105 protein-coding genes and 1 pseudogene (2 of these 106 running past the window's edge) are annotated in these 114758 nt (G+C 70.6%); 57 read left to right on the top strand and 49 right to left on the bottom strand.

What is annotated here, in order from left to right; translation table 11 throughout:
• The 10 genes from VTA80_RS15005 to VTA80_RS14960 form a co-directional block, all read left to right on the top strand.
• Positions 1–401 carry the 3' portion of an ATP-binding cassette domain-containing protein gene (locus VTA80_RS15005; RefSeq protein WP_407341892.1) on the top strand. 529 nt of this gene lie to the left of the window's left edge, so only the last 401 of its 930 coding nucleotides appear in the window; the start codon falls outside the window, past its left edge; its stop codon occupies positions 399–401.
• On the top strand, positions 398–1159 hold the full coding sequence (locus tag VTA80_RS15000; protein ID WP_407341891.1) for an ABC transporter permease: 762 nt from the start codon (positions 398–400) through the stop codon (positions 1157–1159). Before VTA80_RS15005 ends, VTA80_RS15000 begins: the two co-directional genes overlap by 4 nt.
• An 81-nt stretch (positions 1160–1240) precedes the next feature.
• On the top strand, positions 1241–1483 hold the full coding sequence (locus tag VTA80_RS14995; protein WP_407341890.1) for a hypothetical protein: 243 nt from the start codon (positions 1241–1243) through the stop codon (positions 1481–1483).
• Between the two features lie 258 nt (positions 1484–1741).
• Positions 1742–2290, top strand: coding sequence for a TetR/AcrR family transcriptional regulator (locus VTA80_RS14990; RefSeq protein WP_407341889.1), 549 nt, complete (start codon positions 1742–1744; stop codon positions 2288–2290).
• A gap of 111 nt (positions 2291–2401) precedes the next feature.
• Entirely contained in the window at positions 2402–3229 is an 828-nt protein-coding gene (locus VTA80_RS14985; protein ID WP_407341888.1) for an ABC transporter ATP-binding protein, read from the top strand.
• The gene (locus VTA80_RS14980; protein ID WP_407341887.1) at positions 3229–5790 is read left to right on the top strand and encodes an ABC transporter permease; all 2562 of its coding nucleotides are present in this window, start codon (positions 3229–3231) and stop codon (positions 5788–5790) included. The genes VTA80_RS14985 and VTA80_RS14980 overlap by 1 nt, the downstream gene beginning before the upstream one ends.
• A 60-nt stretch (positions 5791–5850) precedes the next feature.
• Complete coding sequence (locus VTA80_RS14975) at positions 5851–6258, top strand: hypothetical protein (protein WP_407341886.1); 408 nt, start codon at positions 5851–5853, stop codon at positions 6256–6258.
• Positions 6255–7463 (top strand): DUF6544 family protein, encoded by a 1209-nt coding sequence (locus VTA80_RS14970; protein ID WP_407341885.1) that lies wholly within the window; start codon positions 6255–6257, stop codon positions 7461–7463. Before VTA80_RS14975 ends, VTA80_RS14970 begins: the two co-directional genes overlap by 4 nt.
• On the top strand, positions 7460–7876 hold the full coding sequence (locus VTA80_RS14965; protein ID WP_407341884.1) for a hypothetical protein: 417 nt from the start codon (positions 7460–7462) through the stop codon (positions 7874–7876). Before VTA80_RS14970 ends, VTA80_RS14965 begins: the two co-directional genes overlap by 4 nt.
• On the top strand, positions 7876–9375 hold the full coding sequence (locus VTA80_RS14960) for a GNAT family N-acetyltransferase (RefSeq protein WP_407341883.1): 1500 nt from the start codon (positions 7876–7878) through the stop codon (positions 9373–9375). Before VTA80_RS14965 ends, VTA80_RS14960 begins: the two co-directional genes overlap by 1 nt.
• Positions 9376–9568: 193 nt before the next feature.
• On the opposite strand, the gene VTA80_RS14955 is transcribed toward VTA80_RS14960, so the two are convergent.
• The 6 genes and pseudogenes from VTA80_RS14955 to VTA80_RS14930 all read right to left on the bottom strand — a co-directional run bounded on the left by VTA80_RS14955 (position 9569) and on the right by VTA80_RS14930 (position 15479).
• Complete coding sequence (locus tag VTA80_RS14955) at positions 9569–10288, bottom strand: class I SAM-dependent methyltransferase (protein ID WP_407341882.1); 720 nt, start codon at positions 10286–10288, stop codon at positions 9569–9571.
• Positions 10289–10604: 316 nt separating this feature from the next.
• Positions 10605–11135: pseudogene (locus VTA80_RS14950) on the bottom strand (integrase core domain-containing protein); the annotation flags it as partial.
• A gap of 71 nt (positions 11136–11206) precedes the next feature.
• Positions 11207–11722, bottom strand: a complete 516-nt coding sequence (locus VTA80_RS14945) for a class F sortase (RefSeq protein WP_407341881.1) — start codon at positions 11720–11722, stop codon at positions 11207–11209.
• Positions 11723–11831: 109 nt separating this feature from the next.
• On the bottom strand, positions 11832–13199 hold the full coding sequence (locus tag VTA80_RS14940) for an ISL3 family transposase (RefSeq protein ID WP_407341623.1): 1368 nt from the start codon (positions 13197–13199) through the stop codon (positions 11832–11834).
• A gap of 199 nt (positions 13200–13398) precedes the next feature.
• Positions 13399–14166: a hypothetical protein gene (locus tag VTA80_RS14935; protein WP_407341880.1), complete on the bottom strand. Its 768-nt coding sequence runs from the start codon at positions 14164–14166 to the stop codon at positions 13399–13401.
• Positions 14167–14528: 362 nt separating this feature from the next.
• A complete protein-coding gene (locus VTA80_RS14930) occupies positions 14529–15479 on the bottom strand; it encodes a ferritin-like domain-containing protein (RefSeq protein ID WP_407341879.1) in 951 nt (316 codons plus the stop codon).
• A 729-nt stretch (positions 15480–16208) separates the two neighbouring features.
• On the opposite strand from VTA80_RS14930, the gene VTA80_RS14925 reads away from it, so the two are divergent.
• The 4 genes from VTA80_RS14925 to VTA80_RS14910 all read left to right on the top strand — a co-directional run bounded on the left by VTA80_RS14925 (position 16209) and on the right by VTA80_RS14910 (position 18766).
• Positions 16209–18035: a putative bifunctional diguanylate cyclase/phosphodiesterase gene (locus VTA80_RS14925; protein WP_407345787.1), complete on the top strand. Its 1827-nt coding sequence runs from the start codon at positions 16209–16211 to the stop codon at positions 18033–18035.
• A 96-nt stretch (positions 18036–18131) separates the two neighbouring features.
• Positions 18132–18299, top strand: a complete 168-nt coding sequence (locus VTA80_RS14920; protein ID WP_407341878.1) for a histidine kinase — start codon at positions 18132–18134, stop codon at positions 18297–18299.
• On the top strand, positions 18266–18502 hold the full coding sequence (locus tag VTA80_RS14915; RefSeq protein WP_407341877.1) for a hypothetical protein: 237 nt from the start codon (positions 18266–18268) through the stop codon (positions 18500–18502). The genes VTA80_RS14920 and VTA80_RS14915 overlap by 34 nt, the downstream gene beginning before the upstream one ends.
• A 120-nt stretch (positions 18503–18622) precedes the next feature.
• On the top strand, positions 18623–18766 hold the full coding sequence (locus VTA80_RS14910) for a GPGG-motif small membrane protein (protein ID WP_407341876.1): 144 nt from the start codon (positions 18623–18625) through the stop codon (positions 18764–18766).
• A gap of 66 nt (positions 18767–18832) precedes the next feature.
• On the opposite strand, the gene VTA80_RS14905 is transcribed toward VTA80_RS14910, so the two are convergent.
• Complete coding sequence (locus VTA80_RS14905) at positions 18833–20125, bottom strand: low temperature requirement protein A (protein ID WP_407341875.1); 1293 nt, start codon at positions 20123–20125, stop codon at positions 18833–18835.
• Positions 20126–20681: 556 nt separating this feature from the next.
• Here VTA80_RS14905 and VTA80_RS14900 point away from each other — a divergent pair.
• Positions 20682–20948, top strand: coding sequence for a DUF6225 family protein (locus VTA80_RS14900; protein ID WP_407341874.1), 267 nt, complete (start codon positions 20682–20684; stop codon positions 20946–20948).
• A 204-nt stretch (positions 20949–21152) separates the two neighbouring features.
• On the opposite strand, the gene VTA80_RS14895 is transcribed toward VTA80_RS14900, so the two are convergent.
• Complete coding sequence (locus tag VTA80_RS14895) at positions 21153–22004, bottom strand: alpha/beta fold hydrolase (RefSeq protein WP_407341873.1); 852 nt, start codon at positions 22002–22004, stop codon at positions 21153–21155.
• Positions 22005–22253: 249 nt separating this feature from the next.
• Between VTA80_RS14895 and VTA80_RS14890 the strand changes: the two genes are divergently transcribed.
• A complete protein-coding gene (locus tag VTA80_RS14890) occupies positions 22254–23501 on the top strand; it encodes an IS256 family transposase (protein WP_407341857.1) in 1248 nt (415 codons plus the stop codon).
• 349 nt (positions 23502–23850) lie between these two features.
• Here the strand turns inward: VTA80_RS14890 and VTA80_RS14885 are convergent, their stop codons facing one another.
• The 8 genes from VTA80_RS14885 to VTA80_RS14850 form a co-directional block, all read right to left on the bottom strand.
• Positions 23851–24963 (bottom strand): radical SAM protein, encoded by a 1113-nt coding sequence (locus tag VTA80_RS14885; RefSeq protein ID WP_407341872.1) that lies wholly within the window; start codon positions 24961–24963, stop codon positions 23851–23853.
• Between the two features lie 4 nt (positions 24964–24967).
• On the bottom strand, positions 24968–25327 hold the full coding sequence (locus tag VTA80_RS14880; RefSeq protein ID WP_407341871.1) for a DsrE family protein: 360 nt from the start codon (positions 25325–25327) through the stop codon (positions 24968–24970).
• On the bottom strand, positions 25324–25701 hold the full coding sequence (locus VTA80_RS14875) for a sulfurtransferase TusA family protein (protein WP_407341870.1): 378 nt from the start codon (positions 25699–25701) through the stop codon (positions 25324–25326). Before VTA80_RS14875 ends, VTA80_RS14880 begins: the two co-directional genes overlap by 4 nt.
• The gene (locus VTA80_RS14870; RefSeq protein WP_407341869.1) at positions 25694–26623 is read right to left on the bottom strand and encodes a hypothetical protein; all 930 of its coding nucleotides are present in this window, start codon (positions 26621–26623) and stop codon (positions 25694–25696) included. Before VTA80_RS14870 ends, VTA80_RS14875 begins: the two co-directional genes overlap by 8 nt.
• Before the next feature lie 460 nt (positions 26624–27083).
• Positions 27084–28313, bottom strand: coding sequence for an S-methyl-5-thioribose kinase (mtnK, locus tag VTA80_RS14865; RefSeq protein ID WP_407341868.1), 1230 nt, complete (start codon positions 28311–28313; stop codon positions 27084–27086).
• Positions 28314–28547: 234 nt separating this feature from the next.
• Positions 28548–28715, bottom strand: coding sequence for a hypothetical protein (locus VTA80_RS14860; protein WP_407341867.1), 168 nt, complete (start codon positions 28713–28715; stop codon positions 28548–28550).
• Positions 28716–28756: 41 nt separating this feature from the next.
• Positions 28757–29419 (bottom strand): DUF2064 domain-containing protein, encoded by a 663-nt coding sequence (locus VTA80_RS14855; RefSeq protein ID WP_407345785.1) that lies wholly within the window; start codon positions 29417–29419, stop codon positions 28757–28759.
• Positions 29420–29421: 2 nt separating this feature from the next.
• Positions 29422–30081 carry a glycosyltransferase family 2 protein gene (locus VTA80_RS14850; RefSeq protein WP_407341866.1) on the bottom strand — a complete coding sequence of 220 codons (660 nt, stop codon included), beginning with the start codon at positions 30079–30081 and terminating at the stop codon, positions 29422–29424.
• Positions 30082–30138: 57 nt separating this feature from the next.
• Between VTA80_RS14850 and VTA80_RS14845 the strand changes: the two genes are divergently transcribed.
• The gene (locus tag VTA80_RS14845; RefSeq protein WP_407341865.1) at positions 30139–31455 is read left to right on the top strand and encodes a hypothetical protein; all 1317 of its coding nucleotides are present in this window, start codon (positions 30139–30141) and stop codon (positions 31453–31455) included.
• A 3-nt stretch (positions 31456–31458) separates the two neighbouring features.
• On the opposite strand, the gene VTA80_RS14840 is transcribed toward VTA80_RS14845, so the two are convergent.
• From VTA80_RS14840 to VTA80_RS14830, 3 genes are all read right to left on the bottom strand, one after another.
• On the bottom strand, positions 31459–32505 hold the full coding sequence (locus tag VTA80_RS14840; protein ID WP_407341864.1) for an NAD-dependent epimerase/dehydratase family protein: 1047 nt from the start codon (positions 32503–32505) through the stop codon (positions 31459–31461).
• Positions 32502–32984 carry a hypothetical protein gene (locus tag VTA80_RS14835; RefSeq protein ID WP_407341863.1) on the bottom strand — a complete coding sequence of 161 codons (483 nt, stop codon included), beginning with the start codon at positions 32982–32984 and terminating at the stop codon, positions 32502–32504. Before VTA80_RS14835 ends, VTA80_RS14840 begins: the two co-directional genes overlap by 4 nt.
• Before the next feature lie 571 nt (positions 32985–33555).
• Positions 33556–34020 (bottom strand): MarR family winged helix-turn-helix transcriptional regulator, encoded by a 465-nt coding sequence (locus VTA80_RS14830; protein WP_407341862.1) that lies wholly within the window; start codon positions 34018–34020, stop codon positions 33556–33558.
• Positions 34021–34107: 87 nt separating this feature from the next.
• On the opposite strand from VTA80_RS14830, the gene VTA80_RS14825 reads away from it, so the two are divergent.
• Positions 34108–34401 carry a hypothetical protein gene (locus VTA80_RS14825; protein ID WP_407341861.1) on the top strand — a complete coding sequence of 98 codons (294 nt, stop codon included), beginning with the start codon at positions 34108–34110 and terminating at the stop codon, positions 34399–34401.
• A gap of 536 nt (positions 34402–34937) precedes the next feature.
• Positions 34938–36554, top strand: a complete 1617-nt coding sequence (locus tag VTA80_RS14820; RefSeq protein ID WP_407341860.1) for a methyl-accepting chemotaxis protein — start codon at positions 34938–34940, stop codon at positions 36552–36554.
• 13 nt (positions 36555–36567) lie between these two features.
• On the opposite strand, the gene VTA80_RS14815 is transcribed toward VTA80_RS14820, so the two are convergent.
• Positions 36568–37536, bottom strand: a complete 969-nt coding sequence (locus VTA80_RS14815; protein ID WP_407341859.1) for an IS481 family transposase — start codon at positions 37534–37536, stop codon at positions 36568–36570.
• Positions 37537–39229: 1693 nt separating this feature from the next.
• Here VTA80_RS14815 and VTA80_RS14810 point away from each other — a divergent pair.
• From VTA80_RS14810 to VTA80_RS14800, 3 genes are all read left to right on the top strand, one after another.
• Complete coding sequence (locus tag VTA80_RS14810) at positions 39230–39478, top strand: WhiB family transcriptional regulator (protein WP_407341858.1); 249 nt, start codon at positions 39230–39232, stop codon at positions 39476–39478.
• 694 nt (positions 39479–40172) lie between these two features.
• The gene (locus tag VTA80_RS14805; protein WP_407341857.1) at positions 40173–41420 is read left to right on the top strand and encodes an IS256 family transposase; all 1248 of its coding nucleotides are present in this window, start codon (positions 40173–40175) and stop codon (positions 41418–41420) included.
• Between the two features lie 625 nt (positions 41421–42045).
• A complete protein-coding gene (locus tag VTA80_RS14800) occupies positions 42046–43155 on the top strand; it encodes a hypothetical protein (RefSeq protein WP_407341856.1) in 1110 nt (369 codons plus the stop codon).
• Between the two features lie 299 nt (positions 43156–43454).
• Here VTA80_RS14800 and VTA80_RS14795 read toward each other — a convergent pair whose 3' ends face one another.
• Complete coding sequence (locus VTA80_RS14795; RefSeq protein WP_407341855.1) at positions 43455–43688, bottom strand: lipopolysaccharide assembly protein LapA domain-containing protein; 234 nt, start codon at positions 43686–43688, stop codon at positions 43455–43457.
• A 391-nt stretch (positions 43689–44079) separates the two neighbouring features.
• Here VTA80_RS14795 and VTA80_RS14790 point away from each other — a divergent pair, with 391 nt between their 5' ends.
• The 3 genes from VTA80_RS14790 (at position 44080) to VTA80_RS14780 (ending at position 46601) form a co-directional block, all read left to right on the top strand.
• On the top strand, positions 44080–44391 hold the full coding sequence (locus VTA80_RS14790; RefSeq protein WP_407341854.1) for an HAAS signaling domain-containing protein: 312 nt from the start codon (positions 44080–44082) through the stop codon (positions 44389–44391).
• A gap of 415 nt (positions 44392–44806) precedes the next feature.
• On the top strand, positions 44807–45478 hold the full coding sequence (locus VTA80_RS14785) for a response regulator transcription factor (RefSeq protein ID WP_407341853.1): 672 nt from the start codon (positions 44807–44809) through the stop codon (positions 45476–45478).
• Positions 45471–46601, top strand: coding sequence for a sensor histidine kinase (locus VTA80_RS14780; protein ID WP_407341852.1), 1131 nt, complete (start codon positions 45471–45473; stop codon positions 46599–46601). Before VTA80_RS14785 ends, VTA80_RS14780 begins: the two co-directional genes overlap by 8 nt.
• A 220-nt stretch (positions 46602–46821) precedes the next feature.
• Here VTA80_RS14780 and VTA80_RS14775 read toward each other — a convergent pair whose 3' ends face one another.
• On the bottom strand, positions 46822–47544 hold the full coding sequence (locus VTA80_RS14775; protein WP_407341851.1) for an alpha/beta fold hydrolase: 723 nt from the start codon (positions 47542–47544) through the stop codon (positions 46822–46824).
• On the opposite strand from VTA80_RS14775, the gene VTA80_RS14770 reads away from it, so the two are divergent.
• Positions 47503–48189, top strand: coding sequence for a GGDEF domain-containing protein (locus tag VTA80_RS14770; protein WP_407341850.1), 687 nt, complete (start codon positions 47503–47505; stop codon positions 48187–48189). The genes VTA80_RS14775 and VTA80_RS14770 overlap by 42 nt on opposite strands.
• Positions 48190–48457: 268 nt before the next feature.
• On the opposite strand, the gene VTA80_RS14765 is transcribed toward VTA80_RS14770, so the two are convergent.
• Positions 48458–48820: a hypothetical protein gene (locus tag VTA80_RS14765; RefSeq protein WP_407341849.1), complete on the bottom strand. Its 363-nt coding sequence runs from the start codon at positions 48818–48820 to the stop codon at positions 48458–48460.
• 242 nt (positions 48821–49062) lie between these two features.
• Here VTA80_RS14765 and mobF point away from each other — a divergent pair, with 242 nt between their 5' ends.
• Positions 49063–54618, top strand: a complete 5556-nt coding sequence (mobF, locus tag VTA80_RS14760) for a MobF family relaxase (protein WP_407341848.1) — start codon at positions 49063–49065, stop codon at positions 54616–54618.
• A gap of 830 nt (positions 54619–55448) precedes the next feature.
• On the opposite strand, the gene VTA80_RS14755 is transcribed toward mobF, so the two are convergent.
• Positions 55449–56969 carry a recombinase family protein gene (locus VTA80_RS14755; protein ID WP_407345784.1) on the bottom strand — a complete coding sequence of 507 codons (1521 nt, stop codon included), beginning with the start codon at positions 56967–56969 and terminating at the stop codon, positions 55449–55451.
• A complete protein-coding gene (locus VTA80_RS14750; RefSeq protein ID WP_407341847.1) occupies positions 56857–57987 on the bottom strand; it encodes a CpaF family protein in 1131 nt (376 codons plus the stop codon). The genes VTA80_RS14755 and VTA80_RS14750 overlap by 113 nt, the downstream gene beginning before the upstream one ends.
• A 161-nt stretch (positions 57988–58148) precedes the next feature.
• On the opposite strand from VTA80_RS14750, the gene VTA80_RS14745 reads away from it, so the two are divergent.
• The 3 genes from VTA80_RS14745 (at position 58149) to VTA80_RS14735 (ending at position 59933) form a co-directional block, all read left to right on the top strand.
• A complete protein-coding gene (locus VTA80_RS14745) occupies positions 58149–58877 on the top strand; it encodes a DUF6318 family protein (RefSeq protein WP_407341846.1) in 729 nt (242 codons plus the stop codon).
• A gap of 176 nt (positions 58878–59053) precedes the next feature.
• Positions 59054–59725: a PKD domain-containing protein gene (locus VTA80_RS14740; protein ID WP_407341845.1), complete on the top strand. Its 672-nt coding sequence runs from the start codon at positions 59054–59056 to the stop codon at positions 59723–59725.
• Between the two features lie 46 nt (positions 59726–59771).
• On the top strand, positions 59772–59933 hold the full coding sequence (locus tag VTA80_RS14735) for a hypothetical protein (RefSeq protein ID WP_407341844.1): 162 nt from the start codon (positions 59772–59774) through the stop codon (positions 59931–59933).
• A gap of 120 nt (positions 59934–60053) precedes the next feature.
• On the opposite strand, the gene VTA80_RS14730 is transcribed toward VTA80_RS14735, so the two are convergent.
• Positions 60054–61748: a DUF222 domain-containing protein gene (locus tag VTA80_RS14730; RefSeq protein WP_407341843.1), complete on the bottom strand. Its 1695-nt coding sequence runs from the start codon at positions 61746–61748 to the stop codon at positions 60054–60056.
• 133 nt (positions 61749–61881) lie between these two features.
• Here VTA80_RS14730 and VTA80_RS14725 point away from each other — a divergent pair, with 133 nt between their 5' ends.
• Positions 61882–62796, top strand: coding sequence for an aldose 1-epimerase family protein (locus VTA80_RS14725; RefSeq protein WP_407341842.1), 915 nt, complete (start codon positions 61882–61884; stop codon positions 62794–62796).
• A 94-nt stretch (positions 62797–62890) separates the two neighbouring features.
• Here the strand turns inward: VTA80_RS14725 and VTA80_RS14720 are convergent, their stop codons facing one another.
• From VTA80_RS14720 to VTA80_RS14710, 3 genes are all read right to left on the bottom strand, one after another.
• Positions 62891–63745, bottom strand: a complete 855-nt coding sequence (locus tag VTA80_RS14720; protein WP_407341841.1) for a M15 family metallopeptidase — start codon at positions 63743–63745, stop codon at positions 62891–62893.
• Positions 63746–64006: 261 nt separating this feature from the next.
• Positions 64007–65056 carry a hemolysin family protein gene (locus VTA80_RS14715; RefSeq protein ID WP_407341840.1) on the bottom strand — a complete coding sequence of 350 codons (1050 nt, stop codon included), beginning with the start codon at positions 65054–65056 and terminating at the stop codon, positions 64007–64009.
• A complete protein-coding gene (locus VTA80_RS14710; RefSeq protein ID WP_407341839.1) occupies positions 65053–66384 on the bottom strand; it encodes a hemolysin family protein in 1332 nt (443 codons plus the stop codon). The genes VTA80_RS14715 and VTA80_RS14710 overlap by 4 nt, the downstream gene beginning before the upstream one ends.
• A 199-nt stretch (positions 66385–66583) precedes the next feature.
• On the opposite strand from VTA80_RS14710, the gene VTA80_RS14705 reads away from it, so the two are divergent.
• The 7 genes from VTA80_RS14705 (at position 66584) to VTA80_RS14675 (ending at position 77208) form a co-directional block, all read left to right on the top strand.
• Positions 66584–67321 carry a response regulator gene (locus tag VTA80_RS14705; protein WP_407341838.1) on the top strand — a complete coding sequence of 246 codons (738 nt, stop codon included), beginning with the start codon at positions 66584–66586 and terminating at the stop codon, positions 67319–67321.
• Position 67322: 1 nt separating this feature from the next.
• The gene (locus tag VTA80_RS14700; protein WP_407341837.1) at positions 67323–68438 is read left to right on the top strand and encodes an ATP-binding protein; all 1116 of its coding nucleotides are present in this window, start codon (positions 67323–67325) and stop codon (positions 68436–68438) included.
• Positions 68435–69400: an ATP-binding cassette domain-containing protein gene (locus VTA80_RS14695; protein WP_407341836.1), complete on the top strand. Its 966-nt coding sequence runs from the start codon at positions 68435–68437 to the stop codon at positions 69398–69400. Before VTA80_RS14700 ends, VTA80_RS14695 begins: the two co-directional genes overlap by 4 nt.
• Positions 69397–70215 carry an ABC transporter permease gene (locus tag VTA80_RS14690; RefSeq protein WP_407341835.1) on the top strand — a complete coding sequence of 273 codons (819 nt, stop codon included), beginning with the start codon at positions 69397–69399 and terminating at the stop codon, positions 70213–70215. Before VTA80_RS14695 ends, VTA80_RS14690 begins: the two co-directional genes overlap by 4 nt.
• Positions 70216–70431: 216 nt before the next feature.
• The gene (locus VTA80_RS14685) at positions 70432–74199 is read left to right on the top strand and encodes a multifunctional oxoglutarate decarboxylase/oxoglutarate dehydrogenase thiamine pyrophosphate-binding subunit/dihydrolipoyllysine-residue succinyltransferase subunit (protein ID WP_407341834.1); all 3768 of its coding nucleotides are present in this window, start codon (positions 70432–70434) and stop codon (positions 74197–74199) included.
• Positions 74200–74355: 156 nt separating this feature from the next.
• On the top strand, positions 74356–74949 hold the full coding sequence (locus VTA80_RS14680; RefSeq protein ID WP_407341833.1) for a GDSL-type esterase/lipase family protein: 594 nt from the start codon (positions 74356–74358) through the stop codon (positions 74947–74949).
• Between the two features lie 126 nt (positions 74950–75075).
• Complete coding sequence (locus VTA80_RS14675) at positions 75076–77208, top strand: acyltransferase family protein (protein WP_407341832.1); 2133 nt, start codon at positions 75076–75078, stop codon at positions 77206–77208.
• Here the strand turns inward: VTA80_RS14675 and VTA80_RS14670 are convergent.
• The 3 genes from VTA80_RS14670 to VTA80_RS14660 form a co-directional block, all read right to left on the bottom strand.
• Positions 77205–77810, bottom strand: coding sequence for a PadR family transcriptional regulator (locus VTA80_RS14670; protein ID WP_407341831.1), 606 nt, complete (start codon positions 77808–77810; stop codon positions 77205–77207). The two genes, VTA80_RS14675 and VTA80_RS14670, sit on opposite strands and share 4 nt — an antisense overlap.
• Complete coding sequence (locus VTA80_RS14665) at positions 77810–78616, bottom strand: DUF4097 family beta strand repeat-containing protein (protein ID WP_407341830.1); 807 nt, start codon at positions 78614–78616, stop codon at positions 77810–77812. Before VTA80_RS14665 ends, VTA80_RS14670 begins: the two co-directional genes overlap by 1 nt.
• A 109-nt stretch (positions 78617–78725) precedes the next feature.
• On the bottom strand, positions 78726–79814 hold the full coding sequence (locus VTA80_RS14660; protein WP_407341829.1) for a type IV pilus twitching motility protein PilT: 1089 nt from the start codon (positions 79812–79814) through the stop codon (positions 78726–78728).
• A gap of 166 nt (positions 79815–79980) precedes the next feature.
• Here VTA80_RS14660 and VTA80_RS14655 point away from each other — a divergent pair, with 166 nt between their 5' ends.
• Positions 79981–80055 carry a 50S ribosomal protein bL37 gene (locus VTA80_RS14655; protein ID WP_407345783.1) on the top strand — a complete coding sequence of 25 codons (75 nt, stop codon included), beginning with the start codon at positions 79981–79983 and terminating at the stop codon, positions 80053–80055.
• Positions 80056–80150: 95 nt separating this feature from the next.
• On the opposite strand, the gene rsrA is transcribed toward VTA80_RS14655, so the two are convergent.
• Positions 80151–80444 (bottom strand): mycothiol system anti-sigma-R factor, encoded by a 294-nt coding sequence (gene rsrA, locus VTA80_RS14650; protein WP_407341828.1) that lies wholly within the window; start codon positions 80442–80444, stop codon positions 80151–80153.
• Positions 80441–81223, bottom strand: coding sequence for a sigma-70 family RNA polymerase sigma factor (locus VTA80_RS14645; RefSeq protein ID WP_407341827.1), 783 nt, complete (start codon positions 81221–81223; stop codon positions 80441–80443). Before VTA80_RS14645 ends, rsrA begins: the two co-directional genes overlap by 4 nt.
• Positions 81224–81319: 96 nt before the next feature.
• On the opposite strand from VTA80_RS14645, the gene VTA80_RS14640 reads away from it, so the two are divergent.
• From VTA80_RS14640 to hisN, 5 genes are read left to right on the top strand one after another with little or no spacing between them, the layout of a single operon-like run.
• Entirely contained in the window at positions 81320–81853 is a 534-nt protein-coding gene (locus tag VTA80_RS14640; protein ID WP_407341826.1) for a ferritin, read from the top strand.
• A gap of 51 nt (positions 81854–81904) precedes the next feature.
• A complete protein-coding gene (locus tag VTA80_RS14635; RefSeq protein ID WP_407345782.1) occupies positions 81905–82429 on the top strand; it encodes a DoxX family protein in 525 nt (174 codons plus the stop codon).
• 10 nt (positions 82430–82439) lie between these two features.
• A complete protein-coding gene (gene aroA / locus VTA80_RS14630) occupies positions 82440–83744 on the top strand; it encodes a 3-phosphoshikimate 1-carboxyvinyltransferase (protein ID WP_407341825.1) in 1305 nt (434 codons plus the stop codon).
• Complete coding sequence (gene rsgA / locus VTA80_RS14625; RefSeq protein ID WP_407341824.1) at positions 83741–84862, top strand: ribosome small subunit-dependent GTPase A; 1122 nt, start codon at positions 83741–83743, stop codon at positions 84860–84862. The genes aroA and rsgA overlap by 4 nt, the downstream gene beginning before the upstream one ends.
• A 55-nt stretch (positions 84863–84917) precedes the next feature.
• Complete coding sequence (gene hisN, locus VTA80_RS14620; RefSeq protein WP_407341823.1) at positions 84918–85721, top strand: histidinol-phosphatase; 804 nt, start codon at positions 84918–84920, stop codon at positions 85719–85721.
• A gap of 51 nt (positions 85722–85772) precedes the next feature.
• Here the strand turns inward: hisN and VTA80_RS14615 are convergent, their stop codons facing one another.
• Genes VTA80_RS14615 through VTA80_RS14605 form a run of 3 tightly spaced genes read right to left on the bottom strand, consistent with a single transcriptional unit; the run spans position 85773 to position 88209 of the window.
• Entirely contained in the window at positions 85773–86240 is a 468-nt protein-coding gene (locus VTA80_RS14615; RefSeq protein ID WP_407341822.1) for a DUF6912 family protein, read from the bottom strand.
• A 17-nt stretch (positions 86241–86257) separates the two neighbouring features.
• Positions 86258–87565: a CpaE family protein gene (locus VTA80_RS14610; RefSeq protein WP_407341821.1), complete on the bottom strand. Its 1308-nt coding sequence runs from the start codon at positions 87563–87565 to the stop codon at positions 86258–86260.
• A 2-nt stretch (positions 87566–87567) separates the two neighbouring features.
• Positions 87568–88209, bottom strand: coding sequence for a hypothetical protein (locus VTA80_RS14605; protein WP_407341820.1), 642 nt, complete (start codon positions 88207–88209; stop codon positions 87568–87570).
• 135 nt (positions 88210–88344) lie between these two features.
• Here VTA80_RS14605 and VTA80_RS14600 point away from each other — a divergent pair, with 135 nt between their 5' ends.
• Complete coding sequence (locus VTA80_RS14600) at positions 88345–88560, top strand: helix-turn-helix domain-containing protein (protein ID WP_407341819.1); 216 nt, start codon at positions 88345–88347, stop codon at positions 88558–88560.
• Here the strand turns inward: VTA80_RS14600 and VTA80_RS14595 are convergent.
• Positions 88557–89096, bottom strand: coding sequence for a hypothetical protein (locus VTA80_RS14595; protein WP_407341818.1), 540 nt, complete (start codon positions 89094–89096; stop codon positions 88557–88559). The genes VTA80_RS14600 and VTA80_RS14595 overlap by 4 nt on opposite strands.
• A gap of 147 nt (positions 89097–89243) precedes the next feature.
• On the opposite strand from VTA80_RS14595, the gene VTA80_RS14590 reads away from it, so the two are divergent.
• Both VTA80_RS14590 and VTA80_RS14585 read left to right on the top strand, forming a co-directional pair.
• The gene (locus VTA80_RS14590) at positions 89244–90026 is read left to right on the top strand and encodes a hypothetical protein (RefSeq protein WP_407341817.1); all 783 of its coding nucleotides are present in this window, start codon (positions 89244–89246) and stop codon (positions 90024–90026) included.
• Positions 90027–90260: 234 nt separating this feature from the next.
• A complete protein-coding gene (locus VTA80_RS14585; protein WP_407341816.1) occupies positions 90261–90668 on the top strand; it encodes an Rv3235 family protein in 408 nt (135 codons plus the stop codon).
• Between the two features lie 86 nt (positions 90669–90754).
• On the opposite strand, the gene secA is transcribed toward VTA80_RS14585, so the two are convergent.
• From secA to mtrA, 10 genes are all read right to left on the bottom strand, one after another.
• On the bottom strand, positions 90755–93673 hold the full coding sequence (gene secA, locus VTA80_RS14580) for a preprotein translocase subunit SecA (protein WP_407341815.1): 2919 nt from the start codon (positions 93671–93673) through the stop codon (positions 90755–90757).
• 154 nt (positions 93674–93827) lie between these two features.
• Complete coding sequence (locus tag VTA80_RS14575) at positions 93828–94760, bottom strand: EamA family transporter (protein ID WP_407341814.1); 933 nt, start codon at positions 94758–94760, stop codon at positions 93828–93830.
• Positions 94753–96006, bottom strand: a complete 1254-nt coding sequence (locus VTA80_RS14570; RefSeq protein ID WP_407341813.1) for a winged helix-turn-helix domain-containing protein — start codon at positions 96004–96006, stop codon at positions 94753–94755. Before VTA80_RS14570 ends, VTA80_RS14575 begins: the two co-directional genes overlap by 8 nt.
• A gap of 59 nt (positions 96007–96065) precedes the next feature.
• The gene (hpf, locus tag VTA80_RS14565; protein ID WP_407341812.1) at positions 96066–96707 is read right to left on the bottom strand and encodes a ribosome hibernation-promoting factor, HPF/YfiA family; all 642 of its coding nucleotides are present in this window, start codon (positions 96705–96707) and stop codon (positions 96066–96068) included.
• A 233-nt stretch (positions 96708–96940) separates the two neighbouring features.
• Complete coding sequence (locus VTA80_RS14560) at positions 96941–97750, bottom strand: ComF family protein (RefSeq protein WP_407341811.1); 810 nt, start codon at positions 97748–97750, stop codon at positions 96941–96943.
• A 119-nt stretch (positions 97751–97869) separates the two neighbouring features.
• Positions 97870–98049, bottom strand: a complete 180-nt coding sequence (locus VTA80_RS14555) for an antitoxin (protein ID WP_407341810.1) — start codon at positions 98047–98049, stop codon at positions 97870–97872.
• A 133-nt stretch (positions 98050–98182) separates the two neighbouring features.
• Positions 98183–99898: an LpqB family beta-propeller domain-containing protein gene (locus VTA80_RS14550; protein WP_407341809.1), complete on the bottom strand. Its 1716-nt coding sequence runs from the start codon at positions 99896–99898 to the stop codon at positions 98183–98185.
• On the bottom strand, positions 99895–100941 hold the full coding sequence (mtrB, locus tag VTA80_RS14545; RefSeq protein WP_407345781.1) for an MtrAB system histidine kinase MtrB: 1047 nt from the start codon (positions 100939–100941) through the stop codon (positions 99895–99897). The genes VTA80_RS14550 and mtrB overlap by 4 nt, the downstream gene beginning before the upstream one ends.
• Positions 100902–101573 (bottom strand): hypothetical protein, encoded by a 672-nt coding sequence (locus VTA80_RS14540; protein WP_407341808.1) that lies wholly within the window; start codon positions 101571–101573, stop codon positions 100902–100904. The genes mtrB and VTA80_RS14540 overlap by 40 nt, the downstream gene beginning before the upstream one ends.
• Positions 101573–102256 (bottom strand): MtrAB system response regulator MtrA, encoded by a 684-nt coding sequence (gene mtrA, locus VTA80_RS14535; protein ID WP_407341807.1) that lies wholly within the window; start codon positions 102254–102256, stop codon positions 101573–101575. Before mtrA ends, VTA80_RS14540 begins: the two co-directional genes overlap by 1 nt.
• 196 nt (positions 102257–102452) lie before the next feature.
• On the opposite strand from mtrA, the gene VTA80_RS14530 reads away from it, so the two are divergent.
• The 5 genes from VTA80_RS14530 to VTA80_RS14510 all read left to right on the top strand — a co-directional run bounded on the left by VTA80_RS14530 (position 102453) and on the right by VTA80_RS14510 (position 107997).
• Positions 102453–103604 carry a glycerophosphoryl diester phosphodiesterase membrane domain-containing protein gene (locus tag VTA80_RS14530; protein ID WP_407341806.1) on the top strand — a complete coding sequence of 384 codons (1152 nt, stop codon included), beginning with the start codon at positions 102453–102455 and terminating at the stop codon, positions 103602–103604.
• On the top strand, positions 103601–104263 hold the full coding sequence (locus tag VTA80_RS14525) for a DUF4129 domain-containing protein (protein WP_407341805.1): 663 nt from the start codon (positions 103601–103603) through the stop codon (positions 104261–104263). The genes VTA80_RS14530 and VTA80_RS14525 overlap by 4 nt, the downstream gene beginning before the upstream one ends.
• Positions 104260–105474, top strand: a complete 1215-nt coding sequence (locus VTA80_RS14520) for a DUF4350 domain-containing protein (protein WP_407341804.1) — start codon at positions 104260–104262, stop codon at positions 105472–105474. Before VTA80_RS14525 ends, VTA80_RS14520 begins: the two co-directional genes overlap by 4 nt.
• Before the next feature lie 107 nt (positions 105475–105581).
• Positions 105582–106577, top strand: coding sequence for an AAA family ATPase (locus VTA80_RS14515; RefSeq protein WP_407345780.1), 996 nt, complete (start codon positions 105582–105584; stop codon positions 106575–106577).
• 127 nt (positions 106578–106704) lie between these two features.
• Entirely contained in the window at positions 106705–107997 is a 1293-nt protein-coding gene (locus tag VTA80_RS14510; RefSeq protein WP_407341803.1) for a DUF58 domain-containing protein, read from the top strand.
• A gap of 109 nt (positions 107998–108106) precedes the next feature.
• On the opposite strand, the gene VTA80_RS14505 is transcribed toward VTA80_RS14510, so the two are convergent.
• A complete protein-coding gene (locus tag VTA80_RS14505) occupies positions 108107–109096 on the bottom strand; it encodes a stage II sporulation protein M (RefSeq protein ID WP_407341802.1) in 990 nt (329 codons plus the stop codon).
• Between the two features lie 81 nt (positions 109097–109177).
• On the opposite strand from VTA80_RS14505, the gene VTA80_RS14500 reads away from it, so the two are divergent.
• The 5 genes from VTA80_RS14500 to VTA80_RS14480 all read left to right on the top strand — a co-directional run.
• The gene (locus VTA80_RS14500; protein ID WP_407341801.1) at positions 109178–109993 is read left to right on the top strand and encodes an RDD family protein; all 816 of its coding nucleotides are present in this window, start codon (positions 109178–109180) and stop codon (positions 109991–109993) included.
• A 168-nt stretch (positions 109994–110161) separates the two neighbouring features.
• Complete coding sequence (locus VTA80_RS14495; RefSeq protein WP_407341800.1) at positions 110162–111799, top strand: ABC-F family ATP-binding cassette domain-containing protein; 1638 nt, start codon at positions 110162–110164, stop codon at positions 111797–111799.
• A gap of 435 nt (positions 111800–112234) precedes the next feature.
• Positions 112235–113503 carry a glycine betaine/L-proline ABC transporter ATP-binding protein gene (locus VTA80_RS14490; RefSeq protein ID WP_407341799.1) on the top strand — a complete coding sequence of 423 codons (1269 nt, stop codon included), beginning with the start codon at positions 112235–112237 and terminating at the stop codon, positions 113501–113503.
• Complete coding sequence (locus VTA80_RS14485; RefSeq protein ID WP_407341798.1) at positions 113500–114381, top strand: ABC transporter permease; 882 nt, start codon at positions 113500–113502, stop codon at positions 114379–114381. Before VTA80_RS14490 ends, VTA80_RS14485 begins: the two co-directional genes overlap by 4 nt.
• Before the next feature lie 68 nt (positions 114382–114449).
• On the top strand, positions 114450–114758 hold the 5' end (the start) of the coding sequence (locus VTA80_RS14480; protein ID WP_407341797.1) for a glycine betaine ABC transporter substrate-binding protein. Its footprint extends 609 nt past the window's final position; the window shows 309 of its 918 coding nt (coding positions 1–309); it begins with the start codon at positions 114450–114452; its stop codon lies beyond the right edge, outside the window.

Here is a 114758-nt window from a genome sequence, read left to right as displayed (position 1 = left end):
TGGCGTCGCTTCGGGGGCGCACCACGGTGTTCTTCTCCACGCACATCCTGGCCGACGTCGAGCGCGTGTGTGACACCGTCGCGATTCTCGACCGCGGTCAGGTGGTCGCCCATGGACACATCGACGAGCTCAAGGCGCGCTACGGGGTCCAGAAGGTGGTGGTCGAGGTGACCGACAGCGCCGACGAGCTCGCCCAGGAGATCGAGCTCGAACCCTGGGCGACCACCGTCACGCGCAGGCCGAACGGTGCGATCGAGATCACGGTGACAGACATGGACAAGGCACAACGGCAGATCCCGGCGATCGTCGCGGCCCGCCAATCGGGGTTGTCCCGCCTGGAGGCAGGCGAGCTCGGCCTCGAAGAGGTCTTCGTCGACCTCGTCGGCGGTGACCGGCGATGAGCGGGTTCGTGGTGTTCGCCCGCAAGGAAGCCTTCGAGATCCTGCGCACGTGGCGCATCTGGGTGCTTCCCGGGATCCTGCTGTTCTTCGCGCTGACCGGACCGGTCATGGCCAGGTTCACTCCCGAGATCGTGGCCGCGTTGGCCGCCGACCAGCTCGGTGGGCTGCAGCTGCCGGATCCGACCTATCTCGACGCGTATGCGCAGTGGATCAAGAACTTGTCCGGCACGGCCCTGTTCGCACTGATCATCGTCTATGGGAGCATCGTCTCGGCAGAGAGCAGGAGCGGGACCGCGGTACTGGTGCTCACCAAGCCGGTCTCGCGCACCGCCTTCGTCGTCGCCAAGGTGGCCGTGCACTCGGCATTCCTCGCGATCCTCGTGGTCGCCGGGACGCTGGTGACCTGGGGGCTGACGGCGGCCGCCTTCGGGAACGCGCCCGGTTCGGCGCTGTGGTCCTCGGCACTGACGTGCCTCGCGCTCGGGATCCTCTTCATCGCCCTGATGACGTTCTTCTCCGTGGTCATCCGGGCCGCGGCCGGCGCCGCCGGAGCAGGGCTCGGGGCGTATGCGCTGCTCTCGATCGCCGGGGTATGGGAGCCGCTGGGTCGGTACACGCCGGCGGGTCTTGGCGCGGCGGCTACCTCAATCGCGGCGGGGCGCGACAGCGCGGTGCTCTGGCCGGTGCTCACCTCCCTGCTGCTCGCGGTCGGCCTCGTCGCGCTCGCGGCAGGGGTGTTTCGGCGCAACGAGCTGTAGCCGCGAGCAAATCGCCAGGATCGGAAAATGTCCCTGTGGACTCCGACAGACAATCGAACGTCTCCATGACAGAACGTCTCCATGACCCTGGCCCTTTACGAGCAGGGAGTCGAGGCTTACCTGGGCGCCTCGAACCCGACGCCCCACCCGACATACGAGGAACTCTTGCACCGCGTCGTGTCGCTGCTTCCAGCAGGCTCACGCATGCTCGAAATCGGAACCGGCCCCGGACACGACGCGCTCTTCTTCGAACAACACGGTCTTCTTGTCCAACGGTCCGACGGCACCCGGGCCGACCTTTGGCTGGACCGCGGTCAGCCTTGAGCATGTCCAAGGACGACCCGCGCCGTGGCTCTACCTGATCTGCACACAGCCGCCGCAGCAGCAGATACCCGACCCGGTCCTGCTGGACGAGAAGCAATCTTGATAGTTCCGTAACTTTTGGTTGCGGAACTAGCTCGGCTCTGTTACGTTACTACCAGAGCCGCAAATAGAGAGTTGGTCCTCATGTCCGAGTCAATGCTGGCACCGCGCCGCCCAGGTGGTCGCGGGAGTGACCGTGGTCGTCCCCGCGACCCGGACATGGACCAGACGATCCTGCGAGCCACGGTCGAGCTGCTCTCCGAAGTCGGCTACGTCCAGGTGACCGTGGCGGAGGTCGCCCGTCGGGCGGGGGTGAGCAAGCCCGCCATCTACCGGCGGTGGTCGCAGAAGTCCCAGCTCGTCGTGGAGGCGATGGTCACCCAGATGCGCCCCGGCAAGGACAACGACTCGGGCAGCGCCTCCGAGGACCTGCTCGCCCTGACCGAACAGCTCATCGCCGCCTTGACCCACACACCGCTCGGGCGCGTGCTGCCCGGCCTGGTGGCCGAGCTGGCCGCCGACCCGGTGCTCGCGGCCAACTACCGCGACCTGGTCATCAAGCCCAACCAGGCCCACTGGCGCGCCGCCATCGAGCGCGGCATCGCCCGCGGCCAGCTCTCCGGGCAGACCGACGTCGACTTCGTGCTCAACACGCTCGTCGGCCCTCTGTACTTCAGCCTGCTCATCACGGGCGAGCCCATCGAGGCCGGTTACGCCCGCACGGCCGTCGACCTCGTCTTTGCCCGCTACGGCGCCGCCACCGACTGACCCCCGACCCTCCGCCCCACCACACCGCAGCACCCGCGTGGATCGCGCACGCCCACTTTCGCCCCGCACCACCCCCATGCACCGCCCATTACCCCCTCAGACAGGACCAGCATGACCAGCAACGTGACCATCACACCTCGCGAGATCCCCTCCCAGACAGCTACCTCGACGTCGGTGATCGCCTCGGCGCGGGGGCTGGTCAAGACCTATGGCACCGGGGACACCGCGGTGCAGGCCCTGGCGGGGATCGATGTGGACTTCGCCCGCGGGGAGCTGACCGCGGTCATGGGCCCGTCCGGGTCGGGCAAGTCGACCCTGATGCACTGCATGGCCGGGTTGGACACGGTCACCGCCGGCACGGTGGTGATCGACGGTGAGGACGTCGGGTCGATGAACCAGCGCCAGCTGACCAAGCTGCGCCGGACCCGGTTGGGGTTCATCTTCCAGGCGTTCAACCTGGTCCCGACCCTGACTGCGGCCGAGAACATCACGCTGCCGCTGGACATCGCCCGCCGCCCGGTCGACCGCACCCACTTCGACGCGATCGTGGCCGCCGTCGGCCTCAAGACCCGCCTGCACCACCGCCCGTCCGAGCTCTCCGGCGGCCAGCAGCAGCGCGTCGCATGCGCCCGCGCCCTGGTCGCCAAGCCAGCGGTGATCTTCGCCGACGAGCCCACCGGGAACCTCGACTCCAAATCCGCCACCGAGCTGCTGGGCTTCCTGCGCCGGTCGGTGGACGACCTGGGCCAGTCCGTGGTCATGGTCACCCACGACCCCCGCGCCGCGGCCTACGCCCACCGGGTGCTTTTCCTCGCCGACGGCCGTCTGGTCGCCGAGCTGACCAACCCGACCCAGGCCTCGGTGCTGGAGATCCTCGGGTCCCTGAGCTCGGTCGACGACGCCGCCAACGCCCGTGAGCTCGTTGCGGTGGGTGCCTGATGGGCCGCGTCGCGCTGCGCGGGATCCGCGCCCACCTGGTCCGGTTCGCCCTGTCCGTCCTGGCCGTGACCCTCGGGGTCGCTTTCGTGGCCGGCACGTTCTCGCTGCGCACCATGATGAGCTCGACCTTCACCGGGATCGTCGACTCCTCCATGCCCGCCGACGCGTACGTGCGCGGCGCCAAACCCGCCGTCGGGATGAGCACGACCGGCACCACGGGCGAAACCCGCAACACCATCCCGGCCGCCCTCGCGACCTCGATTGCGGGAGTCGATGGTGTGGACAAGGCGTTCGCGGACATCTCCGGCCCTGTAGTGCTGGTCGGCGCGGACGGCACCGCGGTCCTGTCCACCCAGTCACCGAGCTTCGCCATGGCCCTGTACCCCCAGGACACCACCCTGAAGGTCGTGCACGGCCGCGCACCGGCCGGGCCGGGCGAGATCGCCCTGGAATCCGCGACCCTGGCCTCCTCCGGGCTAGCCGTGGGCGAGCAGACCAAGACCGTGGTGGCCGGGCAGATCCACGACGTGCAGGTCGTCGGCGAGGTCTCGTTCGGAGCCCCGGCAGCCGGAGCCACCATCGTCTACGTCGATGTGGCGACCGCGACCGCGGCCTACTCCCCGGACGGCAGGGTCTCCACCATCTCCGTGTACGCCAACCCCGACGTGTCCGAGGCGGACCTGGTCGCGAATCTGACCCCCGTGCTCGTCGGCCAGAAGGCCGCCGCGGCCGAGGTGTCGACCGGGGAGGCGATGCGCGCCGAGGCGCGCACCGACATCGAGGGCCAGCTCGGGTTCGTGGCGACGTTCATGCTGATCTTCGCCGGGATCTCCCTGTTCGTGGGGGCGTTCATCATCTCCAACACGTTCTCGATGTCGGTGCGCGAGCGGATGCGTGAGTTCGCCCTGCTGCGCGCCCTCGGCGCGTCCCCCAGCCAGGTGTTCGCCTCCATCCTGACCCAGGCCGCCGTCGTGGGCCTGGTCGGCTCCGCCCTCGGGATCGCCGCCGGGCTGGGCCTGGTCTCCCTGCTGCGCATCGGCTTCGAGATGGTCGGCATGGACCTGTCCGGGTCCATCCCTCTCGACACCTCCACCGTCGTCATCTCGCTGGTCATCGGCACCGTCGTCAGCGTCGCCGCCGCGGCCCTGCCCGCCCGCCGCGCCGCACTGACCGCTCCGGTCGAGGCCATGCGGGAGGCCACCGCGACCGAGAAGTCCCTGCGGACCCGCACGATCGCGGGCCTACTCGTCGTCGTGCCGGGTGTGGCCGGTCTGATCTCGGCCCTGGTCGCACCAGAGTCCAACGGCGCGACGCTGCTCGGCCTGGGTGCGCTCTGTCTGGTGGTCGGGGTGCTGCTCCTGGCGCCCGTGATCGCCCGGCACACCCTGGGTGTCCTGGCCGCGGTGTTCGTCGCCGCCGTCAGGCCGCTGGGTCGCCTGGCCCGCGGCAACGTGATCCGCCACCCGCGGCGCACCGCGAACACCGCCGGCGCGCTGATGATCGGCATGGCACTGGTCGGGGCCGTCTCGGTCCTGGCCGCATCCGCCACCGCCTCCACGAAGTCCATCGTCGACGCCGGGTGGACCTCGGACTTCTCCATCCAGTCCGCCACCGGCAGCGTGCCGCTCGGCGCCGTCGCGGACGTCCGCAGCCTCGACTCGGTCGCCGCGCTCGACGTGCTCAGCTACGGACCGGCCATCGCCGCCGGACCGGGCGAGACCGCCTCGCCCGACAGCCCGACCATGGTCGTCGGTATCGCTCCGGCCGCGTTCGGTCGCAGCGTCGCCATCGACACCGTCGCCGGCTCGCTCGACACCCTCGCCGACGGCCAGATCGCCGTCAAGAACGACACCGCCACCGAGCGCGGCTGGTCGCTCGGCGACCAGGTGTCGTTCACCACCGCCACAGCCACCACCACCGCCCGGATCGGCGCGATCGTCGACACCCAACTGATCGGCTCCCCGATCATCGCGTCCGACGACCTGCTCGCGCAGGTCGTCGAACCCGCCCAGACCACCATCGAGGACCTCTTGGTCACCGCGGCCCCCGGAACGACCCCGGCCGCGCTGCGCGCCGACCTCGTCGGCGTCGCTGCGCCCTATGTCGTGCTCTCGGTGCTCGACGCCGAGGACTTCGCCGCCGAGCTGGCCGACCAGGTCAACCAGATCCTGGTGATCCTGTACGCGCTGCTCGGGCTGTCGATCGTGATCGCGATCCTCGGCATCGTCAACACCCTGGCGCTGAGCGTCATCGAGCGGACCCGCGAGATCGGCCTCATGCGCGCCGTCGGCCTGGGCCGGCTTCAGCTCGCCGGGATCATCACCATCGAGTCCATCCTGACCGCTGTGTTCGGCACCGTCGTCGGCGTCGCCCTCGGGGTGGCCGTAGCGGCGGCGCTGCCTGGAGTGTTCACTGGAGTCGGCCTGACCACGCTCGCGATCCCGTGGGCGCAGCTCGCCGGGATGGTGGCCCTGGCCGCCGTCGTCGGGGTCCTTGCGGCGCTGTGGCCCGCGTCCCGCGCCGCCCGCCTGCCCGTGCTCGACGCCGTCTCCTCCGACTGAGGCATCAACGTGACCACCACCCGACCGCGCACCAGCCACCAGAGACCCGAGGCGCACTCCATGCCAGCCACGCGACGAACCGTCGTCGGACTCCACCTGTTCAACGCCGTCTCGGCGGTGGGCGGTGGGATCGCGTTGATCGTCGGGGGCCTCGGCGTCCCCATCGACCTGCTCCGTCACACCCCGTTCGAATCGTTCGTCATTCCCGGCATCTTCCTGGCCGTGGTGATCGGCGGGACCGCGTCGCTCGGGGCGACCGCTCTGCTGGCCCACTGGCGGCGGGCGCTGGTCATCAGCTCCGCGGCGGGTGCCGTCATGGTCGGCTGGATTCTCGGCGAGACTTTCCTCGTCGAGGGCTTCAGCTGGCTGCAGGGCCTGTACCTGCTCACCGGAGCGATCGCCCTGGTCGCCTCGATCCGCCTCTCCCAGGCGGACCGGTCCCGCGACGACCAGGCGGTGCTCCGATGAGGAGCGCGGTGCGGTGGTTCGTCGTCGCGGTGGTGGTCGGGCATGGCCTGATCCACCTGCTCGGCGCGGCCAAGGGACTGGGCTGGGCCGAGGTGGCTGCCCTGCCCGAGCCGATCAGCCCGGCGATGGGTGTCGCCTGGCTGGCTGCCGCGGCGGTCGTCGTGGCCGCCGGGGTGCTGCTCGCCGCGCGCAATCGACGGTGGTGGGTGGTCGGCACCGTCGCTGTCGTGCTCTCCCAGGCCGTGATCGTCACGTCGTGGGACGACGCCCGGACCGGCACGGTGGCGAACCTCCTGCTCCTGGTCGCCCTGGGATACGCCCTCGCCTCCCGCGGCCCGGCGAGCTACCGCGCCGAGTACCAGCGCCGGGCCGCGGTCGCGCTCGGCGCGCCCCGCCCCGCAACGGGCGCCGGCGCCGTGGTGACCGAGGCCGACCTGGCCCACCTGCCGTACCTCGTCGCCGAGCATGTCCGCCGGTCCGGGGCCGTGGGCCAGCCCCGCGTCGTGTCCGTCCACGCCCGCATCCACGGCCGGATCCGCTCGAGTGCCACCGCGCGCTGGATGACGTACACCGGCGAGCAGATCAACACCTTCGGTAGCGCGCCGAGTCGCTTGTTCTGGATGGACGCCACGATGCTCGGCCTGCCGGTCGACGTCCTGCACGTCCTGGTCGGCTCGACCGCCACCATGCGCGTCAAGGTGTGCTCGGTGGTGCCGATGGTCGACGCCGCCGGTCCCGACATGGACCGGGCCGAGACGGTGACGCTGTTCAACGACCTGTGCATCCTGGCCCCCGCGGCGCTGATCGACGCACCGATCACCTGGCAACCCCTCGACGACCACCACGTCCGCGGCGTCTTCACCAACGGCGCGCAGACCGTCACCGCCGACCTCACCTTCGACGACGGCGACCTCGCCGACTTCGTCTCCGACGACCGCATGAGCACCACCCTCGACGGCGCCACCACCCCGCAACGCTGGTCCACGCCCGTGCGCGACTACGCCCGCCTCGGCACCCGGCGCCTGGCCACGTACGGGGAGGGCCACTGGCACACCACCAGCCCCTGCGGCGAGTTCGCCTACCTCGAGTACAACCTCGACGCCATCACCTACAACCCGACGACCACACAGGAGGACCCGACTGACCCAGGCCGTCGCACCCGGCCCCAGATCATCGGCGCGTCAAAGCCAGGTCGGCGGCAATGAGTCTCGAGTGGGAACACGTCATCGTCCACAGCCCTCACCCCATCGCGCTGCACCAGGTGTGGGACGACATCGTCGAGAGCGCTCACCTCGAGGTGGTGCCGGTCCCGCCCCTCGCCCCGAACCTGGACTTCGAGCGCAGCCCGGATGGGCTCGCGGATCTGTTGACGAGGGCGAGCCTGGTGAGCGTCGAGGCCCTGACCGTGCGGTATGTGCATCGCGTGGATGCGAAGGTGTGGTGGAGCGGCCCCGCGCGCGGTATCGCGTCGATCGGGGCGATAGTTGAGTCCCGGACGCCGATCGTGGTCGCGCGCCTCAAGGCGCAGTACGACCGGCTCAGCCGTCGGTACCTCGCCCGTGACGGACTGCTTCATCTGCCGACTGCAGCGGTTCTCGCGTACACCCAGGTGCCCTGATGATGGACCACTCGCGTGAATCGGCGCGGATCGAGATTGTGGCGCCGGATGCCCGCGGCGCCGTAGATATCTTGCGGTCGTACATCGAGGACGTCGCCAGCTCCTACTACGGCCGGGCCGCGACCGACGAAGAGATCGACGCTGCACTTCTCGACGACCCGAGCGATGACCTGGTGCGACCGCGTGGCATCTTCATGGTCGCCCGGCAGGGCGAGGTCGCCCTGGGGTGCGCCGGCCTGCGCCTGTTGCCCGATGGGGTCGGCGAGGTCTGCCGCGTCTTCGTCGCGCCGCACGCCCGCCGCCGTGGACTCGGCGCCCTACTCATGGGCGAGGTCGAGGAGGTCGCGCGCGCTCACGCACGCTCCGTGCTGCGGCTAGACACCCGCCACGATCTGGTCGAGGCCCGTCGGCTGTACTGCGCCCTTGGGTACGACGAAGTTCCCGCGTTCAACGAGGACCGCTACGCCGAACACTGGTTCATGAAGTCACTTGCGCCGGCACGAACTCAATACAGGCCACAAAGGCCCTCCAAGACCTCTGCTCGCAACGCACCGCGCCCGCCGCCAATCGATGCTCACTCGGGCAAAACCGAAGACATAGGGCAGGTCAGCGCGAGACACACACAGAGTTTGGCCGAGGGCCCTAGTGCTCGAATCGGCCTCGAGCGCATCTCCTCCCTTGGATTCAGGACTGACTTGATGCTCCTGTCCCTTCAGGGGAGTTCAGTCGAGGATCACGACGACTACGTGGTGATTCGTAGCCCGCATAACTCCGATTTCTGGTGGGGGAATTTCCTGCTATTTCGTCACCCGCCTACCGTTGGGGGCGTTCGGGATTGGGAGCGGGCTTTTGCCCGTGAACTTCCCGAGGCGTCCCACCGCACCTTCGGCGTGGACGGCACCTGCGGTGACATGGCCGACTACGACGTGTTCTCGGCAGCCGGATATGACGTGTCGGCCAGCGCCGTGATGACCGCCACCGCGGTCCACGCGCCGCCTCGCCCGAACTGTGACGCGATGTACCGCAAGCTCGACTTGGACGACGATCACGACCGCGAGTCCGCGATCGGGCTGCGGATGGCGAACGGACCGGCCGGGGACCCCCAGAGCTACCGCCGGTTCCTTGACCACGCGATGGAGTCGATGGCCGCCCTCCAGCGAGCAGGCGCCGGGTCGTGGTTCGGCGCGTTCATGGACGGACAGATGGTTTCGGGCATGGGTTTGTTCTCCGACGGCTCGGGTGTCGCTCGGTTCCAGAGCGTCGACACCCATCGCGAGGCTCGCGGACGTGGTTTGGCGGGCACTCTCGTGCACCACGTGAGCACCTACGGGTTGACGACTCTCGGCGCGACGACGCTCGTCATGGTCGCCGACCCCGACTACCCCGCTATCCGGATCTACCGATCCGTCGGATTCGAGCGCACTGAGACCCAGATCGAAATCGAACGTGCACCCGGAGGAACCTCGCCCGCTCCCGAAATGCCCGACTCGGCGACGTAGGCAAAGCAAACGTACGGAAGTGACAACGCTGAACCCGTTGATTCCCACGATCTTCCTGACGAAGGACTATCTCGACTCCCGCGCGGGTGTCTCGGGGGAATGACGATCCTTCGTGCTCCGAAAGCTCGGTCGTCGTCACACCTAGCCGTCGCGGCGTTGGCAAGCAGTGCGGCCCTCACTGCTTGCCTGAATCTCAAGCTGGGCGGCGACCGCCGTAGATCACATCTTCCAGACGCTTCCAGTACACGTCTATCCCGCCAAACCCCGCCGATTGAAGGTAGTCCAGCTGTTGTGCGAGAGGAATCACGTACCGAAGGTGATTCTCGCGGCGGACCCGCTCCTGCTCCGTGCCGTGAAGGCGCACACGTTTCGTCTCGGGGTCGAGATCGCCCACTCGCTGCCACGCGTCTGCCACGACCTGATCCTCGGAACTCACCGAGTCGTAGTTGAGGTACCAACCACCGGGTACGAGGTGATCGAGGATTTCGGCGAATAGGCCCTGCTTTCGGCGATCGGGCATGTGGTGGATGCACATCGAAGTGACGACCGCGTCAACCATCCTCGGAATCGCGTCGGGCCAGTTGTTCGTAGACATGTCGAACTCGACGTACTCGAAGCGCCCAGCGAATGGCATCATCTCAACCGCGCCGGTGGCCATCATCGGCAATGAGAAGTCGGTCAGAATCGCGGAACTGCAGGGATACTGGCCCAGGATCGTCCGAGCAGCTGGACCAGTCCCGGCTCCCAAATCCAAAAAAGTAAACGGGTCCTGCTCACCGAAGGGAAGGAGTTCACCCATAAGCCGCCACTGCGCCGCGTTTCTTTGCTCGCGCCCGCCGGCCGTCGCCTCTCTGCTCTCGACAATCGCCTTGGATTTCCAGATACCGGCGTTCGTATCGACCCCATCTACCATGTGCAAAGACTAGCCTCGCCATGACGCCCCGCCCGACCATCGGGAGCCATCACCCTCAGGCCCGGTGCCACGTATTCACCCGGGTATTCACCCGGGGCGCAACCGTTTGACGCTTGCCCAAACATCCAAACATCAAGGTAGCCGCCAACCGCAGTTTGGCATCGAGCCGGTCAAAGCGACTCGCCTACTCGGCGAGACACCTGATAGTTGGCGCTAAGTGGTGTCGCGGCGACCTGGCCCGGCAGGCACGACGTCGTGATCCTCTGAATGTGGGTCTGTCTGTTGCCGCGCTGTCGCTTGCCTTAGCGCGGCGGCGTCATTCTCCCAGAGAGCGAACTCGGGTCACCGGGCGCGGGTGCCCGTAGGTGTTCTGGCTCATGACGTTGGTGACGCCTGCGTGGAGGCGTGAGGCCGGGGGCTGGTTCCAGATGGCAGTGTGGGCTCGATGGTAGTTGTAGTGGATGTTCCAGACCGTGATCGCGGCGGCGCGGTCGGCCTCGCAGGTCCAGACCCGGGCGTAGAGGAGCTCTTCGGCCAGGGTCCGGTTGTAGCGCTCGACCTTGCCGTTGTGCCGCGGGGTGAAGGCCCGGATGCGCTGGTGGCGGGCCACGGCTGAGACGGTGCGGTGGAACGCGCGGGCGGTGTAGTTGGACCCGTTGTCGGTGATCACCCGGGTCATGCGGATGATGCCGTGGGCGGCGAAGAACGCCCGGGCCCGGTGGAAGAACCCGATGGTCGTGGACGCCTGCTCGTTAGGCAGGTGCTCGGTGTAGGCCAGGCGGGAGTACCCGTCGATGGCGGAGTGCAGGTAGACGTACCCGGCCTTGGCGCCCTTGGCCTTGGCCCGTTCTGGCAGGTCGGGAATGCCTTGGTGGGCCATGCACTCCGGTCACCGCGGGGTCGGAACAGGTGCCCGAGTCAGGCAATGAGGTGCCCGAACGCGATGACGTTGTCGACGTAGTGTCCGGTGGCCCGGTTGAACGCGCCGCCGCAGGTGATCAGGCGCAGCTCGGCGCGGTTGGTCGTGTTGCCGTAGACCAGCGAGGTGGGGAAGTCGGCCTTCGCGTACCTGGCGACGGAATCGATCGTGAATCTCGCCGCCGTGCCGTCTTCGCGCGTGATCGTGACCTCGGACCCTGCGGTGAGCTCGCCGAGGCGGTAGAAGATCGCCGGGCCGGCGGGTCCATCCACGTGACCGGCGATGACGGCCGGTCCGAGCTGGCCGGGGGTCGGCCCGCCGGTGTACCACCCCGGGGCCCCGAAGTCGGTGGGTGCGGGCAGGACGCCGTCGGACCCGACAGACAGGGGGACGAGGTCGGTGCTGTGCACGTCGATGCTCGGGATGTCGAGCGCGACCGGAGCGGACGCCGCCAGCAGTGGGCCGAGATCGGCCGCCGCATCGGCGGGGGCAACCGGGGCCGCCGGTGCGGCCACACGGTCTGGATCGGGGCCGGTGTCGGTCACTGCGATCGGGTCCCGGCTGGGTTGCGGCGGCCCGTCGGGCCCGGCGAGCCCGGCCGCGACGGTTAGAGGCTCTTCGAAGTTAGCCGGGCAGCGGGGTTTTCACGGCTGCCGCCCGTCGGTGCTGACGGGTGCATGCCCAGCGTATGCGGCGGCGTTGGTTGACCGGGTTTCTGAACCCGAAAGCGTCTCTTCCCACGTGTTTGGCCAGGCGGTTGTAGCCCTCCGACCGTGAATTCGAGTACCCCGTCTCGAGGCCCGCCAGCACGGCCGGCCACCACCGGTCGACGGTCGCGGCGAGTCGGTGGACCTCGGGTGCGCTCGACGCGGCGGCGTGCTCGTAGAACGTGGTCAGCCGCCGACAGATCACGGCCCGCTCGGGATGGGTCCCGGCCAGAGCGAGCAACGCACGAAGGTCCTCCTTGACGATGTAGGCGCCCAGGATCTCCACGCCCGCCTCGCCGGTGTCGAGCAGCGCGTTCCACATCGTGGCGAACTTCGCCGGACGCAGCCGCTCGTGTGCGGTGAGCAGCTGGCGCCGGACCTGCCAGGCCGGGTCGATCTTGCGGCCCCGACGCCCGGTGGCCTCCCGCACGGTGCGTTGACGGACCGCGGTCGTGGTGTCGTTGGCGAGCTGGACCAGGTGATACCTGTCGGCGACCTGGATGGCGCCCGGCAGGCCGTCGCGGGCACCCTTGGCGAACGACGCGGACAAGTCGATGGTCACGTGCGTGATCGCGGCCCGCCACGACGCCGGCTGAGCGAGCAACCACCCCGACACGCAGGCTGCTGAGCGGCCCTCGACCTGCGCGAGGAGCCCGCCGGTGCCGTCCGCGTCCACGAACCCGGTATGCCACCGGTCGCAGGCCAGCACCCACCGGCCGGTGTCGGGGTCGTGGGCCCAGACCGGTCTGCCACGTCGGGTCTCGTCGATGCCCAGTACCCGCACGAGGGGCAGGGGCTTCGCCAGGACCGGGTCGACGCGGGCGACGAACGCGTCGTGGACCGTGGACCACCCCACCTTGTAGAACTCCGCGGCCTCGGCCACGCACCGGTGCTGGACTGCGACCGCGTCGGCGAGCTCGGCCCGCAACCGCCGCGTCAGGCGCGCCCCGGGCCGCGCGGCGGGGACCTGTTCGGTGAACGAGCCCCGCGCGCACCGCTGGTCCACGCACCGCCACCGCTGCTTGTGCCACACCAGGCGCAGCGGCCTGGTCCCATACGGGATGTCCCGCGGCCTCGTGGTCACATGGCCCTTGAGTGCGGTGGAGAACTCCCCGCACGACGGGCACGCCGACGCCGCCAGGTCCGCCGTGACCACGTGCACGACCCGACCACCGCACCCGTCCGCCGTGATCTCCCGGACCGCCAACCCCTCCAGGTCCAACAACCGCGACACCCCCGAAACCACGACCGGAGGGACCCCCTGCACATGCGTACCCTGAACCAAGCCCGTGACCTCGCTCTATGACCATGTCCTGCTCGATACAGCCATGATCACCGAGGTCACGGGCCCACTACGTCCACGACCCACCCCACCGTTGCCCGGTTAACTTCGTAGAGCCCGGTTAGACCGCCACCCAGGGCGAGCACCACGGCCGCCGCGACGAGGATGCCGCGGCGGCCGGGGCGGGCCAGGGTGTTGCGCACTACGCCTTCACGCGGGTACGACGGGCGGCGAACACCCCGGTGCCCGCGGCGGCCAGCAGGAGGCCGGTCCCGGCGGCGATCAGGATCCCGGAGTCGGTGCCCGCCGGCGCGGCCCCACCCGCGCCGGTCGCCATCGAACCCGCGGGCGCGGCGGTCAGGACCCCGCACAGGGCCGGGTCGGTAGCCTCGGTCGGCAGCGCGGGGTCGAGCTCGGACTTCACGTCGCCGTCGTACTTGCCGTTGCCGTTGTGGTCCACGCCGTGGATGACGACGACGGACTTGCCGTCCGCGATCGCCTGGGCCTCCTCGGCGGACACCGTGATCGAGCCGCGCTCGTAGGACAGGTTCCCGCCCGGGGCAGTGTCGAACCGGTCCACCGCGAGACCGCTGGTGGGGCTGGTGTCACCGGTCTTGGTGAGCGAGACGATGATCGGACCGTACGCGGGTCCGCCCTCTGTGGTGTTCAGCGTGCCGTCCGCCGAGGCGTCGTCCGCGGCGACCGGGCACTCGTGACGGGCGTCGGCACCGAAGTGGATGTGCGCGGCGTGCGGAGAGTCGGCCAGCAGCCCGGTGGCGGCCATCGTGACCGTGATCGTGGTCCCCTGGACCTTGACCATGGCCGTGCCCGAACCCGTGACGCCGTTGAGCGCGACCGGGGCGAGGTTCGCGTTGACGTCGCCGTCGGCGGCGAACGCCGAGGACATACCCAACGGAAGAAGGAAGGCGGCGCCGAATGCCGCGGTGGCGAGCTTGTGACTGGTACGCATGGGAACTCCATTACCGGCGGACACTGCGTGCCGCCACGGGTCGGGATGCTGCTGACACGGATAGTTCGGAACGAGAACTCCCCCGGATGGGTCCGGATCGGTGCGAGCCTCGCGAGCGTCAACATCCGAGTCGACGCGTCGTTCTCTCCATCCCGCTACGCCCCCGATCGCTCTTGCCCCCGCGTCGGTACTCCGCATCGACGCGGGGGAAAGAGCGGCCAGTTGCGCGCTCGTGCGGCGGTTCTCTCAGCAGGGGGAACCCAGATCGTTTTCGAGCGAGCCCAGACGGGTTCTTCGAAGGCGGGGGCGACGACACTGAGTGGTGCACATCCTGCGGTCCACGTCTGGCCGCCCGTGAGGACTTACGCCAGTGCGCTGCTGGTGTTGAGTGGCCCGTTGACGCCCTGGGGGAAGAAACCACCACGGCGGGCCTTGTCCGGCGTCAGGTAGACGATGTTGAGGACATCACCGGGGCTGCGGCTGAACGCGATTCCATTGGTGTCGGTGGGCACGATGTTGATGGCGTCCGCAGTCCCGATGCCCTGGTCGTCGTCGAAACTGTTGTCGACACCGTCGCGCAGGTCGGAGATGGCCTGGACGGTCTGGAAGATCATCGCGGACGGCGTTGCGAGTCCTTGCGCGGCCAGCGAGGTGCGGATGTTCGCTGCGTGGTACGCCTCGACGGCGAGGATGCCAGCGGCGGCTTCGAGGTAGGTCTTGTTGTGGATCAACGGGGCTGCGCCCTTGTAGGCCGTGACGCCCACGTCTTCGAAGATGAACGCCGCGAGCAGGAAGTTGGTCTCGTTCGCGAACGCGTCGAAGCCCGCCGCCGCCGCCGCGGCAGCGAACGCTGCGTCGAGGCTGATGTCCGGCTCGGCGACGGCTGCCTTGCCAAGAGCAGCGCGCAAGAACGTGACATGCGCGAGCTCGTCGCCGGCGATCTCGCGCGCGTACTGGCGGATCGCGGGCGTCTGGAAGTTGACCTGACGGCCACCGGTGACCTGGCCGCGTTTGCCCTTGCCATCGAGCAGGTTGTCGGCGAGCCCTGCACCGGTGACCGCGCGCACATAGAACTCGGCCTCGAGGTACTCCAGGTTGAGAGCGAAGTTGAGGATGGCACCGTCACTGGGCCGCTTATGGGGACTGTCATGCTCATAGTCGTCGTCGCTAGCCGAAGCGGGAGAGGCGCCGACCGCAACAGCGCCCGCGCCCACGACGCCGGCCAGGCCAGCCGCGCGCAGGAACCTGCGACGGTCCAGCGCGTTCTCCGCGCTCCGGTCGATGGCGGTCCGGACAAATTTCTGATCAAACATGATGCTCCTTGGTCGGGGACGAGCGACCGACGTGCAGTAGGTCGCACAGGGCCAGAGCCCATCGACGGTCACAAACAGGACCAAAGGGGCCAAAACGACAGTCTCACATCCGGACCTGTTGCGCGAGCACCCCCTAGATCAGTCTTCGGTGGCACGCCCCGGGCGTACGGAGGACTTCGGTCTGCCGCAAGGTGGGCAGGCAGCTCAAGCCAGCCCTTTGTCGAGATCGAGCGCGAGTACTCGCCCTGGTCGAGGGGCTGGGCGTGGATCTGGATCGGAGGCAGGTCCACGAACGGGCTCAACGTCACCACCACCAGGGTTCGGGCGCGCTCCACGCCGGTCAGCTTGTTCGCTGCGAACCTCGCCCTAGACGCGACTCGCGACCCGGCGTCGACGTGCACGCGCGAGCTGGCGTAGATGCTGCCGCAGCAGCTGCCAACCTCATCCGACGCCGGCGCACCCACCTCGTTGAGCATCCACCGCGTCAGGGACGAGGTCGACGAGTGAACGTAGCGGCGCAGCCCAGGCGCCCGATACATCGAACTGAACCCAGATCGCGTCAATGAGCTCGAACTGGTCGGGCAGCTCAGGGGTGCCCCGCCGTGCTTGGGATACCCTTGGGACGCAGTAGTACATACCGGGACATTGACGGCCCTCAGCGTCGGTGTCGCCCCATGACACGATGTCGGCGTCCAGTTCCGCCGCGGTCCGTGGGTTGACGGCTTGGAGGTGCGAGCGCCGGTGCCTAATGAAGATGATCTGTCGCTGCTGCTGACCGAGTTCGCGCACACGATGGTGACGGATTTTCCGATCCAGGCGATCCTGGACCACCTGGTCGTGCGCATCGTCGACGTCCTGCCGATCACTGCTGCGGGTGTGAGTCTGATTGAGCCGGGAGTCCCTCCACGATTCATCGCGGCGTCCAACGCGGACGCCCTGCTTTTCGAGAAGCTGCAGACGGACTTGGGGGAAGGCCCATGTCTGACCGCGTTCAGCACCGGCGAGCCGTCGTTCGTTCCTGACCTTGAGGTCCAAACCGACTATCCCGGGTTCGGTCCGGCCGCTGTCGAGGCGGGCATGGCGGCGGTTTTTGCGTTCCCGTTACGCCACGGCGAGGGCCAGTTAGGTGCTCTCGACCTGTATCGGGACACGCCCGGTCCGCTCTCGGCCCGCGGCCAGGTCGTCGCGCAGACCCTCGCGGACGTCGTAGCGGCGTACATCCTGAATGCCCGGGCACGAGATGACGTCATGCGGGCCGCGGACTGGTTTCGCGAGCGCTCCCTGCACGATGCGCTCACCGGGCTGCCGAACCGGGTGCTGCTCGAGGAGCACATCGAGCGGGCATCGGCGCGGGCGCGTCGTTCGCATACCAGCGCCGCGATCCTGTTCGTCGATCTTGACAAGTTCAAGCGGGTCAACGACACCTACGGGCATCGCGTTGGCGACGAGTTGCTCGTCGCGGTCGCCAGCCGGCTCCGGAGCGTGATCCGGCCCGGTGACACCCTTGCGCGCGTGTCCGGGGATGAGTTCGTGTACTTGTGCGAGGACCTATCGGCGCCGGCCGACGTCGACGGCCTCATCGACCGGGTGAGCGACGCGTTTCGCGTGCCGTTCGAACTGCCGACGATGAAACTCTCGGTCACTGCGAGCGTAGGCGTCGCTTACTCCGGGCGGGGAGAGGCGATCACCGACAACATCATCGTCGACGCAGACATGGCCATGTACCAGGCGAAACGAAGAGGCGGGGCGACCCATCAAGTGATCGATCTGCGGGCCGCACATGAGATGCATGAGCGAAACCACCTCGAGCTCGACCTGCGGACCGCGATCGAGGAGTCGACCCTCGACGTGGCGTACCAACCGATCGTACGGACCACCGACGGGCAGCTCGAAGGCGCCGAGGCACTGCTTCGCTGGACTCATCCCGATCGCGGACCGATCCCCGCACTCGTGGCGATCGCCGCCGCCGAGCAGAGCGGACTCATCTCCGACCTTGGCGAGTGGGTCTTCGAGCGGAGCTGCCGCGACTGGGTCACCTGGTTCCGCACGCACCCTGACCAACGCTTCGACCTCGCCGTCAACGTCTCCGCCCGCCAACTCATGGTCCCGGGTTTTTCCTCCATGGTCGAGCGCGTGCTCCTGACCACCGGCATGGACGCCACCGCGCTAGTCCTGGAGGTCACAGAGTCCGTCCTCGTGGAGGAGCACAGCGGTGCACTGCCCACGCTGCACGATCTCAAGACGTTGGGCTCGCGGCTCGCACTCGACGACTTCGGCACGGGCTACTGCTCCCTGAACTACCTCCGCCGATTCCCGATCGACATCGTCAAGATCGACCAGAGCTTCATCACCGCGATCGGGACCGACCCAGCATCGTCGATCATCATCGAATCCGTCACACGCCTCGCACACGCCCTCGAGATGTCCATCATCGCCGAGGGCGTCGAGACTCCCCGCCAGCGCGACGGACTCATCGCCATGGGATGCGACTCCGCGCAGGGAAACCTGTTTTCCCGCCCGCTCACCACCGGAGCACTCCAAGCTCAACTGACCTGAGCACCTCCCCCCGACGCTCCCAACCGGCCCACGTCGTTGCGCCGGTTCGAGCGTGACATCCATGACGGCCCCCAGCAGCGCCTGGTCAGGTTAGGAATGGATCTGTCGGTCGCCGAGCGTCGGCTGGACAACGACCCGGCGGCGGCGCGCGAGTTGCTCGGCCAGGCGCGGGTCCAGGCCGCCGAGGCCCTCGCCGAGCTCAGGGCGCTGTCCCGTGCGATCGCGAGCACGTGCGTGCGCTCGACGAGGTCTATCAGGGTGTGATCGCCTCGCACCACCAAGCGGCCGCGGACACCGAGGAGAGCGACCCGGTGACCAACGAGCTCCTGATCGGGCACCTGCACGAACTGGAGCTGTTCCAGTGGTTCGTGCGCGCGCACCTGGAGTCCTCCAGCGGTGCATTGAGCACCGATGGTACGACCACCGAAAGGGGGGCTGCACGCAAGGCCAGCACGCGAAGCCAATAAAGAGGGCGGGAGCTGGTGGCGGCGAATTCGGCCGGTGGAACGGGTGCTGCTCAGGGCGTGCGCTCGGGGCGAATCTGGGTACATTTGGGGTTCGAGTCCCCTCCACTGAAGGTGAAGCTCATGGCAACACTGTTATGGATTCTTGCCGTCATCCTGGTCATCTCCGGAATTGTTGCGATCGTGCGCAAGCAGTTCCTGTGGGGAGTTGTTCTTATCGTCGTAGGGCTCCTGGTAGGGCCGGGCGGGGTGAGCATCTTCACGTAGGGCAGTGCCGCCGGCGGGTCCACCCAAGTCGACATCAGAGGAGTCGGCTGAAACTCGTCGGCAGGGTCATTGCTGTGTGTGCGTTGGGATTTGTCCCTGGGCGACGGTCAGTTGGTGGTTGCGATAGGCGGCCGTCCCGGCGGCAGCGAGCCCCAAGGTGCACACAGCGGCGGTGAGCACCGCGACCTGCCCCGTCCCCGGTATGGCGACCACCCCTGTAGCTGCCACGACTCCGAGCATCGGCCACGGCCAGGCGCTATGCAGGGACCCTGCCGTGCTAGCTACGACGCCCACGAGGCCGACGAAGAAGAGCCCGAGACCCACGGTCAGGATCAGGGCGGCTGGTCCTGCCACCGCGGTGGGATGCAGGGCGAGATCCTCGAGCCCGACAGCTGCCAGGGCTGTGCCTAGCGTCAGCGGGAGATGACCGTAGATGTACCAGTCCCGCCTTGTGCTTACGACATCTTCCTCCGCTGCGGTAGGCGTGTCGGGCGAGTTGCCCTGCGTCTCGCCCTGGGTGCCTTCGGCGACCCGCTCGACGGTTTGGAGGTTCTCTTGGCCTGCTGAGGCGCCGGCGTCGAAGTAGTTCCACCACATCGCGGCGAAGAGCACGAAGCCGATGGCGGCCGTGCTCACCGTGGCTGGTGCCCACGTGCTGTCATGCGCGGCTGTGACGGTGGCCGCGATGCCTTCACCCAAGACCAAGATCACGAGCAGCCCGAACCGATCCGGCAGATGCCCGAGGTGCAGCGGCGCCGGATCGCCGCGCAGGGTCACCGCGATGGGGGTCAGTGCGTCGATCGCCACGGCCACGGCCCACATCGCGTACCGGGCCGGGCCGTCCAGGGCGAGCGAGGCCGCCCACAGCACGCATGTCGCCGAGATCGACAGCGCGTACACGCCAACGGTGCCGCGTGCCTCGGGCACGTTGATCCACGCGCGAATGTGCAGTATCAGCAACAGGACCTCAGCGGTGAGGTAGCTGGCGGCGAACTGCACTGAGAGCGACCCGGTCACGTCGGATGCGCTAGCCGCGCAGCCAACGATCGCGCCCATAGCAGCAAGCTTGATGACCCGGAAGATGACGTCATCGGTGTCGAAACGATTGGCGTACAGGGTGAACCCGACCCAGGAGAACCAGATCGCGGTGAAGGCGCCCGCGAACACAGCGGCACCATGCCAGGTGAGATCGTTCGAGAAAGCGGTCGCGAGCTCGGCAATTACCAGGACATATGCGAGGTCGAAGAAGAGTTCCAACCTGCTCGCGGTTCGCCCATGACCGGTGTTCAACACGGGCGGGCGGATCAGCGTTCGCATAATCGTCACCTCACATCGGCCAAGTCCGTTTTCGAGGATCATGCCTTGGATTGTGGTGCGGGGCGGGTCGGTGGCTGCCAGGTGCCTGCGCAAGACCGACCCGCACCGCACGCGGTGCAGTTCGCTCTCAGGTCAGTTGCGACGGACCCGTCTGGTTACCGCGTTCGCGATTCCCCCGGCAACCTGACTTGGGCGTTGTTGTCCGCTGCCCCGCTCCCCCAGGGTGTCGCACGCGGTGTGTCGTGGTCGACGACGCCCAGGCAGGGGGCTGCTGGGCGTCGTCTACCACTGACGATATGCGGATCCCGCCAGTCGGCCACCGCTGCGCTCGACCGGAGGAGTCGCGCGGATTGCGCTGGCGGGGCCGGACCGGCACGCGGGAAAGACGCAGCCCGAGCGCCGCATTGACGTCACGCACGAGAGGGCGACGGACGGCGGTGGTCCACAGCGGCGTACGGACGAGCTCCAGATCGCGGCCGAACCCAGGTAGCCCTTGCCCCGCCTCATCGGTGGGACACGCAGCGTTACTCGGGGCCCCGCACGCCGACTCGCGCGTCCGCTTTAGGCGGATATCTTCCCGATGGTCCACGATGGCTAGATGAATGCCTTCGAGGACCCCGCGCAGTGGACAGTGGGGAAGTTGCGCGCCGAGCTGGTCGGCCTCGCCGACGACACCCCAGTCTTCGTCTACGTCCAAGCGAACAGAGGGCTGACCGCGACCGTTCGACAGGTGCTGACCGGGGCGGGCTTCGGTCCAGACGCGGACCCCGACGACATGGTGCTCCTCGGCGAATTCCCCCTCAATGCGCGATACCCCGCCCATTCAGCCGAACTCCCACCCGATGAGTCCCACCGCCGACACTGACCTGGCAGCACCCTGAACCGATCAACCCGAGCCGGCCAGCCACCACCACGGTACGAAACGCTGCGCACGCGCGCAGATCGCGGCAATCCCTCGGACCGTGCCTGACTCAACAGCCACCCACCGCGTAGAGGGTTCCAGGTGCTGGGTCGGCGGGGACGACGGTCGTCAAGCGTGGGGCGGTGAGTCGGCGTCGGTCACCACTGATTAGGTGAGCGGATCGAGAAACTGGTCTGCGTCGGTGCGAAATGCGCGGGGCTGTTCGACCCACGGGTAGTGGCCGCAGTGATCGATCACGACGCAGCGGCCGTTGGGGAACAGCGCGGCCAGGGCGACTTGCGGGGCGACACCGGTGAAGCAGTCCTGGGCGCCGGCCATGACCAGCACCGGTGCGTGCACGTGTCGGATACGCGCGGTGAGGTCGGGGGGTGGGTCTGTGCTGAAGAACGCTTGCGCTGCGGCAAGGCTCCACCGCCCCGCGCGAGCGTGCGCTTGGCTCACACCATCCCACCTGGCGTAGCTCGCGGGAGCGGTGAGTCGCTGCCAGCCGTTAAACGAGTCGTCGGTGGACCCCTGCGGCCCGGCCAACAGGGCCACGATGGCGGCATCGAAGGCTGGCTCACCGCGTCGGTCGTCGACAAGGGCGTCGATGTCGGAGGGCTCGTCGACCAGGTAGCCGGTGGGTGGGGTGATGAGCAGGAGGCCCGCGACCCGGTCGGGGTGCTGGGCCGCGTAGGAGATCGCCACTCTCGTGCCCGCCGAGTGCGCTACCACGATCAGTTGCTCGACACCGAGGTGCTCGCGTAGCGACTCGATATCGGCGGCCTGCTGCCAGTACCCACCCGACTCGACCAAGGTGGGGGCCGGGGTGCGGCCCACGCCCCGCAGATGCGGCACCACCAGTTCGTGTTCGTCGGCGAGCCCGGCCAAGTCACCGAGGTAGCTGGGGTGGCGTGCCGCGCCGCCCGCGATCACAACGATCGCCCGGCTGCGGCGCGGACCGATCCCGATCGGGTCGTAGAAGAGCGGGGCTCCATCGGCTGCGATGTAGGTCGGCACGAGTTGACCCTAGCCATCGGACAACCCGAACCACCTTCGAACTCGTCAGCCAGGCGGTCGAGCTCCGCCGCGAAGAAAGCCGACGCGCTGCGTGGCCTTGGGCGGACAGCAGTTACCGTCAGTTGAGTCCAGCAGAGTGGTGTACCGGTAGCCCGGTGGTCGTGTCGTCGTCGAGAACGTAGACGTAGGCGCGGCCACCGCGTGATCCTTCGAGAGACCGTCCAAAGCCCACTCGAAGAGGACAACACGATGACCGCTCCGTCGAGTATTGACCCTGCTGACTTCCTGCACGAGCACCTGGCCCAGTCCTCTCCGGACCTGATGCGTCAGATGCTCACCACGTTCATCAACACCCTGCTGTCCGCCGACGCCGACGCCGTGTGCGGCGCGGCCTGGGGCCAGGTCAGCGAGGCCCGCACCACCCAGCGCAACGGGTACCGCCACCGCGACCTGGACACCCGCACCGGGACCCTGGACGTGGCGATCCCCAAGCTGCGGGCCGGCACCTACTTCCCCGAGTGGCTCCTCGAGCGGCGCCGCCGCGCCGAGGCCGCCCTGACCTCGGTCGTAGCGACCTGCTACCTGCTCGGCGTCTCGACCCGCCGGATGGACAAACTCGTCCAGTCGTTGGGCATCACCGGGCTGTCGCGGTCGCAGGTCTCAGTGATGGCCAGGGACCTGGACGCCCAGGTCGAGGACTTCCGCACCCGACCCCTGGACGCCGGCCCCTACACGTTCCTGGCCGCGGACGCGCTGACGATGAAGGTCCGCGAGGGCGGGCGGGTAGTCAAGGTCGCCGTCATGGTCGCCACCGGCGTCAACGGCGACGGATTCAGGGAGATCCTGGGCGTCCAGGTCGCCTCCGCCGAGTCCGGGGCCGGGTGGTTGACGTTCTTCCGCGACCTGGTCGCCCGCGGCCTGACCGGCGTCCAGCTCATCACTTCCGACGCGCACGCCGGTCTGGTCGAGGCGATCGGGGCGACCCTGCCCGGGGCGACCTGGCAACGGTGCCGCACCCACTACGCGGCGAACCTGATGAGCGTGTGTCCGAAGTCGGCCTGGCCCGCGGTCAAGGCCATGCTCCACTCCACCTACGACCAGGTCGACGAACCCGCGGTCAACGCCCAGTTCGACAAGCTCCTGGACGCCGTCGAAACCCAGCTGCCGGCCGTGCACGCGCACCTGGACGGCGCCCGGGCGGACGTCCTGGCGTTCGCGACGTTCCCCAAGGCGCTGTGGCGCCAGGTCTGGTCGAACAACCCCAACGAGCGGTTGAACAGGGAGATCCGCCGGCGCACCGACGTCGTGGGGATCTTCCCCGACCGCACCAGCATCATCCGACTCGTCGGCGCCGTGTTGGCCGAGCAGCACGACGAATGGGCCGAAGGACGCCGCTACTTCGGCCTGGAGGTCCTGAGCCGAGCCCGACTGACCCTCATCGACAACCCCCACCACAACCAGGAGGACGCACCCACCCTGAACACCCTGAGCGCATAGCTCACCGCGAAGAATCACGCCGAACCGCTACACCACTCCCCAGGACTTGACCGTTACCGTCAGGTCCTAAGGTCGAGAAGACGGTTCGGGGAGCTAAGCAGCCCGGGCCCCGGTCGTCGTATGTGAGAGCCCGACGTCTTGATCAGGCGTCGGGACCCTCGCAGGGACTCAATCCGTATCCAACTGATGTGCGACCGTGCCTTGGTGATTTACTGCTGCGTATCCGACGGGCGCGATCGCCGCATAATTGGCGCCAAAGTGCTGGGCCCGCCCGACCCGCGCGTCAACTGTCGCCAAGTAGCGGGCGACGGCGGGCCGATGGCGTCGATGTCAGTCCCTGGCGCGGGGCTCAGGTGCATCTGAAGACGTTCCGTCCTTGGGCGGTGCCGGCTGCTTGGACGGCTAGGACGTCTTTGATGACGGCCAGGATCGGTGCGATCGGCACGGGCTCGTTGGAGATCTTCAGGTGCGGGTTGGTGATCCCGACCGGATGCCACCACGCACCGTCGACAGTCAGGGTCAGCTCGGGCTCTATCGTCTCCAGGGAGATGTGCACGCCGAGCTCGGCGGCTCCCTCTTGGGCGACGGGCCGCACGAGGCGATCATCGGCGGCGATGCCCAGGTCGTCCAGCAGTGCGTGCAGGGCGTGGACCTGCGTGACGTCGTCGGGTCCGAGCGTGGCCGCGACCCGGACGCGGAACCCGAGTCCGCTCGCCAGTCTGATGCCCTGGATCGCCCGGGCATGCGAACCCGCGCCCCGGATCCGATCGTGCAGGTCGGGGGTGGCCGAGTCGAGGCTGACCTGGAGCGCGACCCGGTCGCGATCCATCTCCTGGAGCATCGCTCGCCGAGCGCCCCGGTCGAACACCATGGCGTTGGTCAGGATCGTCACCGGCACCAGCTTCGCGGCGTGCGCCACGATCTGGCCCAGCCCCGGATGCAGGAACGGCTCCCCGCCTGTCAGCAGCAGCTCACGCCCCCCGCCGGCCACGAACTCCTCGACCGCGACCCGAGCCAGCTCGGGCGGCATCATGCGGGCCGAGGCCTTCGGTGAGGACTGCGCACAGCAGTAGGTGCAGGCGAGGTTGCAGTGAAAGTTGGTCTGCAGCCACAGCCGCTCCCCGAGCGGGACAGCGTTGCCGGTCGTGAATTGCGCGCTGGGCGCGAGCCCGCCCCTGCGGATGCGCAGGAGCCATTCCGACCGGCCGCCGCCACCTTTTTCCGTGCCGTCGACGACCTCGAGCAGGTCGTGACCGGCCAGGCCCGCCCACGCGGGCAGGTCCACCAGCACCGACCGCTCCCGGGTGCCGACCGCCAGGACCTGGCCCGGCTCGAGGCGGCGCATGGCCGAGGTCAGCGACAGCAGCAGCCCGCTGCCGCAGTCCTGGTCCCCGCCGTCCAGCGCCGCGTCAGCGCCACCGGCACGCACGACGGCGTCGAGGTCGATCAGCTGGCCCGTCATCGACTCAGAACGACAGCGCCGCGGCGCCACCGGCAAGGAGGGCCACCAGGGTCGCCCCACCCACGATCTTTGCGCCCTCGATGAGGTCCTCCTCGCCGATGCCACGCTTCTTCGCGCACGGGCTGCAGACCAGGAAGGTTCCCCCCGCCAGGACATAGTTCGAGATCAGCTCGGCCATCGGGGCGAAGCCCTCCTCATGCAGGTCGTCGGCGAAACCCTTGGCGGCCAGCCGCGCGCCGTCGGAGGACAAGAAGACCGTAGTTTCCTGGGCGGAGGCGATCGAGGCACCGGCCACGACCATCGCCACGCTGGCGCGGTCGACGTCGTTGGAGCCCTGGGTCAGGTTGATCACGATGCTGCTCATGGCAGGGAGGTTCCTCTCGGGTTGGCCACGCCTCGGGAGGATCCCGGGGCGTCGTCGGTACGCGCAAGCTCGCCCGGTGGGGGTCCGCTCGAAAGGGTGTGGTGGGGCGCATGGGTCAAGACGCGGCGGACCGCGATGTCGTAGTGCGGCCGCCCGTCCGAACCGTGGCCGACGCCGAGGTAGCCGTTGCCTGTCAGGTGGCACCAGTACGGCAGGTCGATCGCGGCGACCGGATCGGTGGCAATGAGCCGCACGAGCGCGCCCACGGGTTGGCCAGGTAGCTGCAGTGCAAGCCGGAGCAGCAGCTCCCCGCACGCACGGTCCTCGCCGTCCACCACGAGGTCGGGCAGGCGGGCGGTGTCCATCTCACCCATCTGAGGTCCCCGCCTGTACCGCGGAGGCTGGGCGTGCGATGTGCCCGCTCGGGGCCCGCAGCACGGCCCCGCAGCCGGCCGCGGCGACCGCGCCGGTGGCGAACAGCGCGGCTGCGGTGAGGTTCGCCCCCAGCCAGATCGAGGACCCGGTGGCGGTCTGGGTCCAGATCGTTGCGGTGCATACCAGGCCCACGGCGGCCGCAGCGAACGCGAACGACGCGCGCGCGGTGCGCCCGGCGGCGACCATCAGGGCACCGACGACCACGAGCAGCACACCGCCGGCGACGTTGTACGCCCCCAGGGACACCTCGAACGAGCTGGACCCCAGTGTCGCGGGCGACGATGCGACCGCGACGGCCGCGGCCACCAGACCCACCGCCGCCAGCAGGGAGCCCCACGTGAGCACCAAGCGGGCCGCGGGTCGGGCGCCAGCCCCCGCGGCCGCGGCCGCGCGAACGCCGTCAACGCCCCACGCCAATCCGGCCGATCCGAAGAAGAGCACGACGTGGACCGCGAGCAACAGGTAGTACGACCAGGGCCACTCGCCGGGCGCCTGCAGCACCGACAGGGCGATCGCGCTGCCCTGCGCGATGCCGAGCAGGGCCGCGAGCCGCGTGTACGTCCCGGTCAGCAACAGGCCCGCGAGCAGCGTCTCGACCACCAGGACGCCCCACCCGAACGGGATGAACGCCGGCTGGACCACGTTCTGCATGACCCAACTGAACGGGGCGAGCACGGGATGGTCGATCGCGGCCTGCACGTAGCCATAAAGCAGCCGCCCGCTCTCACGACCGAAGTCCGGTGGTCGCTTCCAGTTCGCGTTGAACAACCACAGCAGCCCAGCAACGATCCGCAACCCCGCCAGCGCCCGCGCAACGCTGCGACGGTCCGGCTCGTCGGTCCCCAACAGGTATGGCAGCACGCCTCGAGTATGCCGACGTTGGGGAGCGTTCGCGCGGCGGTTGAGGGAATTCGCGCGGCGAGATAATCCGCCGGAACGTCCCGGCGGCCCCCGCTGATCCCCCCGCACGCCAGGCACGCGCCAACCGGGTCCCGGCGCCAGGGCCACGACCTGCGTGGCACGCGCAGGTCGTGGAGAGGAAGACACGGTGCAGGATGAGATGGCCGCAATCAGCAATGCCCGCGAGATCTTCGATGCCGTCTCCACCCACAGCCATACCTCAGGCTTGGACGGGCGCGCGGGGACCGATCGCGATCAGGTCCCCTCTTCAAACCAGCAGCAGCCGCACGAAGGGGCCACACAACCGTCAACCCGCGCATTACAAACTCGTCTGGGTGGCGGTCGCCAAGTCCCATCTGAGCGAGGGCTCGCGACAGGTCCGGGGTCAACAGCGGGTCGAGGTTCTTGAGCGCGTCTCGAACTAGCTCGTGCGGTCGGCCACGAGAAGTGCGCGAGCGATCTCCGCCAGGGCTTTGGGTGAGCTGTCGGTGGCGCGCTCCACGACGAGTCGCCTGGCCACGTGCAGGACGCCGCGGGCGGCACCTGCGCGCAGGTTTTCGGGCAGGGTCTCGATGTCCTTGGTCTTCGCCACGCCGACGATGCGCCGCGCCATCTTCGCGGCCGCGAACAACCAGGCCTGTGAACGCCATTGCGAGATCCGGTCGTTCAGGAAGCCCTCGCCCCACAGTCGCGGGTCGACGCGCTGCGGCCAGCGCCGGCGGAACTCGGACTCGAAAGCGATCCAGGTGGACGCGATGAGTCCAAGGGCCCAGTCGCCGCGCTCATCCTCGCCGAGCGCGTAGGCGCGTGCGGCGGCGATCACATAGTTGGCCCACACTGCGCCGAGGTCGAACGCCACGGGGCCGTAGAACGCGAACTCGGAGTCGAATACCTTGACGCTGTCGCAGAGCGTGGAGCCGTGCTTGGCCCGGACCATGACTGAGCCGGTGTGCAGGTCGCCGTGGATCAGTGCCTCGGAGCTGGTCATGAAGAGCCACTTGGCTTCGCCCATCGCGCGGATCATCGCGACGTCGGCGGCGAGCTCGGCCGCGTCTGGCTCGTTGGCGGGGAGCACGCTGTTGCGCCCGGCGTCGACGTACGGCTCGGTGAACACGAGGTCTTCGGTGATCGTGCACAGCTGCGGATTGGTGGACTCCGCCTGGCGCGCGGCGAGATCATCCCGATCCATCCCGAAGACCGAGGTCCCGAACGCCACGGCGCCGATGTACACCCCGACCGCGTCGGCTGCTCCGTCGTGGATGGCACCGGTGTTCAGCGCACCGCGCCACACATCATGGTCACTCAGGTCCTCCATCGCGATGATGAAACGGTCGGGGTTGTAGTCGAAGACCTCCACGACCAGCTCGGGTACGAGCGCGCGATGCGCGAGAAGCGACGTGGCCTCCGAGCGCGCCCGTTCGGGCGTCAGCGGCCAGCCCTCGCCCACCATGCGCACGTACGGCAGGGCCTGCTTCAGCACGAGGCCGCGCCCGGCCTCGTCCCGCGCGATGAACACCAGGTTGAGGTTGCCGTCACCGATCTCCTCGACAGAGACGATGTGGTGGGCATCGATACGGGAAGCGAGCATGGGTTTGGACTGGATATAGCTCGGAATCGACTCCACGGTGAGGAACTCATACTTCTTGAACACGCCACACGCCCTTCAACTTGTCGTGGATTCTTCGAAGATGAGGCTGCTACTAGGGTGCACAGGACGTAAGCCCGGCCCCGGTAGAAGCCAACACGCACACCCGCCAAGCCAGACGCCTCCCGGCTGGACCCGATCGCTTACATCATTCGGCCCCAGAAGTGAGAAGAACGCCGGCTGGACCACGTTCTCCACGACCCAGCCGAACGGTGGGAACACGAGGTGGTCGATCGCTGCCTAGACGTAGCCATAGAGGAACCGCTCGCCCTCGCGGCCGACGCCGGGCCGTCGCTTCCAGTCCACGTTGCCGAGCCACAGGAGACCCGCGACGATCCGCAGACCGGCCAGCGCCCGCCCGACGACGCGACGGCCGGGCTCTTCGGCGCCCAGAAGGTACCGAATCATGAGGCGAGTATTGCGTGCAGAGTCTGGTACCGCAGCCCAGTTCAGCCGCGAGTTCCGGCACGGCTAGAACGCCATGCCCGCGCAAATCGGGTCGTCGGCGCGAGGGTTGCCACGTGTTCGGCGTCGGCTGCTTCGTCCACGTCGCGCATCACGGGCGCGACGCCCACGCTCGATCCTCGCGACCGCAGGAGCTCCCAGGTCATCTGACCTGTTCTCGCGGTCGACATGGGGACATTCTCGAGACCGTCGACCTGCGCGGGGTCGTTCGTCGCCAGCACCCACCACCCGCCGTCGTCCGCGAGCCCCAGCACCGGTTGGTGCACCGCCATCGCGGCCACCGAACCGAGCACCGCCGACGTGACCTGAGGGGTGTCGATGCCGATCTGGACGACGGGCGCATGGGATGTCGGACACAGCTCACGGTGGGCGTTCGCGATCCGCTCACCCAACCCGGCGCCCCACTGCGGATGGACGGTCCAGCTGCGCAGACGGGTCAGCAGCTCCACGTCGTCCAGCTGACCCAGGTCCCCTCCGAGGGACACGTGGCACCGGCCGAGACCGAAGGTCTGCTCGCACACGTCGAGGGTGTCCAGCAGGGCCGCGGTCGCCAGCTGCGCAGCCCGCACAGCCCCCTGCGTTGCTGCGAGCCGCGTCTTCACCTGACCGGGAATCGGGACCTTCGCCATCACGAGCACCACGGGCATGCTCACGGCAGCACGCGGGCGAAGTCGCGGGCGGTGCGAACCGTGCCCCGGACGGTGCCAGACACCTTCGACCTAGTCCCGCTGGCCCGCGGGTGGTAGCTGATGTCGAGCTCGGCCAGCACCCAGCCCGCCGCCTGCGCCTTGACGAGCAGCTCCACGGGGTAGCCGAACCGACGGTCGCGCACGTCCAGGGCGAGCAGGTCCTCCCGGCTGCACACGCGCATCGGGGCGATGTCCCGGACCAGGAGCCCGGTTCGACGGCGCAGCCACCAAAGCACGAGCGCGTTGCCCGCCCGGGCGTGCCGCGGCCAGACCCCCGCCCGGACCGGTCGCCGGCGGCCGGTCGCCATCGTGGCCCCACCCCCGACGACGGCGGCGAGCAACCCGGTGATCTCCCGCGGATCCATCGACCCGTCTCCGTCCAGGATGGCGATGTAGTGGGCCCTGGACGCCTCGACGCCGGCCTGCACGGCAGCGCCGTAGCCAGCCACGGACTCGTACACGACCCGGGCCCCGCAGCTCCTCGCGACCTCGGCCGTGTCGTCGACCGAGCCGTTGTCCACCACGATGACGCCGAAACCCGCGGGGACCAGGGCGAGCAAGGCGGGCAAGGCGGCCGCTTCGTCCTTGCAGGGAAAGATCACATCGCACCGTAAGGCCATGAGCCCGACGATAGACAATGTCCTCCTCAGTTGTGGCCGACTGCCTATCATCGAGCCGTGACCAACCGCCTTCGCCAGGCATCCGTGCCCGCGCGGGGTCTCGCGGCGGCCGCACTCGTCATGGTGCTCGCGATGACGGTGCCGGTCGTCACGGGCTGGAAGGTGGACTTCGCGTCCTTCCATCCCGTGATCGCCTCCTGGTCACCGCGCGTGGGCCCAGGAACGGTGCCCGCTCTCGTGATCGGCGTCGCAGGGGTCCTGGTGGCGCTCGACGCCGCCCGATTCCTGCCCTGGCGGGCGCTGCTCGCCCTCACGTGGTTGACGGGCTGGGCATGGATGCTCGCGCTCGCGCTCGTCGACGGCGTGCCCGGAATCGGGAACGTCCTTGACGGCCGGTACGAATACCTCAACACCGCCCGCGCCACCACCGACGTGCCCGCCCTGCTACAAGAGTTCGTCACCCGGATCCCGGACGGTCCGAACAGTTGGCCGGTCCATGTCGCGGGACACCCGCCCGGCGCGCTGCTGTTCTTCATCCTGCTCGTCCGACTCGGGCTCGGCTCGGGCCTGGCGGCCGCACTGGTCGTCACCGTGGTGGCCGCCACGACACCGGTGGCCGTGCTCGTGACCGCTCGCGCGCTCGGAGCCGAGCTGCCCGCACGCCGGGCACTACCCTTCCTGGTCCTGGGACCCGTCGCGATCTGGCAGGCGGTGTCCGCCGACGCGCTGTTCGCCGCCGTGGCCGCCTGGGGGGTGGCCGCGCTGGCGCTCGGAGCCACGCGCCGATCGATGCCATGGTCGCTGCTCGCAGGAGCGCTCCTGGGGTACTGCGCCCTGATGTCGTACGGCCTTCCGCTGCTGGGGGTGCTCGCGCTTACCGTCCTGCTGGTGTCCCGGTCCTGGTTTGCGCTGCCCTTCGCCCTCACTACCGCGATCGCCGTCGTACTGGTCTTCGCTGCCCTCGGATTCGTGTGGTGGGAGGCCTTCCCGGTGCTCCAGGACAGGTACTGGAGCGGCCTCGCCAGTCGCCGCCCGGCGAGCTACTGGCTCTGGGGCAACATCGCCGCGCTGCTGTTCAGCGCGGGTCCCCTGCTGGCAGCGGCGCTCGCGTCCGCAGGCAAAGAAATGGTTGCGGCGATCAGACGCCCGAGCCGCCACGTCCTCGGTGCGTTGGCTGCGGCAGGTGTGATCATGGTCGCCGTCGCCGACCTCACGCTGATGAGCAAGGCCGAGGTCGAGCGGATCTGGCTTCCGTTTGTGCCCTGGCTGATGCTGTCCTGCGCGTTCCTACCCGAACGCTGGCGGCGCGGCGGCCTGGCCCTCCAGGTGGGGTTCGCGATCGTCGCCCAGCACCTTCTGAGGACCCCCTGGTGACAATCACGCCCGCAGCGGCTCCGTGGCGAACCGTGGCAGGCCGTCGCTTGGCCCGACCTCGGCGGTGAACCCGAGCTCGCGCGCGGCCCGATCCGGCGACGCCACGATGTGGCGCACGTCCCCGACGCGGTAGCGACCCGTCACCGCCGGCGCTCGACCCGATCCGGCCCCCGACGCGACGCTGCGCGCGACGTCCAGGATCGAGACCGGCTGACCCGAGCACACGTTATAGACGCCACCATGTCCCGGCTGCGCCACCGCGACGGCCTCGAGCGCGATCGCGTTGGCTCGAGCGACGTCGGCCACGTGCACGAAGTCGCGCATCTGCGCACCGTCCTCGTACACCTCAGGGACACGCCCGGCCTCGATCGCCGACCTGAACAGGGCCGCAACCCCCGAATATGGGGTGTTGCGCGGCATCCCGGGGCCGTACACGTTGTGGTAGCGCAGCGCGATCGCGGCGCCCGGCGCCTGGCGCGTCCAGGCTGCCACGTAGTGCTCCTGGGCGAGCTTGCTGGCCGCGTAGCTGCTCCGCGGATCGAGCCGGGCCGACTCCGGGACCATCTGCCACGCCAGCGCTTCCCCGCACCCCGGGCAGTGGTTCTCGAAGTCCCCGGCGTCGAGCGCGGCGAGACTTCGCGGCGGTGGCCGCTGCACGCCGTGCGTTGGACAGACGTAACGCCCCTCGCCGTAGACCACCATCGACGACGCGAGGACGATCCGGCCCACGCCCGCCGCGTGCATCGCCGCCAACAAAGCCGCGGTCCCGAGATCGTTGTGACCTGCATAGGCGGGCAGGTCCGAGACCGTCACGCCCGCACCCACCATGGCGGCCTGGTGGCACACCACATCGACGCCCCGCAAGAGATCCACCCACTCCATAGCACGACGGACATCGAGCCGGTGCACCTCCGGCCCCGCGTCCGCGTCGATCGGGTGTGCCTGCGGGATCAAGGCATCCACTGCGATCACCTCATGCCCGCGAGCGGCCAGCTCGGTCCAGATCGCCGATCCAATGAAACCGGCGGCGCCCGTCAAGAGAACCCTCACGCCAGCACCAACGGGACAGTGACGTCTCGCAACCCGGCAGACCACGAGCAATCCAATTGATGGTCAAGGTCGACGATCACACCGGAGAGCAAATCCGTCGTAAGGCCGACGTGCTGCGAGAACGGCGCGAGCACCGCGCCGTGGTGCACCGCACCGTGAGCGTCCACCCCGGCATCCAGGTCGGTGACCAGGCCCAAGGCTGCGCAACAGACGCCCAACCCCCGCGCTGGGACCGCTTCGGGATACCCCGTCAAGTTGACCAGCGACCAGCCGGCACCCGCATAGCTCCGCGACTCGGCACGCGTCGAGAATCGCGGACCCTCGACGATCACCAACGTCCCACCTTCATTCACGCCACCGTCCCAGGCGAGCAGCGCAGGAAAGTAAGGGTCGGAGAACCGAGCGTGCACCGCCCCCGAGCCGTCAAAGGCCCGCACGCGCAAGGCGGTCCGGTCGACAAGCTGATCAGGCACGACCACGTCTCCTCGGGGTGAGGACTGTGGACGGGGCACCGACCGCGCACGGAGCCAAGATGCGCCGCGCCCCTAGGGGGCACGACGCCCAGATGTTCGCCCGGGACTTGATCAGATGCGGAGGGAGCTCGTGCCCCAGCCTGTGCCGGGGCAAGAACGCAACCGTCCGCTCTCTGACCGATCCGATCGCAACGAGTGCGGGCGGCGTTCCGTACGGCGTGCTCATCTCGACCTGCTCGACGCCGACGAGAGAGGAGTAGAAGCCGCAACCGCCGATGACTGCCAGGGACGGCCTCAGGGAGGGGGACACGTGTGGAGTCTGACACCTGCCAGCACGCACAGTGTCTTGAATGCGAGACAGTCGACCGCGACACTCCTTCTTGGCGGGGAGATCAACTAGACAGAACATCGCTTGGTTGGCGCTACGTCCTTCATGGTGCGGCGCTCGCGTCCCGGGCGTTCAGCGAGGGAGTGACGCCGGCGCACAGCGGCAGGTTGGCTCCCGGCATCGAAGACGCCTGTCGCCGCCGCGTATCTCTTGCGTCGGCTCGCAGTCGACGGTCGCTGCGGTGTTCGGCTAGTCGTCTAGCTCGCGTTGGGCGTTGTAGAGGTGCTGAAAGGCCTCGGCCAGGGCTGGCAGGTCCCGGCGCGGGATGGGGTCGAGGAAGTGTTGGCGGACGCTGGTGGCGTGGACCGGGCCCATCTGGCCGCAGAGCTGTTCGCCGGTTTCTGTGATGCGAGCGAGCACCTCGCGGCGATCGGTCTCGCGGCGGGCACGCCAAGCCAGGCCGCGTTGCTCGAGGCGGTTGACGCGGTAGGTGATGACGCTGGCCTTCGTCCCGAACTGGCCCGCCAGGTGTCCCATGGTCAGCCCGTCAGGGGTGTGTCTCAACATGAGCAGGATGCCGTGATCGAGCAGCGTCACGTCGAAGGCGCGCTTGAGGTCGCGTTCGAGTTGGGCATGCAGGTGCATGGTCGCGACCACGAACGGTCCCCACGCAGACATCTCCTGCTCATCCAGCCACCGCACCGGGTCAGTCATGGGCCGAGCCTAGCGCGACGCTTGCAATCTGAAGGATCACCCTGTAAATTCCTTCGAATCTGAAGTGTCTAGGTGAAGGAGCTCGGCATGTCAGTCCTACAGATCGTCCGATTCCACGCGAAGCCCGACGTGAGCAACCAGGAGATGCTCGCGATCAACGACCGGTTCCAGCGGGAGGTCGCTCCCACCCTCCCCGGCCTCGAGCGGCGCGAGGCCACCCGCAGCGAGAACGGCGAGTGGGTGCTGGTGCTGCGCTACACCAACATGGAGCACGCCGCGGGCGGGGCGGCGCGGGACACCAGCCCGGTCGCTCTGGAGTTCATGTCGAAGATCGACATGAACTCGATGTCGGCGTCGTTCCACCCGGTCGTCTCCGAGTAACAGGCTCAGCCCGGCACGAACTTCGGTCCCACGCTTGCAGTCGGGAGGGCTCCGGTGAATCCCGGGCGCAGTTGTCAGGCGCTGAGGCGCGTGACCTCGGTGGTCATGGCTGTGACGCGCAGGTCATGATCGCAAATCGCGTCACGGGCATGGCTCAGCAACGCAGCCAACCGAGCCGACAAACTAGGTCCTGTCGCAGCGCTGTCGAAGTCCAGCGGACTCCGTCTGAAGGACCCAAAACCGAACACGTCGTAGTTGGCGTGAAGTGGTGCCCGGCGGCAGCGCACAGCAGGCGCTGAGCGCCGAGTGCCACCACTGCATCGGTGGCAGACGGGCACTTCATCGTCGCCAGCCGCGCCGTGGTCATCGTCTGACTCGGCGGTCATCAAGTTCCGGCGGACGGCTGGGTACGAACTGCCACTCATCGGTCGATAGGAGATTCGATGAGACGGCCGGCAGGCTGCCCTCACGGCCGAACCGATCGGTCTGCCCCTCCCAGAGCGACGCTCCGTCGCCGTCACGGAATTGGAAGTGGCATGCGCAATCCACTGACCTACCTGTCCCTCGGCCGCAGGCTCGCTGCGGCATTCGCCGTCCTGTGCTTACTGCTCATGGTCGTGGCCGCCGCAGGGCTCAACGGCTCGGCCCGCCAGCGAGCCCTCGCGCAGCAGACAACAGCGCTACATGAGCTACGCACCGATGTGCTCCAGCTGCGCTACCTCGACGCCGACGTCAGTGGGTGGCAGGGCTACGTGTTCGTCGACGCGCTCGTTGCTGGCCCCGCCGCCGCGGTCGCGGCAGACAACACCAACGTGATGGGCCTGAACGAGTCGCGAGCGGCCGGCGACGCCCTCCTGATCACCCTCAAGGCCCATCCCCTGACCCCGCCCGAGCGGGTGCTCATGGATTCCCTCGACAAGCAGTGGACGGACTACTTCGCCCTCACCGACTCGATGATGGGCCTGATCGCTGAGGGCACCGCGGCGTCTCTCGATGCCGCCCACGAGATCCTGGAGGGGGGTCTCGACACCTCCTGGAGCAACTTGCTCGATACCACCACCGAGCTCCAGGCGAGCGTCGATGCCCGGATCTTCGCCCTGGACGACGCCGCCGACGCCGCCGCGTCCGGCGCGCGGCTGCAGGTGCTCCTCGCCGGTGGCCTCGCGGTGCTGATCGCGGCCGGACTCGGCACGAGCATCACTCGGTCGATCGTGCGTCCCCTTCGCCAATGCAACCTGGCACTGACCGCAATGGCTGACGGCGACCTCACCGTCGCGGCCGACATCCCGAACCGGGACGAGGTCGGTGACATGGCTCGCTCGCTCACCCGAGCGCAGGCGTCGCTGCGCGAGACCCTGACCGGGGTCGGCGAGACCGCGCAGACCGTGGCCGCCGCAGCCGAGGAGCTCTCGGCCGCGAACTCGCAGGTCACCGCCGGGTCCGAAGAGACCAGCGCACGGGCCGGGGTCGTGGCAGCTGCCGCCGAAGAAGTGTCCCGCAACGTGCAGACCGTCGCGGCCGGAGCCGAACAGATGGGCGCCTCCATCCGGGAGATCGCCCAGAACGCCAACGAGGCTGCCAAGGTCGCCGACCGCGCCACCGGCGTCGCCGCGTCCACCACCGACCTCATCACCCGCCTCGGGATCTCCTCCGGCGAGATCGGCACAGTTGTCAAGGCCATCACCTCCATCGCCGATCAGACGAACCTGCTCGCGCTGAACGCGACCATCGAAGCCGCCCGCGCCGGTGAAGCCGGCAAGGGGTTCGCCGTGGTCGCCGGGGAAGTCAAGGAGCTCGCCCGCGAGACCGCCCGCGCCACCGAGGAGATCACCCGCCGCGTCGAGGCCATCCAGGCCGACACGACCGGCGCCGTCGCGGCGATCGGCGAGATCAGCGCCATCATTGCCTCGATCAACGACTACCAGCTCACCATCGCCTCCGCCGTCGAGGAGCAGACTGCCACCACGAACGAGATGTCCCGGTCCGTCGCCGAAGCCGCCACCGGTTCCGGCGAGATCGCCTCGAACATCACCGGGGTCGCCTCCGGCGCGGCCACGTCCAGCGAGGTCCTGATCCAGATGGGCGGGTCGGTCAACGAGCTCGCCCGGATGTCCGCCGACCTACACGAGCGCATCTCGGCATTCACCTACTAGATGTACTCGGCCATCACGTTGGTGACAGTCGGCTGATTGGTGGTCCGCCGACGGCGTAGTGGTGTCGTTCATTGTTGTACCGGTGGAGCCAGGCGGGGTAGGCCGCGGTGCGTTTGTCGTTGGACAGGTAGGGGCGCCGGTAGGCCCACTCGGTGGCCAGAGTCCGGTTGAAGCGTTCGACCTTGCCGTTTTGCCACGGGCAGTGCGCCTTGATGAACCAGTGGTCGGCGCCGTGTGCTGCCAGGACCTCGCGCAGGTCCCGGCTGCGGGAGTAGGACCAGTGGTTGTCGGTCAGGATCGCGCGCACCGGCGCACCCAAGGCAGCGAAGTAGTCCAGCGCGCGGTCGGTGAACTCGGCACCGGTCGGGCCCTTCTCGTCGGGCAGGATCTCGGAGTACGCGACCCGGGAGTGGTCATCGACCGCGGAGTGGACGTAGTCGAAACCGAGCCGGGTCTTGCGGCGCAGGGAAGTGGATCCGGCCGCGCGGCCGTGAGATTTCCAGCCGCCGCCGTCGGGAATGCGGCCGATCTTCTTGACGTCCAGGTGGACCAGGTCACCGGGCCGGTCGTGCTCGTAGCGCCGGGCGGTGGCTTTCGAGGCGCGGATCACGTCGCCGGTGATCGGGTCGCACTGCCACAGGTAGGGCACCCCTGCGCGGCGCAGGACCCGCGAGATCGTGCGCGCGGGGACCCCGGTGGTCCGGGACAGTTCGTCCGGCCCGCACCGGGAGCGCACCCGTTCAGCGACCACGGCCTCGACCACGCTCGTCGGGGTCGCGCGGGGATTGGCGCGGGGACGGCACGACCTGTCCAGCAGGCCGGCCCGGCCGAGCTGGTCGTAACGCGCGACCCAGCGGTGCGCGCACTGGCGCGAGACACCGAGCTCCCGGGCGACGTGGGCGACCGGGCGACCGTGCACCCGCACGCGCTGAACGAGCAACCATCTGCCATGCGGCGTGAGCCGCGCGTTAGCGTGAGACACGAGGACCTCCGGTTGGTGAAGACGTCAGACATCTCCACTACGCCCGGAGGTCCTCCTCACGTCAACACCCCAACCGTCACCAACCTCGTGGCCGAGTACAACTAGATCGCGCGTGTCTCGCCCGAGTCATTCACGGGCTGCCGCCCTTGATCATCACCGCGCGGTAGCAAACTCGCCCTGGGTTCCACGGTGGCCCGGTACCCCCAGAGAGTCGCCGGGGAGAGGTTGCTGCGCGGTCGTCGACTTGCGACCCGCCCCGGTTCGACGATCGTCACCTTAGCCACCGGCGTGGACGTGCCCAACGCCTTCCCCTACCCCGTCGCGATCGAACGTCTGAACGCCGCTGACGTGCCCATCGGTGGCGGGGCCAGTGCCCTATCTGTGCGCCCTGGTCTACTGCCTGCCATGCCTGCTGCTCCTCATTGCCGGCCCGGCCCGGCGCGAAATCACAGCAGCGCGACAGCGGATATCCAACCCTCCGGGGGCCGAAGCGTCCAGCGACGATCCATCCTTGCCGCGATGGGACTGCTGGCGCTCGCCGTCGTCGCGGCTGTCGTGGTGCTCACCTAGGAACGCGGGGCGGGGACCGACACTCCATCTTGCCCAAAGGGCAACCACGATATCGGTGCACACCACCGCCCCTTACCCTCTCCCACGTCTCCTCTTGTGCCCCAGCCAGCGCATGAAAGGGAGAAAGGGAGAAAGGGAGAAAGGGCAAGCCCGTCACAACATCTCGTAGTTGATATTATCCGGTGGGTCATGCACTACTTCCTCACGCGCCCGTGACGGGGGCCGTGGCGCCAAACGTAGCGCGCCAGCAGCGAAAACACGCGTGAACAGCTACCCAGGAGGAACGTTCACAGCGAACCGCGAAGCGCCCCCGAATGTTGCCGCGCGTGTGTGCTCATCGTGTTTGGAGGACCCGGTGTGGGCACATCGAAATGGCGGTGGATTGTCGCTCGCGGTGGATCTCCTCGTAGTAGGGCGACGCACGAGTTGACGACTTGACTCGTCCGGACGGCGCCCCGCGGAACGAATCGTCGGCTTGTTCAGAGTGCCGCGTCGCCTTCGGAAAACCATAAGCACGACCTTTGAGCGCACCCGGGCGTTCTCGCGCAGGCACTGAGAAGCCATCGGCTGGGTCGTGGTGGCTGTGCGTCGCGGTGAGGCCAGTAGTTCGTGCATCCTCGCGTGGTCGCAGCGGCCTTGGCGCCCAACTCGGATGGGGTCAGTGCCCCCGCGACGTGCAGATTCTCCAGTTGGGTGAACAGGGCGTCCACGTCCAGCTCGTCCAACTCCATCACTCCTGTTCGTACGGTGTCCGGCGCCCCGCTCATGAAGCAATCGGCGGGGTGCTGCTCGGACTTGACGTCCGACAACAAGCTCACCGGGTGAGATCGGTGAGAACACGGTCAATCACGCGAGCTCACCGGCGTTATGTACGCATCCGGGGCACGACGTAGGGGTTGGACGGTCGCATCCAGACCGAACGCAGACAACGCGGTGCTCAACCTCGCCCACCAAAGGACAAACGACCGCGGACGGGCGGACCTACCAGGACCTATGTCCCTAGCGCGACGGCCGAGCGACTGTAAATCTCTTTCCGGAGCAGTTCTGCCCCACCTTTTGCCCCTTTCGACTCCCGAACGTTGCTCGTTTCCCGAGCGCGTTCGAATCATTGTTTGGAGAACCCATGAATTGGCGCCACCATGCCGCGTGCGTGAATGAGGACCCGGAACTGTTCTTCCCGATCGGGACTGCGGGTCCCGCCCAGCACCAGCTCGAACAGGCGAGGGTGATCTGTCATCGCTGCCCAGTGATCGACACCTGCCTGGCGTGGTCGCTCGAGTCCGGACAAGACGCCGGCGTATCGGGAGGCTTGTCCGAGGATGAGCGGCGTTCACTCAGGCGTCGAACTGCGCGCCAGCGCCGTAGGAGTTGACGGCCTCAGACCAGTCTCGATGGGCGGGGGTGGGCAACGCCCTCATCCGCCGCATCACCGACCCCGCTGCGGCGGGGACAAGCGAAGGGATGCGATGAGCGACAACAATCAGGAATCGAGAGTGCTGCGCTGGACGTCGGCGCTCACGACCCGACTCCCCACGAGCGAGATTCAGGGCCGAGCAGACGTGCCCACGCAACGCTCACCGCGACCGCTCGCACCACCACCAGTCGGCGGCACTCGGCCCTGAGGCCTCGTTCTGCCTGGTGGACAGCAACTCGGTGGAGTCCCGTCGCGAGCGGTGTCGACCTCGGCGATTGATTGTTCGGCTTGCTCGACCACCACCCTGACGGCACAGGGTCCGCGATTGAAGCGCAGCACGCAACCCTTCGCTCAACTCCTCCTGGTGAGCACGGCGGATGGCGAGGTTCAGCGCCCCAGAGACATCGCCAGCGAGCAGCTCAGCATCGGCCTGCTCGACGGCGCCAAACCCGCCGATGTGCCGGGCGTCATCAGAGGTTGAGCGCACCGACATTGCGGTCCAGACCGGAGACGGCACGTCGCCAGTTGAGTCCAGCAGAGTGGTGTACCGGTAGCCCGGTGGTCGTGTCGTCGTCGAGAACGTAGACGTAGGCGCGGCCACCGCGTGATCCTTCGAGAGACCGTCCAAAGCCCACTCGAAGAGGACAACACGATGACCGCTCCGTCGAGTATTGACCCTGCTGACTTCCTGCACGAGCACCTGGCCCAGTCCTCTCCGGACCTGATGCGTCAGATGCTCACCACGTTCATCAACACCCTGCTGTCCGCCGACGCCGACGCCGTGTGCGGCGCGGCCTGGGGCCAGGTCAGCGAGGCCCGCACCACCCAGCGCAACGGGTACCGCCACCGCGACCTGGACACCCGCACCGGGACCCTGGACGTGGCGATCCCCAAGCTGCGGGCCGGCACCTACTTCCCCGAGTGGCTCCTCGAGCGGCGCCGCCGCGCCGAGGCCGCCCTGACCTCGGTCGTAGCGACCTGCTACCTGCTCGGCGTCTCGACCCGCCGGATGGACAAACTCGTCCAGTCGTTGGGCATCACCGGGCTGTCGCGGTCGCAGGTCTCAGTGATGGCCAGGGACCTGGACGCCCAGGTCGAGGACTTCCGCACCCGACCCCTGGACGCCGGCCCCTACACGTTCCTGGCCGCGGACGCGCTGACGATGAAGGTCCGCGAGGGCGGGCGGGTAGTCAAGGTCGCCGTCATGGTCGCCACCGGCGTCAACGGCGACGGATTCAGGGAGATCCTGGGCGTCCAGGTCGCCTCCGCCGAGTCCGGGGCCGGGTGGTTGACGTTCTTCCGCGACCTGGTCGCCCGCGGCCTGACCGGCGTCCAGCTCATCACTTCCGACGCGCACGCCGGTCTGGTCGAGGCGATCGGGGCGACCCTGCCCGGGGCGACCTGGCAACGGTGCCGCACCCACTACGCGGCGAACCTGATGAGCGTGTGTCCGAAGTCGGCCTGGCCCGCGGTCAAGGCCATGCTCCACTCCACCTACGACCAGGTCGACGAACCCGCGGTCAACGCCCAGTTCGACAAGCTCCTGGACGCCGTCGAAACCCAGCTGCCGGCCGTGCACGCGCACCTGGACGGCGCCCGGGCGGACGTCCTGGCGTTCGCGACGTTCCCCAAGGCGCTGTGGCGCCAGGTCTGGTCGAACAACCCCAACGAGCGGTTGAACAGGGAGATCCGCCGGCGCACCGACGTCGTGGGGATCTTCCCCGACCGCACCAGCATCATCCGACTCGTCGGCGCCGTGTTGGCCGAGCAGCACGACGAATGGGCCGAAGGACGCCGCTACTTCGGCCTGGAGGTCCTGAGCCGAGCCCGACTGACCCTCATCGACAACCCCCACCACAACCAGGAGGACGCACCCACCCTGAACACCCTGAGCGCATAGCTCACCGCGAAGAATCACGCCGAACCGCTACACCACTCCCCAGGACTTGACCACGTCGCCACGTGGCGGGCCCAACGAGCCCCCGACAACTCCACCCTCCCACTCGACGCACGAATTTGGGGGGTGTCGAGCAGCGCCACTCTCGCCGGCCCCAGCCGGCCGTCGCGCAGCTTGGTTGGTGCGAAGCGGCGTCGCGGAGACACGCCATAGCTGGACGAAAGCGCCCAGCTGGTCCCAGTACCCGCGCACCACGGCGTCGCGGGCCAGACCTCATGGAGGACCTGGCCCAGCCTGTGCACGTCACTCAGCTCGTGCCGCAACTTGAGGGTCTGCTCGATGTCGACGCACGCGTCGAGGAAGTTGCGTGCCGCCGTTGCTGGATCGGGTGCGCCGGGGGTCGCCGCGGCGCCCACCAGGGTCTGGGAGGTGTCGGTCGCGGCGTCAGGTATGCCCACCCGGCTGCCCGTCAGCGACCTCTGGCGCCGCGCCGGGCACCAGGTGCGCCAGAGGTTGTCGCCAGCCAAGGTGCCGCGAATCGGCCGCGGGCTCCCCGATCGCCGATGCCACCCACCGGCAATATGGTACGAAAAAGGTCAAACCAACCCGTTCCCACTGGGAGTGCCTCATGGACGTCATCGCTGCTCTGCGAAACCTGATCCGCCCCGAGGCCGTCCGGCTCAACTACTTCCGCGTCCCGGACACCCACGTCATCGGTGAGTCGATCTCCCCGCAGCCCGCCAGATCCCAAGAGGTCTACTTCCAGGTCTCCGCGCTCAGCGTGCATCTGGCCCATGATCGATTCCTCACCAAGACGTACATCCCCGGGGTCGCAGCCGTGGTGACCACCTCCTCGGCCGGCGGCACGAGCGAGTTCATCCGGGTAGCGGGGTCCAACGACCTGGCAGCGCTGGAGTCTTCCTCGCTCGGCCGAACGATCTTGGTCAACAAGGCCGTCTCCCCGCTCCTGCCGTTCACGGGCGGGAGCGTGGAAGTGATCATGGGTCTGGTCGCCTTCCAGAACTCCGATGCGATGCCTGGCCTGCTGAACCTGGTCTCGAGCGTCACAGGCCTGGTCGGCGGGCCAGCAGCTGCAGCAGCAGCAGGCGCCGTCGGCAACGTGGTCGCCCAAGGGCTCGACACCCTGCTCGGCAGCGGCAAGAAGAACCTCGTCCTGAGCCTGGACCACCGGTGGACCGGCGCAGAGGACGACGTCGCCAACTCCGACACGCTCGTGTTGCGCGAAGGCTTCTGGGTTCTGCTCAACGAGGAGTCGCGCTTCAATGACGATCTGTGGATCAAGGACGGCCAGCTGATGCGCGGAGATGCGCCGGACCACCTGGCGGCCGTGGCCGGCATCGACTACATGGTCCTGCGCATCGACACCCGCGTGGCGCGCGACGACTGGGAGAGCTTCTGCGGGGACGAACTCAACAAGCGCCAGGCAGCGGCCGACCGCGGTGACCCAGTGGAAGCCGTCGCCCAGAACCGTGCCGCCATGGCCAAGATCGCCAACTCGGCCATGTTCACCCGTGCTGACAAGCAGCGGCTCGGAGCGATGCTGCGCGCTTGGTCGCCCACCGCAGAGGTAGCCGCCCCGGCCGACGTAGCCGTTTCCGGCAACGGTGGGCCGAGCGTCGCCCGCGGCCTCGCGGCCGCGACGCTCGGCACAAGTGCGGCGATGCCCGGCGAGGCGCCAGCGCCAGCGATGGATCGCCTGGCCGACATGGTGGGCTGACTACCCACACGGTCGGCCCGGCGCGACTCTCGCGCTCGGTGGTCGTCCACCGCACCCGTGGACGAACCGGCGGCACTCTTACGCGGCGAGCCTGCCCGCGAACGGGTCCAGGCCGCAGATGGCCCCGCACCGGCCCACCTCGTACGACGTACGACACAGCGCATACCTGTCGCGAACCGGTGGTGCGCCGGACGGCGGCGGGTCGCAGAGGACGACTTTCACGACCTAGACGCTGCACCTGGATTTGTCGGGGAATGCTGAGGAGGTGCTACTGGTGGGGCGTGACCCTGGCGCGTCAATCAAGGCTTCTTCTCGCGCTTAGCTTCCAGGCGCCGTGCTCGGTGGCCCTTGACGCGCAGTTGCGTGAGTCGGATGACTCCGACGATCGCGACGATGGCAGCACCCGCGACCGCCGCGATGAGCAGCGCTGTGCCGAGCGGGACCGATCCGGTGAGGCCGAGGTAATGCACCTCGACGACGTCTTGGTTCTGCAGGATCAAGACGATGAGCAGCACCAAGAGAACAAGCGCCACCGCGGTAGCGAACCACGCAGCGGCCGCGCGCGTCGGGGCGGAGCCACTCGGCGGGAAGCTCGTTGCATCCGGACGTGTCGGCGGAGTGATCGACGGGCCACTCGGTCGGGATGGCGACGTGTCTGAAGTCATGGACTGCCTCCGACCCCTGGTGTGGGTGAGTACTTCAACGGTACTGCTCAAGCTGGGCGATTCGAAGGGGCGTGAGGACGTGATGGCGCCCGTGCAGGGGCGGCCCGAATTCTCAGTCGCCATCCAAAGGGGACTCGGTACCCTTTATCCGGCATGCGAGAGCGTGAACCTCAGTCTTTGAAGGATTCTGTTCCGTGGCCCATCCCCGTCATCGTCCATACCTGGTCCGACCCCAAGGTCGAGCGGGTCCTGTGGCTCGATGCTCGACGACCTCGAGCGCGCGCTCATCGGGGTCGTCCAGGCCGAGCGCGCCGACGTGCTCGCCTCGATCCGCGAACACCTCGAGGCCTCACTCGACGGCCTCAGCAACTTCGGCACCGCCGAGGTCGAATGCGTGCTCACGCGCCTCGGCCCCGTTGAAGGCATCGCCGCCGAGACCGGACACCGGCAGTCGCCAGCCACAGCTCCCAAGTCCGGGTGGCCGACGTGGATTGGCACCCTGACGACCAGCCACGCCGACGCTGCGCGAGATCAGGGACGAACGACTTTGGCAATGAGTTCGCAGCGATGAGCCAGGACCGGCGACGGTGTTGTTCGCCGATGATGTCGAGCACCGTATAAGTGTGGCGAACCGCTGGGTCGCCGGCGACCTGAGTGGCAGAAGTGATCTTCGGCGGCCAGCGCGGCCGGTTGGGCCCCGCGGTTCTCTTCGGCGCCGGCGACCCGAGGCCTGCACCCTGACTTCTTCCCTGGCTCGACGCGTCGGTCGTCGAGTAGGGTCACGACTTCCGATGGGGCGTCGACCATGTCGCGGCCCCCAGACGACGCCCGCGGGCCCTCGTGCGGGCGAAGTGTTGCCCGCGCCGGGTGAAGTTGTCCGTTTTGCGCCATCTCACGCTCGTCAACGAGTAACAGTTGCTTACCAGCTCCCGCGCGACGGGGGTGGGGGCAACCGCCACACCAGGCGGTCGTAGGGCGGGGGCGCGGTGAGCACGGTGATGGTTGTGGACGACGAGGAGCGGATCCGTGCGCTCATCACGCGATCCCTGGCGTCGGAGGGGCACAGCGTCGTGTCGTTCGGTGACGGCGTCGGCGCGCTGAACCGGCTCACGACGGGCGACGTCGACCTGGTGCTCCTCGACCTGATGATGCCTCGCTGCAACGGGCTCACCGTGCTCTCGTCGCTGCGTCAGCGTCACGACGAGACCCCGGTGATCGTGCTCTCCGGGGCGACCGACATCGCGACCCGGGTACAGGCCCTCGACCGGGGCGCGGTCGACGTCATCGCCAAACCGTTCTCCCTCGTCGAGCTGCTCGCGCGGACACGTCGGCACCTCGGCGCGAAGCGGGTCCCGCGGACCGACAACCGGTTCATCGAAGCGGGCGGCATCCGGCTCGACCTCGAGCGACGTTGCGTCCGGCTGGCCGACCGCGAGGTCTCCCTCACGGAGCGCGAGTTCACCCTGCTCGCCCACCTCATGCGCCGCCGGGGCGAGGTATGCCGCCGCGAGGAGCTGCTGCACGACGTCTGGGACATGGACTTCGACCCCGGCAGCAACGTCGTGGAGGTCTGCATCCGGCGGCTGCGCAACAAGCTGCAGCCCGATCCGCCGATCGAGACGATCCGCCGGGTCGGCTACTGCTTCCACGGTGAATGACCCCGTGTCCGAGAAGGCGCCACCCCGCTGGGACCTGTACTACCCGTGGCTCGCGATCGCCGCGGTGTGCACCGCGGCGATGTGGGTGTGGCCGGGCGAGGAGACGATCCCGTACCACGTGGCCTGGGCGTCGTTCGCCCTGCTGTACGGCCTGGGTGACTGGCGGCTCCGCCGGGCAGTGACCGGGCTGGCCCTGTACACGATCGCCACGGGAGCCGTCCTCGTGGTGCATGCGGCGACCGGCTTGCTCGTGTGGCAGGAGACCACCGAGATCCCCCTGATGTCCGTGCTCATGGTGCTCGCCCTGTGGAGCGTGCGACGCCGTCAGTTCGCGCTCGCCGCGGTGACCGTGATGGCCGACCGCGAGCGCGCGCAGGCCCTGGATCGTGAGCGCCTGACCCGGCTCACCTCGCACGAGCTGCGCACCCCGCTGACGATCGCCCGCGGGTACGTCGAGCTCCTGCTCGAGCGCGAGCTCGATCCCCAGCAGCGCCGCGACCTCGCCGTGGTCGACGACGAGCTGGACCGGCTCACCCGCGTCACCGAGCGCCTGGTGCGCGTGATCCGGCTGCAGGGCGGCGCCGAGCTCGAGCGCGTCGACCTGGACGTGCTGCTCTCCCAGACGGTCGAGCGCTGGGCGCAGGTGGCCGACCGGCGCTGGGTGGTGGACGCCCGGGCCGGGGCCTACGACGGCTCCGCCGAACGCCTGCGCGCGTGCCTGGACACCCTGATCGAGAACGCCCTGCGCTACACGCGAGATGGCGACACGGTGCGACTGAGCGGGCACCGCGACGCCGGCTGGATCAGCATCAGCGTCGCCGACTCCGGGCCTGGCCTGAGCCAGGAGCTGATCGCCGTCATCAACGGCGAGGCGGACGGTGACCTCGAGATCCCGCGGGACGAGCTCTCGCAGACCGGGCTCGGGCTCGGGCTCGTCCGGGGCGTCGTCAACGCCCGGGGCGGCCACCTGCGCGCCGGCACCGCCGCCGAGGGCGGCGCGCAGCTCTCGGTCGAGATCCCCGTTACCTCAGCCCTGGGCAGGTTCGCGCCCGAGGCCCCGAGCGCTGACGACGCGGGCGCAGGCCCAGCCGGCGATGCTCTCTCGGCCGGGATGTCCCACTGACGCCTGCACGACGTCTGACTCATGATGATCCCGAGGGTCTGGTCGATCAGGGTCCGCGACGTCAGCGCAGCACGCAGTTCCTCGGTCATTTCCACCTGGTAGGCCAGGCGAAGGGCGAGATTCAGAGGGAGCAACCCTTGCTCGGCGCCCGCACGTGCTGGATCGGCGGGGACGACGGTCGTCAAGCGTGGGGCGGTGAGTCGGCGTCGGTCACCACTGATTAGGTGAGCGGATCGAGAAACTGGTCTGCGTCGGTGCGAAATGCGCGGGGCTGTTCGACCCACGGGTAGTGGCCGCAGTGATCGATCACGACGCAGCGGCCGTTGGGGAACAGCGCGGCCAGGGCGACTTGCGGGGCGACACCGGTGAAGCAGTCCTGGGCGCCGGCCATGACCAGCACCGGTGCGTGCACGTGTCGGATACGCGCGGTGAGGTCGGGGGGTGGGTCTGTGCTGAAGAACGCTTGCGCTGCGGCAAGGCTCCACCGCCCCGCGCGAGCGTGCGCTTGGCTCACACCATCCCACCTGGCGTAGCTCGCGGGAGCGGTGAGTCGCTGCCAGCCGTTAAACGAGTCGTCGGTGGACCCCTGCGGCCCGGCCAACAGGGCCACGATGGCGGCATCGAAGGCTGGCTCACCGCGTCGGTCGTCGACAAGGGCGTCGATGTCGGAGGGCTCGTCGACCAGGTAGCCGGTGGGTGGGGTGATGAGCAGGAGGCCCGCGACCCGGTCGGGGTGCTGGGCCGCGTAGGAGATCGCCACTCTCGTGCCCGCCGAGTGCGCTACCACGATCAGTTGCTCGACACCGAGGTGCTCGCGTAGCGACTCGATATCGGCGGCCTGCTGCCAGTACCCACCCGACTCGACCAAGGTGGGGGCCGGGGTGCGGCCCACGCCCCGCAGATGCGGCACCACCAGTTCGTGTTCGTCGGCGAGCCCGGCCAAGTCACCGAGGTAGCTGGGGTGGCGTGCCGCGCCGCCCGCGATCACAACGATCGCCCGGCTGCGGCGCGGACCGATCCCGACCGGGGTGCGTCGGCCGACGAGCGTGGGCACGCCGAACACGATCGCGTCGCCGCACTCGACGATCGAGGTGCCTCCGCACGGGAACGGGAGTACTCCTCGGTGGACGGCCTCACCGGGGTGTACCTGCGCAGCGCAGGATTCGTCGAGCTCGACCATGAGGTCGACCGGGCCAGGCGGTCCGGCGCGCCGCTCGTGCTGGCCTTCGTCGACGTCGACCACCTCAAGGACATCAACGACTCACGCGGTCACGACGCCGGGGACAAGACCCTGCTCGCGGTCGCCAAGGCACTGGCCGCCCAGATGCGCTCCTACGATCTGATCTTCCGTTACAGGGGTGATGAGTTCGTGTGCGCTCTGGTGGGGGTGACCATCGAGGACGTCGCAAAACGCTTGGCCCTGGCGAACGTCGCCCTGGTCCTTGGACCCGAACACACCTCAGTGACGGCCGGGCTGGCGGACCTGCGCCCGGGCGAGCGCGCCGACGCGCTCGTGGCTCGCGCAGATGCCACCCTCCTGCGTCTACGCCAACAGATCCGCCGGCCGCCCGAGGTCACCAATCCCTGACTACTGGGGTCCGTGACCGGGCCCGGCCCCACCCGTACCACGCACTCCCTTCGCCCGAATCGAGGTGGCCTCGCGCGGTACACTGCCAGCCTGGCCGGGCTTATGGACCCGCCCCGGCGCCAGCCAGAACCGGCCGTGCCCCCGTCCGCTCACCGCGCCGGTCCACCACCACCGACACCCGCTGCCGTCGACCTGAACCACCTTCGCCCGGTACCGCGCGACGACCTCAGGTGACGCGCACCCGGCCGCGACGGCCGCCGATCCGGCCTCACCGGGCTGAATGGTCGCCACCCGAACCACCGTCCCCCGCCGCAGCGGTGCCTGGGCCACCGGTCGGCGGTGCCACTTGCCGAAGTCGGGCTGCCTCGCGCGCGGTCAGCAGTTCCGCGCCGCCGCACCACTCGACCGCCTCGGTCAGGTTCAGTCCTTCCCGCTCGGTCAGCTTGACCAGCGCAGCCCCGGCGCGCGCCTCGCACACCGAGACCACCGCGTCGCGCTCGGCCAGCGCCGTGATGACCTCCACCCCCAGTGCGTCGCGCCGCCGCTCCTGCTCCGCCCGCCTCGCACGCATCCGCGCCTGCGCATCGAGCGCCGTGCGCCGCGCCCGCTGCCTCGCCGTCTGATCCGCCATCGCAACTCCCCTTCTCGTTTTTGCCTCACCCCCGAAGGCCGACCCGAACCCCCACGCGCTCACCACCCAGCCCACGCAATGCCGACGTCGTCCCCCGCAGCGACGACGACCGACCACAGCACCGCTTCGACACGACCCGAAAACCCCCAAGCACTGCCCCACACACCTCTTGCATTGCCGGTAGTTGAAACCTCAAGCACCGACCGCCGAGGTCGACCCAGTTGCCTTCGGGAGGTGTGACGATGTCGATCCACAAGCTGACGGCCGGGAGCGGGTACGACTACCTGACTCGCCAGGTCGCAGCTCAGGACGCGACCGAGAAGGGCCACGCCAGCCTCGCGTCCTACTACGCGGCCAAGGGCGAGGCCCCGGGCACGTGGATCGGGTCGGGCCTGGTCGGCATCGACGGGCTGAATGAGGGCGACGAGGTCACCGCCGAGCAGATGCGCAACCTGTTCGGCGCGGGCAAGCACCCGCTGGCCGAGCAGTTGCGCGCCGCCGGCGCCGGCGCCGGACTCAACGAGCGCCAGCAGGAGACCACCACGTGGTTGGGAACCCCGTTCCGGGTCTACGCGAACGACACTTCGGCGTTCCGCATCCGGGTGGCGAAGGAAGTAGCGGCCCTCAACGCCAGCCGCGGGCGGCGATCGGCCGACCCGGTGTCGCTCGCCGATCGGGCGCGCATCCGGACCCAGGTCGCGGCCGAGCTGTTCCGCGAGGAGTACGGCCGCGAGCCGGCCGACGCCCGTGAGCTGGCGGCCACGATCGCCAAGCACTCCCGCCCGCGCACCAACGCCGTGGCCGGATACGACTTGACGTTCTCCCCGGTCAAGAGCGTGAGCACGCTGTGGGCGATCGCCGACCGACCGACCGCGGCAGCGATCGAGCGGGCCCACCAGGCGGCGGTCAAAGACGCCCTGGCGTTCCTCGAGAACACCGCGCTGTTCACCCGCGAGGGCACCAACGGCGTCCGGCAGGTCGAGACCCGCGGCCTGGTCGCGACCGCGTTCACGCACCGTGATAGCCGTGCCGGCGACCCCGATCTGCACACCCACGTCGCTGTCGCGAACAAGGTCCAGACCCGCGAGAAGGGTCGATGGTTAGCCATCGATGGGCGGCTGATCTTCGCTGCCACGGTCGCGGCGTCCGAGACCTACAACACCGCGCTCGAGCGGCACCTCACCGACACCCGCGGCGTGCGGTTCGAGGCCCGGACAGGGGACGACCCGCGCAATCGCCCGGTCCGCGAGATCGTCGGCGTCGACCCCGCGCTGGCGTCCCGGTGGTCCGCCCGACGAGCCAGCATCGAGGTACGCCGCGCCGAGCTGGCCAGCACCTTCCAGGCCACCCACGGGCGCCCGCCCACACCCGTGGAGTCCGTGCAGCTCGCCCAGCAGGCAACCCTGGAGACCCGGCAGGGCAAGCACGAGCCGCGCAGCCTCACCGAGCAGCGCACCACCTGGGCGACCCAAGCGCGGCAAGTCCTCGGCAGCGAACGCAGGGTGCAGGCGATGCTGCGCCGCGTCCTGCGCCCAGCCTCTGCGCCCACCCGTCGGGTCGACGCCGCCTGGGTAAGCGAGACCGCCACCACCATCCAGAACACACTCCAAGCGCACCGCTCCTACTGGCAGCGGTGGCACGTCGAGGCCGAAGCCCAGCGCCGCATCCGCGGCGTCGACATACGCACCCGGGACGTCGAGCGGGTCGTCGGGCTCCTGATCGACGAGGTCCTGACCCGCCGATCGGTGCCGCTCACCCGCTCCGAGCGGGATATCGAGACGCCCGTCGCGCTGCGCCGAAGCGACGGCGCGAGCGTGTACACGGTCGCCGGATCGACCCTGTTCACCTCCCCCGACCTGCTCGCGGCAGAGGCGCGCATCGTCGCCCACGCAGGCCAGCACGACGGCACCCGCGCCACCGCCGTCGCCGTCGGGCAGGCACTCAGCCAGTCAGCCGCGGACGGCCTGCCCCTCAACGCCGGGCAGGCGGCCCTGGTCACACAGATGGCCACCTCCGGTGCGCGGGTCCAGCTCGCGATCGCCCCAGCCGGAGCGGGCAAAACGACCGCGATGCGTGCCCTGGCCGCTGCGTGGACGGCTGGCGGGGGCGACGTCGTCGGGCTGGCGCCGTCCGCCACCGCCGCGACGGTCCTGGGCGAGGCCATCGCCGCCCGCACCGACACCATGGCCAAGCTCCTGTGGCACCTGGACCACGATCCGGAGCACCTGCCCGGCTGGGCGCGGCGCATCGGCCCGGCGAGCCTGGTCGTCGTGGACGAGGCCGGCATGGCCGACACCCTCTCCCTGGACCGCCTGATCGAGTTCGTCACCGCCCGCGGCGGGTCGGTGCGCCTGGTCGGCGACGACCAGCAGCTGTCCGCCATCGGCGCAGGCGGGGTGCTGCGCGACGTACGCGCCACCCACGGCGCCCTGCATCTGACCGAGCTGATGCGCTTCGCCGACCCGGCCGAAGGCGCCGCATCCCTGGCCCTGCGCGACGGGCTGCCCGAGTCGCTCGGCTTCTACCTCGACGCCCGCCGAATCCACGTCGGTGACCTCACCACCCTGACCGACGACGTCTTCGACGCCTGGCGCACAGACCGCGCCAGCGGCCGCGACGCCGTCATGCTCGCCCCGACCCGCGAGCTCGTCGGCGAGCTCAACGACCGCGCCCGCGCCCACCGGCTCAACGGCCAGACCCCGCAGCGCACCGCGGCTCTGGCCGACGGGTCGACCGCCTCGGCCGGCGACGTCGTCATCACCCGGGCCAACAACCGCCAGCTGCGCGTCACCGGCACCGACTGGGTCAAGAACGGCGACCGGTGGCGCGTCACGGCCGTGCACTCCACCGGGTCGCTGACCGTCCGGCACACCGCCAGCGGCTGCAGCGTGGATCTGCCGTCGGACTACGTGCGCACCTCGGTCGGCCTCGGCTACGCCACCACGATCCACACCGCTCAGGGCGTCACGGCGGACACCAGCCACACCCTGCTCACCGGGCAGGAGTCCCGGCAACTCGCTTACACGGCGGTCACGCGCGGCAAGGCCGCCAACCACCTGTACCTGGAGGTCGTCGGCGACGGCGACGAGCACAACGTCATCCGCCCCGAGTACGTCCACCCGCTCACCGCGACCGACCTGCTCGAGCGGATCCTGGCCCGCGACGAGTCCGCCCAGTCCGCGCACACCACCCGCCGCGTTGCCAACGACCCCACGACCCTGCTGGGCCAGGCGGCGGCCCGGTACGTCGATTCCCTGTACGTCGGCGCCGAGCAGCTGCTCGGACCCCAGCAGGTCGAACGCCTCGACCGCGCCGCGGACCTCGTGGTGCCCGAGCTGACCCAGGCCGCCGCGTGGCCGACCCTGCGCGCGCACCTGCTCCTACTCGCAGCACACGAGGGTGACCCCGTCGCTCACCTGCGCGCCGCCGCGGGTGCACGCGAGCTGGACACCGCCGACGACGTCGCCGCAGTGCTCGACTGGCGGCTGGACGACACCGGCCTTCGCAACGCCGGCACCGGCCCGCTGCCCTGGCTACCCGGCATCCCCGCGACGCTGGGCGAGGACCCGCAGTGGGGGCCGTACCTGGCAGCCCGCGCCGCCCAGGTGCGCGACCTCACCCAGCAAGTCACCGAGCAGGCGCGATCGGACGACTCGATGCCGCAGTGGGCCCGCACCGGACAGCGCCGCCCCGACGACGACCTACTCGTCCAGGTCTCCATCTGGCGCGCAGCCGTCGCGGTGCCGAACAGCGACCGACGCCCCACCGGTGCCCCCCAGCTCGGCAAGGCCGCCGCCCGATACCAGCGGGCACTGGACGCCCGCCTCGCCACCCACCACACCCCGGCCCTCGCCGAATGGCAGCCCCTACTCGACCGCGCACTCACTCTCGCCGCCCGGGACCCGTTCGTGCCCGTGCTCGCCGAGCGACTCTCGGCACTGTCCCGCGCCGGCCTCGACACCCCGCAGATCGTGCGCAGCGCCCTGGCCGACGGCGCCCTTCCCGACGACCACGCAGCAGCGGCCCTCTGGTGGCGCATCACCGGACGGCTGTCCCCCGCCGTCGCCGCACAGGCCGAGTCCGACCACCACCTCGCCACCTCGTGGACTCCCCGCCTCGGCAACCTCGTCGGCCAGGACACCGCCCAAATGCTCCAAGCCAGCCCGTGGTGGCCAGCACTGGTCACCACTGTCGACCACGCCGTCGCCCGCGGCACCACCGTCGAGAGCTTGCTCGCGTCTCCGATCGTCGACGACGACGACGACCCGTGCCAGGCACTCGCCTGGCGGATCTCCGTCCTCACCGACTCCGTCGCAGACGACCCCGAGCGGTACACGCACGTCCTCGCCCACTGTGGCGACGACGTCGACCCCTTCAGGCAGGACGACCCGCAACACGGGCTCGTTGCCCCCACCGACGACGAGTGGCGGCACCTGATGCCCGCAATCGACCAGGCCGACGATGACCCGTTCGTTCCCGAGCCGAACGAGCCCGCGGCGACGGATCCCTTCGACGACCCCGCGTTCGTCGAGGCCTTCCTCACCCTCGCGGCGGCCGCGCGAGCCCACGCCACCATCTTGCCGCCCACCGACCGAATGATCGACGCGCAGGCCGCGCGGGAGTTCGACGCCGCCATGGCACCCGTCAGCCCCGCCCGCATCCTCGAACTCAACCGACTCGCCACAGACTTCTACGTGCGCCATTTCCCCGACTCCTGGGCCCAGCACTACCTGACCGAACGGCTCCACACCGACTTCACCGGCGACCGGTACGTCCTCCCCGGGTACGCCCCCGCCGGTTGGACCCGGCTCGTCGACCACCTGCGCGACCAGGGAGTCACCGACCTGGAGCTCACCGAATCCGGCCTGGCCAGCATTGCTCGAACAGGTCGCCTCATCGACCGCTTCCGCGACCGCCTCATCTTCCCCATCACCCGCCTCGCCGCCGACGGCCAACTCGAACCCCTCGGCTTCGTGGCCCGCCGCCACCCCGAGGCGAGCGACCAGACCGGCGGGCCGAAGTACCTCAACACCCCGGAGACGCCGCTCTTCCGCAAGGGCGCCCAACTGTTCACGGCAGGCAACGAACTGCCTCCCGGCGCCACGCCAGTCCTCGTCGAGGGCCCCCTGGACGCACTGGCAGTTTCCCTGGCCGGTCAAGGGCGCTACGTCGGGGTGGCGCCCCTGGGTACCTCACTCACTGAGGATCAGGCGGCAGATATTGCCGCCGGAGCCATTCGCGCCGGAGTATCGCCAATCGTCGCGACCGATGCCGACCTCGCCGGACAGATCGCCGCGCAGCGTCACTACTGGCTACTCACCCAGCACGCACTCACCCCCACTACGGTCCGCCTGCGTCCGGGCAGCGACCCGGCCAGCATCCTGGAAGCCGCCGGCCCCGAGGGTCTTCGGGCCGTGCTTCACGACAACGAGCCGCTGTCTGACGCTCTCGTGAGCGAGCGGCTGGACCACCTGTCCGGACTGGACGCGGTCCGCGCTTTGACGCCGGTTTTCGCCGCCGCTGAACCGGCGACATGGGACCAAGGAGTGACGATCATCGCCGCGAGGACCGGCGTACCCGAAGCGGCCGTGCGCCGAACGCTCGCACGAGCGATCCAGCGCTGGGACCACGACCCGCGCGCCGTCGTCGCCGAGAGTGCCGACCACCTGAGCGTTGTCCGGGATCGCGCTGCTGTCGCGAACGAGAGTGACGGGGAACTCAGGCGATCAGCCCAGTCCCCGAGGGTCGCTCCAGCGCCGTCGTCGACGTTCCCAAGATCCATTGTGCCGCGCCTCTAGGTGCGCTATCCGCGACCGGACAGCCTCGTTCCGGCCAGGAAGGGCGTAAGCGTCGGGGCGTCCTCGCAGACGCGTGCCCGTGCCGCGCGCGTCCCATTACGACGTGAGTGCGGGACTGCCGTCAGAAGGCAAGCGCGCACTGACTTCTGGTCAGACTCGATTGAGAGAAGTGAGCACCGAACGGAGGCCATCTGCCTTTGGTGATCGGAGACGTTGTCCATTGCGGATCGGTCTCGGACACGGCCGCGGCAACAGTGACGACCGCCACAACTGTCAGGGTTTCGGCAAGACCCTTACTTCACTGTGAGGGCTCCCTACTCGCACGAGGGAGGCTGCGATGAGCGTTACCCCGACGGTCGTGAGACTCCGGTCGACCGCGCCGCGATGCGTCACCATCGCAGCCCAGAGGCTGGCGCGACTCGCGGCGAGCTGCGGGAGCCTTTGCAGCGCACCGCCCACGGGTCGGAAGAGGAAGCACCCGTGAACTCGATCCCACCGAGGACGACCCAAACCACGGCGACCAAACCCTCGGACTGTGGTGCGCGGCCATGAGCGCGAACGAGGCCGACCGAGTGGCGCAATTCGTCTCATCGACAGAAGGGAGTCACAGTCCTCCCGCTCCTGTGCGAACGGGCCGACCAACCAGAATCACCGACCTCGCGACCAAGGGCCGGTCGCCTGTCGACGAGATTGCGGCGCAGTTCCCCGTTCCGAGCGACGGCATCGCAGACCGCCTTATCGACCTCCTACTCCCGCGCTAACGCACTCCTCGGGCGAGGTCACGACCGAGATCAAGGCAGTCGGGAATCTGAAGTCGAGCGGCGAGCAGGTTAAGTCTGAGTGTGAGAAACGAATTGAGCACCTTGCAGGAGTACATCGCTCGGGGTCACATCGACCCTACGAACGTCGAATAGTCGGCCTCGGAGAGTGGCGCGCTTGATCGTCACATCGAGCAGCAGTCGCACAACCTCGCGTCTGTCTACCAGATCAGCCGACTCCCAGCCGGCCTGCAGGGTGGCGGCCGTGAGGAGGCGTCGCAAGGCAGGTGGCGACACACTGGCGACCTGTTCGCTCTGGAGTTGCTCGATAGCGGCTTCAATCCGCTTCGTCTCAGCCGCATAGGCACGTAGCGTCAATTCGCCAGCCTCACGCAACTCCTCGACCGTCTCGAACTCGGTCTCCTTCTCTGCGATTCGCGAAGCGACGTCAAGTCCATCTTCTGCAGCATGTTCCCTACGCCTATGGGCAGACGCGAGGGCCCTCTGGAAGTCCGGCCGCCCAAAGAGCGCCAGGAGGACGGCCTCGACGTGCTCGTCGACACGATCAGCTGCGGCGGTGATCGTCATGCAGCCTTCGTTCCGACATGTGTAGGCTCGCGGCATCCTGTTCCTGTTGATCGCGGCCTTCAAACGGGCGCCACACTCTCCGCACTTTGCAATGCCAGATAGCAGGTGCCTGGGCGCCGGGCCGCGCGGATTGGAGACTGTAAGCCGCGTCGGGTCTTTCAGGAAGCTCCGCAAGCGCAGCCACGTGCCGTAGTCGACAATCGGTTCCCAGGCCGCAGGGCCAATATCCTCGCGTCGATGCACGCGCCGTCCCGCGATCGTCGGGTTCAGGAGAAGTTGTCGCAGTGTGCTCGGCTCCCAGGAATTCACCACACCCGCCGGGTTATCCGCCAACGTCTTCGTTCGTGGCTTCCGCGGTGTAGGGACACCCCTGGCATTCAACTCACGGCATATCTGGCGAAGTGAGACGCCTTCGAGTACCGCCTCACCAGCGTCCGCAAGAATCTGTGCGCTGGCCGAAAGGCGACTCGGGTCATGCTCATCGTACGGAGTTTGGTTGAGGAGCACACCAGTCTGCGGGTCGTACACGCGACGGTAGCCGTACGGGATCCTGCCGTGGGGGGTCCCGCGCCTCGCGTTGGTCTCGACGCTGTCAACGTTGCGCTGCCTGATCCGCCGCGCCTCCGCCTCCGCCATCACCCCTTGGAAGGCGAGGGGCAACCAGTCGTCGACCTTGGATGGGTCATAGCGAGTCCCGGACACAGCGATCTGCAGGCCGCTGTCCGAGCAAGCGTTGACCAGTCGCATGAACTCCTCGAGGTCGCGAGATGAACGCGACACCTCCCACAATACGAGCAGATTTGCCGCGCCGCGCTCGACCAGTGCGCGGACCTCCGCGAAGCCCGCGCGCTCCCCCGACCCGCGGGACGCCGACCTGTTGTCATCGCGGATTTCAGCTATGACCTCGAGGTTCTCCCGACTCGCGAAGTCGCGGCCACGCTCGAGTTGCTTGGTAACGCTCGTGCCGCCACCTCTGGGGTCGCGCGAAGCTCGGCCGTAGAGGATCGCGCGCTCGGTCACACGTAACAGCGTAGCCGAAACCCTCTCCTTTTTGTGTTCTAGCCCCCGCGAGCAGCGGGAGGGTGCAGATCTTCGTCAGCGCCTCGCGCGCGCTGTTGGCGTGGATGGTGCACATCCCTGGAACCCCTGCGTTCAAAGCCACCAGCATGTCGAGCGCTTCTGCCTCGCGGACCTCGCCGATCAAGATGCGGCTCGGACGCATCCGCAGGGCTTCCTTGACGAGTCGGCGCAGCGGGATCTCGCCCGTTCCCTCGAGGCTGGGCTGGCGACACTGCAGCGCGACGACATCGCGGTGCATGATGCGCAACTCGAAGACCTCTTCGCAGGTCACGATGCGCTCGCGCGCCGGGATCGAACCGGCGAGCGCATTGAGCATGGTGGTCTTTCCCGCTTGCGTCGACCCCGCGACGAGCACGTTGAGCCCGACGGCCACCGCCGAACCGAGAAAGGTCGCCGCGTGCGGGGTGAGCGATCCGAGTGCCACGAGGTCGTCCACGTGGTTCGCCCGCACCACGTACTTGCGGATGTTGACCGCCCAGTGCTGCCGAGTCACGTCCGGGATCACCACATGGAGGCGTTCGCCGCCCGGCAACGACGCATCGACGAACGGGCTCGACAGGTCGAGCCGACGGCCCGAGACCTTCAGCATCTGTTCGACCAGGTCGCGGACCTGACTGCTCGTCAGGATCGTCGTCGTGAGCTCGGGCTCGCCGCGGCGTGCGACGAACACCTGCGCGGGCGCATTGATCCAGATCTCCTCGATCTCGTCGTCCTCGAGGTACTTCTGCAGCGGTCCCAGGCCCGCGACCGCGTCCACGACGGCCTTCATCGCACCCGCCGAATCAATGAGCGGCGGAACCGTGCCGAGCAGGGAGCGCTCGTCGTAGTCAGCGACGACGTCGGACACCAGTTCGCGGATCCCCTCGTGATCACGCACCGGGTCCAGGCCGCGACGACGGATCAGCTCGCGCACCTCGGTCTCGAGGAGGTCGACCCCGTCCATGTGTGCCCCCGTCGACGATCCGCGTGCGCGGTGATCGAGACAGTAGGTGACGACCAGGGCATTTCGCACGGACTTGGCATGATTTGTGGACACCGGTGTGAACTGTCCACAACCGGTACGAAAGCCCGTGCGGAACCGGACATCTCGGCTACGGTCGCGCCATGGCGCAGCGCGGGGGGCAGTCCAGGCGGGTGATGCACGACGGCGACGGGCGCGCCCCCGGACCGCTCGCGGGGGTTCGCCCCGACGGTCGCGCCCGCACCAGGGCCGGCACCCGCACCAGCGCGGGGATCCTCTGGCTCGGTGTCATCCGGGCCACGACCCTGGCGCTCGCGGCGGCATTGACCCTCGCCGGGTGCACAGCCACGGCGGCGCCGGCCCCATCAGCACCCGGCACCCCCGGCATCGTTCACCCCGCCGGGCCGACGACGACGCCGTCCCCCACCCCGACCCCCATCGCACCCCCGCAGCGCCCCGCCGCGATGGACCGCGACGACGCCGAAGGCGCCATCGCCGCCGCCACGTACTTCATCTCCCTGTACTCGTATGCCTATGCCACTGGCGACCTGGACGAATTGCAGGCGATGAGTGACCCCGCATGCGTGTTCTGCTCCGGACTGACGTCGGATGTCCAAGGTGCAGCAGCATCTGAGGCGAGACTCGTCGGAGGGGAGTTGACGATCACATCATCAGCGGTGACGCCTGGCGTAGCCCCCAACGTCTTTCGGGTGGATCTCACCGTTACTCAGGCCCCGTTTCAAGAGATCAATAGCTCAGGGACTGTGACGTCCTCAGGTCCGGGCACCAAGTCGGCCAGTGTCAACGCAGTTCTGGAACGAGACCCGACCTGGCGTGTCCGGGCAGCAATGAGCGAAGTGATCGAACAGTGATGGCCATTGCGTCGAAGGTGGTCCTCGGAACCGTCTGCCTGCTTCTTTCGTCGACGGGGATCGGCTCTGCGTTCGAACCGCAGATCGGCGGCCGTGCCGAAGACGATGCCGCCATCATTGACGGTGCCGTTCAGGTCCCGAGTCGAACTTTCACGTCAACCGATACCGCGGGACCGGTGGTGGCGTATCTGCGCACCGCGCAGTGTCCCAACCCGGCGTTGGGGACCTTGGACACCCCGGACTGCCCCAACGGCGCCGCACCAGTGCCGTCGGCGACCTGCCCCGCAGGACAAGTCGCGCTTCCCCCGCTGTGGACCCGCACCGCCGATGCGACCACACCCACCGGGTGGACCCCCTGGAACCTGCTCGCCGGAACCAGCACCTGCCCCACCGACCCCGGCTTCCCGACCCTGACCACCACCGACTTCCAACGCCTGCCCCTGACCCCGTCCACCATCACCATCGAACCCCCCACCGGGTGGACCCTGGCGAACATCCCCACCATCGTCTTCACCCCCAACCCACCCCAGACCCTGCGCACCACCGTCCTGGGCGTCGCAGTCACCGTGCGCGCCACCCCCAGCGAGTTCACCTGGGACTTCGACGACCACACCACCCCACTGACCACCACCGACCCCGGCCACCCCTACCCCCACCAAAGCCTGACCCACACCTACCGCACCGCCGGCACCCACCACCTCACGCTGACCACCCGATGGACCGGCGAGTTCCTCATCGACGGCTACACCACCTGGCAACCCATCACCGGCACCGCCCAAACCACCACCACCAGCGACCCCCTGACCGTCCACACCGCCCAACCCCACCTCGTCGCCGACCCCACCTGAGCATGCGATGAGATCCGGCAACACCCCGCGAAAGGCAGCGCGCTCCATGCACAACCTGAGATGGACCGCCGGCTTCATCGCGGCGGTCGCGGCCCTTCTCGCCGGATCGATCGCCGCCGGATCGGTCCTCAGCGATCAGTTCGCACCCCATCCCCCAGCCTCCAACCAGGTCATCCAGGCCGCACCTGAATACGCCGCTCGCCGCTGACCGGCACCGTGCCCTCGCGCGCCGGTGCGGCACATGGCCGCAGCCCAACTGCTGGGCATCGACAGTTGACACCGTCTATCGGACACTCCCCGACAGCGCAGATCCGTACCGCGGGTCGAGTCAGAACGGTGGTGTGTCGTCCCAGGCGAGTGGGGGTTCGTGTCCGGGGGGTGGTTCGGGTCGGTGGCGGTAGGTGTGTCCGGTGGGGGTGGTCCAGGTCGCGGTGCCGTCCGTGGATCGGGTCAGGTGCCAGCGGGCGTGGGTCTTGATCAGGTGGTCGCGTTTGCACAGCGGGTTGAGGTTGGCTGCGGAGGTGGATCCGCCGGTGCCGTCGGGGTGGAACGGGTCGCGGTGGTCCAGCTCGCAGCGGTGGGCCGGGATCTCGCAGATCGGCAACAGGCAGCGGGTGTCGCGGGCGCGGATGATCGCGGCGAGGTCGCCGGGGGGCCGGTAGCGGGTCGTGCCGACGTCCAGGACGGTGCCGGAGGTGGGGTCGGTCACCAGGCGCCGCCACGTGCCCGCGGTGGCTAACCGGCGGGCGGTCTGCGCGGTGATGGGCCCGTAGCCGACCAGCTCCCCGGGGTTCTCGTCCTGCCCGAGCAGGGTGGCCAGGGACACGGTCACGTCCACGCGCACCCCGGCACACCCCCGACCGCACGCACCGGAGGTGGAAGTCCCGGCCGCCGACGGCCCCGCGGCGCACGAACCACCGTTGGACGCCCCGGACCCGAACGCCCCGACACAGCAGCTCCCGACTCCGGTCAACCCGCCGATCGACGCCCCGGGCCCGAACGACCCGGCCGCGAACGCCCCGACCCCGAGCGGCCCGTGACCGCAGGTGCCGGTCAGGGCGGCGGCAAGGGTGTCGGCGCGCAGCTGGTCGGGGGTGCGGGGGTCGCCGGCGGTGCGCGCAGTGCGGGCCGCAGCGGACAGGGCGTCGTCGATCTGGGTGGCCACCGCGGCGGGCAGCACGGCCCAGATGCCGGCCATGCCGTCCGCCAGGCGCTTGGGTCGGCATACGCGGCGTTTGTCGACCGCGCGCACGGTGCGTTGTTCGGCGTCGGTGGGGTCCACCACGATCAACGCCCGGGCCAGGTCCCGGCGCAGCTGGGCGTGGGTGCGCCGACCCGCGTCGGGCAGCACCCGGGCCTGCACGTCCACTGCGACCTGGGGTGCGACGTCACCCAGGACGGCGGCGAAGATCTTGGCTTTGCCCCAGTCGATGTGACCGGCATGCAGGGCGGCGGCGGTGGGGATCAGGGGGCCGGCCAGCAGCCGGGCGGTGTCCACCAGGGTCCGGCCCGCGGCGCGGGAGGTGCCCAGGGCGGCCGCGACCTCCTCGGCCGTGATGTTCGGCTGGGAGACCTTCACCGGCCAGAACGGGTTCATCGACGCTCGCCGCGACAGGGCCTCCACCACGGTCAGCTGCCGGGCCCGCGCGCACGACGCCTCACGTTCCAAATCCCCGATCAGCTCCACCAGCGCGAAGTCGTCCAGCCCATCCACGACCGGCTCCCCGAACTCCACCGGCGGCTCAGGCTCGCCCAGCTGCGCGTCGATGAACTCCCAGAACGCCACCAGATCCGCCGGGGGCACCGGCGCCGCGACCGGCACGTCCGCGGCGTCCCAGAACGCCACCGACTCCGCCGACGGTGCCAGCAACGACGCAGCACCCCACCTCGCAGCCGCCACGACCCCGGAGTCAGGAACCCGCACGCTCGACGCATCGGCATTGCAGGGCGGCGAGACGTCTCGCACGCCCAGCACGCGGTCACCCGCGTCATCACCATCGCCCACCCGCTCGTCGTCGAACATGTGTTTGATTCTATCCCAGATCACCCACATTGTCCGATTGAACGACCCCGCCACGCCCGACCCAGTGCCCCGACCCCGCATCCACCCGCGGCACCGATTTTCACCCAGCGCCCCACGCCCCTACCGTGTCTGCGTGACTATCAACGCGCCGTCGGGCGCCCAGTACCGCATCTCCCACGGAGACCACCGCGCGACGATCACCGAGGTCGGTGCCGCACTGCGCGAGTACACCGTCGGCGGTCGGGACGTGATCAACTCGTTCGGCGAGCACGAGATGGCCCCGGCCGGCCACGGCGCCATCCTCGCCCCGTGGCCCAACCGCCTCGCGGACGGCCAGTACAGCTACGGCGGCGTCGCCTACCAGGTGCCGATCACCGAGCCCGAGCGCAACAACGCGCTCCACGGGCTGGCCAACTGGGAGCGCTGGACGGTCATCACGCACGACGACGACGCCGTCACGCTCGCCCTCGCGCTCGTGCCGACCCCGGGCTACCCGTTCGCGCTGCGCCTCCAGGTCACCTACACGCTGTCCGACGCCGGTCTGCACGTCCGGACCACCGCCTCGAACGACGGTGACGTCCCCCTGCCCTACGGCGTCGGCTTCCACCCGTGGCTCTCCCCCGCCGGTGCAGCGCTCGACGACTGCACGCTGCGCCTCGACTCGGCCACCCACGTGACGATCGACGACCGGCTGCTGCCGACCGGCACGGAGCCGGCCATCGGTGACCTCGACTTCCGCGTCCCGCGCTCGTTGCGCGGCATCGCGCTGGACGACGCCTACGTGGATGCGCTGCGCGACGCGGACGGCCTGTCCTGGATGCACCTGGCGGCCCCCGACGGCCGCACGTCCGCCGTCTGGATGGACGACTCGATGGACACGTGGCAGGTCTGCACGGGCGACGCGCTCACCGTGGTCGCGCTGCGCCGCAAGGGCCTCGCCGCTGAGCCGATGAGCTGCATCGCGGACGCGTTCCGGACCGGCGACCGCCTGGTCCACCTCGCCCCCGGCACCCAGCACACCGTCACCTGGGGCGCGACGCTGATCTGAGGACGACGCCGGCCGGTCCCCGACGGGATCGGTCGGCGGAGGGTCAGCGTCCGCAGAACGTCAGCAGCGCGTGCGAGTCAGCACGCGCGCATCGTCAGGAGTTGTAGTACTCGCCGTCGGCCTTGACGCCGCGGGTGTACTCCCAGTGCCACGGCTCATGCGGGCCGCTGCCGCCGCTGAGCGCCCACGGGGGGTTCTCCCAGCCGTAGATCGCGCCGTTCTCCTTGAGCCACGTCCAGCCGGCGCCCCGCGTCTCGTTCCCGCAGAAGTCGACCGCCAGGCCCCAGCCGTGGTTGCTCCGGCCGGGAACGGCGGCCATGCCACCCTTGGTCGCCTTGAGCACGCGCTGCTCGGCGATGGTGCGGTACGCGTCGGTGACGCACAGGTCACGGCCGAACCGGGCCTTGAACGCGAGGTTGAGCTCCGCGATAGCCGAGGCCGCATCGCCCCGCAGCTGCTGCGTGCCGTCCCATAGCGTGCACAGGTCTTCGGTCCTGAGCTGGCCGTTCGCCCCGTCGGGGCGAACTGAGGCATCGCAGCCGGGGAGCGGGTTGCGCGTCTCGGAGCGGCTCGCGGCGATCTCGGCGCGCGTCGCCGCGACGGCGCTCGCGGCGATGGCCGGCGGGACCGTGGCGACTGTCGAGCTGGCGAGCACATCGAGGGTGGCCGGCAGGCTGGCCTCGGCGGCGACGGCGTTGGCCACGAACGTGCCGTTCCCGGGTGAGACGTTGCCGGTGAGCGGAAGCACGACGGTGATGCCCATCAACGCGCTGAGCAGCACCATGCGCGGCAGCCAGCGGCGCACCTGCGGGACCCGGTGGCGGGTCAGCGGGACGGCGTCCACGATGCGCTGACCGGCGGTGCGGGGTCGCAGGGAGGCCTCGGCCTCGCGACGCTCACGCCGGGTCTGGGCGCCGTGCTCCGACGACGTGACACGTTCGGGCCGCACAACACCTCCGAGACTCGGCTCACCGACCAGCGGACAAAGCACTACCGCTGCGTCCATGACCGGCGCAGAGCGTCGGACCCAACATTGGGGCGGTAACGGAACCATAACGGTGCGTGGTACCGGTTCCAAATCCCCCACATCGGAATAACCCACCGATCGACACGCCGACCGGGACCCGAACTCCGGCGTTTCCCGCACGTCAGTCGGCGTGTCGCCCCTCACCACCATCGGCAGGTAGGACCTATCGGTGTGACATACGTCTCAGTTGAACCGTCCGCGCTGCATCGCGTCCCGGACCTCGCCGACCAGCTCCTCGAGGATGTCCTCCAGGAACACCACCCCGACGCACCGCCCGTCCTGCTCGACCCGGGCCAGGTGCGAACCGGACTCCTGCATCGCAGCGAGTGCGTCCTCGACCTCCGCCTCGGGGGTGACCACGGCCAGCCCCCGCACGCGCCAGGTCGGCACGGGCTGCGTCCGCTCGCTCGCGTCCGCGTAGAGCACGTCCTTGAGGTGCAGGTACCCGGTGATCCCGTCGGCCGGCGTCAGGCCCGCCAGCGGGAACCGGCTGTACCCCGTCCGGGCCACGAGCCGTTCGACGTCCTCGGGGCTCGCCCCCGCCGCGACGGTGATGAGCCGCTCGACCGGCACCATGACATCGCCTGCGGTGCGGTCCGAGAACTCGATCGCGCCGGCCAGCAGGCCCTGTGCGTCGTCGAGCAGCCCCTCGGCCTGCGATCGCTCGACGATCGAGTGCACCTCCTGGGCCGTGAACGCCGAGGCCACCTCGTCCTTGGGCTCGACCCCGAACAGCCGGAGCACGTGGTTCGCGATCCAGTTGAGCGCGCCGATCAGCGGCCCGACGATCCGCGCGATCCACACCAGCGGCGGCCCGAACCACATGACCGCTCGCTCCGGGCCCGCGACGGACAGGTTCTTCGGCACCATCTCGCCGAACACGACGTGCAGGTACACCACGACCGCGAGCGCGACGACGAACGCGATCGGGTGCGCCAGGCTCGGGCTCGCCCCGAGGGCGACCAGCGGGCCCTCGATCAGGTGCGCGATGGCGGGCTCCGCCACGACCCCCAGGCTCGTCGAGCACACCGTGATGCCCAGCTGCGCGCACGCGAGCATGAGCGAGACGTGCTCCATCGCATAGAGAACGGTCCGCGCGCGCAGGTTGCCCGCCGCGGCGAGCGGTTCGATCGAGCTGCGCCGGGCAGTGATGATCGCGAACTCCGCCCCGACGAAGAACGCGTTGGCCGCCAGCAGCACGACGGCGATCAGCAGTGCGGTACCGCTGCTCATGACGTGGCTCCGGTCTCGGTCGCGCTGGATCGATCGGTCGGGGTCGCACGGACCCGCTCGACCCGCCGGCCGGCCATCTGCTCGATCCGCAGGCGGACGCCGGGCACCTCGATCTCGTCCCCGACGACCGGGATACGACCGAGCGCCGTCATCACGAGCCCGCCGAGCGTCTCGTACGGTCCGTCGTCCGGCACGACGAGCTGGGTGACCTCGGTGAGCTCGTCGGGACGCAGGTCGCCCGGGACGACCCAACCGCCGTCGGGCAGGCGAGAGGTGCCGGCCCGCCGCGGGTCGTGCTCGTCGGAAACCTCCCCGACCAGCTCCTCGACGACGTCCTCGAACGTGACGATCCCGGAGGTGCCGCCGTACTCGTCGACGACGACGGCCATCTGCATGCCGAACTCGCGCAGCTCGACGAGCAGCGGGCCGACCCCGACGGTCTCTGGCACGCGCGGGGCGTCGACCATGAGCGCGGCCGCCGGCACGTCACCGCGACGCTCGTACGGCACGGCGATCGCGCGTCGCAGGTGCACCAGGCCGACGATCTCGTCCGGCGAGCGGTCGATCACCGGGAAGCGGGAGTGTCCCGTCTCGCGGGCCAGCGCGACGACGTCGGCCGCCGAGTCGTGCCGACGCACGACGACGAGGCGCATCCGGTCCGTCATGACGTCCACGGCGGTGAGCTCGTCGAGGCTGATCGTGTTCGTCAGCCGCATCGCGGTCGCCTCGTCGAGCGTGCCGATCGCGGCCGAGCGGCGCACCAGCGAGGCCAGCTCCTGCGGCGAGCGGCCACCCGAGAGCCCCTCGCGCGGCTCGACGCCGAACCGGCGCAGCACGGCGTTCGCGGTGTTGTTGAACAGCGCGATCACGGGACGCAGCGCGGTCGTGAACCCGCGCTGCAACGGCGCGACCGTGCGCGCGGTGCCCAACGGGTGGCTGATCGCGAAGTTCTTGGGCACGAGCTCGCCGAACAGCATCGAGAAGCCGTTCACGAGGACCACGGCCAGCACCGCGGCCAGGATCCCGCCGACCGCGCGCCCGAGCCCGGTCGGCTCGATCACCGATCTGAGCAGGCGGTTGACGGCGGGCTGGGTCGTGTACCCGAGCAGGATCGTGGTCACGGTGATGCCGACCTGGGCCCCCGACAGCTCGGTCGACAGGTGCTTGAGCGCCTTGAGCACCGACTGGCCGCGGCGATCCCCCTGGCCGGGGGTGCTCTCGACCACGCCCGGGTCGAGCGCGATGAGCGAGAACTCGCTCGACACGAACAGCGCCGTGCCGAAGGTCAACGCGATGCCGAGCGCAACGAGCAGCCACTCGCTCAGCACGGGACCACACCCCCGCTCGCCAGGGGTCGACGACGCACCGCGCAGGACGCGGTGCACAGGAGGTGGGTGGAGTTCAGGACAGTGGAGGGGCCGGCATGGTGTTCCGCACAGGAGCACTGCCGGCCGCTACTTGAGCTGGGCATTATGGAGGCGATCATACGGGAGCCCGAAGTTCTGCGGCATGTGACACGCTTGATCCATGTCTGTGACGTCTGGGGTGCGACCGAGCGGGATCGTCGTGCTCGTCGTCGAGGACGAGCCCGCGATCGCCACCGCCATCGCCCAACGCCTGATGTCCGAGGGGTGGATGGTGGAGATCGCCGCAGACGGGTACGCGGGGGTCGCGACGGCGTCGCGGCTCCACCCCGATCTCGTCGTCCTCGACGTCATGCTGCCCGGCATCGACGGCCTCGAGGTCTGTCGCCGCATCCAGGCCGAGCGGGCCGTGCCCGTGCTGATGCTCACCGCGCGCGACGACGAGACGGACATGCTCGTCGGCCTCGGCGTCGGCGCGGACGACTACATGACCAAGCCGTTCTCCATGCGTGAGCTCGTCGCGCGCTCGAAGGCGCTGCTGCGCCGGACCGAGCGCGAGCTGCGCGCCGCCGAGGCCAGCACGTCGAACCAGACGAGGATCGAACCGATCAAGATCGGCGACGTCGTGATCGACCGCGCGCAGCGCCGCGTGTGGCGCGCCGACGAGGTGCACCTGACCCCGACCGAGTTCGACCTGCTCGTAACCCTGGCCAGCAGCCCGCGCACGGTGCTCACGCGCGAGCGCCTGCTCGCCGAGGTCTGGGACTGGGTCGACGCGAGCGGCACCCGGACCGTGGACTCCCACGTCAAGGCGCTGCGGCGCAAGCTCGGCGCCGACCTGATCCGAACGGTGCACGGGGTGGGCTACGCGTTTGAACCCCCGGCCACCGCCGAGGTCTGACGTGGACGTCCCGCGCCACGTCCGCGGGTCAGCCGGAGACCGGCTCACCGATGTCCGGCCGCTCGACCGGTTCAGCTCGGTCCGGGTCAAGATCGGGATCCTCGTCGCGGTGACCGTGACGTTCGGTGCGTTCCTCACGTGGGTCGGCCTGAACTACCACTTCGGCCCCACGCGCACGCTGCCGCTCGCGATCATCCTGTCGCTCGCCCTGACCGGGCTTCTCTCGCGTGGCATGACGTCGCCGCTGCGGGACATGACCGCGGCCGCGCAGGCGATGGCGAGCGGTGACTACACCCAGCGCGTGCGCGCCACGAGCCGCGACGAGGTCGGCCTGCTCGCCGAGGCGTTCAACACGATGGCGCAGGACCTCGGGACGACCGACGTCCTGCGTCGCGAGATGGTCGCCAACGTCTCCCACGAGCTGCGCACACCCGTCACGGCGCTCCAGGCGCAGCTCGAGAACATCGTCGACGGCGTGACCGAGCCCGACCACGAGGCGATGAAGACCGCCCTTGCCCAGACCGAGCGGCTCGGTCGGCTGGTCACCTACCTGCTCGACCTGTCCCGCGTCGAGGCCGGCGCGGTCGGGCTCGACCTGTCCGACGTGCCGCTCCGGGACTTCCTGCGCGAGGCCGCCGACCGCGCGTTGCTGGTCGGCACGGCGAAGGACCTGGTGTTCCGGGTCAAGGTGAGCCCGCCCGACCTGGTGATCCGGGCCGACGCCGAGCGGCTGCACCAGGTGATCGCCAACCTCCTGCACAACGCGGTCCGCCACTCGCCGGTCGACGAGGAGATCTCGCTGGTCGCGACGCAGCACGGCGAGATCGTCGTGATCGACGTGGTCGACCTCGGTCCGGGGATCGCGGTGGGACAGCGCGAGCTGGCCTTCGAACGGTTCGCCCGCGGCAACTCCGCGAAGCAGACCGGCCAGGTCCCGACCGGCGGCACGGGCATCGGGCTCGCGATCGTGCGCTGGGCCGTCGGGCTTCACGGCGGCACCATCGAGGTCGCCGACACCACGACCGGGTGCACAATGCGCCTGACCCTTCCGATGCACCACCCGCCCTCCGGCCCTCCGACGGCGGTGGCGCCGTACCGAGAAAGAGGCGTGGAGTGACCACCTCAGCCGCCGACGGCGTGATCGCCATCGATCACCTGTCGAAGACGTTCGGTTCTGTCCGCGCGGTCGACGACCTGTCGTTCACCGTGCAGCCCGGTCGGGTCACCGGGTTCCTCGGCCCGAACGGCGCCGGCAAGACCACGACGCTGCGCATCCTGCTGGGACTGGTCCGCGCGACGGCCGGGACGGCGACCATCGGCGGGCAGGCCTACTCGCGCTTCAGCCAGCCCATGCGGACGGTCGGGGCCGCGCTCGAGGCGGCGAGCTTCCACCCGGGGCGCAGCGCGCTCGACCACCTGCGTGTGTATGCCCCGCAGGCCGGGGTCAGCGACGCGCGGTGCCGCGAGGTGCTCGACTTCGTCGGTCTCGGACCGGTCGCCGGTCGCCGCTCGGGCGGGTTCTCGCTCGGGATGCGGCAGCGCCTCGCGCTGGCGACCACCCTGCTCGGCGACCCACGCGTGCTGCTCCTCGACGAACCGGCCAACGGGCTGGACCCCGAGGGCATCGCCTGGCTGCGGGGGCTGCTGCGTCATCTGGCCGCCGAGGGCCGCACCGTCCTGGTCTCCAGCCACGTCCTGTCCGAGGTCGAGCAGACCGTGGACGACGTCGTCATCATCGCCCGGGGCCGCCTGGTGCACTCCTCGTCCCTGGCCCAGCTCGCGGCGCTGGCCGAGCCGTCGGTCCGGGTCGCCACGCCGAACCCCGCCGGGCTGCACGCCCTGATCGCCCAGGCGGGCTGGGCCGACCGCGTCGAACCGGTCGACCCGACGGCCCCCGGGGTGGCGGTGATCCACCGCGTCACCGCGGCCGAGATCGGCGGGCGCGCGTTCGCCGCGGGGCTCGAGCTGCACGAGCTCGCCCCCCGCGACGTCGGGCTGGAAGACATCTTCTTGCGCCTCGTGGGTGAGGGCGCCGGTCCTGGCGTCGTCGAACCCCGCCTCGAGGGAGTGGTCCGATGAACGCCGCGCTGCGCACCGAGTACCGCAAGCTCGTCTCCACCCGGATGTGGTGGATCCTGCTGGTCGCCATGGGGGCCTACATGGCGTTCCTCGCCGGCGTGATGGCCTTCGCCCTCACGCAAGATCCAGCGTCGATGGGCGCCGGGGTCTCCGGATCCCAGGCGGCCCCCATGACCCCCGAGTCCGTGGCCCGCACCATCTACACGCTCGCCACGTCCCTCGGGTACGTCTTCCCCGTGATCGTGGGCGCCCTCGCGATGACGAGCGAGTTCCGGCACCAGACCATCACCCCGACGCTGCTCGCCGAGCCCCGCCGGACGGTGTTCCTGACCGCGAAGATGCTGTCGTCCGTCGTGGTCGGCCTGCTGTTCGGGGTGGTCGGGACCGTGTCCACGGTCGGAACCGGTGCCGCCGTGCTCGCGCTGATGGGCGAACCGACCTACCTGTCCGACCCGATCGTGCTGCGCAGCGCGGGCCTGTCGGTGCTCGCGCTGACCGTGTGGACCGTCGTCGGGGTCGGGTTCGGGACCCTGCTGACCAACCAGGTCGCGGTGATCGTCGTGGTGCTCGCCTTCACGCAGTTCGTCGAGCCGATCCTGCGGATCGCGGGTGGCCAGTTCGACTGGTCCGAAGGCATCTCGAAGTTCCTGCCCGGCGCCGCGGGCGAGGCCATCACGGGCAGCTCGTTCTACGCGGACTCCGGCATGGCCGCCGGGCTCCTCACCTCGTGGCAGGGTCTCGGCGTGCTGCTCACCTACGCGATCGTGTTCGCAGCCATCGGCCGCGCCACGACGCTGCGCCGGGACATCACCTGACCTTCCCGGGCTCCGGCCGACCCGCCCTTGGGCCGCGCGCAAGGGCCTGATTGCCGGGCGTTTGCCAAGGTCGGCCCGGCTGCTCCGAATGCGCAACCAGCCTGGCGACGGGCCGGACAGATCGACCTGCCGTCCGTGAATCTGACATAGGCTCAAAGCCAACATTTGATCCAACGAAGCGGTCGCAGTGCCGCGACGGAAGCGGGCGAACGTTACGTGTCCCAGAGGTCTGAGGCGGATTCGATCCGTGCCGAGTTCGGTGCCAACGAATGGCTCGTGGATGAGCTTTACCAGCAGTACCTGACGGACAAGAACTCGGTCGATCCGGCGTGGTGGGAATTCTTCCAGGACTACAAGGCCAGCGAGGCGGCGGACGCGGCCTCGCTCGCCGAGGTCACCGCCGCGCCGCCCGAGTTCGCCGCGGCAGCACCCACCCCCACCGTGCCCCGCTCCCCGCAGCTGCCCACCGCTCCCCCGGCGCCCGCCGTCGAGCGGGACGAGTCGACCGAGCCGACGACGCCCCCGGTCGCCACCGCGCAGCCCGCGACCGCGCCGTACGCCGAGGTGCTCGCCACGATGCTGCACCAGGGCGAGGTCGCGAGCGACGGCGCCGACGAGGTCACCCGACTGCGCGGCCCAGCGGCGCGCGTCGTGACGAACATGGAGTCGAGCCTCGCCGTCCCGACCGCGACGTCGGTCCGCGCGATCCCGGCCAAGCTGCTCGTCGACAACCGCATCGTCATCAACAACCACCTCGTGCGCACCCGCGGCGGCAAGGTCTCCTTCACCCACATCATCGGTTTCGCGCTCATCGAGGCCCTCGCCGAGATGCCGGCCATGAACTCCGCGTACGCGCTGGTCGACGACAAGCCCTCGATCGTCAGCCCGGTGCACGTCAACCTCGGGCTCGCGATCGACCTGTCCAAGCCGGACGGCAGCCGGCAGCTCCTGGTCCCCAGCATCAAGCGCACCGACGCCATGGACTTCGCCCAGTTCTGGGCGGCGTACGAGGACGTCGTGCGGCGCGCGCGCGCCAACAAGCTCACCGTCGTCGACTTCGCCGGCACCACCTTGACCCTGACGAACCCCGGCACCATCGGCACGGTCCACTCGGTTCCCCGCCTCATGGCCGGCCAGGGTGCCATCATCGGCGTCGGCGCGATGGACTACCCCGCCGAGTTCGCGGGCACCTCCGCCGAGCAGCTCAATCGCATGGGTGTCTCCAAGGTCCTGACGATCACATCGACCTACGACCACCGGATCATCCAGGGCGCCCAGTCGGGCGACTTCCTGCGGATCCTCGGGGTCAAGCTCCTCGGGCAGGACGGCTTCTACGACCGCATCTTCGCCTCGCTCCGCGTGCCCTACGAGCCCGTGCGCTGGGTCCGGGACCCGTCGTCCGACGCCGACGCCGACCTCGGCAAGCCCGCGCGGATCGCCGAGCTGATCCACTCCTACCGCTCGCGCGGCCACCTCATGGCCGACACCGACCCGCTCGCGTACCACCAGCGCAAGCACCCCGACCTCGACATGCAGAACCACGGCCTGACGCTGTGGGACCTCGACCGGCAGTTCCCGACCGGTGGGTTCGGCGGCAAGTCCCGGGCGAGCCTGCGCGAGGTGCTCGGGCTCCTGCGCGACTCCTACTGCCGCTCGATCGGCGTGGAGTACATGCACCTGGCCAACCCGCGCCAGCGGCGCTGGCTCCAGGAGCGGCTCGAGTCCGGTCACGCGCGCACCCCGCGCGAGGACCAGCTGCGGATCCTGCGCCGCCTGAACGCCGCCGAGGCGTTCGAGAGCTTCCTGCAGACCAAGTACGTCGGCCAGAAGCGCTTCTCGCTCGAGGGCGGCGAGGCCGTGATCCCGCTGCTCGACGCGATCCTGTCCAAGGCGGCCGACAACGGCCTCGACGAGGTCGGCATCGGCATGGCGCACCGCGGGCGTCTGAACGTCCTGGCGAACATCGCCGGCAAGAGCTACGGCCAGATCTTCAGCGAGTTCGAGGGCAACCAGGACCCCAAGTCGGTCCAGGGCTCAGGCGATGTGAAGTACCACCTCGGCACGGAGGGCCAGTTCACCGCCGAGTCGGGGGCGACGACCCAGGTGTACCTCGCGGCCAACCCGTCGCACCTCGAGGCCGTCGACCCGGTGCTCGAGGGCATCGTGCGGGCCAAGCAGGACCGGATCGACCTCGGCGGGGACGGCTTCTCGGTGCTGCCGATCCTGCTGCACGGCGACGCCGCCTTCGCCGGCCAGGGCGTCGTCGTCGAGACGCTCAACCTCTCCCAGCTGCGCGGGTACCGCACCGGCGGCTCGATCCACGTCATCATCAACAACCAGGTCGGTTTCACGACCGGCTCGAGCTCCTCGCGCTCGACGCTCTACGCGACGGACGTCGCCAAGGGCCTGCAGGTGCCCATCTTCCACGTCAACGGGGACGACCCCGAGGCGTGCGTGCAGGTGGCCGAGCTCGCGTTCGCGTTCCGCGAGCAGTTCGACCGCGACGCGATCATCGACATGATCTGCTACCGCCGCCGGGGCCACAACGAGGGCGACGACCCGTCGATGACGCAGCCACTCATGTACAACCTGATCGAGGCGAAGCGCTCGGTGCGCAAGCTCTACACCGAGTCGCTCGTGGCGCGCGGCGACATCACGCTCGGCGAGGCCGAGCACGTCCTCAAGGACTACCAGGCCCAGCTCGAGCGGGTCTTCACCGAGACCCGCGAGGGCGGTTACACGGCCCCGCCGTCGACCGAGCCCGTCGCCGGGCTCGAGCGCCCGGGCGCGCAGCTCGAAGACGCCGGCGCGATGATCGGCTGGAAGACAGCGGTCGAGCCGTCGGTGCTCGCCCGGATCGGCGAGGCGCACACCGTCCCGCCCGAGGGCTTCACGGTGCACCCCAAGCTCGCCCAGCTGCTGGCCAAGCGGGAGCTCATGTCCCGCGAGGGCAGCATCGACTGGGGCTACGCGGAGATCCTCGCGTTCGGCTCGCTGCTGATCGAGGGAACCCCCGTGCGGTTGGCGGGTCAGGACTCGCGGCGCGGGACGTTCGTCCAGCGCCACGCCGTCATGCACGACCGCAAGACGGGTGCGGAGTGGACCCCGCTGCTCTACCTGTCCGGCGACCAGGCCAAGTTCTGGGTCTACGACTCCTCGCTGAGCGAGTACGCCGCGCTCGGCTTCGAGTACGGCTACTCGGTCGAGCGCCCCGATGCGCTCGTGCTGTGGGAGGCCCAGTTCGGCGACTTCGTCGGCGGGGCGCAGACGATCATCGACGAGTTCATCACCTCGGCCGAGCAGAAGTGGGCCCAGCGCAGCTCGGTCGTGCTGCTGTTGCCGCACGGTTTCGAGGGGCAGGGGCCGGACCACTCGTCCGCGCGGCCGGAGCGGTTCCTCCAGCTGTGCGCAGAGAACAACATGACGGTCGCGGCGCCGTCGACCCCCGCGTCCTACTTCCATCTCCTGCGGCGCCAGGCGTACGCCCGGCCGCGCCGACCGCTCGTGGTCCTGACCCCCAAGTCGATGCTGCGCCTCAAGGCGGCATCCTCCGCGGTCGACGACTTCACGACCGGGACGTTCCGCGAGGTGATCGGCGACGACGTCGCCGTGGCCGGCCTGCGCGACTCGAAGGTCGACCGCGTCCTGCTCTGCTCCGGCAAGGTCTACTGGGACCTGCTCGCGCACCGGACGGAGTCGGGCGACACCAGCACGGCGATCGTGCGGCTCGAGCAGCTCTACCCGCTGGCCGGCGAGGCGCTGCGCGACGCGATCGCACCGTTCGCCGACGCCGACCTGCTCTGGGTCCAGGAGGAGCCGAGCAACCAGGGCGCCTGGACGCACATGACGATGAACGCGCAGCCGCTCCTCGACCGCCGGCTCGGCGTCGTGGCGCGCGCGCCGTCGGCCTCACCCGCAACCGGTTCCGCGAAGAAGCACCAGGCCGAGCAGGCCGAGCTGATCCGGGCCGCGTTCGCGCGCTGATCGCACCGGGGCCGGGCCGCCTGATCGGGCCCGGCCCCGTTCGATGCCCACCTGGTCGCCCGCGCGCCTGTTCCGTCTCACGACGCACGCGCGGGAGACTGGGACGGGCACCCGCCGGCGGGTGCCATCGGCACGAGACGGACTGGGGTGAGAGGCGTGGGCGAGCTGCGGCTTGCGGTGATCGGGGACGAGCTGGCTGCCGGAGCCGGTGACCCGAAGGGGATCGGCTGGGTCGGGCGGGTCGCCGCCCGGACGCACGCCGAGCCGGCCGCCATGGTCCTGACGCTGGCGGTGCCCGGCGAGTCGACCACCGCGCTCGCCGCGCGCTGGGAAGAGGAGACCGCGCGGCGGTTCTCCCCCGAGGCCGACAACCGCCTGATCGTGGCCCTCGGCCGCGCCGACCTCGCCGCCGGGCTGTCCCTCGCCCGGAGCCGGCTCAACCTCGCCAACATCCTGGATGTCGCCGAAGCGCAGCGCGTGCCGACGTTCGTCGTCGGCCCCCCGCCCGGCTACGCGGACGACGGCGACCAGATCGCCGAGCTGTCCGCGGCGTACGGCGACGTCGCGGCCCGCCGCCGTGTGCCCTACGTCGACATGTACACGCCGCTCGCGACGCACGACCAGTGGCTGGGCGACCTCGCCGCCGGTGACGGTCTGCTTCCTGGGCAGGCGGGCTACGGGATGATGGCGTGGCTCGTGCTGCACACCGGTTGGAACCTGTGGCTCGGCCTGCCGGAGGACCCCGCCTGAGGTCGGCTACCCAGGCCACGCCGACTCGGGTCCCTCGAACGAAGCAGCCCATCTCACCGGGTCAAATCCGGTCAGATAGGGCAAACTGCACCCAGATCACGCTGGGATCAGTGCGCAAGGGGCCCCATGACCATCGCGACAAGTCCGCACGACGCCGCACGAGCCACTGCGAAGCGTCCCGCGCGCGCCGACATCCAGGCGCTGCGCGCGGTCGCCGTCATCCTCGTCATCGCTGACCACATGCTGCTGCTCCAGCGGTTGCCGGGCAGCCCGACCGGCGGGTTCGTCGGCGTGGACGTGTTCTTCGTGATCTCGGGCTTCCTCATCACCGGCCTGCTCCTGCGGGAGGTGAACCGAACCGGGCGCGTGTCGTATCGACGCTTCTACGCGCGCCGGGCGCGACGGATCCTGCCCGCCGCGGCATTGGTGATCGTGATCTCGTGCATCGCGTCGTTCCTGGTCTACTGGCCGGCCAAGGCCTGGCAGTCGCTCACCGACGGGCTCTGGTCCGCCGTGTTCCTCGCCAACGCGCACTTCGCGGCCACCGGCGCCGACTACTTCCAGGACGGGTCCCAGTCGATCTTCAAGCACTACTGGTCCCTGTCGGTCGAGGAGCAGTTCTACATCGTGTGGCCGTTGCTCATCGCCGCGGCCGTCCTCCTGGCACGGCGACGCAGGCGCGGGCCTGCCGAGGTCGTCCTCACCATCGTCCTGGCTGCCGGGGCCCTCTCGTTCGCGTGGGCCCTGTACTACTCGGTCTCCTCGCCGACCGCGGCGTACTACTCCACGCCTGCGCGCGCGTTCGAGTTCGCCCTGGGCGGGGCGATCGCCGTCGCCGCGCCGCGGCTCGCGCGACTGCCCGGAGCGCTCCGGCCCGCCCTCGGCATCGCCGGCTTCGCCCTCATCGCCGCCTCCGTGTTCGCCGTCCACTCGACCTCGCACTTCCCGGGCCCCTGGGCGCTTCTGCCCGCGATCGGGACGGCGGTCGTGATCGCGGCGGGAACCGGGGTCCCTGACGAGGCGCGCGACTTCCCGCGCTCGCTCGCGCCGGTGAGCTACGTCGGAGACATCTCCTACTCGCTCTACCTGTGGCACTGGCCGGTCATCGTGGTGCTGGGCTCGTTGATGGCGACCACGAGCCTGACGTTCGCCCTCGTCGCCGGGGTCTGCACCCTGGTCCTGTCGGTCGTCTCGTACCACTTCGTCGAGAAGCCGGTCCGTGCCTCAGCGTGGTTGGAGCCCCGCGACGCGAACCGGTCGCGCCCGCCCGTGCGGCGATCGCAGGCGCTCCGGGCGGGGGCCGCGATCGGGGCAGGCCTCGTCGTCGTCGTCGCCGTGACCGGGATGGCGATGTCGACCGGCAGCCAGGTCGCGTCCGCCACCGGGACCGTCGCCGCGACGACGACGGCGACCGCGACGTCGCCAGCGGGGGTCGACGCGATCCAAGCCCAGATCAAAGAGGCCGTGGCCCGCAACACGTGGGAGGGCCTCACCCCGGCGGTGGACTCGATCACCGGCGCCGACACCGACGCGCTGCCGGCGAACTGCTGGAACACCCGCTCGGAGATCACCCACCACTGCGTGCTCGGTGCGCAGGGCGCCACCCACACCGTGGCCATCCTCGGCGACTCGCTGGCCAAGAGCTGGGTACCCGGTCTCGTGGCGGCTCTGTCCGCACGGCCTGACTGGAACCTGTCGATCTACGCCAAGGTCGGCTGCTCATACCCGTCGGTCCCCCAGTTCGACACCGACGGCTCCGTGTACCAGGGGTGCGCCGACTTCCTCGACCGCGCCCTGGGCGACATCACCGCCGAGAAGCCCGAGGTGCTCGTGCTCGCCTCGGCACTGAAAGGCTCGCTCCCGAGCGCCACGGGCTCGACCGAGGTCATCGACACCTGGAGTGTCGGCGTGGGCCGGACGCTCGATGCGGTTCAGGGCCTGCCGCACGTCGTGATCCTCTCGCCGCCGCCGGAGGGCGTCGCGCTCGCGTCGTGCGCCAACCGGATCAGCACGCCGGATCGGTGCGCATCCGAGGTCACGGACGTCTGGCGATCTTTCTCCAGCCACGCGGCGAAGGAGGCCACGAGCCACGGCGCCCAGTTCGTGGACACGAGCCTGTGGTTCTGCACGCCGAAGGGGTACTGCCCACCGGTCATCGGCACCACGCCGGTGCGTCGGGACAACGTGCACATGACGAACGCCTACAGCGAGTCGCTCGGGCCGCTCCTCGCCGGTGCGCTGTTCCCGGCCGTCAGCTAGCGCAGCGTCGCCCGCACGGCCGTGAGCGCGCTGTCGAGCACCGTGCGCAGGGTGTCGACGGTGAGCTCGTCGAGCCGACCACGCGCGTCGGCCAGCCGCAGGTCGGCGCGAACCTCGTCGCGGAACCGCAGGACCAGCGCCTCCGCGTCGATCCTGCGCACGTGCGACGTCGTCCGCGCATCCCCCGCGGGCTCGGCCGCCGGGACCGCGCGGGCCCGGGCGTCCTGGGCCGCTGCCGCGAGGTCCGCGCGCAGCCCCGACATCGATCCGCGGACGTCGGCACGCACCTGCTCGGCGAGCCCGCGGACGGTCTCCGCGAGGTCCTCCTCCAGCGCGGCGAGGTCGGCCCTGCGGTCGGCGAGCTCGCGCCGGCCGGCCTCGGTGAGCGTGTAGGTGCCCTTGCGCCCGTCCTCGGCGCGCTCGACCAGCCCCTCCTCCTCGAGCCGGGCGAGACGCGGGTACACCGTGCCCGGGCTGGGTCGGTAGGTGCCGCCGAAACGGTCGGAGAGCGCCGTGATGAGCTCGTAGCCGTGCTTGGGCCCGGACTCGAGCAGCGACAGGAGGTACAGCCGGAGCTGACCGTAGGCGAAGACGGGAGCCATCAGCTGACCGGTCCGCGCAGCACGGTCAGGTGCCCCGAGACCGTGTTCGCCGTGATCGCGCAGGTGCCGTCGTGGGTGTCGAGCTTGACGAACGCCTGCCCGGGAGTGGACCCCTTGTGCTCGTGCCCGTCGACGACGACGCGCCCGGTCACGCTGCGCGCCGAGACGTCGACCCCGCGGCCGGCGGGCAGCCGGATGGTGACATCCCCCGCGACGCTCGAGGCGGTGATCGAGGCGGACTGCGAGGAGATGTCCAACGTGATCGGGCCGGAGACGGTGGTCGCCACGACCCGCGCGAGCGCGCCCGAGGCGGTCAGCTCGCCGGAGACCGAGTTCAGCCGGAGGTCTCCGCCATGGTCGCGGACGGCGATCTCTCCGGACACGGTGCTGGCCACCAGCGGTCCGCGCGTGCCGTCGGTGACCACCGAGCCGGAGACCGTCGAGACCGACGCACCGTCGAGGACACCTGCGAGGAGCCCCTCGGCCCCCACCGTGCCGAGCCGCACCGCCACGTGCCTCGGCACGGCGATGTGGACGTCGGCGGTGTCCTTGTCCCGCAGGTTGCGCACGTCGTCGAGGAAGCTGTCCCAGCCTCGGAGCGTGAAGGCGTACCCGACCCGGAGCTCGCCACCGGTGAGGCTGACCTCGAGCGGCCGGCCGGCCACCGAGTGCACCTCGATCCGTGCGCCCGGCTCGTCGTGGCCGACGACGTCGACCCGCCCGCGGACGAGACCGACTCGCAGCGCGTCCAGCTGGTCGACCTCGATGATCTGCGGGCCGGTCACGACCCAGGTGTCGATGCTCATCACGCGGCTCCATTCTCGAGATATATCGCGTTGGGAGACACGTTATATCGCGTTGGAGCCCGAGGACAACCCCGGCGGGAGAACCCGGCGGGAGAACCCGGCGGGCGACCTAGCCGATGAGGCCGGCTGCGCGCAGCTCGACCGTGAGGTCCTGGGGGTTGGACGCGACCGCGCACGCGTCGTCGTAGGTGACGAGACCGGAGCGGATGAGCTCCAGGAGGTGCTGGTCGAAGGTCTGCATCTTGTAGTAGCCGCCGTCGCGGATGAGGTCGACCATGGGCGGCGCGTCCAGCGGGTCGAGGATCGCCTCGGCCGTGCGCCCGGTGTTGACCATCACCTCGACCGCCGCGAGGCGACCGCCGCCGTCCGCGCGGCGCACCAAGCGCTGCGAGACGATCCCGCGCAGCGCCTGCGCGAGCGCGATCCGGATCTGCTTCTGCTCGTGCGGCGGGAAGAAGTCGACGATGCGGTTGATCGACTCGGACGCATCCATCGTGTGCAGGGTGGACATGACGAGGTGACCGGTCTCCGCGGCGGCGATGGCCGCCCGCACGGTCTCGGTGTCGCGCATCTCACCGACAAGGATCACATCGGGGTCCTGGCGCATCGCGGCGCGCAACGCGGTCATGAAGTCGGCCGTGTCCTGACCGACCTCACGCTGCGAGACCATCGCCTTCTTGTCATGGTGCAGGAACTCGATCGGGTCCTCGATCGTGACGATGTTGACCTCGCGGCTCGCGTTGATGAGGTCGACCATCGAGGCCAGCGTGGTGGTCTTGCCCGAGCCGGTCGGGCCCGTCACGAGCACCAGACCACGCGGCTCGAGCGCGAGCTCACCCACCACCTCGGGGATCCCCAGCTCCACCAGGCTCAGCGCGCCCGCTGCCACCCGCCGGAACACGATGCCGCAGGTCCCGCGCGCCTGGTAGGCGTTCACCCGGAACCGCCCCACACCGGGCACCGAATAGGCGAAGTCCGCCTCGTGGGTCGCCCTGAAGGACTCGACGAGCTCGGCCGGGAGCACCTCGCCGACCATGTGCGCCGTGTCGTCGGGGCGCAGATCACGCACCTGGAGCTTGCGCAGCCGGCCGTCGACCCGCAGGCGCGGCGCCGAGCCGACCTTGACGTGCAGGTCGGAACCGCCCGTGCTGGCCAGGGCGTGCAGGAACGGGATGACCGATAGCAGCTTGTCACTCACCCAGGTTCCATCGGCGCGGAACCGACCTGACTTGAACCCCTAGGGCCCAAGAACCCGTCCTGACAGTGGCGTTCGTCCGGGACCGGCGCGCAGGTGTGGGATCCTGGTGCGACCCGGAATCACCGCCGACCCCGCCGGGGCCACGGCGAGCGGTAGAGGAGACACCATGAGCAAGAGTTCCCGCAAGAAGCGGTCCCGCAAGAAGAGCAGCGCAAACCACGGAAACCGGCCCAACGCCTGATCCGAGGTACTACATGCCACGAGCCCGGTGCAATTCGCACCGGGCTCGACGCATCTTGACGCACCTCCGCACCGCAGGTGGTGCCCCGACGGCGGTCAGCCGAGGTCGACACCCGGCATCTGGCCGCGCAGCACGGTCAGTCGCGAGCGGATCCGCACATGCAGCTCGGGTGGGGCCGACTCGCTGCACGAGCGCCGGACGAGCTTCTTGATGTGGTCCTCGAGGTCGTACTCCGACAGGCACGGCTCGCAGTCGGCCAGGTGCTCCCGGATCCGATCGCCGTCGGTCTCGGCCAGCTCGGAGTCCAAGAACTCCGACAGCCGCTCGAGGGCTTCCCGGCACTCGACAGCGCCGACACTCTCGTGCAGTGGAGACTCGTCTGGGCTCACGACCCGACCTCCTTCTCGCCGGCGCCGACCAGCCCGCGTCCGCGCGCGTAGTCGCTGAGCAGCTCGCGCAACTGGTGGCGACCTCGGTGCAGCCGGGACATCACCGTCCCGATCGGCGTGCCCATGATCTCGGCGATCTCCTTGTAGGCGAACCCCTCGACGTCGGCCAGGTAGACCGCGATCCGGAAGTCGGCGGGGATCTGCTGGAGCGCGTCCTTGACGTCGGAGTCCGGCAGGTGGTCCAGCGCCTCCGCCTCCGCGGAGCGGAGCCCGGACGACGTGTGCGACGCCGCCCGCGCGATCTGCCAGTCCTCGATCTCCTCGGCAGCCGACCGCAGCGGCTCGCGCTGCTTCTTGCGGTAGGTGTTGATGAACGTGTTGGTCAGGATCCGGTACAGCCAGGCCTTGAGGTTCGTGCCGGGCCGGTACTGGTGGAAGGCGGCAAAGGCCTTCGTGAACGTCTCCTGCACCAGGTCTTCGGCATCGGCGGGGTTGCGCGTCATGCGGAGCGCAGCGGCGTAGAGCTGGTCCAGGTAGACCAGCGCCTCCGTCTCGAAGCGTTCGATGCGCGCAGCGGAGTCCTCGGCCTCGGGGGCCCGGTTCGTGTCCTCGGTCATCGGTACCGAGCCTAGACCCGTGGGCGCGCCCGGAGCGCCCCACGGCACCTGTCCGGGGGACAGCGAGACGGGGTTCGACGAGGCGGGACTCGACGCGTGCGACGGACCGATGGAGAACCCGGCTGGCGCAGATGGTGGCCGTGAGGCGAGGACGCAGCTCATGTCGGTGTCAACCTCACGGTGCGGACTCCCATTCCCTGCGCGCCGCACCAGGCCGGGTCGCGTGCCCCGGCGCGAACTTGGGGCTAGCGTGCCGGTATGACTGACTCCACCTTCATCACCCTCCTGCGCGAGCAGGTCGGGAACGAGCTCGGCGCGCACCAGCAGTACATCGCGATCGCTGTCTGGTTCGACCGCTCGGACCTGCCCCAGCTGGCGCGGCACTACTACCGTCAGGCGGTCGAGGAACGCAACCACGCGATGATGATCGTCCAGTACATGCTCGACCGGGACCTCCCGGTCGCGATCCCCGGCATCGACGCCGTGCGCAACGACTTCGCCGACGTGGTGGAGCCCATCGCGCTCGCGCTGGCGCAGGAGAAGCAGGTCACCGCGCAGATCGAGGCGATCTTCCAGGCGGCCCGCAACGAGTCCGACCCGCTCGGTGAGCAGTTCATGCTCTGGTTCCTCAAGGAGCAGGTCGAAGAGGTCGCCTCGGCGACCACGCTGCTGACCGTCGCCCAGCGGGCCGGGACCAACCTGTTCGACCTGGAGAACTACGTCGCCCGCGAGCAGGTCGGGGACGCCGGCGAATCGCTCGACGCCCCGTCCGCCGCCGGCGGCGCCCTCTAGCCCACGCACGTCACCACCCGTCACCGCACACAACCGAGGGAAGTTCACGTGATGCTGCTCCGCCGGATCGCCCGCCCGCTGCTGGCCACCTGGTTCGTGACCCAAGGCGTCGACGCCGTGCGGGGTCCCGCCGTGCACGTGGCGTTTGCCCGGCCCGCTGTCGATGCGCTGCTGGCGCAGCTCGGCACAGAACGCAAGGTCAGCGACGCACAGCTGCGGTCCGTGGTGGTGGCCCACGGCGCCGCCACGGCCGCGGCCGGCATCGCGCTCGCCGTCGGGCGCGCACCACGGACCGCCGCGCTCCTGCTCGCGGCCCTCACGCTGCCGCTCGCGGCGGCGAGCCTGCCCGCCCGCAAGGGCGGCAAGGTGCCGCCCGAGGTCCGGCAGGAGCGCCGCGCCCGGTTCGTGCGCAATCTCGCGTTCACCGGGGCCGCGCTGCTCGCGGGTGCGGACTACGAGGGTCGCCCCGGCGTCTCGTGGCGGGTCAACAACGCACGCGAGCAGGCCGCCGCGCACGCCAACGCCGTCGCCGCCAGCGCCGCGGAGCACGCCAAGGCTGTCGCCACGCCCCGGTAACCTGGGCGCTATGACGACGCCTGCTGCCCGGGAGCTCGCCGCCGGGTGGGCGGCACCGGAATCGACCGGCCCGCTCGACGCGAGCGTCGACGTGCCCGGTTCGAAGTCCCTGACCAACCGCTACCTCGTCCTCGCGGCGATCGCCGACGGCCCCGGCCGCCTGCGCGGGGCGTTGCGCTCACGAGACACCGAGCTCATGGCCGCCGCCCTGGCGACCCTCGGCACCGGGATCGCCGACGCGGCCGACGCCGACCGGGACTGGCTCATCACCCCCGCACGCCTGCGCGGACCGGCCACCGTCGACTGCGGCCTGGCCGGCACCGTGATGCGCTTCCTGCCCGCGGTCGCCGCGCTCGCTGACGGTCCGGTCCGGTTCGACGGCGACGCCGGCGCGCGGGTCCGGCCGATGGGACCTGTCCTCACCGCCTTGCGCACCCTCGGCATCTCGATCACCGAGCACGGAGCGCCCGGGTTCCTGCCCTTCACCATCACCGGGCGTGGCACGGTCCGCGGTGGCTCGGTCGACGTCGACGCCTCCGGCTCGAGCCAGTTCGTCTCGGGCCTCCTGCTGGCCGCTGCCCGGTTCGAGCAGGGGCTCACGGTGCGGCACACCGGCGCGACGCTGCCGAGCCTGCCTCACATCGACATGACCGTGCAGCTGCTGCGCGAGGCGGGGGTCGCGGTCGACGACTCGCGGCCCGCGATCTGGCGCGTGTCCCCTGGACCGATCGCCGCGCGCGACGTGCGCGTGGAGCCCGACCTGTCCAACGCCGGCCCGTTCCTCGCGGCCGCGCTCATCGCCGGCGGCTCGGTCCGGGTCCCGGGCTGGCCGACGACGACCACCCAGCCCGGCGCGCTGCTCCCCGCGATCCTGGAGCGGATGGGGGGGTCCGCCCGGCTCGACGGCGACGTGCTCGAGGTGACCGGAACTGGCGTCGTGCACGGGCTCGACCTCGATCTGCACGAGGCCGGCGAGCTGGCCCCGACCATCGCCGCCCTCGCCGCGCTCGCCGACTCCCCCACCCGGCTGCGCGGCATCGCGCACCTGCGGGGGCACGAGACGGACCGGCTCGCGGCCCTGGCGACCGAGATCACCCGCCTCGGAGGTCAGGCCGAGCAGACCGCCGACGGGCTCGTGATCACGCCCCGACCGCTGCGGGCGGGGACCCTGCGGACGTACCACGACCATCGGATGGCGACCGCGGGCGCGCTGATCGGGTTGCGGGTGCCGGGCGTGCTCGTCGAGAACATCGCCACGACCACCAAGACGCTGCCCGACTTCCCGGGCATGTGGCGCCGGATGCTCACCCGATGAGCGCGGGCCGGCAGCGCCTCGACGAGTCGGACATCCGCGTCCGGCCGAACCGGCGCGGGACGCGACCGCGGACCAAGCAGCGCCCCGAGCATGCCGACGCGATCACGGCGATGGTGACCGGCGTCGACCGCGGGCGCTACACCCTGCTCGTGGACGAGGGCGGGCCCGACGAGCACCGGGCGATCGCGATGAAGGCCCGCGAGCTCGGCCGGGAACGCGTCGTGCCGGGCGACCGGGTCGACGTCGTCGGCGACTCCTCCGGCGACGACGGCAGCCTGTCCAGGATCGTGCGGATCGAGGCGCGCACCACGGTGCTGCGCCGCTCCGCGGACGACACGGATGCGATCGAGCGCATCATCGTCGCGAACGCCGACCAGCTCGTCATCGTCACCGCGCTGGCCGACCCCGAGCCGCGCACCCGGATGATCGACCGGTGCGTCGTGGCCGGCTACGACGCCGGGATGGACGTCCTGCTGTGCCTGACCAAGGCAGACCTGGCCGACCCGCACGACCTGATCGCCATGTACGCGCCGATCGGCGTCGCGGTGGTGGTCACGCGCCGGGGCCCGCAGGGCGAGCTCGAGGCGCTCGACGACGTGCGCCGCGCGCTGGCCGGACGCACGTCGGTGCTCGTCGGGCACTCCGGGGTCGGCAAGTCCACGCTCGTCAACGCGCTGGTTCCCGACGCCTTCCGGGCCGTCGGCGTGGTCAACGACGTCACCGGTCGCGGGCGGCACACGTCCAGCTCGGCGATCGCGCTGCGGATGCCCGCGACCGAGGATGGCGGGGACGGCGCGGACGGCGTCGACCAGCCACCGGCGCGCGCCGGCTGGGTCATCGACACCCCCGGGGTCCGCTCCTTCGGGCTCGCGCACGTCAAGCTCGAGAACCTGCTGGCCCCGTTCGGCGACCTCGCCGAGGTCGCCCAGGAGTGCCCGCGCGGGTGCACGCACGCCGACGACGCCCCCGACTGCCTGCTCGACGAATGGGTGGCGAGCTCGCCCGACCCCGAGACCATGGCCGCCCGGGCGGCCCGGCTGGAGTCGTTCCGTCGCCTGCTCGTGAGCCGGGCCGGCACCATCGGCGCCGAGAACACCCCCGAGCGCGACCTGCGCTGACCGGGGCCCGGCGAGGCAGCGCGGTGCCCGGGCGCCGCGCGGCTACCGTGGGGCCATGACCATCCGATCGGGTTACGACGATGACCTGCGCCTCGCCCACGTGATCGCCGACCAGGTCGACTCCGTGACGATGTCCCGCTTCAAGGCCCTGGACCTGCGGGTCGAGACCAAGCCCGACCTCACCCCCGTGTCCGACGCCGACCGGACGGCCGAAGAGGTCATCCGCGCGCAGCTCGCCCGCGCCCGGCCCCGCGACGCGATCCACGGCGAGGAGTTCGCGGACACCGGGCACGGACCGCGGCAGTGGGTGATCGACCCGATCGACGGGACCAAGAACTTCATCCGTGGCGTGCCGGTCTGGGCGACCCTGATCGCGCTGGTCGACGCCGGGCAGCCGGTGCTCGGCCTGGTCAGCGCGCCGGCGCTCGGTCGGCGCTGGTGGGCTGCGAACGGATCGGGCGCGTGGACGGGCCGGTCGCTGGCGGCGGCCACGCGGTTGCAGGTCTCCGGGGTCACGGACCTCGCCGACGCGTCCTTGTCGTACTCGAGCCTCACGGGCTGGGAGGCCCAGGGTCGGCTGGACAACTTCCTCGACCTGACCCGCAAGGTCTGGCGCACGCGGGCCTACGGCGACTTCTGGTCGCACGTGCTCGTCGCCGAGGGCGCGGTCGACCTCTCGTGCGAGCCCGATCTGGCGCTGCACGACATGGCCGCGCTCGTGCCGATCGTGACCGAGGCCGGCGGGCGGTTCACCTCGATCAAGGGCGTGCCCGGACCGTTCGGCGGCTCGGCGCTCGTGAGCAACGGTCTGCTGCACGAGGCCGCGCTGCAGGTGCTGGACCCGCTGCTCGACGACTAGGACCTAGCGCGGGATCGCGCTGAACACTTAGCGCGGGATCGCGCTGGACATCTAGCGCGGGATCGCGCTGAACTCGCTCGCGTCGTACCAGAGCAGGTCGCGCTCGTCCAGGTGCTCGAGGGCGTCGTCCTCGCCGGCGAGCGCGGCCACGACCTGCGGCTCGGCGGCCGGCTCGTCGACGTGAGCGCACACGATCGCGTCCCACGGCACACCGCCTGCGACGTCGACCGCGCTCGGCACGGCGTCGTCGTCCGCGACGATCGAGACCTCGGAGTCGGCGACGTCGGCCGCCAGCACCAACCGCAGGCGCGGGGCCTGCGGTGTACGCCCCAGCAGGTCGAGCGAGTCGTCGGCCGCCGCGAGCTGGGCCGCGTACTCGAGACCCTCGTCCTCGTCGTCGGGGAACAGCGCGCGCAGCGCGGGCGTCACCGCGTGGGCGCGCAGCGGACCGAGCGCGAGGCGCCCTCCCGTGGGGGTCGGGGCGAGGTCGAGCAGGGTAGCCGGCAGGTAGATGCGCACGGCCCCAGTCTGCCCGCTCAACCGGTGCGCACGAACCGCCCCGGGCGTCGCATGCCACCGGGCGCACGCGCGGGCACGGCCGGGCGGGTGAGCGTCGTCGCGAGCGCGGCGATCGCCCGGCGGGCAGGCGACCCCGGCGCCACCTCCAGGAGGGTCGCCCCGCGCAGCACTGCCCCGTCGACCGACGAGCGGTCGTCGGGCACCAGGACGGCCTCCTCCACACCCGCGTACCGACCCAGCGACGCCTGGATCGCGGCACCGGGACGCGGCCCGGCAGCGGACGCCCGCACGCGGTTGACCACGACCGTGCGCGCCGCCGTGATCGGCACCGGCAACGCCGCGAGGTCGGCGATCCCGCGGACCAGGCGCTGGATCCCGACGGGGTCGCCCGAGCCGACGACCAGGACGACGTCGGCCGCCTCGAGCGCCGAGAGCGTCGCGGCGTTCCGGCGCGGTGCGCGCGTGTCGTAGCTCAGGGCCTCGTCCTGCTCGAGGCAGAACCCGCAGTCGATGACGGTCCAGGCCGCCAGGGTGCGGGCCACCTCCCAGACCACCTCGAGCGCCGACGCGGGCAGCTCGGGCCAGCGGTTCGCGCGCGAGATCCCCGTCAGGACGCGCAGCCCGGGCGAGAGCACGGGCGTCAGCCGGGCGAGCCCCGCCAGGTCGAGGCCCCCCTGCCCGGCGGCGCGCGCGGCGGCGGCGAGGCCGGGCGCCTCGTCGAGCATCCCCACGAGCGAGGCGATCGTGCCGCCGTAGGTGTCCGCATCGATGACGAGCGCGCCGGCAACGGCCAGCTCGGCCGCGAGGTTGAGCGCGATCGTCGAGCGCCCGGGGGCCCCGGTCGGCCCCCACACCGCCACGACCCGGCCCCGAGGTGCCGGACCGGGGTCGCCGGGATCGGGCGCGCCCGCGATCTGGACCGCCGTCGGCCCGGCCGCGCCCGGCGCACGGTCGGCGAGGTCCTCAGCGGCGGCCGCGGCGAGGGCGAGCACCGCCGCGACCAGGCCGGACGCGTCGACGTCGTCGGCCACCACAGCGTCGATGCCCAGCGCGAGGGCACGAGCGGCCTGACCCGGCGGCGCGAGCGCGAGCACGCGGACCCGCCCGGCGTGGAGCTGGGCGACCGCCTCCCGGTCGAGGTGGGGCAGGTCGATCGACACCACCGCGAGCCGGCCGAGCCCGGCCGCAGCGGCGGCCAGCAGCTCGGCGCAGTCGGCACACCGCCGCAGCACCGTGATCCGGTGCGCGGCGCCGTCGAGCGCGGTCGCGACGGCGGCCTCCACCGCCCCGCGCACCGCGCAGAGCACCTCGACGGACCCGGGCATCCTCAGCCGCCCGTGCCGGGCACGAGAACGAGCTGCACGGCGCCTGGGGCCGCGAGCGCCCCCAGGACGGCGGGCAGCGACCCGGTCGGCACGAGCACGTGCACCGTGGTCCGGGCCCCGACGGCGAACGCGCCGGACGGCCGCGAGACCTCCGCGACCTCGAGCCCTTCGGCGAGCAGCGAGGGCGGCCCCACATCCCCCTCGGTCGCGGCCGTCACCCACAGGTCGACGCGGGCCCCCGCGACCACGCCGTCGGACAGCGTGTCGGTGACCTGGACCGGCACCGGCCGGACGTCGAGCGAGGCCTGTGACCCGACGGCGGACGCCGGTACGAGCTCGCCCGCGAACACCGTCCGCAGCACCACGAGCTCGGGTGGTCCGGCGGCGGTCACGGCGAGGTAGTGGCCGGCTTCGGCGGGCGACAGCCGCACCTGCCCGACGACGAGATCGCCGGCGCCGACGCTCTCGCCGGGGACCAGGGTTCCCCGGGCGACGTAGACCGGGGTGTACGCCTGCGCCGCCGAGACCGCCCAGGAACCGAGCGCGACAGCCCCCGCCACCATGACGAGGCCAGCCAGCAGCCGCGGGTCGCGCCAGCTCGGTCGACGGAGCCGCACCGCGACCGGACTGACCGGCTCCCGCACCGACGTGACCATCAACCGCGCCCCCTGCTCGACCGCCTACCTACTCGAACCGCCCATCATGGGTGATTCCGGTCGCACGCGCAGGCGAGTTGTGGACAACCGTCCGAGCAACCTCGGGCGTGCCAGACTGCGCACATGTCCTCCCGGTTCCTCACGCTCGCCGACGTGACGGAGGTGCTCAACATCTCCGCCGCCCAGGCGTACGCGCTCGTGCGATCCGGCGAGCTCCCCGCCATCCAGATCGGCGGTCGCGCGCAGTGGCGGGTCGAGGCGACCGAGCTCGAGGCCTACATCGAGCGCATGTACGCGCAGACCAGGGCGCGGATCGACGCGGACGCCCCGACGGACTAGTCCGAGCGCACCAGGCGCAGTGCCGTGAACGGCACCGCCCACGTCTGCGCACCACCGGGCCCGTCGGACCGGAGATCGACACTGGCCGACAGGTCCAGGTGATCGGCGCCGACGCGTTCGATCCGCCCGTAGAGCTCGCTCCCGTCCGTCAGGATCCGCACCGCGACCCGGTCTCGAGCGATCGCCCGCAGGGCGTACCCGAGGCCCAGCCGTCGGGCGACCTCCTCGCGCGCGGGGATCGAGCGCTCGGGTAGCCCTCGGACGGCGACGAGCGCGGCGAGCGGCACGAGGACGCGCCGGTGACCCTCGGCGACCAGCAGCCACTGCGCGGCGACCTCCAGCAGCTCGCCGTCGACCGTGTGACCCCCGGCGACGGCCAGGCGCACGCCGCTCCCCCGCGCCGCGCGCAACCGATCACCCAGCTCGACGCTCGCCCTCTCGGCGCGCGTCAGGTCGGCCACCTCGACCGCGCGATCTGCTGCGTGCGCCGCGTCGAGCTGGGCCTCCATGTCCGCGAACAGTGCCTCCCACCGCATGCGCCCCACCGTAGGGCGCGGACCCCGCCGGCCGTCCCCAATGCCTGTCCCGCTCTGGACAACTCCCGTGGCACCCGGTACACCTGACCCACCGAACAACATCAAACGGCATCAAACGGCATCAAATACTTTCTTTGGAGGTAGTCGATGAGTCAGACCGTCCCGCGCACAGCACGACCGCGACCAGCACCTGTCGGCGCGCTGATCGTGGCCGCCACCGCCGCGCTGGCCAGCGCGGCAGCCCTGGGGATGCGACTCCTCGCGCTCGCGCTGGACGGCCGGGCCGGCCTCGGCAGCATCGATCAGGTGGTCGAGCTCGGCGTGCTCGCCGTGGGTCTCGCCGTGGCCGGGTGGCTGGCGCTGGCGCTGGTCGCGGCGGTCGGCTGCGCCACAGCCCGGCTGGTCGGATGGCACTGGGCTGCCGGGGAGCGCTTCGTCGCCCGGCACGCCCCGGTGGTCGTGCGGCGGGCCCTGGCCCTGTCGATCGGCGCCGGGGTCGGCCTCGTCGCCGCGGTGGTCCCCGCCGTGGCCGACCAGGCCGCGCCGCCCGCCGACCTGGGCTGGGCCGCCACGCAGGTCGTCGCGGTCCCGGCGCGCGCCACCACGCCGGTTCCGGCTCCAGCACCCGTTCCTGCTGCTGCCCCGGCTCCGGCTCCGGCATCAGTGCCAGCTCCCGCGTCTGCTACCGCGTCAGCTCCAGCTCCCGCGTCTGCTACCGCGTCAGCTCCAGCCCCCGAATCAGCGTCCGCTCCGGCTGCGGCTCCGGCTCCCCCGCGCCACCGCCAGCATCAGCCCCGATATCCGGGCCGGTCACGGTTGCCCCGGGCGACAGCCTGTGGCGGATCGCGGCGGACCACCTCGTCGTCGGCGCGACCGACGCGCAGATCGCGGCCGCGTGGCCCCGCTGGTACGACGCCAACCGCGACGTGATCGGCGACGACCCCCACACCATCCGGCCCGGCCAGGTGCTGAGCCCCCCGGCGCCCCGGGTCGCCGACGCAACCGGAGCGGCATCGTGAGCGCCGCCACGGCCGCCCTGGAGCCGGAGGACACCCCGGACACCTCCGGGCCCGGCGTCCCCCCTGCCCGGGCCCGGATGGCCCCGCTCGTCGAGCGGCCGGCCCGGGTTGCCCGGCCCCCGGGTCCGATCCTCGCCCCGCCCCCGTGGCCGGCTCCGACGCGATCAAGCGCCGACCGGCGATCGCGAGCGTCGGCGAGATCGCCCCGCCCGAGCAGGTCCGCCTCCCGGACCCGACGAAGCTGTGCTGCGCGATGGTCCAGGCCGCGGTCGAGGCACTGCGCGGGACCCGCCCGATGGCCCAGCTCGCGCGCTGGGTGTCGCCGGAGATCTACGACCAGCTCGTGGCCCGCTCCGCCGTCACGCAGCGGGTGCTCGGCCGGGCTGAGCCCACGCACCATGCGGCGATCCGTCGGATCCGGCTGTGCCGGCTGGGCGAGAATGCGGCCGAGGCGACGGTCGTGGTCGACGACGGCCCGCGCGTCCGCGCCGTGGCAGTACGCCTCGAGGGCCACCGCGGCCAGTGGCGCGCGACGGCCCTCGAGATCGGTTAGTGCTGTGAATCGGGTAGCGCTGTCGATCGGTGAGCGCTGTCGACCGGTTAGCGCTGTCGATCGGTTAGCGCTGTCGATCCTGGAGGTCAGCGCTTCTTGCGCGCCTGCCGCTCGGCCTTGCGGCGCTCCTCGCGGTTGACGTCGGCCGCAGCGGCGCCGCCCGCGGGGGGCACCGCTGACTGCGAGCCGGTGGTGCCGCGCGCGAGCTGCGCGTCGCCGTCGACGGTCGGCGCCGAGTACTGCAGCGGCGCACTGCGATCGGGACCGTCCAGCCCCTTCGCGACGATGGTGCCGGCCGCCCGACGGCCCGAGGGCGCGCCCTTCGCCTCACGGCGCGTGGCCGGCTCGGCGACCTCGTCGGACGCCGGGGCGGCGGGCACGACGACGTCGTCGGCCACCGGGGCCGGCTCGGCGTCCACCGTGCGCGGTTTCGCGGCCGCGGCACCGGACCCGACAGCAGCCTGAGCGGCCGACGCGGCGGTCACGACCGGGCCCGCCTCGGGCTCGGCGACCTTGACCTCGAGGTTGAACAGGTAGGCGACCGACTCCTCCTTGATGGCATCGGTCATGGCGCCGAACAGCTGGAAGCCCTCGCGCTGGTACTCCACGAGCGGGTCGCGCTGGGCCATCGCCCGCAGGCCGATGCCCTCCTTGAGGTAGTCCATCTCGTAGAGGTGCTCGCGCCACTTGCGGTCGAGCACGCTGAGCACCACGCGCCGTTCGAGCTGACGCATGTTCTCGGAGCCGATCAGCTCCTCGCGGGCGGCGTAGGCGAACTGCGCGTCGCTGATGACCTCGGTCGCCAGCAGCTCCGCCGAGACGCGGGTGGGTCCACCGGCCTGCTCGATGACCTCCTCGGAGGTGATCGAGACCGGGTAGACGGCCTTGAGCGCGGTCCACAGCGCCTCGAGGTCCCAGCTCTCCGGGGTGCCCTCGGAGGTCGCGCCCGCAACGTACGCGGTCAGGACGTCCGCGGCGAAGTGCTGGATCTGATCCTGCATGTCCTCACCCTCGAGCACGCGGCGGCGCTCGGCGTAGATGACGGACCGCTGGCGGGACAGGACGTCGTCGTACTTCAAGACGTTCTTGCGGATCTCGAAGTTGCGCGCCTCGACCTGGGACTGCGCGCTCGCGATGCCACGCGTGACGATCTTCGACTCGAGCGGAAGGTCGTCCGGGAACCCGGCGCGGGTCATGAGCGACTCGGCCATCTGCGAATTGAACAGCCGCATGAGGTCGTCCTGCAGCGACAGGTAGAACCGGGACTCGCCCGGGTCGCCCTGGCGCCCGGACCGGCCGCGCAGCTGGTTGTCGATGCGGCGCGACTCGTGCCGCTCGGTGCCGAGCACGTACAGCCCGCCGAGCTCGACGACCTCGTCGTGCTCGGCCGCGACGGCCTCGATGGCCTTCTTCAGCGCGTCGGGCCAGGCGGCCTCGTACTCCTCGGTCTGCTCGGCGGGGTCCAGCCCTCGACTGGACATGTCCGCGACGGCCATGAACTCGGCGTTGCCGCCGAGCATGATGTCGGTGCCGCGGCCGGCCATGTTCGTCGCGACCGTGACGGCGCCCTTGCGACCGGCCTGCGCGATGATCGGCGCTTCCCGGGCGTGCTGCTTGGCGTTGAGGACCTCGTGCGGGACGCCCTGCTTCTTGAGCTTGCTCGAGAGCAGCTCGCTCTTCTCGACGCTCGTGGTGCCGACGAGCACCGGCTGCCCGGCGGCGTGCCGCGCGACGATGTCGGCGACGACGGCGTCGAACTTGCCGGACTCGTTCTTGTAGACGAGGTCGCCCTGGTCCAGGCGGCACATCGGCTTGTTGGTCGGGATCGGCACGACGCCGAGCTTGTACGTGCCGGAGAACTCGGCCGCCTCGGTGTCGGCGGTCCCGGTCATCCCCGCCAGCTTCGCGTAGAGCCGGAAGTAGTTCTGGAGCGTGATCGTGGCGAGCGTCTGGTTCTCGGCCTTGATGACCACGCCCTCCTTGGCCTCGATGGCCTGGTGCATGCCCTCGTTGTACCGGCGGCCGGGCAGCATGCGGCCCGTGTGCTCGTCGACGATGAGCACCTCGCCGGACAGGACGACGTAGTCCTTGTCGCGCTTGAAGAGCTCCTTGGCCTTGATGGCGTTGTTGAGGAACCCGATCAGCGGCGTGTTCAGCGACTCGTAGAGGTTCTCGATGCCGAGGTAGTCCTCGACGCGCTCGATGCCGGGCTCGAGCACGCCGATGGTGCGCTTCTTCTCGTCGACCTCGTAGTCGCGCTCGGCCTCGAGCCGTCGCACGACCTTGGCGAACTCGGCGTACCAGCGGTTCGCGTCGCCCGACGCGGGGCCGGAGATGATCAGCGGGGTGCGGGCCTCGTCGATGAGGATCGAGTCGACCTCGTCCACGATCGCGAAGTTGTGGCCGCGCTGGACGAGCTCGTCGGTGGTCCACGCCATGTTGTCGCGCAGGTAGTCGAACCCGAACTCGTTGTTGGTGCCGTAGGTGATGTCGGCCGCGTACTGCTGGCGGCGCTCCGCGGGGGTCTGGCCCGAGAGGATGACCCCGCTCGACATGCCGAGGAACCGGAAGATGCGCCCCATCAGCTCGGCCTGGTAGCTCGCCAGGTAGTCGTTGACGGTGACGACGTGCACACCCTTGCCGGACAGCGCGTTGAGGTACGCCGGCGCCGTCGCGACGAGCGTCTTGCCCTCACCGGTCTTCATCTCGGCGATGTTGCCGAGGTGCAGCGCGGCGGCACCCATGAGCTGGACGTCGAAGTGACGTTGGCCGAGGGTGCGGCGCGCCGCCTCGCGGACGGCGGCGAACGCCTCCGGAAGGAGGCTGTCCAGGCTCTCGCCGTCAGCGACTCGCGCCTTGAACCGGTCCGTCTCCTCGCGCAGCTCCGCATCCGTGAGGGACGTGAAGCTGTCCTCGAGCGCGTTGACCTGGTGGGCGATGCCGGACAGCTTCTTGACGATCCGGCCCTCGCCGAAGCGCAGGACCTTCTCGAGGATCGCAGGCACGCATGACTCCCATGGGTTTGGCGTATCCGCGGCCGGTCGGCCGGACGGATCCACGTCTCGCAGCTGCTCACCTCGCACTGGCGGCACGTGCTCGCGCCGGTGCGTGTGGACAGCCCGGCTCCATCGTAGGCGAGCCGGGCGCCGGATCGCCCCCCTAGCGGCGCGGACGCAGGAGCAGCACGGCCCACAGGAGCAGCGCGCCGCCCGCCGCGCCGGTCGGCCCGATGCGCTCACCGAGCAGCAGGGCCGCCCCGCAGGCAGCGGTCAGGGGTTCGAGCAGCGCGAGCAGGGCCGCCGTCGTCGCCGGCACCCGACGCAGCCCGCTGAAGTACGCGCCGTACGCCGCCGCGGTGGGCACGACACCGAGGAACGCGACGAGCAGCCACCCCGGCACGCCGCGCGGGGCCACGAGGCCGCCGCCGAGCAGCGCGGCGACGGGCAGGAGCGCGGCGCCCCCGAGGGTGAATGACATCGCGGTCAGGGCCAGGGGCTCGAGCCCCGGGACCGCGCTGCTGTTCAGCACGGTCATCACCGCGAAGGCGAGCGCTGCGACGAGCGCCAGCACCAGGCCGAGGCCGAGGCCGCCAGATCCGCCCGACGCCGGGACGCCCAGCAGCAGCGCCAGGCCCAGCAGCGCGAGCGCCATCGCCACGACCACCCGCGCGGGTGGGCGCCGCCGGCTCCGGGCGGCCGTCACAGCAGCCACGACGACGGGCGCGGCGCCGAGCGCGACGAACGTCGCCGCCGAGACCGACGCAAGCGAGACCGCCGCGAAGTAGCTCGCCTGGTAGGTCGCCGCGAGCGCGCCGGTGGCCAGGACCCGCACGACGACCGGCCTCGACCGCGGCACGCCCCGCAGCCGGCCCGCCACGGCCAGGCCGAGCGCGAGCACGCCGCCACCGACCAGCAGGCGGTAGCTCGCCACCGCGACCATCGACACCTCGCTCCCGGTGGCGAGCAGCGCGCCGACGACCCCACCGCTGCCCCACAGCACGGCGCCGGCCGCGACGAGCCCGAAGTCCCGAGGTCGCACGGCCCAGCTCGGCGGCAGGCCCTGCGCCGAGGACGCGAGCCGGGCGTCAGCCAACCGGCAGCTCCAGGCACGAGGCGAGCTCGGCGGCGAGGTCGCCGCGCCGGGGGTCGGCGACCTCGATCCCGGCCAGCCCCAGCCAGCCGGCGAGCTCGACCAGCTCGGCGGCGAGCTCGCGGGTGGTCTCGGGCGGGGCCGCGTCCTCACCGAACGCGGCGAGGACGCGCAGCACGCCCGCGCCGCGGTCCGCCTTGAGGTCGACGCGCGCCGCGAGGCGCTCCCCCAGCAGGAACGGCAGGACGTAGTAGCCGTGCACGCGCTGGGCCGCCGGGACGTAGATCTCGATGCGGTAGTGCATCCCGAACAGCTCCTCGAGCCGGCGACGCTCGAACACGAGCGGGTCGAACGGGCTCAGCAGCGTCCGGGCCGTGGCCCGGCGGGGATGGCGGGCGTCGGCGTGCAGGTACGCGACCCGGTCCCACCCGGTCACGGTCACGGGTCGCAGCACACCCTGCTCGACCAGCTCGTCGATCGCCCGGCGGGTCGGGGTCAGCCGCAGCCGGAAGTAGTCGGCCAGGCAGCGCAGCGTGCCCACGCCATGGGCCCGCGCGGAGATCTCCACGAGCGCGCGGACGGCGTCGTCGTCCGCGATCGGGGGCGCGGCGCGCACCGCCGCGGGCAGGACCCGCTCGGTGAGGTCGTAGCAGCGCTCGAACGAGGCCGTGCGCCGCGCGGAGGTGACCTCGCCGGTGAAGAAGAGGAACTCGAGCGCCCGCTTGGCCACCGTCCAGTTCCAGCCCCAGTCGGTCCGTACGCGCGGATGGTCGGCCTCGTAGAGCTCGTGCACCTCGCTCGCCGTCATCGGGCCGCGGGCGGCGATCAGGTCACGGATCTCGGCGACGACGCCGGAGTGCGCGAGCTCCACGCCGCTGATCACCCCCCAGGCCTCGGTGCGGTAGGCCCGTTGGCGCCATTCCAGCAGCCGGTAGGTCGACGGCGGGACGTAGGACGCCATGTGTCCCCAGTACTCGACCAGCTGCCGGGGCGCGGTCCCGGCCGCGCGGTCGAGCAGCGCGGGGTCGTAGGCGCCCAGCCGCGAGTACAGCGGCATCAGGTGGGCGCGCGCCAGCACGTTGACCGAATCGATCTGCAGCAGCCCGGTGCGCCGCACGACCTGCTGCAGGTGCCGCATCGTGATCGCCGTCCCGGGTTCGGGCCGACGGCGGTCGAGGCCTTGGGCCCCCAGCGCGACCCGCCGGGCCTGGCTCAGGCTCAGGACGTCGACGGGGCGGGAGGTGAGCATGTGCTCATCCTCCCGCCCCGGACCGACAGGTCGTGCTCGCGCGGTGTCGCGCGCAGATCTCAGCCCGCGGCCCGGCGTTCTTCGCTGGCGACGCCGGCGGTCGCGACCGGCTTGTCGAGCTTGATCACGCCGTAGCTCCACCCGTGACGCCGGTAGGCGACCGACGGCTGGGCGGTCTCGGCGTCGATGAACAGGAAGAAGTCGTGGCCGACCATCTCCATCTCGTACAGCGCGTCGTCCACGGTCATCGGCCTGGCCTCGTGCACCTTCTCCCGGATGATCACGGGCGAGTCTCCGAGCGTGTGCTCGACGGCCTCACCGGGAACCAGCACGGGCGGCGCGGGCGCGACGGGCTCGGGCGGACGCACGTCGACCGGGGCGAGCGGGGTGTTGTTGCGGTGGTCCTTGCGTCGGTCGCGCGACCGTCGCAGCCGCTCGAGCAGCTTGGTGGTGGCGAGGTCCAGCGCGGCGTACTTGTCGTCCGCGGACGCCTCTGCCCGCACGACGGGGCCCTTGTCTCGCACAGTCAGCTCGACGCGTTCCGAGATTCCAGACAGCCGGGGGTTGTTCTCGTGGGTGACCTCGACATCGACCCGCTGCGCGGTCGGCGCAAGCAGGTTGATCTTCGCGAGCTTGTCTTCCACGTGCAGGCGGAACTTCTCAGGCAGCTCGGTGTGACGACCAACGACGACGATCTCCATGCGGACCTCCGGAGTCTCTTGGTGGCTCACTTCCTGGCCACCAGCTGGACGTGCTGTTCTCACCCTGTGACGGGCGGTCAGTCGACACCTCCTCCTCCAGACCACTGCGCCTCCCACAATTCCGGCCGTCATTGGCCAAGAACCGTGGTCCGCACTGCGACCTTGACTCAACCGTAACGCTCCCCGGGGCACCCTCCAACCATCGCGTCAGCCATCTGGTGGATCCCTGCGATTCACCCACCGGGCGCCGCCTGTTTGCTGGGCGTCCCGAACCCGCCCGGGGGTGGCGTGGCGGCGATCACCAGGGCGCCGACGACGACGCCGCCAGCGCCGCGCACGACCCGTTCGCACGCGGCGAGGGTCGCGCCCGTGGTCAGGACGTCGTCGACCAGGAGCATCGGCCGTCCGGGCGCGGGTACACCGGCGCGCGGGCCCCACCGGATGCCGCCACCCAGGTTGCGCCCCCGCGCGCGGGCGCCGAGCCCGACCTGGTCGCGCACGCCACGGCGCTGGACGAGGACCGGGGCGGCCTGCGCGGGCAGCCCCGCCGCGGTGCACGCGCGCGCGACCGCGTGTGCGAGCAGCCCGACGAGGTCCGCCCCTCGACGACGACGCGCCGCGCCCGACGACGGCGCCGGGACGACCAGCAAGGGCAGTTGCGGCAACCGGGCCGCGAGCAGCACCCCGGCGACCTGGGTCGCCCCGGCCGCGAGCGCTCCGGCGAGGGTGTCGGTGAGGTCGACCCGACCCCGGTCCTTCCAGGCGACGACGAGGTCGCGGATCGCGCCGGTGTACGCGGTGAGCGCCCACACGGGGTACGCGGGCCGGCCGTCCATGAGGTCCAACCGGGGGGCAGACCCCTCGCACCGCCACGGCGCGCGGTCGAGCAGGCCCCGGCATCGCGCACAGAGCACCACGTCGAGCGCCCCGCAGCCGGCGCACTCGACCGGGAGCACCAGGCGCGCGAGATCGCGCGCCCCGAGCGCGAGGCCCCGGAGCAGTCGTCCCGATGCCGCCATGTCCGGAGGTGCGCCGTCTGCCATCGATGCAGCCTGGCGCGGTCCGGGGCGCGCGCTCGGGTGCCCGCTGGGTTCCTGGGGACGCAGCGCGCGGCCCAGGAGACCGGGGTCGGCCGCCTGGGCTGCGCGTGAGTGGAACGGAGCTACTGCTGGTCGCGCAGGAAGTCCTTGGCCTTCTCGGAGGCGTTGTCGATCTGGCCGTCCGTGGAGTCGCCGGTGTGGGACTTGATGGCGTCCGCGCCCTTGTCGAGAGCGCCCGAGACCTGGTCCTCGTGGCCCTTGAGCGCGTCCTTGGCCTTGCCCATCATGTCGTCGATACCCATCACTACCTCCGGTGAGCGCGTGCCGGCGAACCGGGCCGCCGACGGTCCGGCGGTGTTGCCGGACCCTCGAACTTTCCTACCGGTCACCCGCGTGGGCGGCAAGGGGTCTGGGCGGGATTCTCTCCGTCTCCCGTCAGCCGGGGAAGGAGGGGTCCGTCACGTTGGTGGCCACGCGCAGCCAGCTGTTGCCCTGCAGCGTGTAGAGCGTGCGGTCGGACGTGCCCACGTACAGGGCGCGCTCGCCCTTGCCCGCGGCGATCGACACGGCCCCCTCGAGCGCGGGCAGTGCCCGGGTGTCCCCGGCGATCGGCACGACGTGCATCGTCGGACCGGTCATCGTGCCGCTCTTGCCGAGCACCGCGAGCGTCGACTGGTCGACCCAGACGACCGCTGTCGCGTCGGCCAGCAGGGCCCCGACCCGGAGCTGCTCGTCGAGGCGTTGCGGTGTCGCGGAGTCGTCCCGCACGATGCCGGCGACGTCGACGGTGGCGCCGTCGGACCCCGTCGAGACCACCGCGATCCGCGTCGCGTCCCTGGAGACCCGCACCGAGCGCACGACCCGACCCTCGAGCCAGTCCACGGCGACGTCGACGACCGTGCCGTCGGACCGGGTCGCGAGGAGCCCGCCGGTCGAGGACGGCCCGGACCACACCCAGCCGAGCCGGTCCACCGAGGGCGCCAGGAGCGCGGACCCCGAGACGAGCCCCACGGCCGCCGTCGTCGGCGTCGGTGCGAGCACCAGGCGGTCGGCGCCCGAGAGCAGGACCTGCGGTGCGGAGTCGACGCCCGCGGCGGGGCTGCGCGGGTCCAGGCCCGCCAGCGACCCGACGGTGTCGACGGGTTTGAGCGAGGTCCCCGTGAGCCGCTGGAGCAGCCCGTCGCTGAGGACCTCCAGGCCGCCCGTGGGCGCGGGGTCACGCAGCAGCGTCGCGGCGGGCGGGTCGACCATCGGCGCGCCCGCGATCGTGACGTTCACCGCCCTGATGCGCGGGAGCTGGAGCACCTGGACGAGCTGGGCCTTGAGCAGGGCGCGGTCCTCGGAGCTCGCGGACGCCACCGCGGAGGTCAGGTCGACCGTCGCGTTGCCCTCGCTGTCGACCGGCACGGACTCGACCGCGAGCCGCGTGCCGTCCGGGAACGCGGTCGTGACCGCGTCGCGCAACCACGGCGACGGGCCCTCGAGCAGCGCACGGACCGCGTAGGTCGCGGCGTTGCGCCGCGGGAACCAGCGCACCTCGGGCACGAGCATGTCGCGGCCGGGGGTGAGGAAGTACAACGGGGTCGCCCCGTACACCGAGTAGAAGAACGGTTCGGACAGGAGCACCCCGTCGTCGAGGCCGGAGATGCGCCACTGGGAGTCGGAGTCCCGGACAAGATCGAAGACGGCGTCCTGCTGGGCCCCCGGGTAGGCCTCGGTGTACCGCCCGCCCGCGTCCACGGTGGCCACCACGGGCAGCGTGACGCTCACCTGGGTGTCGGTGACCTGCTTGAAGTTGAGCGCCGCGGCGGTGGAGTACACGACCAGGCCCTCGGTCGGCTGCCAGCCCGCGCGCGACTCACGCGCGAGGTACTGCCGCGCCACGGCGTAGTTGTCGCCCAGCCCCGCGGCGCCGGCCGCCAGGAAGCCCTGCACGATCGCCCGCGGGTCGGCGCCCGCGGCGGGGCTGTAGGCGAGCGGGAAGACGGTGCCGGGTTCGGCGGCGGCGCCGTCGCCCTTGCCCACGGGCCCGGACGTCGGCAGGCCGGCGCACGCCGCGAGGACGAGTGCCAGCAGTGCGGCGAGCGCCAGCCCTCGGGCCCGGGATGGGGTTCGGGCCCGGGTTCGGGCGGCGACGGGTCGGGCGCTCATCGGGCCTCCAGGTGGTCGAGGTCGGGCAGGGCCGCGGGGTCCGCCGTCGAGCGGTAGGTGGGATCCACGTCGATCTCGGGGGGCGCGTCGGGCGCCGGCACGAGCGGCAGCGGCGACCCGGCGAGCTGGATGCCGGCACGCCGTGGCAGCGTGAGCCGGAACACCGCACCGCGTCCCGGTCGCCCCCACGCCTGGAGCCAGCCGCCGTGCAGACGGGCGTCCTCCAGCGAGATCGCGAGCCCGAGCCCGGTGCCGCCCAGCGTGCGGGCCCGCGCCGGGTCGGCGCGCCAGAACCGGTCGAACACGTGCTCGGCCTCCTGCTGAGTCATGCCGACGCCGCGGTCACGCACGGTGACGGCGACCGCGCGCTGGTCGGCCGCGACGGTGATCTCGACGTTGCTCCCCTCCGCGTGCTCGATCGCGTTGACGAGCAGGTTGCGCAGGATCCGCTCGACCCGACGCGGGTCGATGTCGGCGGTGCACCGCGTCTCGGGCAGCGTCACGTGCACCCACGAGCCCTTGGCCGCCGCGAGCGGCATCGCCTGCTCGACGGCGTTCTGGACGACGTCGCGCACGTCCTGGCCCTCGGCGTCGAGCATCGCCGCGCCGGCGTCGAACCGGCTGATCTCGAGCAGGTCGGCGAGCAGGTCCTCGAACCGATCGAGCTGCATGGTGAGCAGCTCCGCCGAACGCTTGATCGACGGGTCGAACCCGTCGCGGGCCTCGTAGAGCACCTCGCCGGCCATCCGGATGGTCGTCAAGGGGGTGCGCAGCTCGTGCGAGACGTCCGAGACGAACCGCCGCTGGAGCGTGGAGAGCTCCTCCATCCGATGGATCTGCACCTGCAGCGACTCGGCCATCTCGTTGAACGAGCGCGCAAGGGTGGCCATCTCATCCTCGCCGCGCACCCGCATGCGTTCGGTGAGGTGCCCGTCGGCGAGGCGCTCAGCGACCCGCGCGGCGTTGCGCACCGGCAGCACCGTCTGCCGCGTCACGAGCCAGGTCATGCCCCCCAGCAGCGCGACGAGCGCGAACGCGCCGATCCCCAGCGTCCGCTGCAGCAGGTCCAGGGCCTCTTGCTCGGGGCCAGGGAGTACAGGTAGTACAGCTCGTAGCCGCCGGTTCCGGGCACGGACACGGTCGAGCCGACCATGACCCCCGGATCGACCTTCGACCCCAGCGGGTTGCCGACCGGGATCGCGACCGACTGCCAGTGCTGGCCCTCGCCCTTGGCCGTGTCCCGCCGCAGCGTGTCGCTGATCAGGGGCTTGAGCCGCTCGTCGGACGCGACCGGCGTGACGAGCACACCGCCGTCCGAGGCCGCGGACGACGACCGCTGGATGAACACGTCCCGCGGGCCGGAGCCCCCGACCTGGAGCGCCTGGACCAGGTCGAAGAAGAGCTGCTGGAGCTGGGTGTCGGCGGGCGCCGCGTCGAACGTCTCCTGCGCCTGGCGGGTCGAGCGCGCGCTTTCGTCGAGGATCTCCTCGAGGCGCTGGTTGAAGCTGCCGTCCCGGATGCGGTTCGACAGGTACCCCCCGAGCAGGAGCACGGTGATCATGCCGATCGCCAGGGTCGAGGTGATGACCCGCAGCTGCAACGACGAGCGCCAGCCGCGGACCATCGCCCGCGTCAAGCGCAGGAACCGAAGACGCAACCGTCGCCAGAACCGCATCACCGGGTCGTCGCGCCCGCCTTGTAGCCGACGCCGCGCACGGTCACCACGATCTCGGGCCGCTCAGGGTCGGCCTCGATCTTGGAGCGCAATCGCTGCACGTGCACGTTCACCAGGCGTGTGTCGGCGGCGTGCCGGTAGCCCCAGACGCGCTCGAGGAGCACCTCCCGGGTGAACACCTGCCACGGCGTGCGGGCCAGCGCCACGAGCAGGTCGAACTCGAGCGGTGTCAGCGAGATCGGCGACCCGTTGCGCGTCACGCGGTGCCCGGTGACGTCGATCTCGAGGTCACCGATGGTCAGGTGCTCGGGCGTGGTCTCGTCGCTGCGGCGGAGCCGGGCCCGCACGCGGGCGATGAGCTCCTTGGGCTTGAACGGCTTGGAGATGTAGTCGTCAGCGCCGGACTCCAGCCCGTGCACGACGTCGACCGAGTCGCTCTTCGCCGTCAGCATGACGATCGGGACCCCGGACTCCGCCCGGATCTCGCGGCAGACCTCGGTCCCGTCCTTGCCCGGGAGCATGAGGTCGAGCAGCACGAGGTCCGGCTGGGTGCTTCGGAACACCCCCAAGGCCTCGTCACCGTCGGCGCAGAACACCGGGTCAAAACCCTCGGACCTCAAGACGATGCCGATCATCTCGGCAAGCGCCACATCGTCGTCCACGACCAACACGCGACCTCTCATGGCCCCATGGTGTCATCTCGCAGGTCGGACACGGTATCGGCGCAGGGAATTCCACCCCCGGACCCGCCCGCGCGCACGCTCCCGCAGGTGGCGGTCGCGTGGCACGATGGGCCGCGGGGGTCGCTCGAGCGTCCCGAGCCACTGACGGTGAGTGCCACGCGGCGCCACGTCGTCGCACGCCAGGGAGCAGCACACCATGACCAGCCCGAACAACGAGCCACCGACGACGCCGGGCTGGGCCTCGCCCGCGCGGGTGCCCGCAGACGGCCCGGCCCCGGCCCCCGGCAACCCGACCGTGCCCCCGGGCTACCCGACCGGACCTCCCGTCGCGCCACCGCTGCCCGGGTACTACGGACCCGGCTACGCGTCCGCACCGGGCTACGGGCCGGCCACCGGCTACCGTCCGCCCGCCGCCCAGCCCGGCATCGTGCCGCTGCGCCCGCTCGGCCTCGGCGAGATCCTCGACGGCGCGTTCCGGGCCATCCGCGCGAACCCGCGCGTGATGTTCGGCCTCACCGCGGTGGTCGTCTCGATCACGGTCGCCCTGCAGTCCGTCGTGCAGTGGTACGTGGGCGGTCTGCTCTCCGGATCGATCGCCGACGCGACCTCGACCCTCGACCCGACCGGCGAGCTCGCCCTGAGCGAGAGCATCACGCCGAGCATCGCCCCCCTGCTCACCCTGCCCGCACTCACGCTCGCGACCACCGTGCTCACCGGCCTTCTCATCGTCTCGGTGAGCCGGTCCGTCCTGGGCCAGAAGGTCACGATCGGCGAGGTCTGGCGCAGCTACCGCGGTCGCGTCGGGCTGGTCGTCGTGTTCACGATCCTGCTGTCCGTCGGCACCGCCCTGGTGATGGCTGCGCTGATCGGCGTCGTCGTGCTGGCGGCGATGAACGATCAGACCGGGCTGGCGGTGCTCCTCGGCCTCGTGGGTGGCGGCCTGTTCCTCGTGGCGTACGTCTGGCTGCTCGTGCGGACGCTCCTCGTCCCGCCGGCGATCATGCTCGAGGGGGCCGGCTTCTGGTCCGCCGTCCGTCGAGGTTGGACGCTCAGCCGGGGCAGCTTTTGGCGGCTGCTGGGGATCTACCTGCTGACGTCCGTCATCGTGAGCATCGTGAGCGGCCTCATCCAGGCCCCGGCGTCCGTCTTCGCGACGTTCGTGTTCCAGGACCCGCTGTCCACGTCGTTCGGGAGCATCGTGCTCCTCGGGGTCGCGAGCATCATCGCGCTCACCCTGACGACCGTGTTCACCGCGGCCGTCGTCGCGCTCCTCTACGTCGACGTGCGCATGCGCCGCGAGGGCCTGGACGTCGAGCTGGCCCGCGCGGCAGGTGCGACCGCGGCGTGACCTTCCTGTCCGTGCTCCACCTCGAGGTCCCGGTCGTGCCGGACGCCTCGACGGCGCGCCGGTGGGCCACCGAGGAGCTCGCCAATCCCGTCTACCACCGCGGCAAGAGCCTGCTGGCGCGCCTGCTCGACTGGTTCCTCTCCCTGTTCGAGGGGAGCTCAGCCCCCCTCCTCGGCCTGACCCCTGGCGCGGTCGCCGCGGTGATCGTCGTCGTGGTGCTCGCCGTCGCGGGCGTCGCGTTCTGGATCGCGGGCCCCGTGCGCCTGGCCCGCCGCGCCGCCGGGTCCGTCGTCGTGCTCGGCGACGACACCCGCACCGCGGCCCAGCTGCGGGCCGCCGCCGACGCGAGCGCGACCCGCGGCGACTGGTCCGCAGCCGTGCTCGACCGGTTCCGGGCCATCGTGCGGGCGCTGGAGGAGCGCACGGTGCTCGACGAGCTGCCCGGGCGCACCGCGCACGAGGCCGCCGAGGCCGCCGCCGCCCGGCTCCCGTCTCACACCGCCGACCTGCGACGCGCCGGCCGGACGTTCGACGAGGTCTGCTACGGCAAGGTCGCCGCCGGTCCGGACACCGACTCCTGGCTCCGCACGCTCGACGCCGCGCTGGCCGCGACGCGGCTCACGGCACCCGCCGGCCGACCCGTGATGAGCACACCGTGAGCGCGCCCGTGGCGGCCGTTGCGCCCGTACGGTCGACCGGCAGCGTCGTCGTCGGCGACGGAACGACGCAGCGCCAGCGGCTGCGCAGCCGCTGGCAACGGTGGCGCTGGGGGATCGCGCTGGCTTGCCTCGTCGCCCTGGTGGCCCTCCTTGCGGCGCTCCCCGAGCCGCGCACCTCCGAGGTGGCACTCGCCCCGAACAACCCCGGCGCCCGCGGCGCCCGCGCGGTGGCGCAGATCCTCGAGCGCGAGGGCGTCGACATCCGTTATGTGCGGACCACAGCCCAGGCCACCGCGGCCGCCGGAGCCGGCTCCACGCTCCTCGTGACCGGCAGCTTCCTGCTCGGACCCGACCAGATCGACGCGATCGCGGCGACGAAGGCCGACCTCGTGCTGCTCGGACCCGATCCGCTGCTGCTCGAGGCCGTCACCGATGCGGCCACGACGGCGGACGTCGCGCCGTCGAGCGCGACGACCCGCACGGCGCAGTGCGACGACCCCGACGCCGTCGCCGCCGGTTCGATCGTGGCGGGCAGCGCCGGGTACGTCGCCAGCTCGCCCGCCGCGACCGTCTGCTTCCCCACGGCCGACGACCCCGCCGGGGTGTACCTCGTGGTCGACGGACCGCGCCGCGTGGTCGCGCTCGCCGACCCCACGCTCCTCACGAACGGTGCGCTCAAGCAGGAGGGCAACGCCGCGCTCGCGCTGCGCATGCTCGGCCGGAACGCGTCGCTCACCTGGTACGTGCCGTCGCCGTCGGACTTCGGCCAGGAGGCCGACACCGGACCGGGACTGGGCGACCTGCTGCCGCCGGGGGCGGGCGCCGTCGGGCTCCAGCTGCTCTTGGTCGCGGCCATCGCCGCGCTGTGGCGCGGACGCCGGCTCGGGCGGCTCGTGACCGAGCCGCTCCCCGTCACCGTGCGCGCGGCCGAGACGACCCGCGGACGCGGGCGGCTGTACCGTCGCTCGCGGTCGTACGGGCACGCGGCGGCGGCGCTGCGGGCGGGGGCGGCCACGCGATCGGCCGCACGGCTCGGGCTGCCGCGGTCCGCGGGCGCACCCGCGATGATCGAGGCGCTGGCCCGCGCGACCGGGCGGCCCACCGACGAGGTCGCGGCACTGCTGTACGGACCACCACCGACTGACGACTCCGGGCTGGAACACCTGGCCCGCATGCTGGACGAGCTGGAGAGCGAGGTTCACCGATCGTGACGCAAGGCAATCCCGACCCGAACACGGCCACCCCCGGAGCTGGCTACGGGCGCGGACCGGAGCAGACCGTTGCACCGGTGCCCGCGGACTTCCCCGCGCAAGCGCCGATGCCCGCCCCCACCCCGGCCCCCGTGCGCCCAGCACCGTCGGTGTCCGTCGAGCTGCGCGATGCGCTCGGTGCCGTCCGCGCGGAGGTGGCCAAGGCCGTCGTCGGGCAGGATGCGGCCGTGACCGGACTGGTCATCGCGCTGCTGTGCCGCGGGCACGTGCTGCTCGAGGGGGTGCCGGGGGTGGCCAAGACGCTGCTGGTGCGCACGCTCTCCGCCGCGCTCGACCTCGACACCAAGCGCGTGCAGTTCACCCCCGACCTCATGCCCGGGGACGTCACCGGCTCGCTCGTGTACGACGCGCGCACCGCCGAGTTCTCGTTCCGGCAGGGGCCCGTGTTCACCAACCTGCTGCTCGCGGACGAGATCAACCGCACGCCCCCCAAGACGCAGGCCTCGCTGCTCGAGGCCATGGAGGAGCGCCAGGTGAGCGTCGACGGGCTGCCGCACGCGCTGCCCGACCCGTTCCTGGTGATCGCCACCCAGAACCCGATCGAGTACGAGGGCACCTACCCGCTGCCCGAGGCGCAGCTCGACCGGTTCCTGCTCAAGCTCGTGCTGCCGCTGCCGGAGCGTGCTGAGGAGATCGAGGTCGTCGCCCGGCACGCCGCCGGCTTCGACCCCCGCGACCTGCGCGCCGCCGGCGTGCGGCCGGTCGCGGGCGCCGAGATGCTCGCCCGCGCGCGCGCCGAGGTGGCCCGCGTGCAGGTCGCGCCCGAGGTGCTCGGGTACATCGTCGACGTGTGCCGCGCGACGCGGCAGTCGCCGTCGTTGTCCCTCGGGGTCTCCCCGCGCGGCGCGACCGCGCTGCTCGCGACCGCGCGCGCGTGGGCCTGGCTGTGCGGCCGGGGCTATGTCACGCCCGACGACGTCAAGGCACTCGCGCACCCGACCCTGCGTCACCGCGTGCAGCTGCGCGCCGAGGCGGAGCTCGAGGGTGTGACGGCGGAGAGCGTGCTCGACGCCGTGCTGTCCGCCGTCCCGGTCCCCCGCTGACGATGCCCGCGCCCGTCGAGGTCATGGCCGCTGAGTTGGCTGAGTTCGCTGGTCTGGCGCCAGTTCGCCGGGCCGGACCGGCGAACTCGACTCGGACCAGCGAACTCACTGCCGGGGAGCGGTTGCCATGGCGCTGACCTGGCGCGCCGTGGTGCTCGCGCTCCTCGGGGTGGTGCCGGTTCTGGTCGTTCCGGTACCCGGGACCGTGCTGCTGTGGGCCCTTGCCGTGCTGGCGGCCTGCGCGCTCGACGCCGGGCTGGCCGCCTCGCCGCGGTCCGTCGGGGTCGCCCGCGCCGTGCCGGGCTCGGTGCGGCTCACCGAGCCCACGCAGTCGGTGCTCACGCTGACGAACCTCACGGGGCGGCGGCTGCGCGCGCTGGTCCGGGACGCGTGGCAACCGTCCGCGGGCGCGCAGGTCAACCGGCACGTGCTCGATCTGCCGCCCGGGGAGTCGCGGCGCCTGGTGACCGTCCTGGTCCCGACGCGCCGCGGCGACCGGCTGGCCGACCGGGTCACGATCCGCTCGTTCGGTCCGTTCGGGCTGGCCGCGCGGCAGGTGTCCCTCGACGTCCCGGCGACCCTGCGCGTGCTGCCCGAGTTCGCCTCCCGGCGCCACCTGCCGAGCCGGTTGGCGCGCCTGCGCGAGCTCGACGGACGCGCGGCCGTCCAGGTCCGCGGGCAGGGCACGGAGTTCGACTCGCTGCGCGAGTACGTGATCGGCGACGACGTGCGGTCGATCGACTGGCGCGCGACGGCCCGGCGCTCCGAGGTCGTCGTGCGGACGTGGCGGCCCGAGCGCGACCGGCGCGTGCTGATGGTGCTCGACACCTCGCGCACCTCGGCCGCGCGGGTGGGCGATGAGCCCCGCCTCGACTCCTCGATCGAGGCCGCCCTGCTGCTCGCGGCCCTGGCCGCACGCGCCGGCGACCGGATCGAGCTCGTCGCGTACGACCGCCGGCTGCGGGCGCGGGTGGCGGGGGCGAGTGGTCCGGCGCTCCTGCCTGCGCTCGCCGACGCCCTGGCGCCGCTGGAACCCGCACTGGTCGAGACCGACTGGCCCGGCGTCGTCGCGCTGGTGCGCGAACGCCTGTCGCAGCGCTCGCTCGTGGTGCTCCTGTCGTCGTTGGAGCCGGCCGCGGTCGAGTCGGGACTGCTCGGCGTCGTCGGGCAGCTGACCGACGACCACCAGGTGGTGCTCGCCTCGGTGCGCGACCCCGAGATCGCCGAGCTCCGCGCCGGCCGGTCCGGTGCCGCGGAGGTGTTCGACGCCGCCGCGGCCGAGCGGGGCGAGCTCGAGCGGGCCGCCATCGCCGTGCGACTGCGCCAGCGCGGCGTCGAGATCGTCGACGCGCTGCCCGGCGAGCTGGCCCCGAAGCTGGCCGACACCTACCTCGCACTGAAAGCGGCGGGGCGGCTGTGAGCGGGCCACCGGCGGACCGGCTCGTGAGCCTGTGCGCGCACCTCGCGCTCGTCGCCGCGACGGCGGTGTCGGCCCAGCTGGCGGCTCAGGTCGCCACGACCGGGTCGAGCTAGCCGACCACCGGCAGCGACTGGCCGGCCCGGTCGGCGTCGAGGTCGCCGGTCTGGCCCGCCGCGACCGCACGCCGGCCCAGCACGAGCGTGTAGACCCAGAAGGCCGTGAGCGCGACGACGCCGGTGGTGATCTTCGCGGACCACGGCAGCGTGGAGCCGGTGACGAACCCCTCGATGAGGCCCGAGACGGCGAGCACGCCCACGAGCCCGATCGCGACCGTGAACAACGCCCGGCCCTCCTCGGCCAGGGCCCGTAATCGCGGCCGAGGACCGGGATCGATGATGGTCCAGAACAGCTTCAGGCCGGCGGCGCCCGCGACGAAAACCGCCGTCAGCTCGAGCAGGCCGTGCGGGGCGATGAGCGAGAGGAAGACGTCCAGCCGGCCGTACTCGGCCATCATCCCGCCCGTCGCGCCGACCATCACGGCGTTGTTGACCAGGACGAAGACGGGGAACACGCCCGTGATCCCGAGCCCGATGCACTGCGCGGCGATCCAGGCGTTGTTGGTCCAGACCGCCGCGGCGAACCCCACCGACGGGGTGTAGTACTGCGCGAACTGCTCTTCGATGTACGTCTTGCGGGCGTCCGGCGGCATGAGGGCCGCGAGCGCGTCGGGCTGGGTCGCGACCCAGATCCCCGCGATCACGGCGAGCACCAGGCTCGCGGTCATCACGGCGACCGTCCACCACCGGATCCGGTACAGCGCGGCCGGGAGCAGGACGGCGATGAATCGCGTGACGTCCGCCCAGGCGGGCTCGTGCGCCCCCGCGATCGCGTTCCGGGCCCGTCCGAGCAGGTCCGAGAGCTGGGTCACCGTCGCCGGGTCGGGTGCGGTCGAGCGCACGGTCGACAGGTCGGTCGCGACCGCCTGGTACAGCCGCACGAGCTCGTCGGACTCGGCGCCCGTCAGGCGTCGCTTCCGGGTGAGGGTGTCGAGGCGCCCCCACTGTGTGTCGCGCACGGCGGCGAAGGCATCCAGGTCCACAGCCGATACCCTGCCACAGGCGGCGTGACCTGCGAAGCAGTCACGGCCACGCCGATGGACCGACGACGAGGAGAAGTGGCGATGAGCGAGGGGATCCTCACCGGCGAGGGCGTGCTGCTCGATGCCCGGCCGGCGTCGTTCGCGACCCGGCTGCTGGCTGCGCTGCTGGACATCGTCGTCATCCTGGCGGTGGTCTTCGCGATCACCATCGGGTTCACCGCGATCATGCCCTCGATCAGCGAATCGGCCGCGCGCGCGCTCATGGTCATCGGGATCGTGACCGTGATCGTGATCCTGCCGACCACCGTCGAGACGCTGTCGAGGGGCCGCTCCCTGGGCAAGGTCGCGGCGGGGATCCGGATCGTGCGCGACGACGGCGGCCCGGTCCGGTTCCGGCACTCGCTGGTCCGTGCCCTGGTCGGGATCGGCGAGCTGTGGCTCACGCTCGGGTCGGTTGCGCTGATCACGTCGATGCTCAACGACAAGGGCAAGCGCGTCGGCGACATCGTCGCGGGCACCTACGCCGTGCGCGTGCGCGGCGCGCAGCGGACGCTCGCGCCCGTGACCATGCCGTACCAGCTCGCAGGCTGGGCGCGGAACGCCGACATGCGGCGCCTGCCCGACGGTCTCGCGCTCGCCGCCCGCCAGTTCCTCGGCCGCGCCGCGACCCTGCACCCGGCGTCGCGCGCCCGGCTCGGGACCGAGCTCGCCGCCCAGGCCGAGCGGCACGTCGCCCCGCCGCCCCCGCCGGGCACCCACCCGGAGACCTTCCTGGCCGCTGTCCTGGCCGAACGCCGCGACCGCGAGTACGCCAGCGCGACGAAGGCGGCCGGCAAGGCAGCGACGGAAGCGGCCCTGGTCCACCGCCTCCCCCACTCCATCCCGGACCCGGACTAACCCCACCTCCTCTCCCCTCCCCCTCGCCCGCGCAGACAGGCAGGCCCGCGAACTCGGAGGTTTGCCTCGAGATAGGACACCCGGGTGTCCGAGTTCGGCGCAAACCTCCGAGTTCGCGGGCCTGCGTGGGGTTTGATTCTGGGGGCGTGGGGTTTGAGAGGATGGGGGGTGACCGCTTCTCTTGTTGCCCGTGGTGTTGGTGCTGTGCAGGGCGACCGCACGCTCTTTGGGGATCTGGGGCTGACTGTTGCGCCCGGGGACGTCGTCGGGCTGGTCGGCGCCAACGGGGCCGGCAAGTCGACGTTGCTGCGGATCCTGGCCGGGGTCGACGCGCCCGCGGGCGGCACCGTGGTGCTGTCCCCCGCGGACGCGCTGGTCGGCTGGCTGCCGCAGGAGGTCGAGCGGCGGGTCGGCGAGACCGTCGCGGGCCACCTCGCGCGCCGCACCGGAGTCGCGGCCGCGCAGGTCGCCCTGGACGACGCCGCTCACGGCCTCGTCGAGGCGCTTCCCGGGGCCGACGACGTCTACTCCGTCGCCTTCGACCGGTGGATGGCGCTCGGCGCGGCCGACCTCGACGAACGCACCGAGCAGGTGCTCGCCGACCTCGGCCTGCAGCTGGACCTCGACCACCCGATGACCGGGCTCTCCGGCGGCCAGGCGGCCCGGGTCGGGCTCGCGGCGCTGCTGCTGGCCCGGTTCGACGTGCTGCTGCTCGACGAGCCGACCAACGACCTCGACCTCGACGGGCTCGCGCGCCTCGAGGCCTTCGTGCAGTCGCAACGGGCGGGCGTCGTCGTCGTCTCGCACGACCGCGAGTTCCTGGCGCGGTGCGTGACGAGTGTCGTCGAGCTGGACCTGGCCCAGCAGCGGGTCGGGGTCTACGGCGGCGGGTACGACGCCTACCTCGAGGAGCGGGCCACGGCCCGCCGGCACGCGCGCGAGGACTACGACGAGTACGCGGACAAGAAGAGCAGCCTCGAGGACCGCGGGCGCATGCAGCGCGGCTGGATGGACCAGGGCGTCAAGAACGCCGCGCGCAAGCGCAAGGACAACGACAAGCTGGGCCGGGGCTTCCGGGTCGAGCAGACCGAGAAGCAGGCGTCCAAGGTCCGCCAGACCACGCGCATGATCGAGCGCCTCGAGGAGGTCGCCGAGCCGCGCAAGGAGTGGGAGCTGCGGTACGAGATCGCGGCCGCACCCCGCGGGAGCGCGGTCGTCGCGACGCTGCGAGACGCCGTCGTGCACCTGGGGGCCTTCACTCTCGGCCCCGTGAACCTCCAGGTGAACGCGGGCGACCGGATCGCGGTCACGGGCGCGAACGGCGCCGGCAAGACGACCCTGCTCGGCGCGCTGCTCGGGCGGACGCCGCTCGACTCCGGCGCGGCGTCGCTCGGGAGCTCGGTCGCGATCGGCGAGGTCGACCAGGCCCGCGCCCTGCTCGACTCGCCGCTGCCGCTGTCCGAGGCGTTCGAGCTGCAGATCCCCGACTGGACCGGCGCGGACGTGCGCACGCTGCTGGCCAAGTTCGGGCTGCGGGCCGCGCACACCCCGCGCCCGGCGGCGTCGCTGTCCCCTGGCGAGCGCACGCGCGCCGCGCTCGCCCTGCTGCAGGCCCGCGGGGTGAACCTGCTGGTCCTGGACGAGCCGAGCAACCACCTCGACCTGCCCGCGATCGAGCAGCTCGAGCAGGCGCTCGAGGGGTACACCGGGACCCTGCTGCTGGTCACGCACGACCGCCGGATGCTGGACGCCGTCGCGGTCAACCGGCGGTGGGTCGTCGAGGCCGGGACCGTCCGAGAGGCGTGACGCCGGTCACGATCGTGGCGACCTGAGTGCCACCTGGGCATGGCTTAGGTCACAAATTGGTAACAATTCAAGAACAGGTAAAGTCCCAGGTCAAAGGTCATATCAATCATCCGCGACTCGCCAAAACGCGCTCAAACGGCCATACCCCCGTTAGGTAACCGGCCCTCGACGAGGCATCGTAGAGGACGAAACAGATTCACGATCGGTTGAACTGGGCGGCGTGCGCACTGCCCCGGGCCGCGCCAACCTGGCGCTTGCTCGTGGGGGGCGCGGAGCCCGTGAGAGACGTCCGAGGTGCCCCAGCGCACCGACGTCCACCGGTCGGTTGTCTGCCCGGACCATGAGCTCTGCCGCGCGAATCGCGTGCGGCGCGCTGCGTCATGCCCTGTACAGGGAACGCGGTCCGGACCGCGATCTACCGAACGGGGACGACTAGTGACTGCATTGCGCGCCGAAGGTGTGTTCAAGGTGTTCGGTCGGCGGCCGAACGAGGCCGTGCGCCGCCTGCGTGACGGGGCCTCGCGCGACGACGTCGCCCACCTGGGCACCGCCGCCGTCATCGACACGAGCTTCGAGGTCACCCCCGGCGAGATCTTCGTCGTGATGGGCCTGTCGGGCTCGGGCAAGTCGACGCTCATCCGCATGCTCAACGGGCTCGTGCGTCCGACGGCGGGCAGCATCATGCTCGGCGAGCACGACCTGGCCAAGGTCAGCGCTTCCGAGCTGCGCGACATCCGCCAAAAGCGCGTGAGCATGGTCTTCCAGCACTTCGCCCTGCTGCCGCACCGCTCGGTGCTCGACAACGCCGCGTTCCCGCTGGAGATCGCCGGGATGGGCAAGGTCGAGCGCCGCCGCAAGGCCGCCGAGGCCCTCGGCATGGTCGGCCTGGACGGGTGGGAGGACTCGCTGCCCTCGCAGCTGTCCGGCGGAATGCGTCAGCGGGTGGGCCTGGCCCGCGCGCTGGCCGCCGACACCGACGTGCTGCTCATGGACGAGGCGTTCTCCGCGCTCGACCCGCTGATCCGCAGCGAGATGCAGGAGCAGCTGCTCGAGCTCCAGCAGACGCTCGGCAAGACCATCATCTTCATCACCCACGACCTCAACGAGGCCATGCACCTCGGTGACCGGATCGCCATGATGCGCGACGGGCGCATCGTGCAGATCGGCACGTCCGAGCAGATCCTCACCGAGCCGGCCGACGAGTACGTCGCGACCTTCGTGGCCGACGTCGACCGCACGCGGGTGCTCACCGCCGGTTCGGTCATGGTCCGACCGAAGGCCGTCGTGTTCGCCGCCGCCGGACCGCACGTCGCGCTGCGCCAGATGCGCGACGAGCAGGTCTCGGCTGCCTATGTGATCGACCGGCACCGCAAGCTGCTCGGCGTCGTCCGCGACCAGGACATCGCCGCCGCGGTCCGCGTCGGGCCCGTCGCCCTGGTGGACCTCACCCGCGACGAGGTGTCGGCGGTCTCCACCGAGGCGCTGCTCGCGGAGCTGTTCGCACCGGCCGCGGAGACCCCGCTGCCCGTGCCCGTCGTCGACGAGAAGGGCCGGCTCGTGGGGGTCATCCCGCGGGTCACGCTGCTCGACGCGATGACGCCGACGACGGCCGAGGTCGCCGTCGTCGATCCCGCCGCCATCGACCCTGATCTCGACGCCGAGCTCGACGATCTCAGCCTGACCACGACCGGGGAGCCCGCATGATCTACACCGCCAGCACCGCACCGCTGTACCGCATCCCTCTCGGCGACTGGGTCGACACCGCCGTCACGGCCATCACCACGACGTTCGAGGGCTTCTTCGACGGGGTCAAGACCGTCCTGGTCGGGGCCTACGACGCCCTGGAGCTCGTGTTCACCGGACCGCCGGCGTGGGCCGTCGCGCTCGTGCTCGTCGGGCTCGCGTTCGCGATGAAGGGCTGGAAGCTCGCCCTGGGCGCGCTCGTCGGCTTCGCCCTGATCGTGGGCGTCGACCAGTGGGAGAACGCGATGTTCACCCTCGCGCTCGTCATCGTGTCCAGCGTCATCGCGCTGGCCATCGCGATACCGCTCGGGATCCTCGCCGCCCGCAACGACCGTGTCTCCGCGGCGCTGCGCCCGGTGCTCGACTTCCTGCAGACGATGCCCGCCTTCGTCTACCTCATCCCCGTGATCGTCATCTTCCTCACCGGCGCGGTGCCCGGGATCGTGGCGACCATCGTCTTCGCGCTCGCGCCCGGCGTGCGGTTCACCGAGCTGGGCATCCGCGGGGTCGACGCCGAGGTGGTCGAGGCCGGTCAGGCGTTCGGCGCCACGCCCGGCCGGATCCTGCGCCAGATCCAGATCCCGCTCGCGTTGCCGACCATCATGGCCGGCATCAACCAGGTCATCATGCTCTCGCTGTCGATGGTCGTCATCTGCGGGCTCGTCGGCGCGAAGGGTCTGGGCAGCGAAGTCATCGCGGCGCTCGCCCGGATCGACATCGCGCTCGGGTTCGAGGCGGGCCTCGGCGTCGTCATCCTCGCGATGTACCTCGACCGGATGACCTCCGCGCTCGCCGACCGCGCCCCGGTCTCCCGCGCGCTCAAGCTCGCGGCCGCGTGAGCCGCACGCCCACCACCCGCGCCACCCCCTTCGCCGCGACACAGGTCCCGGCAGATCGAAAGGACACCATGCGAGTTCACTCCCGCCCCCTGGCCCTGATCGCCACCGCCGCGTCCGCCGCGCTCCTGCTCGGTGCGTGCTCGTCCGGCACCGCGGACGCCGCCGAGCTCACCCCTGGTGGCGACCTCAAGGACGTCAAGATCGCGGTCCACAACGGCTGGGACGAGGGCATCGCCGCGTCCTTCCTGTGGCAGGCGATCCTCAAGGACGAGGGGTACTCCCCCGCGATCGAGATGGCCGACCCCGGGATCGTCTACACCGGCATCGCCGGCGGCGACTTCGACGTCAACTTCGACATGTGGCTGCCCGTCACGCAC

Origin of the sequence: Pengzhenrongella phosphoraccumulans, from assembly GCF_045689905.1 — a bacterium.
Lineage (GTDB): Bacteria > Actinomycetota > Actinomycetes > Actinomycetales > Cellulomonadaceae > Pengzhenrongella > Pengzhenrongella phosphoraccumulans.
The sequence above is the reverse complement of the archived record's forward strand: the minus strand, read 5'-3'. Positions and strand labels throughout refer to the sequence as shown.

What these genes read in the sequence shown, in the direction of transcription:
- VTA80_RS15000 (WP_407341891.1), top strand. Translation starts at nt 398, where the DNA reads ATGAGCGGGTTCGTGGTGTTCGCCCGCAAGGAAGCCTTCGAGATCCTG.
- VTA80_RS14995 (WP_407341890.1), top strand. Translation starts at nt 1,241, where the DNA reads ATGACCCTGGCCCTTTACGAGCAGGGAGTCGAGGCTTACCTGGGCGCC.
- VTA80_RS14990 (WP_407341889.1), top strand. Translation starts at nt 1,742, where the DNA reads ATGGACCAGACGATCCTGCGAGCCACGGTCGAGCTGCTCTCCGAAGTC.
- VTA80_RS14985 (WP_407341888.1), top strand. Translation starts at nt 2,402, where the DNA reads ATGACCAGCAACGTGACCATCACACCTCGCGAGATCCCCTCCCAGACA.
- VTA80_RS14980 (WP_407341887.1), top strand. Translation starts at nt 3,229, where the DNA reads ATGGGCCGCGTCGCGCTGCGCGGGATCCGCGCCCACCTGGTCCGGTTC.
- VTA80_RS14975 (WP_407341886.1), top strand. Translation starts at nt 5,851, where the DNA reads ATGCCAGCCACGCGACGAACCGTCGTCGGACTCCACCTGTTCAACGCC.
- VTA80_RS14970 (WP_407341885.1), top strand. Translation starts at nt 6,255, where the DNA reads ATGAGGAGCGCGGTGCGGTGGTTCGTCGTCGCGGTGGTGGTCGGGCAT.
- VTA80_RS14965 (WP_407341884.1), top strand. Translation starts at nt 7,460, where the DNA reads ATGAGTCTCGAGTGGGAACACGTCATCGTCCACAGCCCTCACCCCATC.
- VTA80_RS14960 (WP_407341883.1), top strand. Translation starts at nt 7,876, where the DNA reads ATGATGGACCACTCGCGTGAATCGGCGCGGATCGAGATTGTGGCGCCG.
- VTA80_RS14955 (WP_407341882.1), bottom strand. Translation starts at nt 10,288, where the DNA reads ATGGTAGATGGGGTCGATACGAACGCCGGTATCTGGAAATCCAAGGCG.
- VTA80_RS14935 (WP_407341880.1), bottom strand. Translation starts at nt 14,166, where the DNA reads ATGCGTACCAGTCACAAGCTCGCCACCGCGGCATTCGGCGCCGCCTTC.
- VTA80_RS14930 (WP_407341879.1), bottom strand. Translation starts at nt 15,479, where the DNA reads ATGTTTGATCAGAAATTTGTCCGGACCGCCATCGACCGGAGCGCGGAG.
- VTA80_RS14920 (WP_407341878.1), top strand. Translation starts at nt 18,132, where the DNA reads ATGGATCTGTCGGTCGCCGAGCGTCGGCTGGACAACGACCCGGCGGCG.
- VTA80_RS14910 (WP_407341876.1), top strand. Translation starts at nt 18,623, where the DNA reads ATGGCAACACTGTTATGGATTCTTGCCGTCATCCTGGTCATCTCCGGA.
- VTA80_RS14905 (WP_407341875.1), bottom strand. Translation starts at nt 20,125, where the DNA reads ATGATCCTCGAAAACGGACTTGGCCGATGTGAGGTGACGATTATGCGA.
- VTA80_RS14900 (WP_407341874.1), top strand. Translation starts at nt 20,682, where the DNA reads ATGAATGCCTTCGAGGACCCCGCGCAGTGGACAGTGGGGAAGTTGCGC.
- VTA80_RS14890 (WP_407341857.1), top strand. Translation starts at nt 22,254, where the DNA reads ATGACCGCTCCGTCGAGTATTGACCCTGCTGACTTCCTGCACGAGCAC.
- VTA80_RS14885 (WP_407341872.1), bottom strand. Translation starts at nt 24,963, where the DNA reads ATGACGGGCCAGCTGATCGACCTCGACGCCGTCGTGCGTGCCGGTGGC.
- VTA80_RS14880 (WP_407341871.1), bottom strand. Translation starts at nt 25,327, where the DNA reads ATGAGCAGCATCGTGATCAACCTGACCCAGGGCTCCAACGACGTCGAC.
- VTA80_RS14875 (WP_407341870.1), bottom strand. Translation starts at nt 25,701, where the DNA reads ATGGGTGAGATGGACACCGCCCGCCTGCCCGACCTCGTGGTGGACGGC.
- VTA80_RS14860 (WP_407341867.1), bottom strand. Translation starts at nt 28,715, where the DNA reads ATGATTCGGTACCTTCTGGGCGCCGAAGAGCCCGGCCGTCGCGTCGTC.
- VTA80_RS14855 (WP_407345785.1), bottom strand. Translation starts at nt 29,419, where the DNA reads ATGCCCGTGGTGCTCGTGATGGCGAAGGTCCCGATTCCCGGTCAGGTG.
- VTA80_RS14850 (WP_407341866.1), bottom strand. Translation starts at nt 30,081, where the DNA reads ATGGCCTTACGGTGCGATGTGATCTTTCCCTGCAAGGACGAAGCGGCC.
- VTA80_RS14830 (WP_407341862.1), bottom strand. Translation starts at nt 34,020, where the DNA reads ATGACTGACCCGGTGCGGTGGCTGGATGAGCAGGAGATGTCTGCGTGG.
- VTA80_RS14825 (WP_407341861.1), top strand. Translation starts at nt 34,108, where the DNA reads ATGTCAGTCCTACAGATCGTCCGATTCCACGCGAAGCCCGACGTGAGC.
- VTA80_RS14820 (WP_407341860.1), top strand. Translation starts at nt 34,938, where the DNA reads ATGCGCAATCCACTGACCTACCTGTCCCTCGGCCGCAGGCTCGCTGCG.
- VTA80_RS14810 (WP_407341858.1), top strand. Translation starts at nt 39,230, where the DNA reads ATGAATTGGCGCCACCATGCCGCGTGCGTGAATGAGGACCCGGAACTG.
- VTA80_RS14805 (WP_407341857.1), top strand. Translation starts at nt 40,173, where the DNA reads ATGACCGCTCCGTCGAGTATTGACCCTGCTGACTTCCTGCACGAGCAC.
- VTA80_RS14800 (WP_407341856.1), top strand. Translation starts at nt 42,046, where the DNA reads ATGGACGTCATCGCTGCTCTGCGAAACCTGATCCGCCCCGAGGCCGTC.
- VTA80_RS14790 (WP_407341854.1), top strand. Translation starts at nt 44,080, where the DNA reads ATGCTCGACGACCTCGAGCGCGCGCTCATCGGGGTCGTCCAGGCCGAG.
- VTA80_RS14770 (WP_407341850.1), top strand. Translation starts at nt 47,503, where the DNA reads ATGCGGCACCACCAGTTCGTGTTCGTCGGCGAGCCCGGCCAAGTCACC.
- VTA80_RS14765 (WP_407341849.1), bottom strand. Translation starts at nt 48,820, where the DNA reads ATGGCGGATCAGACGGCGAGGCAGCGGGCGCGGCGCACGGCGCTCGAT.
- mobF (WP_407341848.1), top strand. Translation starts at nt 49,063, where the DNA reads ATGTCGATCCACAAGCTGACGGCCGGGAGCGGGTACGACTACCTGACT.
- VTA80_RS14750 (WP_407341847.1), bottom strand. Translation starts at nt 57,987, where the DNA reads ATGGACGGGGTCGACCTCCTCGAGACCGAGGTGCGCGAGCTGATCCGT.
- VTA80_RS14745 (WP_407341846.1), top strand. Translation starts at nt 58,149, where the DNA reads ATGGCGCAGCGCGGGGGGCAGTCCAGGCGGGTGATGCACGACGGCGAC.
- VTA80_RS14735 (WP_407341844.1), top strand. Translation starts at nt 59,772, where the DNA reads ATGCACAACCTGAGATGGACCGCCGGCTTCATCGCGGCGGTCGCGGCC.
- VTA80_RS14730 (WP_407341843.1), bottom strand. Translation starts at nt 61,748, where the DNA reads ATGTTCGACGACGAGCGGGTGGGCGATGGTGATGACGCGGGTGACCGC.
- VTA80_RS14715 (WP_407341840.1), bottom strand. Translation starts at nt 65,056, where the DNA reads ATGAGCAGCGGTACCGCACTGCTGATCGCCGTCGTGCTGCTGGCGGCC.
- VTA80_RS14705 (WP_407341838.1), top strand. Translation starts at nt 66,584, where the DNA reads ATGTCTGTGACGTCTGGGGTGCGACCGAGCGGGATCGTCGTGCTCGTC.
- VTA80_RS14690 (WP_407341835.1), top strand. Translation starts at nt 69,397, where the DNA reads ATGAACGCCGCGCTGCGCACCGAGTACCGCAAGCTCGTCTCCACCCGG.
- VTA80_RS14675 (WP_407341832.1), top strand. Translation starts at nt 75,076, where the DNA reads ATGACCATCGCGACAAGTCCGCACGACGCCGCACGAGCCACTGCGAAG.
- VTA80_RS14670 (WP_407341831.1), bottom strand. Translation starts at nt 77,810, where the DNA reads ATGGCTCCCGTCTTCGCCTACGGTCAGCTCCGGCTGTACCTCCTGTCG.
- VTA80_RS14665 (WP_407341830.1), bottom strand. Translation starts at nt 78,616, where the DNA reads ATGAGCATCGACACCTGGGTCGTGACCGGCCCGCAGATCATCGAGGTC.
- VTA80_RS14645 (WP_407341827.1), bottom strand. Translation starts at nt 81,223, where the DNA reads ATGAGCTGCGTCCTCGCCTCACGGCCACCATCTGCGCCAGCCGGGTTC.
- VTA80_RS14640 (WP_407341826.1), top strand. Translation starts at nt 81,320, where the DNA reads ATGACTGACTCCACCTTCATCACCCTCCTGCGCGAGCAGGTCGGGAAC.
- VTA80_RS14635 (WP_407345782.1), top strand. Translation starts at nt 81,905, where the DNA reads ATGCTGCTCCGCCGGATCGCCCGCCCGCTGCTGGCCACCTGGTTCGTG.
- aroA (WP_407341825.1), top strand. Translation starts at nt 82,440, where the DNA reads ATGACGACGCCTGCTGCCCGGGAGCTCGCCGCCGGGTGGGCGGCACCG.
- rsgA (WP_407341824.1), top strand. Translation starts at nt 83,741, where the DNA reads ATGAGCGCGGGCCGGCAGCGCCTCGACGAGTCGGACATCCGCGTCCGG.
- hisN (WP_407341823.1), top strand. Translation starts at nt 84,918, where the DNA reads ATGACCATCCGATCGGGTTACGACGATGACCTGCGCCTCGCCCACGTG.
- VTA80_RS14610 (WP_407341821.1), bottom strand. Translation starts at nt 87,565, where the DNA reads ATGCCCGGGTCCGTCGAGGTGCTCTGCGCGGTGCGCGGGGCGGTGGAG.
- VTA80_RS14600 (WP_407341819.1), top strand. Translation starts at nt 88,345, where the DNA reads ATGTCCTCCCGGTTCCTCACGCTCGCCGACGTGACGGAGGTGCTCAAC.
- VTA80_RS14595 (WP_407341818.1), bottom strand. Translation starts at nt 89,096, where the DNA reads ATGCGGTGGGAGGCACTGTTCGCGGACATGGAGGCCCAGCTCGACGCG.
- VTA80_RS14590 (WP_407341817.1), top strand. Translation starts at nt 89,244, where the DNA reads ATGAGTCAGACCGTCCCGCGCACAGCACGACCGCGACCAGCACCTGTC.
- VTA80_RS14570 (WP_407341813.1), bottom strand. Translation starts at nt 96,006, where the DNA reads ATGCTCACCTCCCGCCCCGTCGACGTCCTGAGCCTGAGCCAGGCCCGG.
- hpf (WP_407341812.1), bottom strand. Translation starts at nt 96,707, where the DNA reads ATGGAGATCGTCGTCGTTGGTCGTCACACCGAGCTGCCTGAGAAGTTC.
- VTA80_RS14560 (WP_407341811.1), bottom strand. Translation starts at nt 97,750, where the DNA reads ATGGCAGACGGCGCACCTCCGGACATGGCGGCATCGGGACGACTGCTC.
- VTA80_RS14555 (WP_407341810.1), bottom strand. Translation starts at nt 98,049, where the DNA reads ATGGGTATCGACGACATGATGGGCAAGGCCAAGGACGCGCTCAAGGGC.
- VTA80_RS14550 (WP_407341809.1), bottom strand. Translation starts at nt 99,898, where the DNA reads ATGAGCGCCCGACCCGTCGCCGCCCGAACCCGGGCCCGAACCCCATCC.
- VTA80_RS14540 (WP_407341808.1), bottom strand. Translation starts at nt 101,573, where the DNA reads ATGCGGTTCTGGCGACGGTTGCGTCTTCGGTTCCTGCGCTTGACGCGG.
- mtrA (WP_407341807.1), bottom strand. Translation starts at nt 102,256, where the DNA reads ATGAGAGGTCGCGTGTTGGTCGTGGACGACGATGTGGCGCTTGCCGAG.
- VTA80_RS14530 (WP_407341806.1), top strand. Translation starts at nt 102,453, where the DNA reads ATGACCAGCCCGAACAACGAGCCACCGACGACGCCGGGCTGGGCCTCG.
- VTA80_RS14515 (WP_407345780.1), top strand. Translation starts at nt 105,582, where the DNA reads ATGCCCGCCCCCACCCCGGCCCCCGTGCGCCCAGCACCGTCGGTGTCC.
- VTA80_RS14510 (WP_407341803.1), top strand. Translation starts at nt 106,705, where the DNA reads ATGGCGCTGACCTGGCGCGCCGTGGTGCTCGCGCTCCTCGGGGTGGTG.
- VTA80_RS14500 (WP_407341801.1), top strand. Translation starts at nt 109,178, where the DNA reads ATGAGCGAGGGGATCCTCACCGGCGAGGGCGTGCTGCTCGATGCCCGG.
- VTA80_RS14485 (WP_407341798.1), top strand. Translation starts at nt 113,500, where the DNA reads ATGATCTACACCGCCAGCACCGCACCGCTGTACCGCATCCCTCTCGGC.